General features: G+C 43.8%; 79 protein-coding genes, 1 tRNA gene, 3 pseudogenes and 1 riboswitch (2 of these 84 only partly in view). Of the genes and pseudogenes, 34 read left to right on the forward strand and 49 right to left on the reverse strand.

Translation table 11 applies throughout. The features are described from left to right. The 6 genes from yneA to QF06_RS08020 form a co-directional block, all read left to right on the forward strand. Positions 1 to 114 carry the final stretch of a cell division suppressor protein YneA gene (yneA, locus tag QF06_RS07995; RefSeq protein WP_003231598.1) on the forward strand. It extends 204 nt beyond the left edge of the window, so only the last 114 of its 318 coding nucleotides appear in the window; its start codon lies off the left edge, out of view; the stop codon is at positions 112 to 114. Between the two features lie 18 nt (positions 115 to 132). Continuing rightward, on the forward strand, positions 133 to 786 hold the full coding sequence (locus QF06_RS08000; protein ID WP_041850785.1) for a YneB family resolvase-like protein: 654 nt from the start codon (positions 133 to 135) through the stop codon (positions 784 to 786). Positions 787 to 849: 63 nt separating this feature from the next. Beyond that, a complete protein-coding gene (locus QF06_RS08005; protein WP_003231595.1) occupies positions 850 to 1,083 on the forward strand; it encodes a DUF896 domain-containing protein in 234 nt (77 codons plus the stop codon). Between the two features lie 168 nt (positions 1,084 to 1,251). Next, entirely contained in the window at positions 1,252 to 3,255 is a 2,004-nt protein-coding gene (gene tkt, locus QF06_RS08010; protein WP_003231593.1) for a transketolase, read from the forward strand. Positions 3,256 to 3,407: 152 nt separating this feature from the next. Continuing rightward, complete coding sequence (sirA, locus tag QF06_RS08015; protein ID WP_003231591.1) at positions 3,408 to 3,854, forward strand: sporulation inhibitor of replication protein SirA; 447 nt, start codon at positions 3,408 to 3,410, stop codon at positions 3,852 to 3,854. An 85-nt stretch (positions 3,855 to 3,939) separates the two neighbouring features. Then, entirely contained in the window at positions 3,940 to 4,158 is a 219-nt protein-coding gene (locus tag QF06_RS08020; protein WP_003221221.1) for a YneF family protein, read from the forward strand. A 73-nt stretch (positions 4,159 to 4,231) separates the two neighbouring features. On the opposite strand, the gene ynzD is transcribed toward QF06_RS08020, so the two are convergent. Next, positions 4,232 to 4,405, reverse strand: a complete 174-nt coding sequence (gene ynzD / locus QF06_RS08025; protein ID WP_010886518.1) for an aspartyl-phosphate phosphatase YnzD — start codon at positions 4,403 to 4,405, stop codon at positions 4,232 to 4,234. Positions 4,406 to 4,624: 219 nt separating this feature from the next. On the opposite strand from ynzD, the gene ccdA reads away from it, so the two are divergent. From ccdA to QF06_RS08040, 3 genes are all read left to right on the forward strand, one after another. Beyond that, positions 4,625 to 5,332: a cytochrome c-type biogenesis protein CcdA gene (ccdA, locus tag QF06_RS08030; RefSeq protein WP_041850784.1), complete on the forward strand. Its 708-nt coding sequence runs from the start codon at positions 4,625 to 4,627 to the stop codon at positions 5,330 to 5,332. 88 nt (positions 5,333 to 5,420) lie between these two features. After that, a complete protein-coding gene (locus QF06_RS08035) occupies positions 5,421 to 5,783 on the forward strand; it encodes a response regulator (protein WP_014476939.1) in 363 nt (120 codons plus the stop codon). A 78-nt stretch (positions 5,784 to 5,861) separates the two neighbouring features. After that, on the forward strand, positions 5,862 to 6,353 hold the full coding sequence (locus QF06_RS08040) for a CcdC family protein (protein ID WP_010886519.1): 492 nt from the start codon (positions 5,862 to 5,864) through the stop codon (positions 6,351 to 6,353). A 30-nt stretch (positions 6,354 to 6,383) separates the two neighbouring features. Here QF06_RS08040 and yneK read toward each other — a convergent pair whose 3' ends face one another. The 4 genes from yneK to sspO all read right to left on the reverse strand — a co-directional run bounded on the left by yneK (position 6,384) and on the right by sspO (position 7,845). Next, complete coding sequence (yneK, locus tag QF06_RS08045; RefSeq protein ID WP_003231580.1) at positions 6,384 to 6,812, reverse strand: DynA interaction protein YneK; 429 nt, start codon at positions 6,810 to 6,812, stop codon at positions 6,384 to 6,386. 235 nt (positions 6,813 to 7,047) lie between these two features. Then, positions 7,048 to 7,440, reverse strand: a complete 393-nt coding sequence (cotM, locus tag QF06_RS08050) for an outer spore coat protein CotM (protein ID WP_072174018.1) — start codon at positions 7,438 to 7,440, stop codon at positions 7,048 to 7,050. 80 nt (positions 7,441 to 7,520) lie between these two features. Beyond that, positions 7,521 to 7,667, reverse strand: coding sequence for a small acid-soluble spore protein P (locus QF06_RS08055; RefSeq protein ID WP_003221237.1), 147 nt, complete (start codon positions 7,665 to 7,667; stop codon positions 7,521 to 7,523). A 31-nt stretch (positions 7,668 to 7,698) separates the two neighbouring features. After that, a complete protein-coding gene (sspO, locus tag QF06_RS08060) occupies positions 7,699 to 7,845 on the reverse strand; it encodes an acid-soluble spore protein SspO (RefSeq protein ID WP_003244839.1) in 147 nt (48 codons plus the stop codon). 227 nt (positions 7,846 to 8,072) lie between these two features. On the opposite strand from sspO, the gene acnA reads away from it, so the two are divergent. The 7 genes from acnA to QF06_RS08095 all read left to right on the forward strand — a co-directional run bounded on the left by acnA (position 8,073) and on the right by QF06_RS08095 (position 12,907). Further along, a complete protein-coding gene (gene acnA, locus QF06_RS08065; protein ID WP_021479772.1) occupies positions 8,073 to 10,802 on the forward strand; it encodes an aconitate hydratase AcnA in 2,730 nt (909 codons plus the stop codon). 71 nt (positions 10,803 to 10,873) lie between these two features. Continuing rightward, positions 10,874 to 11,386 carry a redoxin domain-containing protein gene (locus tag QF06_RS08070; protein WP_041850783.1) on the forward strand — a complete coding sequence of 171 codons (513 nt, stop codon included), beginning with the start codon at positions 10,874 to 10,876 and terminating at the stop codon, positions 11,384 to 11,386. 80 nt (positions 11,387 to 11,466) lie between these two features. Further along, a complete protein-coding gene (locus QF06_RS08075; RefSeq protein ID WP_041851057.1) occupies positions 11,467 to 11,592 on the forward strand; it encodes an FbpB family small basic protein in 126 nt (41 codons plus the stop codon). Positions 11,593 to 11,656: 64 nt separating this feature from the next. Next, positions 11,657 to 11,803 (forward strand): acid-soluble spore protein SspN, encoded by a 147-nt coding sequence (gene sspN, locus QF06_RS08080; protein WP_003231569.1) that lies wholly within the window; start codon positions 11,657 to 11,659, stop codon positions 11,801 to 11,803. Between the two features lie 36 nt (positions 11,804 to 11,839). Then, positions 11,840 to 12,091 carry a small acid-soluble spore protein Tlp gene (gene tlp, locus QF06_RS08085; protein ID WP_003231568.1) on the forward strand — a complete coding sequence of 84 codons (252 nt, stop codon included), beginning with the start codon at positions 11,840 to 11,842 and terminating at the stop codon, positions 12,089 to 12,091. An 84-nt stretch (positions 12,092 to 12,175) separates the two neighbouring features. Next, positions 12,176 to 12,592, forward strand: a complete 417-nt coding sequence (locus QF06_RS08090; protein WP_017696516.1) for a YbgC/FadM family acyl-CoA thioesterase — start codon at positions 12,176 to 12,178, stop codon at positions 12,590 to 12,592. 15 nt (positions 12,593 to 12,607) lie between these two features. Continuing rightward, a complete protein-coding gene (locus tag QF06_RS08095; RefSeq protein ID WP_024571429.1) occupies positions 12,608 to 12,907 on the forward strand; it encodes a hypothetical protein in 300 nt (99 codons plus the stop codon). Between the two features lie 30 nt (positions 12,908 to 12,937). Here QF06_RS08095 and QF06_RS08100 read toward each other — a convergent pair whose 3' ends face one another. Continuing rightward, positions 12,938 to 13,225 carry a HesB/YadR/YfhF family protein gene (locus QF06_RS08100; protein WP_003231562.1) on the reverse strand — a complete coding sequence of 96 codons (288 nt, stop codon included), beginning with the start codon at positions 13,223 to 13,225 and terminating at the stop codon, positions 12,938 to 12,940. Positions 13,226 to 13,312: 87 nt separating this feature from the next. After that, positions 13,313 to 13,894: a glycerol-3-phosphate 1-O-acyltransferase PlsY gene (gene plsY, locus QF06_RS08105; protein WP_003231560.1), complete on the reverse strand. Its 582-nt coding sequence runs from the start codon at positions 13,892 to 13,894 to the stop codon at positions 13,313 to 13,315. Positions 13,895 to 14,063: 169 nt separating this feature from the next. On the opposite strand from plsY, the gene QF06_RS08110 reads away from it, so the two are divergent. The 3 genes from QF06_RS08110 (at position 14,064) to parC (ending at position 19,261) form a co-directional block, all read left to right on the forward strand. Then, positions 14,064 to 14,471, forward strand: a complete 408-nt coding sequence (locus tag QF06_RS08110) for a CoA-binding protein (protein ID WP_003245606.1) — start codon at positions 14,064 to 14,066, stop codon at positions 14,469 to 14,471. Between the two features lie 398 nt (positions 14,472 to 14,869). Then, entirely contained in the window at positions 14,870 to 16,837 is a 1,968-nt protein-coding gene (gene parE / locus QF06_RS08115; RefSeq protein ID WP_014479944.1) for a DNA topoisomerase IV subunit B, read from the forward strand. Positions 16,838 to 16,840: 3 nt separating this feature from the next. Then, positions 16,841 to 19,261 carry a DNA topoisomerase IV subunit A gene (gene parC, locus QF06_RS08120; protein WP_014479945.1) on the forward strand — a complete coding sequence of 807 codons (2,421 nt, stop codon included), beginning with the start codon at positions 16,841 to 16,843 and terminating at the stop codon, positions 19,259 to 19,261. Positions 19,262 to 19,307: 46 nt separating this feature from the next. On the opposite strand, the gene QF06_RS22245 is transcribed toward parC, so the two are convergent. Both QF06_RS22245 and QF06_RS08125 read right to left on the reverse strand, forming a co-directional pair. Continuing rightward, positions 19,308 to 19,433, reverse strand: a complete 126-nt coding sequence (locus QF06_RS22245) for a hypothetical protein (protein ID WP_003231548.1) — start codon at positions 19,431 to 19,433, stop codon at positions 19,308 to 19,310. Positions 19,434 to 19,458: 25 nt separating this feature from the next. Beyond that, positions 19,459 to 19,812, reverse strand: coding sequence for a hypothetical protein (locus tag QF06_RS08125; protein WP_014476950.1), 354 nt, complete (start codon positions 19,810 to 19,812; stop codon positions 19,459 to 19,461). A 509-nt stretch (positions 19,813 to 20,321) separates the two neighbouring features. Here QF06_RS08125 and QF06_RS08130 point away from each other — a divergent pair. The 3 genes from QF06_RS08130 to QF06_RS08140 all read left to right on the forward strand — a co-directional run bounded on the left by QF06_RS08130 (position 20,322) and on the right by QF06_RS08140 (position 23,859). Further along, a complete protein-coding gene (locus tag QF06_RS08130) occupies positions 20,322 to 21,719 on the forward strand; it encodes an alanine/glycine:cation symporter family protein (protein ID WP_021479777.1) in 1,398 nt (465 codons plus the stop codon). 302 nt (positions 21,720 to 22,021) lie between these two features. Beyond that, complete coding sequence (gene eglS, locus QF06_RS08135; protein WP_041850782.1) at positions 22,022 to 23,521, forward strand: endo-1,4-beta-glucanase EglS; 1,500 nt, start codon at positions 22,022 to 22,024, stop codon at positions 23,519 to 23,521. A gap of 74 nt (positions 23,522 to 23,595) precedes the next feature. After that, on the forward strand, positions 23,596 to 23,859 hold the full coding sequence (locus tag QF06_RS08140; protein WP_003231535.1) for a YnfE family protein: 264 nt from the start codon (positions 23,596 to 23,598) through the stop codon (positions 23,857 to 23,859). Between the two features lie 266 nt (positions 23,860 to 24,125). Here the strand turns inward: QF06_RS08140 and xynC are convergent, their stop codons facing one another. Both xynC and xynD read right to left on the reverse strand, forming a co-directional pair. After that, positions 24,126 to 25,394 (reverse strand): glucuronoarabinoxylan endo-1,4-beta-xylanase XynC, encoded by a 1,269-nt coding sequence (gene xynC / locus QF06_RS08145; RefSeq protein WP_038827855.1) that lies wholly within the window; start codon positions 25,392 to 25,394, stop codon positions 24,126 to 24,128. A gap of 130 nt (positions 25,395 to 25,524) precedes the next feature. Continuing rightward, on the reverse strand, positions 25,525 to 27,072 hold the full coding sequence (gene xynD / locus QF06_RS08150; protein ID WP_043940129.1) for an alpha-L-arabinofuranosidase: 1,548 nt from the start codon (positions 27,070 to 27,072) through the stop codon (positions 25,525 to 25,527). A 676-nt stretch (positions 27,073 to 27,748) separates the two neighbouring features. Between xynD and QF06_RS08155 the strand changes: the two genes are divergently transcribed. The 3 genes from QF06_RS08155 (at position 27,749) to QF06_RS08165 (ending at position 29,764) form a co-directional block, all read left to right on the forward strand. Next, complete coding sequence (locus tag QF06_RS08155) at positions 27,749 to 28,195, forward strand: GtrA family protein (protein ID WP_014479951.1); 447 nt, start codon at positions 27,749 to 27,751, stop codon at positions 28,193 to 28,195. Between the two features lie 6 nt (positions 28,196 to 28,201). Further along, on the forward strand, positions 28,202 to 29,095 hold the full coding sequence (gene galU / locus QF06_RS08160) for a UTP--glucose-1-phosphate uridylyltransferase GalU (protein WP_041850780.1): 894 nt from the start codon (positions 28,202 to 28,204) through the stop codon (positions 29,093 to 29,095). 72 nt (positions 29,096 to 29,167) lie between these two features. Next, on the forward strand, positions 29,168 to 29,764 hold the full coding sequence (locus QF06_RS08165) for an undecaprenyl phosphate transporter UptA (RefSeq protein WP_003231529.1): 597 nt from the start codon (positions 29,168 to 29,170) through the stop codon (positions 29,762 to 29,764). Between the two features lie 48 nt (positions 29,765 to 29,812). Here QF06_RS08165 and nrnB read toward each other — a convergent pair whose 3' ends face one another. The 19 genes and pseudogenes from nrnB to QF06_RS08260 form a co-directional block, all read right to left on the reverse strand. Next, positions 29,813 to 31,012, reverse strand: coding sequence for an oligoribonuclease NrnB (gene nrnB, locus QF06_RS08170; protein ID WP_041850779.1), 1,200 nt, complete (start codon positions 31,010 to 31,012; stop codon positions 29,813 to 29,815). A 168-nt stretch (positions 31,013 to 31,180) separates the two neighbouring features. Next, positions 31,181 to 32,716: an acyl-CoA carboxylase subunit beta gene (locus tag QF06_RS08175; protein WP_072174027.1), complete on the reverse strand. Its 1,536-nt coding sequence runs from the start codon at positions 32,714 to 32,716 to the stop codon at positions 31,181 to 31,183. Between the two features lie 10 nt (positions 32,717 to 32,726). Next, positions 32,727 to 33,509, reverse strand: a complete 783-nt coding sequence (locus tag QF06_RS08180; RefSeq protein ID WP_032725839.1) for an enoyl-CoA hydratase — start codon at positions 33,507 to 33,509, stop codon at positions 32,727 to 32,729. Between the two features lie 20 nt (positions 33,510 to 33,529). Further along, positions 33,530 to 34,429: a hydroxymethylglutaryl-CoA lyase gene (gene ldeG, locus QF06_RS08185; protein ID WP_038827842.1), complete on the reverse strand. Its 900-nt coding sequence runs from the start codon at positions 34,427 to 34,429 to the stop codon at positions 33,530 to 33,532. A 14-nt stretch (positions 34,430 to 34,443) separates the two neighbouring features. Beyond that, on the reverse strand, positions 34,444 to 34,665 hold the full coding sequence (locus tag QF06_RS08190) for an acetyl-CoA carboxylase biotin carboxyl carrier protein subunit (protein WP_021479784.1): 222 nt from the start codon (positions 34,663 to 34,665) through the stop codon (positions 34,444 to 34,446). 14 nt (positions 34,666 to 34,679) lie between these two features. After that, a complete protein-coding gene (locus QF06_RS08195) occupies positions 34,680 to 36,014 on the reverse strand; it encodes an acetyl-CoA carboxylase biotin carboxylase subunit (protein ID WP_041850777.1) in 1,335 nt (444 codons plus the stop codon). Between the two features lie 9 nt (positions 36,015 to 36,023). Continuing rightward, complete coding sequence (locus QF06_RS08200; RefSeq protein ID WP_041850776.1) at positions 36,024 to 37,673, reverse strand: AMP-binding protein; 1,650 nt, start codon at positions 37,671 to 37,673, stop codon at positions 36,024 to 36,026. Between the two features lie 43 nt (positions 37,674 to 37,716). Continuing rightward, positions 37,717 to 38,859 (reverse strand): acyl-CoA dehydrogenase, encoded by a 1,143-nt coding sequence (locus QF06_RS08205; protein ID WP_041850775.1) that lies wholly within the window; start codon positions 38,857 to 38,859, stop codon positions 37,717 to 37,719. A gap of 90 nt (positions 38,860 to 38,949) precedes the next feature. Beyond that, positions 38,950 to 39,147 (reverse strand): annotated as a pseudogene (locus tag QF06_RS08210) (DUF5367 family protein); the annotation flags it as partial. Positions 39,148 to 39,231: 84 nt separating this feature from the next. Next, positions 39,232 to 40,764, reverse strand: coding sequence for a glycoside hydrolase family 10-like protein (locus tag QF06_RS08215; protein ID WP_041850774.1), 1,533 nt, complete (start codon positions 40,762 to 40,764; stop codon positions 39,232 to 39,234). A gap of 135 nt (positions 40,765 to 40,899) precedes the next feature. Beyond that, positions 40,900 to 41,292, reverse strand: a complete 393-nt coding sequence (locus tag QF06_RS08220; protein ID WP_014479963.1) for a DUF1360 domain-containing protein — start codon at positions 41,290 to 41,292, stop codon at positions 40,900 to 40,902. Positions 41,293 to 41,399: 107 nt separating this feature from the next. Beyond that, positions 41,400 to 45,239, reverse strand: coding sequence for a plipastatin non-ribosomal peptide synthetase PpsE (ppsE, locus tag QF06_RS08225; RefSeq protein WP_080332582.1), 3,840 nt, complete (start codon positions 45,237 to 45,239; stop codon positions 41,400 to 41,402). A 7-nt stretch (positions 45,240 to 45,246) separates the two neighbouring features. Next, positions 45,247 to 56,060, reverse strand: a pseudogene (gene ppsD / locus QF06_RS08230) (plipastatin non-ribosomal peptide synthetase PpsD). A 24-nt stretch (positions 56,061 to 56,084) separates the two neighbouring features. After that, the gene (gene ppsC / locus QF06_RS08235) at positions 56,085 to 63,752 is read right to left on the reverse strand and encodes a plipastatin non-ribosomal peptide synthetase PpsC (protein WP_043940130.1); all 7,668 of its coding nucleotides are present in this window, start codon (positions 63,750 to 63,752) and stop codon (positions 56,085 to 56,087) included. 16 nt (positions 63,753 to 63,768) lie between these two features. After that, on the reverse strand, positions 63,769 to 71,451 hold the full coding sequence (ppsB, locus tag QF06_RS08240; protein WP_041851063.1) for a plipastatin non-ribosomal peptide synthetase PpsB: 7,683 nt from the start codon (positions 71,449 to 71,451) through the stop codon (positions 63,769 to 63,771). Positions 71,452 to 71,475: 24 nt separating this feature from the next. Continuing rightward, positions 71,476 to 79,161 carry a plipastatin non-ribosomal peptide synthetase PpsA gene (gene ppsA / locus QF06_RS08245; RefSeq protein ID WP_043940131.1) on the reverse strand — a complete coding sequence of 2,562 codons (7,686 nt, stop codon included), beginning with the start codon at positions 79,159 to 79,161 and terminating at the stop codon, positions 71,476 to 71,478. Positions 79,162 to 79,542: 381 nt separating this feature from the next. Then, positions 79,543 to 81,018 carry a D-alanyl-D-alanine carboxypeptidase/D-alanyl-D-alanine endopeptidase gene (gene dacB / locus QF06_RS08250; RefSeq protein WP_041849899.1) on the reverse strand — a complete coding sequence of 492 codons (1,476 nt, stop codon included), beginning with the start codon at positions 81,016 to 81,018 and terminating at the stop codon, positions 79,543 to 79,545. Positions 81,019 to 81,051: 33 nt separating this feature from the next. Next, entirely contained in the window at positions 81,052 to 82,029 is a 978-nt protein-coding gene (galM, locus tag QF06_RS08255) for an aldose 1-epimerase (protein WP_041849900.1), read from the reverse strand. A 133-nt stretch (positions 82,030 to 82,162) separates the two neighbouring features. Next, on the reverse strand, positions 82,163 to 83,554 hold the full coding sequence (locus tag QF06_RS08260) for an MATE family efflux transporter (protein WP_004399508.1): 1,392 nt from the start codon (positions 83,552 to 83,554) through the stop codon (positions 82,163 to 82,165). A 285-nt stretch (positions 83,555 to 83,839) separates the two neighbouring features. On the opposite strand from QF06_RS08260, the gene iseA reads away from it, so the two are divergent. Continuing rightward, positions 83,840 to 84,385, forward strand: a complete 546-nt coding sequence (gene iseA, locus QF06_RS08265; protein WP_041849901.1) for a DL-endopeptidase inhibitor IseA — start codon at positions 83,840 to 83,842, stop codon at positions 84,383 to 84,385. A gap of 93 nt (positions 84,386 to 84,478) precedes the next feature. Here the strand turns inward: iseA and QF06_RS08270 are convergent. From QF06_RS08270 to QF06_RS08280, 3 genes are all read right to left on the reverse strand, one after another. Beyond that, positions 84,479 to 84,551 (reverse strand) — tRNA-Arg (locus QF06_RS08270). Positions 84,552 to 84,603: 52 nt separating this feature from the next. Further along, positions 84,604 to 85,149 carry a site-specific integrase gene (locus tag QF06_RS08275; RefSeq protein WP_003231473.1) on the reverse strand — a complete coding sequence of 182 codons (546 nt, stop codon included), beginning with the start codon at positions 85,147 to 85,149 and terminating at the stop codon, positions 84,604 to 84,606. Between the two features lie 315 nt (positions 85,150 to 85,464). Further along, positions 85,465 to 85,695, reverse strand: coding sequence for an excisionase family DNA-binding protein (locus QF06_RS08280; RefSeq protein ID WP_032721965.1), 231 nt, complete (start codon positions 85,693 to 85,695; stop codon positions 85,465 to 85,467). 184 nt (positions 85,696 to 85,879) lie between these two features. Here QF06_RS08280 and ggt point away from each other — a divergent pair, with 184 nt between their 5' ends. Beyond that, positions 85,880 to 87,643, forward strand: coding sequence for a gamma-glutamyltransferase (gene ggt, locus QF06_RS08285; protein ID WP_014476980.1), 1,764 nt, complete (start codon positions 85,880 to 85,882; stop codon positions 87,641 to 87,643). Positions 87,644 to 87,805: 162 nt separating this feature from the next. On the opposite strand, the gene yofA is transcribed toward ggt, so the two are convergent. Further along, entirely contained in the window at positions 87,806 to 88,663 is an 858-nt protein-coding gene (gene yofA / locus QF06_RS08290; RefSeq protein ID WP_032721968.1) for a LysR family transcriptional regulator YofA, read from the reverse strand. Positions 88,664 to 88,791: 128 nt separating this feature from the next. On the opposite strand from yofA, the gene QF06_RS08295 reads away from it, so the two are divergent. Beyond that, complete coding sequence (locus tag QF06_RS08295) at positions 88,792 to 89,781, forward strand: zinc-binding dehydrogenase (RefSeq protein ID WP_032721969.1); 990 nt, start codon at positions 88,792 to 88,794, stop codon at positions 89,779 to 89,781. A 56-nt stretch (positions 89,782 to 89,837) separates the two neighbouring features. Here QF06_RS08295 and gltD read toward each other — a convergent pair whose 3' ends face one another. Together gltD and gltB are read right to left on the reverse strand one after the other, a co-directional pair. Beyond that, positions 89,838 to 91,319, reverse strand: a complete 1,482-nt coding sequence (gene gltD / locus QF06_RS08300) for a glutamate synthase small subunit (RefSeq protein WP_032721970.1) — start codon at positions 91,317 to 91,319, stop codon at positions 89,838 to 89,840. A gap of 16 nt (positions 91,320 to 91,335) precedes the next feature. Next, positions 91,336 to 95,898, reverse strand: coding sequence for a glutamate synthase large subunit (gene gltB / locus QF06_RS08305; protein WP_043940132.1), 4,563 nt, complete (start codon positions 95,896 to 95,898; stop codon positions 91,336 to 91,338). Between the two features lie 146 nt (positions 95,899 to 96,044). Here gltB and gltC point away from each other — a divergent pair, with 146 nt between their 5' ends. Further along, entirely contained in the window at positions 96,045 to 96,947 is a 903-nt protein-coding gene (gene gltC / locus QF06_RS08310; RefSeq protein WP_004399246.1) for a glutamate biosynthesis transcriptional regulator GltC, read from the forward strand. A gap of 50 nt (positions 96,948 to 96,997) precedes the next feature. On the opposite strand, the gene proB is transcribed toward gltC, so the two are convergent. The 4 genes from proB to QF06_RS08330 form a co-directional block, all read right to left on the reverse strand. Next, positions 96,998 to 98,113 carry a glutamate 5-kinase gene (proB, locus tag QF06_RS08315; RefSeq protein WP_041849903.1) on the reverse strand — a complete coding sequence of 372 codons (1,116 nt, stop codon included), beginning with the start codon at positions 98,111 to 98,113 and terminating at the stop codon, positions 96,998 to 97,000. Then, complete coding sequence (gene proC / locus QF06_RS08320; RefSeq protein WP_010886524.1) at positions 98,110 to 99,003, reverse strand: pyrroline-5-carboxylate reductase; 894 nt, start codon at positions 99,001 to 99,003, stop codon at positions 98,110 to 98,112. Before proC ends, proB begins: the two co-directional genes overlap by 4 nt. Positions 99,004 to 99,150: 147 nt before the next feature. Beyond that, positions 99,151 to 99,519 carry a replication termination protein gene (gene rtp, locus QF06_RS08325; protein ID WP_041849904.1) on the reverse strand — a complete coding sequence of 123 codons (369 nt, stop codon included), beginning with the start codon at positions 99,517 to 99,519 and terminating at the stop codon, positions 99,151 to 99,153. 299 nt (positions 99,520 to 99,818) lie between these two features. Continuing rightward, positions 99,819 to 100,535, reverse strand: coding sequence for a 3-ketoacyl-ACP reductase (locus QF06_RS08330; RefSeq protein ID WP_015483302.1), 717 nt, complete (start codon positions 100,533 to 100,535; stop codon positions 99,819 to 99,821). A gap of 150 nt (positions 100,536 to 100,685) precedes the next feature. Between QF06_RS08330 and QF06_RS08335 the strand changes: the two genes are divergently transcribed. From QF06_RS08335 to QF06_RS08345, 3 genes are all read left to right on the forward strand, one after another. Continuing rightward, on the forward strand, positions 100,686 to 100,994 hold the full coding sequence (locus tag QF06_RS08335; RefSeq protein ID WP_038829988.1) for a DUF948 domain-containing protein: 309 nt from the start codon (positions 100,686 to 100,688) through the stop codon (positions 100,992 to 100,994). 66 nt (positions 100,995 to 101,060) lie between these two features. Next, positions 101,061 to 101,831 carry a hypothetical protein gene (locus QF06_RS08340; protein WP_043940133.1) on the forward strand — a complete coding sequence of 257 codons (771 nt, stop codon included), beginning with the start codon at positions 101,061 to 101,063 and terminating at the stop codon, positions 101,829 to 101,831. A gap of 43 nt (positions 101,832 to 101,874) precedes the next feature. Then, positions 101,875 to 102,408: a GNAT family N-acetyltransferase gene (locus tag QF06_RS08345; RefSeq protein ID WP_041849906.1), complete on the forward strand. Its 534-nt coding sequence runs from the start codon at positions 101,875 to 101,877 to the stop codon at positions 102,406 to 102,408. Between the two features lie 140 nt (positions 102,409 to 102,548). Here the strand turns inward: QF06_RS08345 and QF06_RS08350 are convergent, their stop codons facing one another. The 7 genes and pseudogenes from QF06_RS08350 to QF06_RS08380 form a co-directional block, all read right to left on the reverse strand. After that, complete coding sequence (locus QF06_RS08350; protein ID WP_049141141.1) at positions 102,549 to 103,541, reverse strand: ABC transporter permease; 993 nt, start codon at positions 103,539 to 103,541, stop codon at positions 102,549 to 102,551. Further along, positions 103,535 to 104,281 carry an ABC transporter permease gene (locus tag QF06_RS08355; RefSeq protein ID WP_041849908.1) on the reverse strand — a complete coding sequence of 249 codons (747 nt, stop codon included), beginning with the start codon at positions 104,279 to 104,281 and terminating at the stop codon, positions 103,535 to 103,537. Before QF06_RS08355 ends, QF06_RS08350 begins: the two co-directional genes overlap by 7 nt. Positions 104,282 to 104,290: 9 nt before the next feature. After that, complete coding sequence (locus QF06_RS08360) at positions 104,291 to 105,229, reverse strand: ABC transporter ATP-binding protein (protein ID WP_041849909.1); 939 nt, start codon at positions 105,227 to 105,229, stop codon at positions 104,291 to 104,293. Between the two features lie 15 nt (positions 105,230 to 105,244). After that, entirely contained in the window at positions 105,245 to 105,796 is a 552-nt protein-coding gene (locus QF06_RS08365) for a MarR family winged helix-turn-helix transcriptional regulator (protein ID WP_041849910.1), read from the reverse strand. 395 nt (positions 105,797 to 106,191) lie between these two features. Then, on the reverse strand, positions 106,192 to 107,436 hold the full coding sequence (locus QF06_RS08370) for an MFS transporter (RefSeq protein ID WP_041849911.1): 1,245 nt from the start codon (positions 107,434 to 107,436) through the stop codon (positions 106,192 to 106,194). Positions 107,437 to 107,529: 93 nt separating this feature from the next. Beyond that, complete coding sequence (locus QF06_RS08375; RefSeq protein ID WP_032725875.1) at positions 107,530 to 108,993, reverse strand: FGGY-family carbohydrate kinase; 1,464 nt, start codon at positions 108,991 to 108,993, stop codon at positions 107,530 to 107,532. Between the two features lie 17 nt (positions 108,994 to 109,010). Further along, positions 109,011 to 110,034 (reverse strand): annotated as a pseudogene (locus QF06_RS08380) (2-hydroxyacid dehydrogenase). A gap of 96 nt (positions 110,035 to 110,130) precedes the next feature. Next, positions 110,131 to 110,222, reverse strand: a riboswitch (SAM riboswitch). Between the two features lie 147 nt (positions 110,223 to 110,369). Here QF06_RS08380 and QF06_RS08385 point away from each other — a divergent pair. Further along, a complete protein-coding gene (locus tag QF06_RS08385) occupies positions 110,370 to 112,412 on the forward strand; it encodes a molybdopterin oxidoreductase family protein (RefSeq protein WP_041849913.1) in 2,043 nt (680 codons plus the stop codon). Between the two features lie 108 nt (positions 112,413 to 112,520). Then, complete coding sequence (locus QF06_RS08390) at positions 112,521 to 112,841, forward strand: hypothetical protein (RefSeq protein WP_043940134.1); 321 nt, start codon at positions 112,521 to 112,523, stop codon at positions 112,839 to 112,841. 77 nt (positions 112,842 to 112,918) lie between these two features. Here QF06_RS08390 and QF06_RS08395 read toward each other — a convergent pair whose 3' ends face one another. Both QF06_RS08395 and QF06_RS08400 read right to left on the reverse strand, forming a co-directional pair. Next, the gene (locus QF06_RS08395) at positions 112,919 to 114,373 is read right to left on the reverse strand and encodes a sugar porter family MFS transporter (protein ID WP_080121382.1); all 1,455 of its coding nucleotides are present in this window, start codon (positions 114,371 to 114,373) and stop codon (positions 112,919 to 112,921) included. 39 nt (positions 114,374 to 114,412) lie between these two features. Then, positions 114,413 to 115,343: the 3' portion of a Gfo/Idh/MocA family protein gene (locus QF06_RS08400; RefSeq protein WP_041849914.1), read on the reverse strand. The gene runs 236 nt beyond the window's last position; 931 of the gene's 1,167 nt are visible here — the last part of the coding sequence; its start codon lies off the right edge, out of view; it ends in the stop codon at positions 114,413 to 114,415.

Consider the following 115,343-nt stretch of genomic DNA (forward strand, 5'->3'; position numbering starts at 1 on the left):
TGGGTAGCTGATAAAAATCAACTTCAAACCTCTGATATCCAGCCGGGTGATGAGTTAGTGATCCCATTGAAAAAGAAGCATCAGGATGCATATGAATTAGCAACTGTAAGATAGAGAGGAAAGAGAGATAAAATGAAAGCACTCATTTATGCCCGTGTAAGCACAAATAAAGAACAGCAGGAAACGTCATTAAAGCGGCAGGAGGAGGAGCTTACGGCCATTGCAGCGGAGAACGGCATGGAAGTGGTCAAAGTGATTTCAGAAAAAGCCAGCGGATATGAAATGGATCGGGATGGTGTATTTGAGCTGCTTGATGTGATTAAGAACGCTGGAATTGATGTCATTTTGGTTCAGGATGAGACTAGGCTCGGACGGGGAAACGCAAAAATCGCACTGCTTCATTGTATTTATAGAGAAGGTGTGAAAGTCTATACAACGGCTCATAGAGGTGAACTGGAGTTATCGGAGGCTGACTCAATGGTCTTGGAAATCGTCAGCATTGTGGAAGAGTATCAGCGAAAGATTCACAACATGAAAATCAGACGGGGAATGAAACGTGCAGTAAAAAACGGTTTTAAACCGCAAAAAAACTTAAAAAACCAACATGGGAACAGTGGAAAAGAAAAAATAGAGGTGCCAATCTCAGAGATCGTCCGCCTGAGAGCGAATAAACTGACGTTTGCTGAAATCGCGGCTACCCTAAGAGGGTTTGGCTATGATGTCTCTAAAGCAACCGTTCACCGGCGTTTTCAGGAATACATAGAGAATGAAGAGACAGCAGAGTGAATCAGTTGTAAAACTTTTTTTGATCTAGTACTATATAGACAAAATGCAATAAAGGAGTTTAACATGATTTCAAACGCGAAAATTGCCAGAATTAATGAACTTGCTGCCAAAGCTAAAGCTGGCGTTATTACAGAAGAAGAAAAAGCCGAACAGCAAAAGCTCCGTCAAGAGTACTTGAAAGGTTTTCGTTCTTCTATGAAGAACACGTTAAAAAGTGTGAAAATCATTGACCCAGAAGGCAATGATGTTACACCAGAAAAGCTAAAAAGAGAACAAAGAAATAACAAACTTCACTAATATAAGAGGAATACGGCAATATCGTATTCCTCTTTTGCATATACTATAATCAAAACTCTTATGTGACAAAATTCAACAAGTTTCTCTCAAATTTAAGCTGAAACAGTTGAGAAAAAGTCGTCAGACATTTATGATGTAAGGGTACAACACATAAGGAAGGGGATTTTTATGGATACAATTGAAAAGAAATCAGTTGCTACCATTCGCACACTGTCAATAGACGCTATTGAAAAAGCAAATTCTGGTCACCCAGGGATGCCGATGGGAGCCGCTCCAATGGCATACACGCTGTGGACAAAATTTATGAACGTAAGTCCGGCAAACCCTGGCTGGTTTAACCGTGACCGTTTTGTTTTATCTGCTGGACACGGGTCAGCACTATTATACAGCATGCTTCATTTAAGCGGGTTTGATCTTAGTATTGAAGATCTTAAGGGATTCCGCCAGTGGGGCAGCAAAACACCAGGACATCCGGAATTCGGACATACTGCCGGTGTTGATGCTACAACAGGTCCGCTTGGCCAAGGAATTGCCATGGCAGTCGGTATGGCAATTGCTGAACGCCATTTAGCGGAAACATACAACCGCGATTCATTTAACGTAGTCGATCATTATACATACAGTATTTGCGGTGATGGTGATTTAATGGAAGGTATTTCTTCTGAAGCCGCTTCACTCGCAGGCCATCTTCAGCTTGGCCGTCTGATCGTACTATACGATTCTAATGACATCTCTCTTGATGGAGACCTCGACCGTTCATTCTCTGAAAACGTGAAACAGCGTTTTGAAGCAATGAATTGGGAAGTTCTTTATGTTGAGGATGGAAACAATATTGAAGAATTAACAGCGGCTATCGAAAAAGCACGCCAAAATGAAAAGAAACCTACATTAATTGAAGTGAAAACGACAATCGGATTCGGTTCACCTAACCGTGCCGGTACATCCGGTGTTCACGGTGCGCCGCTTGGTAAAGAGGAAAGCAAATTAACAAAAGAAGCTTATGCGTGGACATATGAAGAAGACTTCTACGTTCCGTCAGAAGTTTATGAGCATTTCGCTGCAGCTGTTAAAGAATCAGGTGAGAAAAAAGAACAAGAATGGAATGCTCAATTCGCTAAATATAAAGAAGTTTATCCTGAACTTGCTGAACAGCTTGAACTGGCAATCAAAGGAGAGCTTCCGAAGGACTGGGATCAAGAGGTTCCTGTGTATGAAAAAGGAAGCAGCCTGGCATCCCGTGCATCTTCCGGTGAAGTTCTCAACGGACTTGCGAAAAAAATTCCTTTCTTTGTCGGAGGTTCTGCTGACCTAGCGGGATCGAACAAAACGACTATTAAAAATGCCGGTGATTTTACAGCGGTTGATTACTCAGGCAAAAACTTCTGGTTTGGTGTACGTGAATTTGCGATGGGTGCAGCCTTAAACGGTATGGCGCTTCATGGCGGTCTTCGTGTATTCGGCGGAACTTTCTTTGTCTTCTCTGATTACCTGCGTCCTGCGATTCGTCTTGCAGCGTTAATGGGCCTTCCTGTGACATATGTCTTCACACATGACAGTATTGCGGTTGGTGAAGACGGTCCGACGCACGAGCCTGTTGAACAGCTTGCTTCACTCCGTGCAATGCCTAACCTTTCTTTGATCCGTCCAGCAGACGGCAATGAGACAGCAGCAGCATGGAAGCTTGCAGTGCAAAGCACTGACCACCCAACAGCGCTAGTGCTTACACGTCAAAACCTTCCTACCATCGATCAAACATCTGAAGAAGCATTGGCAGGAGTAGAAAAAGGTGCATATGTCGTTTCTAAATCTAAAAACGAAACACCTGACGCTCTTCTCATCGCTTCCGGATCAGAGGTAGGTCTTGCAATTGAAGCGCAGGCTGAATTGGCAAAAGAAAATATCGATGTTTCTGTTGTCAGCATGCCTTCAATGGACCGTTTTGAGAAACAATCTGATGAATACAAAAACGAAGTCCTTCCTGCAGATGTGAAAAAACGTCTTGCAATTGAAATGGGCTCATCATTTGGATGGGGCAAATACACGGGGCTTGAAGGTGACGTTCTCGGCATAGACCGATTCGGTGCATCTGCTCCTGGTGAAACCATCATTAACGAATACGGCTTCTCAGTTCCGAACGTAGTGAATCGAGTTAAGGCATTAATCAATAAGTAAGCTTTTGAAAGAGGATGAGTCAAATCATCCTCTTTTTCTTGTTTATCCGACAAAAATAGTATTGGCTGTTTAACAGTAATAGACAATTCTTTCTTTTCTTCTTTTGTATAATAGAGAGCAAATGAAATGCTGCTGGAAAAGGGGATGAAAAGATGGAACGTCACTACTATACGTACCTGATCAAAGAGGAATTTGCCAATCACTATTTCGGCCGGGAATCGGTTATGTTTGAGCTGTTTCAAGACTATCATTGGACAAGCCTTGAAAAGCAGCAGTATGAAATGACAGAGAAACAGATTCAATATATTACACAACCAATCCCGATTTTACATATGCATCAGCGGTTAAAAATGAATTTAAACAAGACGGATTACAGGCAGCTGGATTATATTTATAGAATAGCTTTGCCGAAAGCAAAAGGCCACGCGACGTTTATGATGAAGGAGCACATGATAGAAATTGTGGCTTCGGGAGATTACGAGGCAGAAACAATATTCTTTGAAGTGTTAAGAAAAGTAAGCCCTTGCTTTTTAGCAATGGATTTCAATTCGAAGCGTTACGGATGGCTAAATCCGGTGAAAGAAAGAAATTTTGTCTAAAACCGAAGAAAAAGAGATGTAAATGTTGTATAATAGCTTTTGGTTTAGTACACTTTAAACTAGACAACATGAAGGAGGAAATAAAATGACTTTATGGGTTGGCATCCTAGTGGGCGTTGTTGCATTGCTCATAGGTGTTGCACTCGGGTTTTTTATTGCTCGTAAATATATGATGAGCTACCTGAAAAAGAATCCGCCTATTAATGAACAAATGTTACGCATGATGATGATGCAAATGGGAATGAAACCTTCTCAGAAGAAAATCAATCAAATGATGAAAGCCATGAATAATCAAACGAAATAATACGTAAAGATTATGATATAGAGAAACATGGTTATAAAATAAAAAACCCTTATACGGGTTTTTTATTTTGCAATCATTCATCACCCGCTACTGCTCGAAGGCGCTGCTTTTGATATTGTATGAGAAGATGGTCAAGCTCCTGACTGAGCTCTATCGTAATATGAGATGTCATTCCGTTCGCCATGACAATTTGCAGCAGCTCTGCTCTTTTTTTTTCAATTTCTTTTAATAGATGCTCTCTAATCACAGGGATGTATCCTTTCATACATTAGATCTTCAAAGTGAATGTTTATATTATATCCATATTTATACTAATTTTCAAATGAGAAGGAGTATAATGTCTCAATGTCAAATTAAATTATATAAGTTTTTTCTGAAAATAGAAATCCTTCAAGTGAAAGTGTTAAAAAAATGAAATGATTTTGTCATAACTTGAAGGAATGTCAAATCATGAAGGGATGATGACATGGGAGACGTGAATTATGTTTTGACATTCGGTGCGGGGTTTTTATCCTTTATTTCGCCTTGCTGCCTGCCGCTTTACCCAGCTTTTTTGTCATATATTACAGGGGTCAGCATGGACGATGTAAAAACAGAAAAGCTGCTGCTGCAGAAAAGAAGCCTGTTTCATACTTTGTGTTTTTTGCTTGGCTTTTCAGTCATTTTTATTGCTTTAGGCTATGGAACATCTTTTATTGGCAGCCTGTTTAGGGATTATCACGATGCGATTCGGCAAATTGGCGCGTTGCTTATTATTTTGTTCGGTTTCATTACACTCGGTGTGTTTCGGCCTGAGGCTATGATGAAAGAGCGGAGAATCCATTTTAAGCATAAACCAAGCGGGTTTTTAGGGTCGGTCTTAATCGGAATGGCATTTGCAGCTGGATGGACACCATGTACCGGTCCGATATTAGGTGCTGTTATCACACTTGCAGGCACCAATCCGGGTTCAGCGGTGCCATACATGATATTATATGTACTCGGTTTTGCGGTACCGTTTCTTTTATTGTCTTTTTTTATCACAAAGCTGAAGTGGATAAGGAAGAACCAGCTTTTCATTATGAAAGCTGGCGGCGTTTTGATGATTGTGATTGGTGTGCTGTTATTCTTTAATTGGATGAGTTTGATCATTATTTTGCTGTCAGATCTTTTTGGAGGCTTTACTGGTTTTTGACGGTAAATTACTTTCGTACTACTACTAATCCTTTTGTTTTTGGTACAATAAGACTATTATCTGTGGAAATCGATTGTTGGAGGGGAATATGACAAGAGTTTTAGTTGTAGACGACGCCAAGTTCATGAGAGTGAAAATCAGAGAGATCTTGGAAGATGCAAATTACATAATCGCAGGCGAAGCGGCGGACGGTGAACAAGCAGCGGACCTGTATAAAAAACTGCGACCGGACCTTGTGACAATGGATATTACAATGCCGGTGAAAAACGGCATAAAAGCGCTTCGTGATATCTTAACCTTTGATCCTAAAGCGAAGGTCATCATGTGCACCGCCATGCGCCAGCAAAGAATTGTAACGGAAGCAATTGAGCTGGGGGCAAAGGATTTTATTGTTAAGCCGTTTGAGGAAACAAAAGTGCTGGAAGCTGTAAGCCGCGTTATGGGACATTAAAGTCATTTCTTTTCAAAATGGTTTTTTTTATTGTTTTGGAGTATAGTATATAGTATCAACACTCCGAGAAACAAAGGAATGATAAGTATGATGATTATAGTTTCATCGATTATTGCTGTGTTAATGGCTGTAGCTGTGATGGTGGTCAGAATAAAGTCCTCTGACAAGCCTGTTTCACCAAAAAAAATCATTCTTCCGCCGATTTTTATGAGTACGGGAGCGTTAATGTTTTTATTTCCGGTATTTTGGGTAACTGGTGCAGAGTTTTTGGAAGCATTCACTTTAGGTGTGATTTTCTCTATTTTTCTAATCAAAACTTCTAAGTTCGAAATTAAAAATAATGAAATTTACATGAAACGCTCTAAAGCATTTGTTTTTATATTAGTCGGTCTTTTGGTGATCAGAATCGTGATGAAATCCATCTTGAGCACATCAATCGATTATGGTGCACTGAGCGGAATGTTTTGGATTCTGGCTTTCGGTATGATTGTGCCTTGGAGAATCGCCATGTATTTATCATATCGAAAACTTCATAACGAGCTGCAGTCATCTAATATTCAAATGAATTAAAAAACCTTTCCTCTTGTCAGGAAAGGTTTTTTATTTGAGAAGGGTCTGATAAGGTTCCAAATCGATTTTTTTGTCCCGCAGATGCCTTTTTAAGAAGGTATGGTCTCTTTTAGGAGTTGCGAGAATATAGCCTTTGATCATAAGTTGCTGATCAATCTTTGCTACCTTTTCTTTTAATGCAAGCTCACCGATTTTGCCTGCGATTTTGGCTTTTGCTGCATCTCTGAACAGTTCTGGCACCGGCGCAGTCAATTCATCTAGAAACTGTTTGTTTTCATCGTTCCATAAATGTCTGCTGTTTTCAATATAGTAATCCTGCCAATCAAGCTCTGATCTGCCGTCCTCTTTTGGTAAGCGCTTTAAAAACTTTCGAAACATGAAAAAACCGCCGATTGATAATAAGACTACCATCATGATCACCCAAAACAGAATAAACCATAAAAACCATCCTTCCAGCATCAAGCATTCCCCCTTATTCTAACCATATTGTATACGAAGAGAGATTAGAAGAACACAGTAAAAAAAGAATAGAAAAAAGTGATAGACGTCTAGTCAAAAGAGATAGTAGATCATATTCTATTGTATAGTGAATCTGCTATTTGGCCATGGGAGAGTCACTAGAGGGTATTTGACGATAAATGGACGGAAAAAAAAAGTCACTTTCATAATAGGGGATGAAAGTGACTTTTTATGTTTAGCTGAGAGGAAATTGAAGAGAAAAAGAAGAGCCATCTTCTGTTTCTTTATTGACGGCGACTGTGAGTATTTGATTTTCGCATTCGGCTTGAATTGTTTTGTCATTAAAATAAAAAGGAAGCATCATTTGTTTTTCAAAAGTCTGTCCTGACGATTTGACAGTTAAGATGAACTCGCATCCAGAAAGGGTAACTGTTACTTGTGTAGGCTGTAAAAAAGTCAGATCCGCTTCTATAATATACTGCTGACTAGTTTCATATAAATCAATAGGCAATGTTTCGTCGTACCAGGCGAAGGGGTCTTCAAAAAATTGCCGAAGCCATTCATCCATACTATCGAAATCATTTGCATCGTTGCGTTTTGAATGGTCCATGGAAGCATTCCTCCACATATCAACCTTGCTTAACATCATATGCGGTGGATTATAAATGGGTGAACGCATAAAAAAACAGACACTAAGGTCTGCTTTTCTTACATATCATGGCTTGAGTTGTGCTTTTGTCTTGTATGGTTTCGGTTCTTTACTTTTTTGCTTCCGCTTAGAGGCTCAGGTTGGCCGGGATTGTGTCCTTTGGGGGCGTTTTTATGCATATCTTTACTTGTATTCTTATTGGTCATAAAATGAGAACCTCCTTAAAAGAGTTCGGTGTTATTGATTGGTTTTTCTTTTTTTGTTATTTTGGCGTTCTGCTTCAGTCAGTACAAGCTGGTCGTTTTCAATATAGCCGGCGCCTTTGCCTTGGCTTTTTGCGTCATTCATTCCGTTAATGACGTGATTCGCTTTTCTTTTGACCATCATTATCACCTCAATCATAATATGGCTCCTTTTATTGTGTTATATGAGAGAGCGTAAACAGTAAAAATTACCGGTACATTTTTCTCATAAGTCGAACTTATTGTATTTAATAAAAACATTGATATTTACTTATGTATGATTTTGTTTTAATATGAAATTGTGAGAAAATTGTGATGGAATGTAATGTTCATCTGAGAATGATCTGATCTGAAGGGGGATTTTGGAGAATGGCAAACGAGCAAAAAACTGCAGCAAAAGACGTTTTCCAAGCGAGAAAAACGTTTACTACAAATGGGAAAACATATCATTACTACTCTTTAAAAGCGTTAGAAGATTCAGGTATAGGAAAGGTTTCGAAGCTTCCTTATTCCATCAAAGTTCTTTTAGAATCAGTATTGCGTCAAGTTGATGGCTTCGTTATCAAAAAAGAACACGTGGAAAATTTGGCAAAATGGGGAACTGCCGAATTAAAGGATATCGACGTTCCGTTCAAACCGTCTCGTGTTATTTTACAAGACTTCACAGGGGTTCCGGCAGTAGTAGATCTGGCTTCACTGCGTAAAGCAATGGCAGCTGTCGGCGGAGATCCTGATAAAATCAACCCTGAAATTCCTGTTGATCTCGTTATCGACCACTCTGTACAGGTAGATAAAGCTGGTACAGAAGATGCATTAGCAGTAAATATGGACTTGGAATTCGAAAGAAATGCAGAGCGCTACAAATTTTTAAGCTGGGCAAAGAAAGCGTTTAACAATTATCAGGCAGTGCCGCCTGCAACAGGTATTGTGCACCAGGTCAACCTTGAGTTCTTGGCAAGTGTTGTCCATGCCATTGAAGAAGACGGCGAGCTTGTAACGTATCCTGATACGCTTGTCGGAACAGACTCACACACAACAATGATTAACGGTATCGGTGTTCTCGGCTGGGGTGTCGGTGGAATTGAAGCTGAAGCGGGAATGCTTGGACAGCCTTCTTACTTCCCAGTTCCAGAGGTAATCGGCGCGAAACTTGTCGGCAAGCTTCCAAACGGAACAACAGCTACTGACTTGGCGTTAAAAGTAACACAAGTGCTGCGTGAAAAAGGCGTTGTCGGTAAATTTGTTGAATTCTTCGGACCGGGAATTGCTGAACTGCCGCTTGCAGATCGCGCAACAATTGCGAATATGGCTCCGGAATACGGTGCTACATGCGGATTCTTCCCAGTAGATGAAGAAGCGCTTAACTACCTGCGCCTGACTGGCCGTGATCCTGAACATATTGATGTTGTTGAAGCATACTGCAGAAGCAATGGCTTGTTCTACACTCCAGATGCGGAAGACCCTCAATTTACTGATGTGGTTGAAATTGACCTGTCTCAAATTGAAGCAAACTTATCGGGTCCAAAGCGTCCTCAGGATTTGATCCCGCTATCTGCTATGCAGGAAACGTTTAAAAAGCACTTAGTCAGCCCTGCAGGTAACCAAGGATTCGGTTTAAATGCTGAGGAAGAAAATAAAGAAATTAAGTTTAAACTCCTTAACGGTGAAGAAACAGTTATGAAAACGGGTGCGATCGCCATTGCTGCGATTACAAGCTGTACAAATACATCAAACCCATACGTTCTGATCGGCGCCGGACTGGTAGCGAAAAAAGCGGTTGAGTTAGGGCTTAAGGTGCCTAATTACGTGAAAACGTCACTTGCACCGGGTTCTAAAGTTGTTACAGGATATCTTGTGAATTCAGGCCTTCTTCCATACATGAAAGAGCTTGGCTTTAACCTCGTTGGGTACGGCTGTACAACATGTATCGGGAACTCAGGCCCGCTTTCACCGGAAATTGAAGAAGCGGTTGCGAAAAATGATCTTCTGATTACGTCTGTCCTTTCCGGAAACCGTAACTTTGAAGGACGTATTCACCCGCTTGTTAAAGGCAACTATCTTGCTTCACCGCCGCTTGTTGTGGCATATGCGCTGGCTGGAACGGTAAACATTAACTTGAAAACTGATCCAATTGGTGTGGGCAAGGATGGTCAAAACGTATACTTTAATGATATTTGGCCGTCAATGGACGAAATCAATGCACTTGTTAAGCAAACTGTTACGCCAGAGCTATTCCGCAAAGAGTATGAAACAGTATTTGATGACAACAAGCGCTGGAACGAAATTGAAACAACAGATGAAGCTTTATATAAATGGGATAGCGAGTCAACTTACATTCAAAATCCGCCATTCTTCGAAGAAATGTCTGTTGAGCCAGGCAAGGTTGAACCATTAAAAGGTTTGCGTGTTGTCGGTAAATTCGGCGATTCAGTCACAACTGACCATATTTCTCCTGCGGGGGCAATCGGAAAAGATACGCCTGCCGGAAAGTACTTGCAAGAAAAAGGTGTTTCTCCTCGTGACTTTAACTCCTACGGGTCCCGCCGCGGAAACCATGAAGTCATGATGAGAGGAACATTTGCAAACATTCGCATCAAAAACCAAATTGCACCGGGTACAGAAGGCGGATTTACAACGTACTGGCCGACTGGTGAAGTAACATCCATCTATGATGCGTGCATGAAATACAAAGAAGATAAAACTGGTCTTGTTGTATTAGCAGGAAAAGACTATGGTATGGGATCTTCACGTGACTGGGCTGCAAAAGGAACAAACCTTCTCGGCATCAGAACGGTCATTGCAGAGAGCTTCGAAAGAATTCACAGAAGCAACCTTGTATTCATGGGTGTGCTGCCGCTTCAGTTTAAACAAGGTGAAAATGCGGATACACTCGGCTTAACGGGTAAAGAAGTCATTGAGGTAGATGTTGATGAAACGGTTCGTCCTCGTGACCTTGTGACTGTAAGAGCAATCAATGAAGACGGCAATGTAACAACTTTTGAAGCAGTCGTCCGCTTTGATAGTGAAGTTGAAATTGATTACTACCGCCATGGCGGCATCCTTCAAATGGTGCTTCGTGAAAAAATGAAGCAGTCCTGATGAATCAATAGGAAGAGAAGGCATTTCGCTTTCTCTTCTTTTTATGACACAATGTGCTGCGGAGGTGGCATATGCTGAAAAAATGGCTCGCAGGGATCCTGCTTATCATGCTTGCCGGTTATACGGGATGGAATTTATATCAAACATACAGCAAAAAAGAAGTCGGAATTCAAGTGGGGAAACAAGCACCTGATTTTTCTTTGAAAACGCTGTCAGGAGAGAAAAGCTCTTTACAGGATGCAAAAGGCAAAAAAGTGCTGCTCAATTTTTGGGCAACTTGGTGTAAGCCGTGCCGTCAGGAAATGCCTGCGATGGAAAAGTTGCAAAAAGAATACGCCGACAAACTTGCGGTTGTTGCGGTAAATTTCACTTCAGCTGAGAAAAGTGAGAAACAGGTCCGAGCGTTTGCTGATACGTATGATTTAACGTTCCCAATTCTGATTGATAAAAAAGGGATCAATGCTGACTATAACGTGATGTCATATCCAACGACATATATCTTAGATGAAAAAGGTGTTATCCAAGACATACACGTTGGCACCATGACAAAAAAAGAAATGGAACAAAAACTGGATCTTGATTAGATTCAGTTTTTTTTATGCTCAGATATGCTTACAAGTTTTCAGAATTGGAAAAAATAAAAGAATATGCGGAGGTGAAAAGCGTGAAGAAGATGAGAAAACGTTCTTTTCATGAGCTCGTCATGGAAAACAAAAAAGAGCTGATGACCAATACAGAGTTTTTAAATCAGCTTGAGGAAAAGCTTGAACAGCGATTTAAGCAAAAATAACCTTTAATTTGTATTCATGTTTACCCCTCCTTTTGAGAAACCTATCTGTTGAGGAGGGATAAACATGGGAAACAACAAGAAAAACGGTCAGCCTCAATATGCTCCAAGCCACTTGGGTACAAAGCCTGTAAAATATAAAGCCAATAAAGGGGAAAAAATGCATGATACTTCAGGTCAGCGGCCGATCATCATGCAGACAAAAGGCGAGTAGCGAAAAATCGAGTTTATTTCTAGGAGGTACATCCGAATGACAAAGAACCAAAATCAATATCAGCAGCCTAATCCTGATGATCGCTCTGACAATGTGGAAAAATTGCAGGATATGGTTCAAAATACAATTGAAAATATAGAAGAAGCAGAAGCATCAATGGAGTTTGCTTCAGGAGAAGATAAACAGCGTATCAAAGAAAAAAATGCAAGACGCGAACAGAGCATTGAAGCGTTTCGTAATGAAATACAGGACGAATCTGCAGCGAGACAGAACGGATACCGTTCTTAAAAAACCAGGGAAACCTGGTTTTTTTCTTTCTGATTTGATTATGGTAAAATGGGGCTAAATTGACGTTAAGGGAGCAGAGTAATCTTGCATGTATCAAAAAAAGAAATAGAAGTGCGTTATGCAGAAACAGATCAAATGGGAATTGTCTATCACGCAAATTATCTTGTGTGGATGGAGGTCGGCAGAACGGCCTTAATTAAGGACTTAGGCTTTTTATATAGTGATATGGAAAAAAGAGGCGTTCTGTCCCCAGTCGTTGATATCAACATTTCCTATAAAAAGCCGCTTCATTACGGAGAAACCGCGGTTGTACATACATGGATAGAGGAATATAACGGCTTTAAAACCGTCTATGGTTATCACATTTATAATCCGGCCGGTGAGCTTTCCATCAAAGCCACCTCATCTCATATTTGTGTGGATAAAGAAAGCTTTAAGCCAATTCAATTCCGCAAAGCTTTTCCTGATTGGCACACAGCATATGAAAAGGCCAAAAAATAGGGAAGTGAACGGGATATGGCGTTTGGTGTGAAACGGGAGGAACTTAACCGGTGGAAACAAGCAGTGAAAAGAGGAGAAATCGCATTTTTAACACATTACTGGCTGGATGACCGATTTCCAGAAGCAAGGACTGTGACAAAAGCCGGCTGTGCAGACATTGATAAGCTGGTTCAGTGGGGAGCGGCGTACGGGTTAAAAAAAGAATGGATCCATAAGAAAAGTGAATTTCCTCACTTTGATCTGCTGGGTGAAACACAAAAATATATTTTGGAACAAGAAAACCTAACCGATCATCTTATACGATTTCATTTGTAAAAAAAGAACGCACATGATGTGCGTTCTTTTTTATTGGTATTCAAAAACCGGTTCATCAGCGTCTTCTGAATAGCTGACGAGAAGGTCGTGGTTATCAAAGTACCATAAATCACTTTCTTCAATAAAGAAGGTAATGCCGTCAGCTTCTGCAGTGACTCCAGCCTCTTGTGGGGCATCTTTCGCTACACCGAGAGAAAAACCCTTTTGAACGTTGCTGCAGCCTCCATAGCGCACGAAAAAGCGAACCTGGTCTCCGCTTTCCAAATCGAGTTCTTCTTTATACCAGTTCAATGCGTCTTCGTTAATTGTCATATTCATAACAGAACACCCCTTTGTTCTTCATTTGAATTTTCTCTATTATAAACGTATTAGGCTATTCTGTGTCAAAAGAGAAGTTTTTTAAGCTTATAACCATTTTACTTTAGGTTCTGTTTTATTGATAATTCGTTTAATGTTCGCTCGGTGTCTGTATATGACAAAAATAGTGAGCAGGGTAACGACAATCAATAAATACGTATCATGGACAAAGAAACTATATATAACAGTATAGATCCCTGTTAACATCGATGAGAGAGAAACAAATTTAGTCAAGTATAAAAAGATGAAGAATACCGCAACCATCGTGATAAATAACAGGGGTGCGTAAAACAGCAAAACGCCTCCTGATGTCGCCACGGCTTTACCGCCTTTAAATTTGGCGAAGATGGGAAACACGTGGCCTAAAACAGCAAAGACTCCTGCAAGAAGCGGGTGAATATCAACATGCATGAGAAAAGGCAATGCAGTTGCCAGTGTCCCTTTCAAAATATCTCCGGCTATGACAACCGAACCAGCTTTTACACCCAATGTACGGAATGCATTGGTAGCGCCTAAGTTGCCGCTTCCGTGCTCCCGAATATCAATTCCCTTGGCAAGCTTGCCCACAATTAAGCCAGATGGAATGCTGCCTATCAAGTAGGCCAAAATAATCAATAAAGCAATTAACATCTACATTTCTCCTTTTTCAAATTCCCTTCTTTTTATTTTAACATGAGATGTCATGATCTGATGATAAGTTTTTTTGTAAAGTTTGCTTACAAATCCAATCAAACATGCATCATATTTTGATTTCTCCTGTTTTGATCGTGTAAAATAAGTGGAAAAGGAGTGACATACGATGCAAAACCCTTCTAAAGCGGAAATTAAAGAGATTCTTCAAAGAAGCAAACGTATAGCCGTAGTAGGGCTTTCAGACCGTCCGGATAGAACGTCACATATGGTTTCAAAAGCAATGCAGGACGCGGGTTATGAAATTATCCCTGTGAACCCGACAATTGATGAGGCGCTAGGTGTCAAAGCCGTTTCATCTTTAAAAGAGATTGACGGTCCGATTGACATCGTAAATGTATTCCGGCGCTCAGAACAGCTTCCTGGAGTGGCGGAAGAGTTTTTAGAGACAGATGCGCCAGTATTTTGGGCACAGCAAGGGCTAGTTAATGAGGAAGCATACCAGATGCTAAAAGAAAAAGGCAGAACGGTTATCATGGATCTGTGCATAAAAGTGGCACACGCTGTAACAAAATAGGTGCAGAACTGCAAAAATCCTTGTAAATTCAAGGATTTTTGCTTTTTAATTTTAAGATATTGTTTGCGTATTACGGTGAAACAGATACAATAAAGCTTGAACAGCTTTTTTTGAATACCTTGTCCAGCTGGGTTTGGCCGTTCGATTTGCGAAGGTCTGCTGCTTTATATATAATAAACAAACATACGTTCTCATAGTGTAAATACAGCACTAGCCGATGTTTTGAGAAGAACTGATTCGTTAGCTCTATGTTGCGATTGCAAACATATTGGTTATAATGAGGAGTCCAAGGCAGTACTGGCTCGAGGCGAGGTTTATAAAAAATATCTTATATACAAATGATGTGTAACACTGAAAAAGAGAAAGACAATGTTAGTTTTTGAAAGGGGTTTGTACGTTTGGCTAGAAAACAGCAATTTGATTACAACGAAGATGCCATACAGGTGCTCGAAGGCCTTGAGGCTGTCAGGAAAAGGCCGGGTATGTATATTGGCTCTACTGACGCGCGAGGTTTGCACCACTTGGTTTATGAAATTGTAGATAACTCTGTCGACGAGGTGCTTGCCGGCCATGGAGATCACATAATCGTCAAAATACATAAAGACAATAGTATTTCTGTACAGGATAGAGGCCGCGGCATGCCGACCGGAATGCATAAGCTCGGCAAACCAACCCCTGAAGTGATTTTAACGGTGCTTCATGCCGGAGGAAAATTCGGCCAAGGCGGCTATAAGACAAGCGGCGGGCTCCACGGAGTTGGTGCATCAGTCGTGAATGCTTTATCTGAATGGCTGACGGTTACCATTGAGCGGGACGGTTTTGTCTATCAGCAGCGATTTGAAAATGGAGGAAAACCGGTTACATCTCTCGAAAAGATCGGCAAAACAAAAAAGACGGGAACTCTTACACACTTTAAGCCAGATCCAACGATGTTCAGCACAACCACTTATAATTTTGAAACGCTCTCTGAGCGCTTAAGAGAGTCTGCGTTTTTGTTAAAAGGATTGAAAATTGAGCTGATTGATGAACGCAATGACCAGCATGAGGTCTTTTATTATGAAAACGGCATAGAAGCGTTTGTTGCTTATTTAAATGAAGAAAAAGACGTCTTGTCTGAAGTGGTCTCGTTTGAGGGTGAGCATCATTCTATAGAAGTGGACTTTGCGTTCCAGTTTAACGATGGTTATTCTGAAAATATTTTGTCGTTTGTCAACAATGTCAGAACAAAAGACGGCGGGACGCATGAGTCAGGTGCAAAAACTGCGATGACGCGTGCTTTTAATGAATATGCACGAAAAGTGGCTTTGCTGAAAGAAAAGGATAAGAACCTTGAAGGCACCGATATAAGGGAAGGGCTTTCAGCCATTATTTCTGTCCGCATTCCTGAGGAGCTTCTTCAATTTGAGGGACAAACAAAAGGAAAGCTCGGTACCAGTGAAGCAAGATCAGCGGTTGATGCGATTGTTTCAGAGCAGCTTGCTTACTTTTTAGAGGAAAATCGGGACACCGCAACGCTTCTTGTCAAAAAAGCAATCAAGGCGAGTCAGGCGCGCGAAGCGGCACGCAAAGCCCGTGAAGAAGCAAGAAGCGGCAAAAAACGAAAAAAATCAGAAGCGACTTTAAGCGGAAAGCTGACGCCTGCGGGTTCAAGAAACCCGGCAAAAAATGAATTGTATCTCGTTGAGGGAGATTCAGCAGGCGGGTCAGCCAAACAGGGAAGAGACCGCAGATTCCAAGCGGTTCTGCCTTTACGCGGTAAAGTTATTAATACAGAAAAAGCTAAGCTTGCTGATATCTTTAAAAATGAAGAGATCAATACGATCATTCATGCGATCGGCGGGGGAGTCGGAGCAGATTTCTCAATCGATGACATCAACTACGACAAAATCATCATTATGACCGATGCCGATACTGACGGCGCCCATATTCAAGTGCTGCTTCTTACCTTTTTCTATCGCTATATGAAGCCGCTCATTGAGCATGGCAAGGTGTTCATTGCGCTGCCACCTTTATATAAGGTCAGTAAAGGAAGCGGGAAAAAGGAAATCATTGAATATGCATGGTCTGATGAAGAGATGGGTGATGTCCTGAAAAAAGTCGGCAAAGGCTATACCATTCAACGATATAAGGGTCTTGGAGAGATGAACGCAGACCAGCTGTGGGAAACGACGATGAATCCGGAGTCCCGCACACTTGTTAGGGTCAAAATTGACGATGCGGCACGTGTAGAGAGACGTGTAACGACGTTAATGGGAGACAAAGTAGAGCCGCGCAGAAAGTGGATTGAGAAAAACGTCGCTTTCGGCTTAGATGAAGAAAGCAATATTTTAGAAAATGAAAACTTATCGGTCGCTGAGGAGGTTTAATGATTGTCACAGCCAGAATTATTTCATGATTTACCATTAGAAGAGGTGATCGGCGACCGTTTTGGACGCTACAGTAAATATATTATTCAAGACAGGGCGCTGCCCGATGCGAGAGACGGATTAAAGCCGGTACAGCGCAGAATTCTGTATGCAATGCATACAGATGGAAACACGTTTGATAAAAACTTCAGAAAAGCGGCCAAAACGGTCGGTAACGTCATCGGTAACTATCATCCGCACGGTGACAGCTCGGTTTATGAAGCAATGGTGCGGATGAGCCAGGATTGGAAAGTTCGTAATGTGTTAATCGAAATGCATGGAAACAATGGAAGCATCGACGGAGATCCCCCGGCAGCCATGCGTTATACAGAGGCACGATTATCTCCGATTGCATCTGAGCTTCTTCGGGATATTGACAAAAACACGGTTGAATTTGTGCCGAACTTCGATGATACAAGCAAGGAGCCTGTCGTACTCCCGGCGATGTTTCCTAACCTATTGGTCAACGGATCTACCGGGATTTCAGCAGGATACGCGACCGACATTCCCCCTCATCATCTGGGAGAAGTCATTGATGCTGTCATTAAGCGTATTCAAATGCCATCTTGTTCTGTTGATGAACTCATGGAAGTCATTAAAGGGCCTGATTTTCCGACAGGCGGTATTATTCAGGGCGTTGACGGGATAAGAAAAGCTTACGAAACCGGAAAAGGAAAAATCATTATCCGCGGAAAGGCTGAAATTGAAACAATCAGAGGCGGACGAGAACAAATTGTCATTACTGAAATTCCATTTGAAGTAAATAAAGCAAACCTTGTAAAAAAAATGGACGAGTTCCGTATTGATAAAAAGGTTGAAGGCATCTCAGAGGTTCGTGATGAAACGGATCGAACAGGGCTGAGAGTGGTCATTGAACTGAAAAAAGAAGCTGATGCCAAAGGTATTTTGAATTTCTTATACAAAAATACTGATTTGCAGATCACATATAACTTCAATATGGTGGCTATCCATAACCGCCGTCCGATGCTGATGAGCCTGCCGTCTATTTTGGATGCATATATCGGACACCAAAAGGAAGTTGTCACAAACCGGTCTGTTTACGAGCTTCAAAAAGCAAAAGACAGACATCATATCGTAGAAGGGCTCATGAAAGCTTTGTCTATTTTGGATGAAGTGATTGCAACAATCCGTTCTTCTAGCGATAAACGTGACGCTAAAAACAATTTGATCGCGAAATATGAATTTACGGAGCCTCAGGCTGAAGCCATCGTGTCATTGCAGCTATATCGTTTAACCAATACAGATATTACAGCGCTTAAGGAAGAGGCAGAAGAGCTCGGTAAAAAAATTGAAGAGCTCGAATCTATTCTGAGCAATGATAAAAAACTGCTAAAAGTGATTACAAACAGCTTAAAAGCATTGAAAAAGAAATATGCAGATACGAGACGCTCCGTGATTGAAGAAAAAATTGAAGAAATTAAAATCAATCTCGAAGTCATGGTTGCATCTGAGGATGTATATGTAACCGTTACGAAGGATGGTTACCTAAAACGGACGAGCCAGCGCTCATTTGCCGCTTCCAACGGACAGGACTTCGGAATGAAAGATACGGACAGGATGCTGCATCAGTTTGAAATGAATACGACAGACGTGCTGCTGCTCTTTACGAACAAAGGAAGCTACATCTATTGTCCTGTTCACCAGCTGCCTGATATCAGATGGAAGGACATGGGCCAGCATTTTTCAAATCTGATCACTATTGACCGTGATGAAACGATTGTAAAGGCCATACCGATAAAAGAATTTGATCCGTCGGCATATCTTCTATTCTTTACGAAAAACGGGATGGTGAAAAAGACAGAGCTCACCCATTATAAAGCACAGCGTTATTCTAAGGCGCTTGTGGCCTTAAATCTGAAGGGTGAAGATGAACTGATTGATGTACATGTAACAAATGGGGAAAGCCAGATCTTTATGGCCACTCACTTAGGGTACGGCCTATGGTTTGGAGAAGACGAAGTGAATGTTGTTGGCGCGCGTGCGGCAGGTGTCAAAGGGATTAACTTAAAAGAGGATGACTTTGTTGTCTCCGGTGAGATCCTTCAACAATCTGATTCAATTGTCTTGTTCACACAGCGGGGAGCGGTAAAACGCATGAGTCTTTCTGAGTTCGAGAAGACATCCCGCGCAAAACGCGGTGTCGTAATGCTAAGGGAACTGAAAAAGAATCCACACCGAGTTGTAGCACTGTTCGCTTGCGGTCTTGAACAGCGACTAATGGCAGAAACAGAAAAAGGCGACAGAAAAGAACTGCAGGCAAAAGAGTTGCGGACAAACGACAGATACAGCAATGGCTCTTTCTTTTTTGATGAAGAGGAATCAGGTAAGGTTACAGCTGTTTGGCGCCTTCATACAGAACAATAATAAAAAACCCGCTCATACTATATGAGCGGGTTTCGTTTGTTTTTTATCAGCTTTCATGGTTGGTGAATAGATCTGTTACAGCATGAATGACTTCAATCCCCTGCCATACAAATAAATTCAGCGCTGTGAAAGAAAATAAGCCTAAAATCACCATTCTTAAGATAAACAACATGTTTAACAGCCTCCTCATATTTTCGTTACATAATCGGGTGATGTTGAACATGAAGTTTGCCGAAATAAGACGATTGATAAAATTTGGCCAGTATAAAGCTTTTTTTCCGCTGACGTCTGCGGGAGTATCCCGTACTTTTGCTTTCAGCGGTCAGCAGCAGAACAGCCATTGCCCATAAAGCGGTCAGTGTAAATGCCCCTGTGATGGATTTCTTCTCATCATCAGCATTTTGGCCGGCTTTCATTTCATGCATTTCCTGCTGGTCGGCTACGGCTTTATAATGATGGCCGATATCAAAGGCGTGGGGAATTGAGAGCAAATGAAAACTGGCAATCGCCAAGAATAAGATGGATGCTTTCAATATCGTTACTTTTTTCAAATGATCTCCCCCTCCTTTAATATTACTGAATATTTTTATAATAATACCCCAATCCATCCTAAAAGTAAACCTGATTTATTAAATTTAAAAATAAATTTAACTTTGTTAAGTATATATCTTTTTGCTTATTTTTGAAAGAGAAAACTTCTTTTATTAGCGTATGTATACCCGGTTTATGGTGTGAATAAAAACATATTTTAAATGATATGTTTGTTGTTTAGGATTTATTACTTTATTTATGTGTAAATCAAAGAGAAAGGCAAGAGAATGGGAAGAAATGATTACATTGTTAATAGGGTACTCTTTTTTTAAAGCCAGCTTGCAAGGAATGTTTTTATTCGTAGGAAAATAATAGAGAAGGGGTCGACAGAGTAACATCTGGCTATGACAATATTCTTCTCGAAAAAACTTCCTAATTCGTCATATTGTGATATAATAAAACTCGTTATGTTAAAAAATCTAACATCAAAATCGAATTCGTATTGAATTGATGAAAACGGGAGGTAAATATGGAGTCTTTTTTCAATAGTTTGATTAATATTCCAAGTGATTTCATCTGGAAATACCTATTTTATATTTTAATAGGGCTTGGATTATTTTTTACCATACGTTTTGGTTTTATCCAATTCCGTTATTTTATTGAAATGTTCAGAATAGTAGGGGAGAAGCCGGAAGGAAATAAAGGTGTTTCATCTATGCAGGCATTCTTTATTTCGGCCGCATCCCGAGTCGGCACAGGGAATTTGACTGGTGTAGCCTTAGCAATTGCGACAGGCGGACCAGGAGCTGTATTTTGGATGTGGGTAGTGGCTGCAGTAGGTATGGCTTCAAGCTTTGTTGAGAGTACGTTAGCGCAGCTTTATAAGGTGAGAGACGGGGAGGATTTCCGCGGAGGGCCGGCCTACTATATTCAAAAGGGTCTTGGTGCCAGATGGCTTGGCATCGTTTTTGCAATCTTAATTACCGTCTCATTCGGCTTGATTTTTAACGCTGTTCAAACAAATACAATTGCTGGAGCATTGGATGGCGCATTCCATGTGAATAAAATAGTTGTAGCCATAGTTCTGGCGGTTTTAACTGCGTTTATCATTTTCGGCGGTTTAAAACGTGTTGTCGCTGTTTCACAGCTAATTGTGCCGGTTATGGCAGGCATTTATATTCTTATCGCTTTATTTGTTGTCATCACGAATATTACGGCTTTCCCTGGCGTTATCGCTACAATTGTTAAAAATGCTTTAGGTTTTGAACAAGTCGTCGGCGGCGGAATAGGCGGCATCATCGTTATCGGTGCGCAGCGCGGACTGTTTTCAAACGAAGCAGGAATGGGGAGCGCACCAAACGCGGCTGCGACGGCTCATGTATCCCATCCGGCAAAGCAAGGCTTTATTCAAACATTAGGTGTATTTTTCGATACATTTATCATATGTACGTCCACAGCATTTATTATTTTGCTGTACAGTGTAACACCAAAAGGCGACGGTATCCAAGTAACACAGGCTGCTCTTAACCATCATATTGGAGGCTGGGCGCCGACTTTCATCGCAGTTGCAATGTTCTTGTTTGCATTCAGTTCAGTTGTCGGCAACTATTATTATGGCGAGACAAACATTGAATTTATTAAAACAAGCAAAACATGGCTGAACATTTACCGTATCGCTGTAATTGCTATGGTTGTGTATGGATCTTTATCAGGCTTCCAAATCGTTTGGGATATGGCGGACCTCTTTATGGGTATCATGGCGCTGATCAACTTAATTGTGATTACGCTGCTGTCAAACGTTGCTTACAAAGTGTATAAAGATTACGCGAAACAGCGTAAGCAAGGACTTGATCCTGTGTTTAAAGCGAAAAACATCCCAGGGCTGAAAAACGCTGAAACATGGGAAGATGAGAAACAAGAAGCATAATATAAATATAAAACAAAGCTGCATTCAATAGTTGAATGCAGCTTTTTCATTATTGGAAATAAATTTAATTTTTCGACTCGAATGAAAAATGACGTGTAAAGTCCCAATTCAGTCCAGTTTTCTTTGTTCTATATGTGTCATGTGTGTCTTATTCAATGGAGATAGAGTAAATTGACAGGCTTTTAAACCTCACAAAAACAAGAAATTAGGTTGATAGACAATCATGAGAAAGATTTTTACAATGAGTTCGTGCTCATAAGAAGTTGAGAGCCAAAATGATGCGAAGGAGGAAAAGATCAGATATGAAACGGTCAATCTCGATTTTTATTACGTGTTTATTGATTACGTTATTGACAATGGGCGGCATGCTGGCTTCGCCGGCATCAGCAGCAGGGACAAAAACGCCAGTAGCCAAGAATGGCCAGCTTAGCATAAAAGGTACACAGCTCGTTAACCGAGACGGTAAAGCGGTACAGCTGAAGGGGATCAGTTCACACGGATTGCAATGGTATGGAGAATATGTCAATAAAGACAGCTTAAAATGGCTGAGGGACGATTGGGGTATCACCGTTTTCCGTGCAGCGATGTATACGGCAGATGGCGGTTATATTGACAACCCGTCCGTGAAAAATAAAGTAAAAGAAGCGGTTGAAGCGGCAAAAGAGCTTGGGATATATGTCATCATTGACTGGCATATCTTAAATGACGGTAATCCAAACCAAAATAAAGAGAAGGCAAAAGAATTCTTCAAGGAAATGTCAAGTCTTTACGGAAACACGCCAAACGTCATTTATGAAATTGCAAACGAACCAAACGGTGATGTGAACTGGAAGCGTGATATTAAACCCTATGCGGAAGAAGTGATTTCCGTTATCCGCAAAAATGATCCAGACAACATCATCATTGTCGGAACCGGTACATGGAGCCAGGATGTAAATGATGCTGCCGATGACCAGCTAAAAGATGCAAACGTTATGTACGCACTTCATTTTTATGCCGGCACACACGGCCAGTTTTTACGGGATAAAGCAAACTATGCACTCAGCAAAGGAGCGCCTATTTTTGTGACAGAATGGGGGACAAGTGATGCTTCCGGAAATGGCGGTGTATTCCTTGATCAATCGCGGGAATGGCTGAAATATCTCGATAGCAAGACCATTAGCTGGGTGAACTGGAATCTTTCTGATAAGCAGGAATCATCCTCAGCTTTAAAGCCGGGGGCATCTAAAACAGGCGGCTGGCAGTTGTCAGATTTATCTGCTTCAGGAACATTCGTTAGAGAAAGCATTCTCGGCACCAAAGATTCGACGAAGGACATTCCTGAAACGCCAGCAAAAGATAAACCCACACAGGAAAACGGTATTTCTGTACAATACAGAGCAGGGGATGGGAGTATGAACAGCAACCAAATCCGTCCGCAGCTTCAAATAAAAAATAACGGCAATACCACGGTTGATTTAAAAGATGTCACTGCCCGTTACTGGTATAAAGCGAAAAACAAAGGCCAAAACTTTGACTGTGACTACGCGCAGATTGGATGCGGCAATGTGACACACAAGTTTGTGACGTTGCATAAACCAAAGCAAGGTGCAGATACCTATCTGGAACTTGGGTTTAAAAACGGAACGCTGGCACCGGGAGCAAGCACAGGGAATATTCAGCTCCGTCTTCACAATGATGACTGGAGCAATTATGCACAAAGCGGCGATTATTCCTTTTTCAAATCAAATACGTTTAAAACAACGAAAAAAATCACATTATATAATCATGGAAAACTGATTTGGGGAACAGAACCCAAATAGTTTAACTTTTGGCGGGCATCAGCAATGATGTCCGTTTTCATTATCTTATCCAGTAAAACAAGGAGGTTTGCGTTGTGGATGAAATACTGAAACAGTATATGGTGCTGTACAAAAAAATGAGTAATATGATAAATGGTCCGGACTATCCAGGTAAGGAAAAAGACATCCAGCATCAAAAAGATCAGATCGAAGTTTACGAAAAACAGCTGCAGCAAGGATTTTCTACAGATTATGACTATGATGTGTTTGCTGATTCTGTTATCAAATGCGCATATGGCGATATGACGCTGGAGGATTTAGAAGCCGTTTATTATGGATTGACAACACCATTTTTTTGATTTGTCAGTCAGCAGTAAAATTTCAAAATTTCAATTTCTGTCTCACTAACTTAAGTATACTTTGATATTGAGACAGAAATTTATTTATTTTCTTTACTTCCTAGAATATATATTATGTAAACTATAAAAGATGAAGATTAAAGCTTTGCTGTTTTTATGTACATCCTTTCTTCTTCCTGTAATTCAGCAACAAAATAAAAAAGCGATTTCCCAATCGGAAAATCGCCAATTCAGACACTCTATTATTTATGTGTGTCTTTGTGCTCTTAACGATTTACAACAAATGTTGTTACGCTTTGAGCTGGAAGATGGGCCCAAAAATGATTGCCTGATACAGTGAGATTCGTTCCAGGTTGTAGATTGCTGCTGCTGCTCGTGATCCATCTAGATACGTTTGAAGCAGATCCATTCTGCAAAACAAAGTTTTGGTTGACTCCTGTGTTGCTTTTATTGATGGCAACAATAACGACCTTGTTGTCACCTTTATAGGCTGACACGTAAACGTTCGCATTAGGGTTTTTCGTTGCATCAATCCTTACATAGCCGGGACGCACAAACTTTGAGAAATGAGCCATATTGTAGCCGCGTTTGCTGATCGTACCATCTTCTTTCATAGGTCCATATGATCTTCGGATGTACCACCATACATAAGCTTGAAAGTCCCCCTCTACCATCGCATTGTGAATATGCTGTGAAACATCCAATGCCTCAGGCCATCGATCCGCCGAGTTGTTATCACTGTTTGGATAGTATACTTCCGTCATCCAAAGGTCCTTCCCCGCTCCTTTTTGTTTGAAAAGAGGATAAGGGAATTGGCTGACCTGGGTGCCGTACAGGTGAGTTCCGAGAATATCCATATTGGCAAGAGCCTGCGGATCGTTCAAGATCGGGTCCGACAAATTCTTTAAGTATTGAAAAGACTCAGGTGCAATGACGCGGGCATTGATCGAGCCGGCGTTTTCTCTCATAAAGCGAAGTATTTCTTGCGGCGTCCACCACGTCCACTCGTGAGCGTAATCAGGCTCGTTTTGGACCGAAATCGCATAAAGATTCACACCATTATTTTTCATGAAGGTAACAAAATCGTTAAGATGCTGCGCGTATGCGGCGTACTTATCGTATTTCAGCCGCTTAGCTGATGTGTCACCATTCCGATTGAAGGTCTCAACCATATCACTTGGAGGATTCCAGGGAGATGCAAAAACGATTGCCCCATGTTTGACCGCACTCTTGGCAGTCTCCACCTCTTTATACCAATTATTTCGATTTTCATCTACATGAATTCTTAAGATTGAAAATCCTAACTGGTTCTGTCCATTGCCAAAAGCAGTTTCTCTTTGAGCTGCTGTAAGATCCCCAGCCCAAGCCGGATGGTTCATCCCTCCAAAACCGCGAATCACTTGTTTCTCTGCAGATACATTAACTGTTACATCACTGGCTGCCAAAACTTCAGTAGCGCCTGGCCCTAACATGACTGACAGCATAGTGAAACATACTAATAGTACACAAATTGTTTTTTTTATGCGTGGAATCATTTATTCCTCTCCTTCGTCATGTGTCTTTTACGGTATTAAAAAATCTGTATGGCATATCCATAATGGCGGGCTGTTCCGGTGATGGCTCGTACTTCACCCGCCTCGTTTTTAAGTGGTCCCATTACGAGTCCTATCTTTGCGTAAACTGCCAGTAATCAAAATGAAACAAGTTTCCTGTACCTGTTCCGGTAAATACAAAGAATACTTTGTGCACACCGGTTGCCCCGCTTACTGCAGTTTCTATTTCTCTCCAGGTTTGCGCTCCGCCTGTTGAAGGCACATTCAGAGTTCCAACAAGCTTACCATCAGCATTGTCGAGGCGCACTTCTATTTTCCCGCCTGAACCTGAAGTGGATGCTACATTTGCTTTAAATGACCTGGCACCGCCCGCTCCGAAGTCTGCATTTCCTACAGCAATCCAGTCTCCATTTTGAATGCTTGTTACATGCTGATTATTTACTGGCCCGCCGGGTGCTGTGGACTTCTCTGTCAAAATGCGTCCATTCCAAGCAAACGTTTCAGCTTCTACCCGGTTATAAGGATTCAAATTGGAAAGCTGTGTTACACCTGCATAATTTGCTGCTACCTCTTGGATGGATCCATCTGGGTTATGCACCAGCTTATTAATATGGGGAGAACGGTATCCTTTGCCGGCCCCGAACAGAGCGGAACTGACAGTTTGCGCGTGGTACACCACATACCACTCGTTTTTAAAATTGAAAACAGCATGATGATTGTTTCCGCCACCTCCGAAAAATGCACCCGGATTTTTCAGGAAATGCCCTCTATATGTAAAGGGACCCATGGGATTTGAACTGGTCATGTAGCCGATCTCACCCGGGGGTTTATCGGCCGGGTGCGTGCCGCCGAAATTAATGCAATAGGAGTAATAATATGTTCCGTTATACTTGTGCAATCCCGAATCTTCAAACATGAAAGGCGCATCAATTGTAGATGCACTTCCAACAACACTCGTCATATCAGGCCCCAATTTTATGACTCTAGCCGTTTTAGGATTGGCCCATTGTCCCTGCGTTGGATTTGAACCGCCAGGAACGCCTCCCCCGGCATACAGGTAACCGGTGCCGTCATCATCTACAAATACTGCCGGATCAAAAAGCCATACAACACCAGACATTCCTGGCGTACTTGGCGTTACGAGCGGTTTTCCGATTGGATCGGTCCATGGACCAATCGGGCTGTCTGCGGTGAGAACCCCGATACCTCCGCCGCTGTTTGCGAAATAAAGGAAGAATTTATCCTTGCCATTGATTTTTTTTACTGCGATTGACGGTGCCCATGACGCCCCTGCCCATTTTGCTATCCCACGGTCACCATTAGCTCCATTGGCACCTGCTACTGGAATGGCTCCGTGGTCTGTCCAGTTCACCATATCCGCTGAAGAAATGACGAATACTTTATTCAAATTGGCAAATGAATTATCTTTAATCGTTCCGTTGCTATTATATTCATAGTCATCACTTGACATATAAATATAGACTCTCCCGTTATAGGTCAGCGCAATCGGATCTGCGCCCAAATGATGGTCGATAAGCGGGTTTGAATTCCCTACATGTTTTGCAATTGTACTACTGGTGGCAGCATACGCAGACTTTCCAGATAAACAGCTCAATAGTAAAGCAAAAACAAATAAACATACGCTACACTTTTTTCTCATCACTTAACAGCCTCCTTTTTCCTTAAAATGAAGGGTTCTTTTGAAATTTGTTAACAACAGGTCATGAAGACTGCACCACTTGTTTCTTCAAGATCAATCTAGAAAAGTTCCCCCATTCCTAGCGGTCATTGTCCAGAAAATAAAATGGCGAATTGTTCAAGTCCCCTATAACGCTTGAGCAGGTATGTATATTTATTCAAAAAAATCCCTTTATCTAACATCCTACCTTATTAAAAAAATAGTGTATAGAATACTTTTGGAGGAATTCGTGTTCGATTCTACAAAGGAACTGGATACATTTATTCATTGTTTAGATGGGGCTACATATACGGCTGTTACCGACTCTTCTTCGCTTAGACTGTTCCCTCGATTATTGACATAATAGACATCATCTCTGCTGATAGGGAATCAAGGCTTAAAACCACTCAATCTATTGAAGTATTGTTCTCTTCTTTGCAAGACCTTTCGTTATCATTTCGCCCTCTTCCCCTGCGAAATATGTCATATTTTTTCATCTTTTTGTAATGAGCGTTTTCGAAAAATCAGCCGTTCATGCCGCTGCTTTTTAAAGAGTATAAAAACTATTGAGCGGTATACCCGCTTTTTTCATGTTTTGTTCATATTTTATTAATTGTTTATTCAACACTGTCCGCTATAGTAATCCATATCAACAAATATGACTGCCACTCGCATCTTTTATGAAGGGAGGTCCGTTACGCTGAAAGAAAAAATAAAGACCTTAGGCCGTTTTTGCACCGTAGGCGTCGGCAATACGCTGATAGATTTTGGTGTCTTCTTTCTTCTTACCGCTTGTCATGTCTCTTATCTGCCGGCGCAGATCTGCTCCTATACTGCAGGTATCGTCAACAGCTATGTGTGGAACCGGAATTGGACGTTTTGTGTGAAACGTAAGGCTGACGGGAAAGAGATCGTGCGTTTTCTCATGATTAATATTGCCGCGTCGGGGATCACCTTTTTGCTGCTTTATTTGTTTCAAAATTGCGGCTGCTCGCTTTTGGTGAGTAAGCTCGCCGCCACTATCGGCGGAATGATGATGAATTTTATCGGAAACCGAATCTGGGTATTTGGAGATTCGCTGAAAAACATACAGGATCAGGAGTGAGGATGAATGAGAAAAAAAGTGAGAAAAGCGGTTATTCCCGCAGCGGGTTTAGGAACGAGATTTCTGCCGGCGACAAAGGCGCAGCCTAAAGAAATGCTCCCAATCGTCGACAAACCAGCAATCCAATATATTGTAGAAGAGGCCGCAGAGTCAGGAATTGAAGATATACTGATTATTACAGGGAGAAACAAACGCTCGATTGAAGATCATTTTGATCGGTCGGTCGAATTGGAATTCAATCTCCGGGAAAAAGGCAAGACGGAGACACTTAAGGAAATGCAGCAGATTGCCGATTTGGCCAACATTCATTACATCCGCCAGAAAGAACCGCTCGGATTAGGCCATGCGGTGCTGTGTGCGGAGCATTTTATCGGAGATGAGCCTTTTGCTGTTCTCTTAGGTGATGATATTATGGTGTCTGAAACACCGGCTCTTCGGCAATTAATGGATGTATATGACGTTTATGGCACAGAGGTTGTCGGTGTACAGTCAGTTCTCCCTGAGGATGTCAGCAAATATGGTATTATAAATACATCAGGGTCTCAAGGGCATGTATATGAAGTGAACGATTTAGTGGAAAAGCCTTCTCCTGAAGAAGCACCTTCGGAAATCGCAGTAATGGGACGTTATGTGCTGAATTCTTCGATCTTCTCCGTTTTGAAGACAATTGGCAGAGGCGCGGGCAACGAAATTCAGCTGACAGATGCGCTTCGTGAGGTTTGCCGTAAGGAGCCGATCCATGCCCGGCTGCTGGAAGGAAATCGATATGACATTGGCGATAAGCTAGGCTGTTTTAAAGCGAGCACCGAAATCGGCTTAATGCGTCCCGAAATGAGATCTCAGCTTTTGGCCTATTTAGAAGATGTGATCAAACAGGAAACGAAAGAAATGCTGCGGTAAAAAAATTGTAACCATCTTGCTCGTCAATCAGTCATATAATAGTGAAAAAGATTAGGACAGGTTGTGAAGAATGTGGGCAGTTTGATAAGCGAAATTTTAACATGGCTGACGAACATGGGATATGCGGGTATTGCGATTGGGTTAATGATTGAAATCATTCCGAGTGAGATTGTATTAGCTTATGGCGGCTATATGGTATCGGAGGGCACGATTGGATTTATTGGCGCAATTATTGCGGGTGTTATCGGGGGCACCATTGCCCAGATCTTTATTTACTGGATCGGCCGCTATGGCGGCAGGCCATTTCTGGACAAATACGGGAAGTATTTATTGATTAAAAAGCATCATATCGACATGTCGGAAAACTGGTTTCAGAAATACGGCGCCGGAGTTGTCTTCTCGGCTCGTTTTATACCGGTTGTCAGACATGCCATATCCATTCCGGCAGGTATTGCCAGAATGCCTTTTCTCAAATTTGTGGTACTGACTGTGCTTGCTATCATTCCATGGTCTATTCTGTTTGTTTATTTAGGCATACAGCTAGGAAGCCAGTGGGATGATGTTGAGAATATAGCAGGCACTTATACAACACCGATTATGATATTGGCTGTTGTCGTGATAGCCCTTTATTTTGTGATTAAGAAACGTACAGCCATATTTAAACGATAGCTAGCAGATATGCATAGGGGTGACTGACGCTCCCCTATGCATATTTTTTTACTTCCGATGTTGATTTGCCAGCTTCAGATTCTCCGCTAAAAATGCGACAAACACTTCATCCCGCACGAGCGATGCGGCATAATTTCTCTTAATAAACCATTCTGCCTCTTCAAACGCTGCGAATGTTTCGTCTTGGGTTTCTCCGTTAATTTGAATATTCCATTCGTTGTCTAAAGGGAAAAGAAAAAATCTCATTTGTGCGCGATTTTCATATAATGATCCATTCGCAGATCCCTTTAGATTATAGATGTTACGGAAGGCATCCGGCCGTACAGGATCAATACGGAAAGCTTCAGCTACAAACAACTCGTATACTTCATCGGTTATTGAACAGCCGGACGCTTTTGCATGCCCTCCGCCGCCATATCGGCCGGTGATTTCTGACACATCGATGTAATCATGAATGGTGCGGAGACTGACTCGTTTTGACCCCATGCTCAAAATCGCAATGTAATCGAGGTGCGGATTATCTTTCCCTAGCCTGTTCCCCAGCTCTGAATGGTACGATTCAGCGTGAACGATGCCTACACAGTGTTCGTGAACAAAGGTTTGTACCATTTCCCTTTTCTTTCTGCGGAGGTAGCGCTCGATTTTTTCGTCTTCTAAATCAAGCAGTTTTTCTTCAAAATCATCGAAGAAAAATTCGTCATGCGCGGAAAGGCGCTGGATCATTTTTGCTTCAAATTCATCGATTGACAGCAAAAAGAAAAGATCATTAAGCCGCTTCGCCTGTTTTTGATCGTACCGCTCCCACTCCCATGTATCGTATTGGCGGACGAGCTCTGTGAATTGATCTAAGGCGTTTGTCGGTTTCATGAAGCCATTTTCAACGAGATAGCCATATAAAAGCGATGTCGCGGATGTGAGCCTTCCATCATCGTATTCCACCTGGACAAATCCCCATTCATGCTCATTCAAATGAAGGGCTGTTTTATGATGGTCAATGAGCTTCACTTTCCCCCCTGCATGAACATACTCATTCAATCTCTCTTCGTTTTCTTCATTGACGGCGAGATCGGTGATGAATAACGCGTCCTGTCTGTTGCTCTCCTTCGCTTTTTCTAAAAAGTACTGCACCTGTGCGTTTAAGCCGTTGACAGAGTTATACCGGACCTCTACGTCTTTTCCGAACGCTAATTTTGCTACGATTCCACACCCTACTCCGTCCAAGTCGTTATGTGAATATAAATGATACATAATGTGGGCCCCTTTTTATGATAAACTGACAATTGCCGCTAGAGGTGCGGCAGCCTTTATTTACTATTCTAAAAAACAAAGCGTTTTATACAAATGTAATTAGTTGACATAATGTTGTTATTGTAAATATATAAAGGAGCGCTTTTTTGCGCTCCTAAGTTCTTGCTTTTACACCGGATAAACCGGATGCTTTCGATTGGTAAATGTCATTTCCTTTGTCATGTATGCCTTGAGCCGTTTGGCCAGCTCATCACGCAGCGAATTGGCTGGGATAACAGCATCAATGATCATTTCTGAAGCCAGACGGTAGATATTGATGTCCTCTTTATATTCTTCCCGTTTGCTGCTGATAAATGCGGCTCTCTCTTCTTCTGGCAGCTCGGCGATTTTTTTAGCGTAGACAGCGTTTACAGCTGCCTCAGGGCCCATGACGGCGATTTGGGCGGTTGGGAGCGCTAGACAGCAATCCGGTTCAAATGCCGGCCCTGCCATTGCATACAACCCAGCCCCGTAAGCTTTTCGGACAATGACAGAGAGTTTTGGAACAGTTGCCTCCGACATCGCAGAAATCATTTTCGCTCCGTGTCTGATAATCCCAGCCTGTTCTACTTTTGTGCCAATCATAAAACCGGGGATATCGGCTAAGAACAGCAATGGGATATGAAAAGCGTCACATAAGGTAATAAACTTAGCCGCTTTGTCTGCTGAATCGTGGAATAAGACGCCTCCTTTTACCTTCGGCTGGTTTGCAACAATGCCGACAGGCTGTCCGTGGATTCGTGCGAGGCCCGTCAATAATTCCGGTGCAAATAAGGCTTTAATCTCAAAAAATGAGTCTTCATCTATGACCCGCTCAATCAGCTCATGCATATCAAAAGGTGCGTTTTGATTTTGCGGAATGACGTCGGCAAGCGGAGTGTCGAAGTGTTTTGGCGGGCGTTTCTTATGAATGGGCGCTTTTTCTTGAAAATTTGCCGGAAAGTAAGACAAATAAGCCCGCGCCAGCTGTATGGCTTCTTCTTCAGTTTCTGCAAGAATATCTCCGCAGCCGGAGATTGAGCAATGCATACGGGCGCCACCCATTTCTTCAAGAGACACTTTTTCGCCAATAACCATTTCCGCCATCCTTGGCGAGCCTAAATACATGGAGGCGTTACCGTCTACCATAACGACGATATCACAGAAGGCCGGAATATAAGCGCCACCTGCCGCAGATGGTCCGAAAAGCAGACAGATTTGCGGAATGCGTCCCGATAATTTGACTTGATTGTAAAAAATTCTTCCTGCACCGCGTCTCCCTGGAAAGACATTGATTTGGTCGGTAATTCGGGCGCCTGCCGAATCGACTAAATAAATGAGCGGACAGTTTAATTTTTCGGCGGTTTCTTGAATTCTGATGATTTTTTCAACTGTTTTTGCTCCCCATGACCCCGCTTTCACTGTTGAATCATTCGCCATGACGCAAACGGTTTGGCCGCCGATTTTGCCGATAGCGGTGACAACTCCGTCAGCGGGAAGCCCGTCTGACATACATTCCGCAAAAAAAGCGTCTTCTAGCTCAATGTCATCGTCAAAGAGAAGGGAAAGCCGCTCTCTGACAAAGAGCTTGCCTTTTTCCCGATTGCTTTGATGATACTTTTCCGCTCCGCCTTTTCGAATCCGTTCAGCCCGTTCTGTTCGTTCCTTTTCATAATCCATGAGCATTGCCTCCCTTTTATATTCCCTTGTATACGGCCCGTCTTTTTTCTTGAAAGGCCTGAAGCCCTTCTCTCCTGTCTTTTGTCGGGATGGTTTGTTCATACGCTTTTTGTTCAATCGCAAGGCCTGTAGCGAGATCTGTCTCCAATCCTCTATTGATTGCAAATTTAGCCTGACGGACAGCGATCGGCCCGTTGGCAGAAATGGCTGCGGCCAGTTCCTTTGCTTTTGGCATAAGGTCACAAGGAGCCGTGACATGCTCTACAAGGCCGATTTCTTTTGCTTCGTGTGCGGTCACGCGTCTGCCTGTATAAATGAATTCTTTTGCTTTTCCTCTGCCAATCAGCCGGGGCAGCCTTTGGGTCCCTCCAGCGCCCGGGATAATAGCTAACCCTGTTTCCGGAAGTCCCAGCACAGCTGATTCAGTTGCGATTCGAAGGTCGCATGCCAATGCCAATTCTAGTCCGCCGCCTAATGCGCTTCCATTTATCGCAGCTATGACCGGCTGAGGCAAGGCATCAAGTAAAGCCGCCGTTCTTTGAATGAGAGATACACTTTCCAGAACCTGATCTTCTTTCAGTTTTATCCGTTCCTTCAGGTCTGCCCCTGCACAAAACGCTTTTTCACCGGTGCCTGTGAGGATGACGCAACGGATGTTTGAGTTGAATTCAATTTCCTGGATAATCATTTGCAGGTTTCTAAGCATTTCAGCTGAAAGAGCATTTGCTGCCTGAGGCCTGTTTAAGGTGACCAACGCAATATGTTCATTTTTAACAGTAAAAAGAATAGAATCTCCCATTGTATGCGTCCTCCCTTTTATCAAGATGATTTAAACACCTGTAAATTTCTGCTCGGCAGCGGTTTGCCCATTTTTTCTTCAATCCATTTGGCCGCAGATAGCAGTTTTTCTAGCTTTACATTTGTTTTGATATCCATCTGTTCAAGCATGTACACGATATCCTCAGTTGCGGCGTTTCCTGATGAACCTGGCGCATATGGGCATCCCCCAAGCCCGCCTGCCGAGCCGTCGAACACCGTGATGCCCATTTGGAGTGCTGTGACCATGTTGGCCAGAGCGGTTCCTCTCGTATCATGAAAATGCAAGGCAATTTGATTAGCCGGGAATCGTGCCAAAAGAGCTTCAAGTACAGTTTCCACTTGGGCGGGATTAGCCGCTCCAATCGTATCTCCAAGCGAAAGTTCAGAAATCCCAAATTCAAATAGAGCTTCTGAAAGGCGAATGACTTGTTCAATGGGGACATCTTTTTCGTACGGACAGCCGAAAACAGTCGAGAGGTAGGCTCTTGTTGTGAGGTTTGCTTTTTGTGCGTCGTTGTTTACTTGTTTGAGTATATGAAGGGATTCAGAAGTGGATTTATTGATGTTTTTTCTGTTGTGCGTCTCGCTGGCGGACATAAAAACGCAAGCCTCGTTAATGCCTCCTTCAAGTGCATTCTCCAGTCCTCTTTGATTCGGGACAAGTGCCGCGTACGTTACCCCTTTTAAACGGTCGATGCCTTTTGCTACGTCGATAGCATCTCGAAGCGCCGGAATCCATTTCGGGTGAACGAAGGATGTGATTTCAATATACGAAAGCCCTGTCCGGGAAAGCTGGTTGATCCAGGTTATTTTATCCTCTGTTGCGATCCATACGGGCTCGTTTTGTAAGCCGTCACGCGGGCCGACTTCTTTGATTGTCACTTTTTTAGGATATGACATGTTCTTCCTCCAAATTATTGAGTGGAATCGCTCAGTTCGAGCAGTACGTCTCCTTCATTTACAAAGTCGCCTTCATTTTTTTTGACTTCTTTTACGATTCCGCTTCTATCTGCAACGATCGGGATTTCCATTTTCATCGATTCCAAAATGGCTACCTCCTGGCCCTTTTCGATTTGGTCGCCGGCTTTGACGTGGACTTTCCACAGGTTTCCTGCCATTTGTATGTTAACCGTCATGACAACTGCCTCCTTTACAGGTGTTGTTTCAAAAAGTCAGTCGTGACATCCCCTTCTTTAAATGCCTTTGTTGCCGCAGCCTGTATGAGAAGCGGAAGATTTGTTTTGATTCCCTCTACACGATAGTCGCGAAGCGCTGTCTCTAGTTTTTCAATTGCTTCTGTTCTGGTTTGGCCTTTGACAATCATCTTAGCGATCATCGGGTCATAAAAAGGGGTAACGGTGCTGTCTTTTGCTACCGCACATTCGTGTCTGACTCCTTTTTGGTCAGGAAGTGAAAACGCAGTGATCGTACCTGGTGACGGGAAGAAGGTCTTGGGATCTTCCGCGTATATTCGAACCTCTATCGCATGCCCGTTCCGTTGGATGTCTTTTTGGGAGAATGTGAGTGTATGGCCCGCAGCAATCCGCAGCTGCTGCTCAACTAAGTCCAGGCCTGTTATTTCTTCAGTCACGGGGTGTTCAACTTGCAGTCTCGTATTCATTTCGAGGAAATAAAAATTTTGCTTCTGGTCAACTATGAATTCGATGGTGCCTGCGTTCGTATAGCCGATTGCCTTTGCTGCTTTTACCGCTGTTTGCCCAATCTTCATTCTTAGTTCATCGTCTACAAATGGAGACGGTGCTTCTTCAATGACTTTTTGGTGGCGCCTCTGAACAGAGCAATCACGTTCAAACAGATGTACTGTATGGCCGTGTTGATCGGCCAAAAGCTGAACCTCGATGTGACGCGCATGTTCAATAACTTTTTCTATATACATCGACCCGTCACCGAAAAAATCTGCTGCGCGCTTTTTGTTTCCCTCGTACGCTTTTTTTAATGCTTCTTCATTTTCAACACGCTGCATTCCGATGCCCCCTCCGCCCGCTGAAGCTTTCAGCATGACAGGATAGCCGATTTGACATGCGGTGCGGCAGGCTGCCTCTATATCTCCGAGGGATTCAGAAACGCCCGGCACCACAGGGACACCTGCAGCCTCCATTGCTTTTCGCGCTTCAATTTTGCTGCCCATCTTTGCGATGATATCAGGGGAAGGTCCGATAAACACGATGTTTTCTTGCTTGCAGCGTTCAGCGAACCGGCTGTTTTCTGATAACAATCCATATCCCGGGTGGATCGCGTCGGCATTTGCTTTTTTCGCCGTCTTTATGATTCTCTCTATATTTAAATAACTTTCACTGACTCTCGATTCTCCGATCAAATAAGCCTCTGTAGCGGCTTTTGTATGGAGCGCGTCCTTGTCTGCTTCTGAATAAACCGCAACCGTTTTAATGCCGAGACGGCTGCATGTTCGGATAATTCTCATTGCAATTTCTCCGCGGTTGGCGATCAGTACTTTTGTAAACATGATTTCACCTCATTGACTTGATGATAGGTTGAACATTTCAATCGTTTTTTCTCGCAGTTTATATTTTTGAATTTTGCCTGAGGCCGTCATCGGATAGTCATCCGTAAAAATAACATAACGCGGAATTTTGTGGCGGGCGATTTTCCCTTTGCAATAGGCTTTAAGCTCATCAGGTGAAACGCTTTTACCGTCTTTCAGTTTAATCCAGGCTGCAGCTTCCTCCCCGAATTTGGCGTCAGGCACACCAACGACCTGTACATCTAAAACAGCGGGATGCCGGTATAAAAATTCTTCAATTTCCCGCGGATAAATGTTCTCGCCGCCTCTGATGAGCATATCTTTTAATCTTCCGGTGATGCGGCAGTATCCGTCTTCATCCATGACAGCAAGATCTCCGGTAAACAGCCATCCGTCATGATTGATTGCTTTTCTGGTCGCATCTTTGTCTTTATAATAGCCTTTCATGACGTGATAGCCACGGGTGCACAGTTCTCCCTGCATGCCTCTTTGAACTTCTTGACATGTCCCAGGTTCTACAATTTTCACCTCAGTATGTGGCAGGGCGCGGCCGGTTGTTTCGACTCTTCTTATGAAGGAATCATTTGCTCTCGTTTGCGTAATGACTGGCGAGGCTTCGGTTTGTCCATAGGCGATCGTAATGTCTTTCATGCCCATCCTTTCAATCACAGCTTTCATCACTTCACTTGGGCAGGGAGAGCCGGCCATGATTCCTGTTCGGAGCGTCGATAGATCATATGCATCAAAATCCGGATGATGCAGCTCGGCGATAAACATGGTAGGCACACCATGGAGCGCTGTGCATTTCTCTTTTTCTACCGTTTTAAGGACGGTAACGGGATCAAATTCTTGCACGGGTATCATGGCTGCCCCGACGGATACACATGCCAAAACCCCAAGGACGCATCCAAAGCAGTGAAAAAACGGAACCGGGATGCACATGCGGTCTTGAGAGGTTAAAGCCATACATTCAGCGATATTGGCAGCGTTATTGATGACATTGAAATGGGTCAGCATCACGCCTTTTGGAAACCCTGTCGTTCCTGATGTGTATTGCATATTAATCACATTGTCTTTATCCAGGCTGTTCATTCTCTCTTCAAGCTCAGCATCTGTCACTGTTTTCGCCAATATCTCTGTATCGTCCCAATTATACATGCCAGGCAACCGTTTATTGCCAATATAGATCAGCGTTTTTAAAAAGGGATAGCGTTCAGATTTCAGTTGGCCGGGCTTTGCTTCGTGCAGTTCTGGAATTAAATTGCTCACGATGTCTGGATAGGAAGTGCCCCTGTATGAATCCATGATGATAAGTGCCGCGGCATCCGATTGCTTTAACAAGTAATCAAGCTCGTGTGCTTGATAATTGGTATTGACAGTTACGAGCACGGCTCCGATCTTTGCAGTTGCGAACTGGACGACAAGCCATTCAGGGATATTAGAAGCCCATATGGCGACGTGGTCTCCTTTTCCAATCCCCATCCGCATGAGACCTTTAGCGGTTTGACGGCAAAGATTGTCAAATTGGGCGTACGTATAGCGGATATTTCGGTCTGGATAAACAACCGCTTCTCGATCGGGATACGCATCAGCTGTTTGTTCCAGCAGCCTGCCGATTGTGGAATGGATGAGTTCAGCCATTGATTGTTCCTCCTTTCTTAATAATTAGAAAGCGTTTACATTTTCATTTTAAAAGCTGTCTGGCGATCACGAGGCGCTGAATTTCAGATGTGCCTTCACCAATTTCCATTAATTTTGCATCCCGCAGCATCCGTTCCACCCCGTACTCTTTCATATATCCTGAACCTCCATGGATTTGAATGGCTTGATTGCAAGCTCTAGTCGCCATTTCAGATGCGAACAGCTTGGCGTACGCCGCTTCTTTTGTGAACGGGCGGTTATGGTCTTTCAGCCAGGCGGCTTTTAACACCATTTGCCGTGCTAGATCAATTTCCATCGCCATGTCAGCAAGCTTAAATTGAATCGCTTGGAAGGAAGAAATCGGCTGTCCAAATTGCTTCCGTTCTTTCGCATATGCCAATGATGCGTCAAGGGCCGCTTGAGCAATGCCGACTGCAAGAGCAGCAATGGAGATTCGACCACCGTCCAGCGTATATAGAAACTGTTTAAATCCTTTTGTTGGATCGCCGAGTAAGTTGCCCGCAGGCACTCTTACATCCTCAAGCAAAATTTCTGCTGTATTCGAACCACGGACGCCCATTTTATCGTACGGGCTCGTAATCGTGAGTCCTGGTGTGTCAGTTGGCACAATCAATGCGGAGATGATGTTTTTTCCGTCTTTGTTTTTGCCTGTTACCGCGGTCACAATAACTGTCCGTGCGTAGCTTGCATTTGTAATCCAGCACTTTTCGCCGTTGATTACATACTCGTCACCATTTGAAATCGCTTTTGTTTGAGTGCCCCCCGCATCTGAGCCGGCATTTGGTTCCGTCAGGCCGAATGATCCGAGTGCTGTGCCCGAAGCCAGCGGCGTCAAATGCGTCCGTTTTTGTTCTTCTGTTCCAAAGTAATAGAGAGGGCTGGCGCCTAATGAGACCGCTGCAGCATAGCTTAATCCAGTACTGCCGCAGGCTTTGCCGACTTCTTCAACCGCTAAGGCATATGAAATCGTATCACCGCCAGATCCGCCGTATTCTTCTGGAAATGGAATACCCATCAGACCGAGTTCACCCATTTTTTTAAATGTTTGCATCGGGAACTCGCCTGTTTGATCTACATGTTCAGCGTGAGGAGCAATTTCTTTTTTCGCAAAATCTTTTACCATTTCACGCACCATTTGTTGTTCTTTTGTCAGCTCAAAATTCACATCGTTTCCTCCTTCACATCTTTGTAACATCCTATTAGGCGAGTTCTATAATCATTCCCTGACAAGAAAAGTCTGAAAATTAAAACTGAATCATTTTTTATGTGATAATTTCAGCGGAATGAGCAAATACATGCAGTAGGCGCATACCATCCATATCGCAAACGCAATAACTTGGCCCTTTGATAAAGCCGGGAAGATGAGGGGATGATTCCAAAGGGAAATCGTATCCATCAATAAACCGACCGCTGATCCCCATATACCTAGCTTGATCACCGCGAACTGTGATTGAAAATTCAGCGGTTTACCATCGTTTCCTGTCCCCAAAATCACTTTTTAAAAAAAGACGACTTAGAAAGCCGTCCTTCTCATTTCTTATTTTGTTGTTCGTTTGGAAGCCTTGCTTTCGTTATGAAGCCGGTCTGCTGAAGTGACATAATACGTATATTTCTTGTTAGGATCTGCCGTGTTATCTAAGAAGGTTTGCTGCTCATGTGTTTTTCTTTGAGTTGCCAGCAATGTGTTCTGCTTTTTCCCTTCGGCTCTGTATATCGCATAATAGGCTGTTTCTTTCGTTTTTTGATTTGATGGGTGATCTTTAATCTGCAGAAGATTGCCGTTTTTGTCTTCGGTGACTTTCGTAAGCTTCGGTTTTTTTGGGGCGGTATTGTCAAGCCAAGGCATTTGCGGAACCAGTGCCGGCTTGCTGTAAAGATCGGCGATAAGCCTGTCTTTGATGCCAAGCGGATTTTTGTTGAGGTCCTTGAGGCTGAAATGCATGCTTCCTTTCACCAGTTCAAGCTGGCGGTTCAAAGTGATTTGCCGCACATATTCCTCAGGGTCGGACCAAGGCGGATCAAAATTGTTATTGATTTTATATGCTGCCTGGCCAATATATAAGTGAACAGGCCTATTTTTGACTTCATTGCTCCACCAATCAGCCAGCACGTCGTAAGCCGCTGCGTTAAAGCCGATACTCCAATAAATTTGCGGAGCAATATAATCGATGTCGCCTTCTTGGATCCAATGTCTTGTGTCTGCATATAGATCATCATAATTTCTGACGCCTGCTTTTGTATTCGATCCGGTCGGGTCATCTGCGGCGTTTCTCCATACTCCAAAGGGACTGATGCCGAATTTGACATACGGTTTTTCAGCTTTAATTGTTTGGTTGATTTGTTTGACAAGCTGGTTCACATTGTCCCGCCGCCAGTCATCGATATTAGAAAAAGCGTCTTTTCCGTATTGTTCGTACTGTGCTTGATCAGGAAATTCCTGTCCCGCTATTTTATAAGGGTAAAAATAATCATCCATATGAATAGCATCGATATCATAATGTTTTACGACTTCTTCAATGCCTTTGACGATAAAATCTCTCGTTTCTGGAATGCCTGGATGATAATACAGCTGGTTTCCATAGGCGGCAACCCAATCTGGATGTTTTCTTGCCGGGTGACTCTCAGACAATTTATTAAGATCTGTATGATTCATTGTAATACGGTAAGGGTTAAACCACGCATGAAATTCCAAATTTCGTTTATGGGTTTCTTCAATCATAAATGCAAGAGGATCATAGCCCGGGTCCTTCCCTTGGACACCGGTTAAGTATTCCGACCAAGGCCCGTAAGCTGACGGATAAAAGGCATCAGCCGTCGGTTTAATCTGAACGATAACGGCATTCATTCCCATTTTTTGCACATCGTCCAGCAGTTTGATATACTCCTGTTTTTGCTCTTTCACAGATAACCCTTTTTTGGACGGCCAATCAATATTTAATACGGAAGCAATCCATACGGCTCTCAGCTCCCTGTCAGACTGCGCATTGGCCATAAACGGAACGGAAATGACAAACGTTCCGATGATCAAGCTGACAAGGAAACGGACAATCGACTTTTGGCAAACCTTCATTCTGTTTCTTCTCCCCCATTACATCACTTTCACTATTCGCTATTACGGTATTCCCGGGCTATAAAAGGGTGATTAACAGAATGTCTATCTCACTAAATAAACGAAAAAAGTCCTAAAGCATGTTGTGAGCCGCTTTTAGGACTTTTTATCATTTATCATGGTTTGCAGACTTTTTAACACGTCAATAAGTTTTACGCCGACACCGACAGCCGTTTCAAGGATCGCTTGTGCTCCGGCAATGGCTAAAATAAAGATCAGCGGTATTGCAATACGAGGCAAAAAAAGATAGCCAAGTCCGATCAAGATGGCACACCAAACACCGGCACACCAGTAGCAATTGAGCATGTATCCAAAGTTAGAAGCCGGCACGCTTTTTTCATCTACATGCCCGTTTTGATCAACAATCCTTTTCTTTTTCATAAAAGGTTTTCGGATAAATTCTGTGATTTTGTCGAATACAATCAAATGTGTCAGCCTGTAACTGGCTAGAATCAGCATGATAAACGTAAGAAAAGATAGATGATCCATGACAAGCCTCCAAGAAAAAGGATGATGTTATCATTCCCTAGTGTCATCGATCCATTCTTTGATACAAAAAGAAGCGGACAGAGAATGCCTCTGTCCGCGAATCTGTTCTATTGTTTGTGCGGGATTGCTTTATTTGAAGTGATCTTTTCTAAAATGTCAAGGATGATGTCAGCATTCTTTTCAGCATATGTTCCTTCCAGCATGTCTTTATGAGCGCCAAAACCCGTGTACTCGCTGTAGTTTCCACAGGCGCCTTCCCATTTCGTTAAGCCTGTATTCTCGCTGGTTTCGATTTGAATTCCAGCTTCGATGAAATGAATGCTTGCTCTGATGTGCCCTTCATTCAGCAATTGTGCCCAATATTCTTGATAGTTTCTTTTTTTCTTCATCACCTTTTCTCTGACTGCTTCAGGCAGATATGCTGCAGATTCGTTATTCCCGGTATCAATAGGCAAAGGCTGTTCTTTTAGATAAGCGTCCACGATAATGAAGTCGCTGACTTCTAATCCTTTGCGCTCCATAGCCTGTGCCACTTCAAAAGCCAGGTTTCCGCCTGCAGAGTAGCCTAATAAAACGTATGGGCCCTCAGGCTGTATGTCCGTCATGCAATTAACATATTGTTCAATGCGGGTGTCTTGTTCAATAAAGTGAAACCCGTATACGGCTGCCTTCTCATTCAGTAATAAAGCAAGGTCTTTGAAATAAATGCCAAATCCCGATATCGGCGGGAAGCAGAAAAGATTTTGCGCGCCGTGCTGGTTCAGTTTGATCACATGCTGTTCATCTGCCGCTGTCAGCTGTTTAGAATAAAGTTTTTCGGCAAGCTGAGCGATTGTCGGATGTTCGAACAAGAAATCAATCGGTATGTCAATGTTCTGCTGATGTTTGAGTGTATGTATGACTTGCAGTGCTTTTAGTGAATGTCCGCCAATAGCAAAGAAGTCATCATCAATACTGATTGTGTTAACACCGAGGACTTGCTTCCAAATGTTCGCCAATTCTTCTTCAACCAAGTTTCTTGGCAATATGATGTTCTGTCGTTTGGCAGGCTTATTTTCTGGAATAGGCAGCGCGCTGCGGTCTATTTTTCCGTTTCCGGTAAGCGGCATCCGCTCCACACGCACCCAGTGCTGCGGGATCATATAGTCTGGAAGCACACGCGCCAAATCGGCGCGAAAATCCGTATCTGTTTTTTTATGATCACCGACGTAATGAGTGTACAGCTGCGCCTCTCCATCTTTTTCTCTCAATGTCACTGCTGCTTCTTGAACGCCTTCCATTTCTAACAGGCGCGCTTCTATTTCGGCGGGCTCAATTCGTTTTCCGCGAATTTTCATCTGCCTGTCAATTCTGCTGATGTATTCTAAGTTTCCATCAGGCAGCCAGCGTGCCAAATCACCGGTACGGTAAATTCTTTCTCCAGGCAAGAAAGGATGAGGAGAAAAAACAGTATTTGTCATGTCATCTCTGTTCAAATAGCCTTTAGCGACCCCATCACCGCCAACACAAAGCTCGCCGGGAACGCCTATTGGCAAAAGACGTCCTTTTGTATCTAAGATGTAAGCGGTGCTATTGCTGATTGGTTTTCCAATCGGAATCGGCCCCGCATAGTCTCTCTTTATTTCAAAAAAGGTTGAAAAAGTCGTGTTTTCCGTAGGCCCGTAAATATTATGAAGCGCGAGATCTGGGCAGGCGTGCCTGACAGCATTCATCAGAGCAGGCGAAAGTGCTTCTCCTCCGACATATAACGTATGGAGTCCGCGAAACATGTCAGCTCGTACCTGTGCCAGCTGATTAAAAAGAGCTGTCGTTAAAAATAGCACTGTGATGTCATTTTCAAGCAAATACGCTCCAAACCGATCAGGTGTCAGCATTGTCGATTTATCAATGATATGAAGGCTTGCGCCATGTAAAAGTGACCCGAACATTTCAAAGGTGACGGCGTCAAAGCTGATAGATCCAGTCATAATAAACCGGTCATCACCGGACGCAGACGTGTAATTGCTGTTTCTGACAAGGGACACGACATTGCGATTCGTGATCATGACCCCTTTCGGCCGGCCTGTTGATCCTGAGGTATACATGATATATGCAAGATCGTCTGGACTGGAGATGGTGTTGATAGGAAAATGGTTCTCTCCCATCAATGCCTGCGCATCTGCAATCATACATGTTCCTGAGAACGCAGCATTTTGCTCCAGCCCCTTTTGAACAATCAGCATTTTTGCTTGCGTTTCCTCAAGCATAAAGCTGACTCGTTCAGGCGGAAGCTCCTCATCAAGCGGGAGGTATGCTCCCCCTGCTTTTAATACGGCAAGCACACTGATCATGAATTCGGGAGAATGTGCAGCCAATATTCCGGCTGTCTCGTTTTTCCGAAATCCCTTTTGAATTAACTCTCTGGCGAGCGCATTAGAGCGTTTATCAAGCTCTTTATACGAAATAGACATATTGCCATACACAAGTGCGGTATGGTCTGGCGTCTTTTCTGCTTGTTCGCGAAATAAATCGATAATTGTATGATTCTTTGGATACTCCGTTTTAGTATTGTTGAACTGTGTGACAATCTGCTCTTTTTCTGTTGCATCAAGAAAAGAAAAATCAGCAATTGGCATATGAGGGTGCTGTGCAGCTGTGCTAAGCGCTTGCGTAAATTGCCTCTTGATACAGCTGATCCAGGCAGCATCGTAAACGAATGCATTATAGCTGAACTTGACGACAAGCTCTTCGCCGGGAGCAACGACAAGATTAAAGTTATATCCTGATTGCTCGGATACTTGAACTTGATCGATTTGCAGCGGTGAATCGGTTTGATCAGCGGAATCGGCGATTTTCTGCTGTAACGGATAGTTTTCAAAGACGATAATGTGATCAATCAGTTCCTGTTTTAATGCGGTGTTTGCCTGAATATCAAATAAAGGCTGGCAGGTAAACGGCTCAGCTTCCAGCATTTCTTTCTGGCATCGTATGAGCAGTTCTTGAAACGTTTCGTCTTGATGTGTTTTAATTCGAATCGGTATGGTATTGATAAACAACCCTATCATTTGCTCCACGCCCGGGATTTCTGACGGTCTTCCTGATACAACTGCGCCAAACACAACGTCGTCTGTGCGGTTATATTGCTGCAGCATCACACCCCAGACCGCCTGAATTAGGGTAGCGAGCGTGACGCCGTGTTGTTTGGCAGTCTCTTTCAGCTTGTCTGTCAGTGGTTTATTTAATGAAAATATCAAATCTTCACGGTGATAACCTTCTTTTGTTTCTTTATCAGACACACGAGGCAGAGGTGATGGAGTGCTGTAGTTTTTTAAATAGGTATCCCAGTAGGCAGCTGCTTTTTCTTTGTCTCGGTTTGTCAGCCAGGAAATATAGGTGCTGTACGGACGGACAGGGTCTAATGAAAGCGGCCTTCCTGCATGAATCGATTGATAAATTTGCATAAATTCCTGCATAACAATACCTAGGCACCATCCGTCCATTAAAATATGATGGTGACTCCAGATACAGACATGTTCATCTTTAGCTGTTTTGAATAGAGAAATCCGCATCAGCATGTCTTTTTGCAGATCAAAGCCTTTTTGCTTGTCCTTCTCTTTAAAGCGTTCAATATACTCATTCTGATCGTTTGTTGGCAGATGGGAAATGTCTTCGCTGTACAAATGGAATTCACGTTCTGTCATCACGACTTGCCGAGGTCCCGACAAATGCGGGACGTGCGGCAAAAACACGGTTCTGAAAATATCATGGCGGTCGATAATGGCTTGAATGCTGCGCTGAAACCATTCATAGCTGAGGCTTCCTTTAATGGTGAAGAGCGACTGCTCAACGTATGCCCCCTCCTCTTTACGGAGGAAGGAATGAAACAGCATTCCCTCCTGCATATGACTCAGAGGATAAATGTTCTTGATTTTTTTGATGTTATCCATAGTGTCTGCACCTTTCTTCACGGTTTCATTAGTGAAAACTGAGCATATCAGCAATCTCTTGCAGGGCGTCCTCGGTTAGTTCTTGATCATCATAATCGCTGATCGTCTTTTCTGTTTCTCTTTTGTTCTGGCAGTGTTCGATCAGCTGTAATAAAAATTGACGGCATGTTTCGCTAAGCTGTTCGATGGTTTTGCGCTGAAAGCGGGCATTGTCATAAGTCATATTGACAGTCAATTTTCCTTCTGCAGCGATTGCGCTGATATCCAGCGACTGTTCACGGTTCCATGTTGTGCTGATATCACCTCCGGCACCAAGCGGAGAGAATGAGAAGGCGTCCTCCTCAGGTACTTCAGCTGAGCGGCCGCTTTCAAATTGACCAAGATAATTAAAGCTGATTTCTGGTGCACCTGTGAAATTGATGTCTTTTTTGCCAGGCGGCGTCAAATATTTGATGACACCGTAGCCGAATCCTTTGTCAGGTACACGTCTCAGTGTATCTTTTGTTGTTTTTAGCACATGAACCATGTATTCTTCCGAATCTGGCAAGTCTGCGTTCAATTTAACCAATAACGGATAAATGGCGGTAAACCATCCAACCGTCCGGCTCACATCTATTCCTTCTAATACATCCTCTCGCCCGTGGCCCTCTAATGATAGTTTGAAGGCGGATTGATTGGTCCAATGGCGCAGCGCAAGAATGACAGAAGCGAGCAGCATGTCCTGCGTATCAGTGTTATATGCGCTGTTGGCGTCTTTTAAGAGTGCTGCTGTCTCTTTCTCGTTTAAGGTAAACGAAATCGTGGACCGTTGTCCCTCGTCTGCTCTAGTGCCATCGATGTGATCAAAAGGCAATGCCTCTGTTTGATACTCTTCGGCTTCGCGCCAATACTTGAGCTGTTTCATTAGCTGCTGGCTTTCAGCGTAGTCAGAGAGCTTTTTCGTATACGCTTTAAATGAGCTTGTTTTAGGAGGCAGCTGAATCTCTTCCCCGCCTGCAGCTTGGCGATACCCTAAAGCCAAATCTTCAAGCAGAACCCGCCATGAGATGCCGTCAACGACGAGGTGATGAGCCGATAAAAATAAGAAATCACCGTCAATTGTGTGGAAAAGACCGGCTTGCAGCAGCGGACCATTCTTCAAATCCATTTTCTGCTGAATATCAAGTACATGACGTTTGATAATAGGCTCATACGTGCTATTTCCATCAGTGCCGTCCGGAGCTGATAAATCAATCATCTGAAGGCCGTACAACGCGTCGTCCGAATGACTGAGCGGCCGATTATATTGATCCCACTTTCCTTGTTCATTCTGTGTAAACACCATTCGCAGCGCATCATGATGACACGTTATTGCTTTTAACGTTTTGCGCAGTGCGTCTTCTTGTACAGAGGTGCTTCGATGCAGCATTACGGACTGATTAAAATGGTGTTTTTCTTTTATATCTTGAGAAAGAAACCATTTTTGAACAGGCGACCATTGTACGTCTCCCTCAACCGCAGCTTGGCTGGAACTTGTATCTGAATCACGGATATAAGCTGCCAATTCTTGAATGGTCGGATGGCTAAACAAATCTTTCACTGCCATTTGCTTGCCTAACCGGTGAAGCCGCGCAGATACCTGTAACGCTTTGATTGAATCTCCACCAAGTTCAAAGAACGAATCAGCTGTTCCGATCTTTTCTGCCCCCAGTACTTCTTTCCATATATCTGCCAGTATTTGTTCCATTTTGCTGGCTGGCGGGAGGAATGGACGTTCAGCTCCGCTCTTCGATACGGGTTTCGGTAGTGCTCTGCGATCCAGCTTGCCGTTTGATGACAATGGAAGTGAATCCAGTCTTTCAATAAACGCAGGGTGCATAAACACCGGCAGCTTGTTTTGTAATTCTGAGCGTACAGCATTTGTGCTCAACTCTGGTTTTGCCACCACATAAGCACTTAATTCGGTTTGTCCTGACGCTGTTTCATGAGCAACTACTGCGGCGTCTTTTACACCATTTATACACCGGATGACCGATTCAATTTCTTTCGTTTCTACACGGTATCCTCTGATTTTAACTTGATCATCGATTCTTCCCAGATATTCGAGTGTTCCGTCGGCCATCCATCTGGCGGCGTCTCCTGTTCGGTACATTCGTGTTTCGGGTTTGAATGGATTCTGCGTGAATGCTCTATCTGTCAGTTCTGGAAGATTGACGTACCCTCTTGCAAGCCCTGTTCCTGCTATACAAAGCTCTCCAGCAACACCGATTGGCTGAAGCTGATGATTGCTATTTAAAATCAGCACTTGAGTCCCGTCAATCGGCTGGCCGATGCTTACGTATGCCTGCTTTTCCATATGCCTCATGACGGTAGTCGCCACGCTGTTTTCTGTCGGTCCATATTCGTTGGCGAGTTCGGTATGCGGACATATAGCTAAGCTGAGGTCGATCAATTCGCGGTCAGCCGCTTCTCCCGCCAGTGTGACGACTCTAAGCGTCTTTACATCTTCCGGCTGCACTACGTCCAAAAGCGCTCGATATAAAACAGGCACAATAATCATATGTGTAATCCGCTGACGAGACAGCTGATGCTTAATGGCCAGAATATCCTTCGCTTCCTCTTCATGAAGCAAAACGGCTTTTGCACCTGACAAAAGCGGTGTAAACATACTAGTTATAAAGCCGTCAAATGAGAAAGAAAAGAGCTGCAGAATGGTATCTGTCTCGTTGAATGCATAAGCGTTTCTCCGCCACTGAAGAGTGTTGGCAATACCTTTATGCTCGACCATTACCCCTTTTGGACGGCCCGTCGTTCCAGAAGTATAAATGATATAAGCCAAATGATGGGCAGACGACATTTGCGGCAGCGGTGATTTGTCGTCTGCCTCTACGCTTTCTATCGTCAAGATCTCTCCTTCAAAGTCAGCAATTACTCCCCAATCCGCTTCATTTATTGTCATCAGCAGTTTCGTTCCGCTGTCGCTAAGGATATAGCGTTTCCGTTCTGTCGGGTATTCAGGATCAATGGGAACGTAACAGCCTCCGGCTTTCCACACGCCAAGTATGGCTGCTATCATACTGAACGAACGATGCATCATGATGCCTACTGGTGTGTCCGGCTTAACACCTCGGCTGCGCAATGCACGTGCGATTCCATTGGACCACTCGTCCAACTCTTGATACGTCAGTGTTTTGTCTCCGCTGACAAGTGCAGAAGCTTTTGGTGTTCGTGCAGCTTGCTGCTCAAACAATTGACTGATTGTTTGAACTCCGTATTGATTCGCTTGCCGGTGTTAAACTCATTAAGCAGTTGGTGCCGCTCTTCTTGGGTCAGGATGTCGATATGGTTGAGTGTCACCTCCGGGTTTTTGCCGATGATGCTAAGTACATTTGTTAAATGCGATGCCCAGCGTTCAATGGTGGTTTTCTCGAACAATGCGGTTGAATATTCAAAAAGGAAATGAATGTTTCCGTCGCCTTCAGATGCCTGTAGTGTCAAATCAAATTTAGAAACGAGATGAGAAACTTGTGCCGGCTTCATTTGCAAATCATGAAGATGCAATGGCTCGTAATCATTATTTTGAACAACTAACATCGCATCAAACACTGGATTCCGGCTCATATCCCGTGTCAATTCAAGCTTATCGACAAGCTCTTCGAACGGGTAATCCTGGTGCTCAAAGGCTTCCAATGCTGTCTCACGCACTTCCTGCAAATACTGTACGAATGGCTTCCCGCCCTCCGGGCGCGTCCGAAGCGCCAGCGTGTTCACAAACATGCCGAGTATTGGCTCAAGATCCTTGTGCGGCCGGCCGGCAATTGGCGAGCCGACGATGATATCTTCCTGTCCGCTTAAGCGTGACAAGAACGCGGTGTAAGCCGCAAGGAGCACCATGTACAGTGTGCTTCCGTTTTCTCGTGCCAGCTTGTGAAGGCCTGATGCAACCTCTTGATCCAGCGTAAATGAGACCTTGTCACCCGCGAAGCTTCGTACAGGCGGGCGGGCATGATCAGCCGGAAGATCCAGCACAGGCAGCTCGCCCTCGAGCTGCTTCAGCCAGTACGCCTCCTGCGTTTTGTACGCATCTCCTGTTTTGAATCCTTCTTGCCATACGGCATAATCTTTATATTGAATGCGCAGCGCCGGAAGCTTCCGATTATTGTACAGCTCGCCGAATTCCCGAATCAGAATGTTGACGGAAACACCGTCTGAAATGATGTGATGCATATCCACCAGCAACAGGTGCCGCTCATCTGATACCTTTACGATTTGGGCACGGAACAGCGGCGCTTGGCTGAGATCAAACGGTTTGATAAAGGCGGCTGCGGCCTCCTGTTCGGTTCGTTCGCCGAGAACTGTAGTCTGTAACGTAAACGGCACCTCGTCATGGATGCGCTGCACCGGATCGCCTCCTGCGTCCTGTTCGAAGGAGGTACGAAGCGACTCGTGGCGCTTGATCAGCTCTTTGAAAGCTCTGTCCATCCTTTCAGGGTTGAGCTTCCCTTCGAGCTCTAACACAGCCGGCATATTGTAGCCTGTCCCTCCGTCCTCCAGCTGCTGAAGGACATAAATCCGCTTTTGGGCAGAGGAAACCGGATAGGTTTCCTGTTTTTCAGCGGGCTTAATCGCTTCATATGGACTGTCCGTTCCTTCACGGATAACGGTAGCCAGCCCTTCGACTGTCGGATGGGCAAATACATCTTTTAGCGGCACCTGTACATCGAATTCTTTGGCAATCCGTGAGACAAGCGCCGTTGCTTTTAAGGAATGTCCCCCGCGGTCAAAAAAGTTGTCGTGAATCCCGACAGGGCCATTTTTCAGCACGTCCTCCCACAGCTGAGAAAGCTTCATCTCAGTCACGTTTCTCGGCGCTGTGTAGGTCTCCGCATCTGCCGCTCCGCCAGGAGCTGGCAGGGCGTTTCGGTCGAGCTTTCCGCTTGGTGTAACCGGCCACTGTTCCATTTCTATCATATAGGCTGGGACCATGTAGCCCGGCAACAGGCTCTCAAGTTGCGCTCGGACTTCGTTTCTTTGGAGCCCTTCTACATAAGCGCATAATTCCGGCTCGCCGCTGTCTGTCCGTAAGGTAACGGCCGCCTCTCTTACACCTTCTATACTTCTTAGTGCCGCTTCAATTTCTCCCGGCTCAATCCGGTAGCCGCGGATTTTCACCTGATCATCCAACCGTCCCAGGAATTCAACATTCCCGTCAGGGAGCCAGCGCGCCACATCCCCTGTTTTGTACATGCGTTCACCCGAGTAAAACGGATCCTCAAGAAAACGCTCCTCCGTTAATGACGGCCGATTCAAATAGCCTCTGGCAACACCGGCTCCGGCAATGTATAGTTCGCCGATACATCCGGCAGGCAGCATCCGCTGCTTTTGATTGAGGATATACAATCTGACATGATGAACAGGTTTTCCAATTGGAATCCGTTCAAGTTTTTCTTGCGGCGGACAATCAAAGAATGCAGCTTCTACGGTTGCTTCCGTTGGCCCATAGGAATTGGTTATTGAAACATTTGGAAGCAACTCGTAAAATCGGGAGACAAGATGGGTCCCCAGCTGTTCTCCTCCAGAAAACACTCGCTTGAGTCTGTTTGTCTTAATCGGTACAGAGCGATATTTTATATGTTCTAAAAATACATGAAGCATTGAAGGCACAAAATGCATAGCTGTGATCTTTTGTTCCTCTATAGCTTGCGCGATCACTTCAGGTTCTTTTTCGCCTCCCTGAGGAAGCAGATAAACAGAAGCACCGGCATAAGACCACCAAAACAGTTCCCATATTGAAGCGTCAAATGAATAAGATGTTTTATGCATAATCACATCTGATTGGTTCAGTTGATAGCGGGACTGAAGGGAATTCAAAAAATTCACCGCTGATCGATGTTCAATTTCAACACCCTTAGGCATCCCGGTAGAGCCGGATGTATAGATGACATAGGCTAAAGATTGCGGGAGAACATCCACATTCGGATTGGACAAACGATGTGCCAGTCCGCTATTTGTCTGATTGAGATAGACAATCTCTCCTGTAAATTCCGGAACATGAAGGCCGGCAGACTGAAGCAGGAGAATGTTTGTACCGCTGTCCTCCAGCAGAAAGCTGATTCGTTCTTCCGGATAATCCGGGTCGATGGGCAGATAAGCGCCGCCAGCTTTAAGAATGCCATAAATGCCAAGCAGCATTTCAGGTGAACGCTTTCCTATAATGGCAACAGTCGTTTCGGGTTTTACCCCCCGTCCGATCAGCTCCCAGGCGATACGGTTAGCCTGTTCGTTCAATTCTTTATAGGTCATCACTCCATCTTCGAAGATAACGGCCGCCTGATCAGGCGTTTTTGCTGCCTGCTGTTCGAGTGCATAGTGGAGCGTTTGATTCATTGAATAGCCCGTCTCCTCAAACAGATGGCATGATTCAATGAAATCTCGCTCTTCTTCTTTTGTTAAGATTGGAATATTGTCCAATTCTGTTTCAGGACTGGCAGCTGTATGTTCCACAAGCGTGGTGAAAAGGCTGGCCCACCTTTGGATGGTTTCTTTCTCAAACAAAGCTGTACTGTATTCAAACTGACAGAAAAGCTCGGAATCATGTTCTGTAACGTATAGGGAAATATCAAATTTTGATATTGGGTGCACCAAGTCGTTCCACTGAAGCTGTACATCATTCATTTTTAGCTTTTGCTGTTCCATATTCTGAAGGACTAGCGTTGTGTCAAACAAAGGATTCCGGCTCATTTCCCGCTGCACACCGAGTTTGTCCACAAGCTCTTCAAACGGGTAATCCTGATGCTCATACGCTTCTAGTGCCGTCTGTCTGACTTCTTTCAGAAATTCCTCAAACGTCTTATTACCCGCCGGGCGTGTGCGGAGAGCCAGTGTATTGACGAACATCCCAAGAACAGCTTCAAGGTCGGCATGGGGCCGTCCGGCGATAGGTGAACCAATCACGATATCATCCTGACCGCTTAACCGAGACAAAAAGGCTGAATACAAAGCGAGAAGCGTCATATAAAGCGTGCTTCTGTTTTTATGGGCGAGCCGCTTTATGCGGGCCGTGATCTCTTTGTCCAATTGAAAGGTTACTTTTCCGCCTATGAATTGCCGTTCTGCCGGACGTCGTTTATCTGTTGGAAGCTCCAGTATAGGAAGATCCCCGCTAAACTGCTGCTGCCAGTAAGTCTCCTGCTTTTGGTACGAGTCTCCCTTTTTAAATTTCTGCTGCCATACGGCGTAATCTTTATATTGGATCCGCAATGGCTTAAGCTGCCGGTTTGCATAAAGATCGGTAAATTCTCGGATTAGGAGCTGAACGGATACGCCATCTGAAATGATATGGTGCATATCCACCAGCAATACATGCTTCTCGTTTGACACTTCTATAAGGCCTGCTCTAAATAATGGCGCCTGGCTGAGATCAAAGGGACGGACAAATCCCTCGATAGTGGTCTCTTTACTTAACGTAAACGGCACTTCGGTGTGGATACGCTGAACCGGCTCGTCATCAGCTCCGGATACAAAGGAAGTTCGAAGCGGCTCATGCCGGCTGATCAGTTCTTTACATACAGCAGACAGTTTGGCGACATCCAGTGCACCTTCCAGTTCTAAGACCGCAGGCATGTTATAGGCGACACCCTCATCAAGCTGTTGAAGCACATAGATTCGTTTTTGGGCCGAAGATACAGGATATGTATCCCTTTTTTCTGCTGGTTCAATTGCTGCATACGGATTTTGTTCTGCCTCTCGAATGATTAAAGCTAATCCTTCAACAGTCGGATGAGCAAAGATGTCCTTAAGTGAAACTTGCACATGGAATTCCTTTGCGATCCGTGACATAAGCACTGTTGCTTTTAACGAGTGGCCGCCATTGTCAAAAAAGTTGTCTTGGATGCCTACATGCCCATTCTTTAGCACATCTTCAAATAGTTGCGAAAGCTTTGCCTCTATCAGATTTCGAGGGGCAGTATATGGGTTTCCGCTGATTGAAGCATCTGGCTCCGGAAGTGCTGCGCGATCTACTTTTCCGTTTGGGGTAAGAGGTATGCTGTCAACCCATACCCATTTCGCCGGAATCATGTATTCTGGGAGCTCACTAGCCATATAACTGCGTAAATCTATTGCATTCAGCTTTTGTACACTGCAATAGTAAGCGCATAATTCATGTTCACCGTTTTGATCTTGCCAGATGAGAATGGCAGCCTCACTAATGTCCGGATGATTCATTAGCGTGACTTCGATTTCTTGCGGCTCAATTCGATAACCTCTGATTTTCACTTGATTGTCTGCCCGTCCGATATATTCGATGTTGCCGTCTTCAAGCCGTCTGGCCAAATCACCTGTCCGGTACATAATCACACCAGGCCTGAATGGGTCGGATGAAAATTTGTCGCTTGTCAGTTTATCGTGATTGACATATCCTCTGGCAACACTTGCGCCGGAAATATAGAGTTCGCCTGGTACGCCGCATGGCTGAAGCTGTTTTTGATGATTCAAAATATATAGATCAGTACAGCCTATCGGTTTACCGATTGGCGGAAGCTCAGGAATAGGGTCTCCAGGATGAATGGTATACGTAGATACCACATGAGTTTCTGAAGGTCCGTAATGATTGTGCAGGTGTATGCCGCGTTCACGCAACACATTTTGGAAAAGGTCTGAAATCATTAATTGTTCCCCGGCTGCGATCAGGTGTTTGACGCCATCAGGAAACGAGTTCGCAAGTTCTCGCTCGCTGAAAATCATTTTGATAAAAGCAGTTGGGAGAAACACAATATTCGTCTGATGCTTGTTTATAAATGTAAACAGCTGAGGCACATCTCTTTTTATGTCTTCTGGAACGATGTGGAGTGTGCCGCCTTTCAGAAGCGCAGAAAATATTTCTTGATAGCAGACGTCGAAGGAAGGTGTCGCAAATTGCAGAACATCTGCTTCAAAGTCAATGCCGGAGTGAGTATATTCGAATTTCAGCAAGTTAGCCATGTTTCGATGCTCAAATTGAACACCCTTTGGTTTACCTGTTGTGCCTGATGTATAAATCATATACAGCAGATCGTCAGCATCGTTGACTGACTTTATGTTACTGCCGTCTACTTTGCTTTCGATTTCTTCTGGATGAGTGATAATGTAATTGTCTTCTAACGATGAGGAAAGATGCGCTTGTGAAACAACATGCGAACAGCCGCAATCATGCAGAATATAACGGATTCTGTCAGCCGGGTAATGCGGATCAACGGGAACAATGGCGCCGCCTGCCTTTAAGATTCCAAGAACGCCGCTGATAAACGCCGCAGAGCGATCCATCATAATCGCAACGGGTTCCTGTCTCACAACGCCTTTCATTCGTAAATGCCGTGCCAATCTGTTAGCCGCTTTATTCAGTTCTCTGTATGTTAATGAGTAGGCTTGATCAATTACAGCATGAGCATCTGGTGTCTTTTCCGCTTGCTTTTCAAACATGGCATGGATGGTTTCGTAAACTGGTGTTCGATCTGTGATTTCTCCAATCAGCTGCCGCTTTTCAGTATCTGTCGTGATATCGATTTCTTCAGGTGGAAGATTCGGATTATTTAAGATTTGTGATACAGCATTCAGAAGATGCTCTTTGACAGAGAGCACAAAAGACCGATCGTGCTGCTCCGCATCATAGTTCATTTTGATATGAATTTCTTCCCCTGGCGCCACCATAAGATAAAAGCTGTAGTTGGTTTCATCTGCGACAGTGAAATTATGAATCTGAAAAAGATCAGTAGCATGTTCCTGTTTGTTCAGCATTTGAATCTCTTGCTGCACCGGATAGTTTTCAAATACGAGAATATGATCAATCCGCCCTTGCTTAACAGCTGAGCGGGATTGAATCTCATATAAAGGGTGGTAGCTGTACGCTTCAGCGGCAAGACGGTCTTTTTGCATATCTTTTATAAGTTGAAGAAATGGCGTTTTTGCCCCCTGCACCCGAACCGGCATCGTATTAATGAAAAGACCTACCATATGTTCAATGCCTTCGATTTCTGCGGGTCTTCCTGAAATAACAGAACCGAATACGGCGTCATCGTTATTATTATATTTTTGCAGCAGAATGCCCCAAATAGTATGGAAAATCGTACTGAGTGTCACTTCTTCTCTTGCAGCAAGCTCTGAAAGTCTGCTGCTTTCTTCCTTAGAGAATGAAAATGTAACGTGTTCCTGCCTGCTTCTTCCCTTTGTTTTTTTCTTCTGCTTCGGGAGCACGGTTTGCTGTTCGTGGCCGGAAAGATAATGGTCCCAATAAGAAACCGCCTGCTCTTTGTCTTGCTCCATCAGCCATTTGATATACTTTCCGTATGGCTGGACCGGCTCCAATGTTATAGGGGATGCATTTACATAAGATGCGTAAATATGCAGAAACTCCTTTAGCACAATGCTGAGGCACCAACCGTCCATCATGATATGATGAAAGGTCCAAATGCAGGAGTACTGGCTCTCTCCTGTTTGAATAAGAGCGATGCGCATGAGCACATCCTTTTGCAAATGAAACCCCCGGTCCCGGTCCTTTTCTTTCCATTGCTCGATAAACTGTGATTGCTCCGCCTCGTTTAAATGAGTAATGTTTTCTTCCAGTACGATGACATTTCGTTCTCTCAGAACAACCTGCTGGGGGGAGGAAACATTTTGGCTGATAAAAATCGTTCTGAAAATATCATGTCTTTCTACAAGAGCGTTGATGCTGTTTTGAAAAAACTGCGGGTTGACTTTTCCTTCTATTGTAAAAGAAGCTTGCTCAACATATGCCTGTGAATCTTTTTGCAGGAGGGAATGGAAAAGCATCCCTTCCTGCATGTAAGACAGCGGATAAATATCCTGAATTGAATTCGCTTTTGTCATGTTCATGTCTCCTGTCACGATTTTCTACAATTCTTCCACCAAGCTGGATATGCTGTCCAAGTCCTCTGCCGTTAATGATTGACTGCTGAAATCGCTCAGTGTCTTTTCAGCTTTCTGTTGACCGGCGCAGTGTTTCATAATGTCCAGCAAAAAGTGTTCAATCCTGTTAATAAGCTGCTCCATTGTGTTTCTATGAAAGCGGGCTGGCGGATAACTAAGATTGAAATGGAGCTTTTTGTCTGCTGCCATTGCACTCATCTCAATGATTTGCTCACGCTTCCATGTATGAGTGATATCCTTTCCGCTTCCAAGGCTTGATGGACGGAAGGTGTCCTGTCTTTCGATGTCGTTGAACTGGCCCAAATAGTTAAAGCTGATTTCAGGTGTTTTTGAAAACGTAATGCTTTTATTTTCAGGATGTGTAAGGTATTTCAGCATACCGTAACCTACCCCTTTGTTTGGTATCCGGCCCAGTGTATCTTTAACGGTTTTTACTGCGGTTCCGAGCTCATCCCTATGATTTTCAAAGCTTATGAGGGCCGGGTACATGGATGTAAACCAGCCGACCGTCCTGCTGATATCTAACTCTGGCAGAATGTGTTCTCTCCCGTGTCCTTCCATAGCGATACGGAGCTTGCTTCCGCCTGTCCATTCACAAATCGCCAAGGATGCTGCGGTTAACAGAATATCTTGTGTATCTGTGCCATAGGCGTAATTGACGTTTTGCAGCAAGACGGCGGTGTCTGCTTCAGTCAGTGAAAAGCTTAATGAGTCCCTTTTGCTGGAGTCGATGTTCACATGATGCGGTATTTCATATGGCAGTTCTGCGGCTTGCTGTTCTTCTACACTTCGCCAATACGCCTCTTCGCGAATCAGCTTACTGCTTTGGGCATATTCCTGTATGCGTCTTGCGTATTCCTGGTAGGAATCCGTTTTAGGTGGAAGCTGGATCGTCTGGCCTGCAGCAGCTTGTTGATATCCGGCTGACAAATCCTCCAGCAAAATCCGCCATGAGACACCATCAACGACAAGGTGATGGATCGCAAGGAACAAGTAATCTCCGGTCAGTGTTTTAAACAAAGCGGCGTGCAACAATGGTCCTTCCTGCAAATTGATGCTTTGCTGAAGATCTGCAACTTCTTGTTTGATTTTCGTCTCCCAGCCGCTTTCTGACTGTGAAAGATCAGAGATTCTTAAGCTGTATAGCTGTGACTCATGAATGCCTTGGTTGATTTGAATCCATCGCCTATCATCGTTGCGATAAACCATCCGAAGCGCATCATGATGCTCCGCCAGTTTTTTCAAGGCTGGTCTAATGGCGTTTTCAGACAAACGTCCAGAATGGAATAGCATGACAGACTGATTGAAATGGTGTCTTTCTTCAATATCTTGTGAAAAAAACCATTGCTGAACAGGCGTCCAAGGAACGTCTCCCTGAACGGGTCCTTGCTCTATGATTCTCTCTGACTTACGGATAAATGGTGATAAGTCCTTTATCTTTGGATGACGGAATAAATCACTTACCTGCAAGCTTAGTCCATAGCGCCCAAGGCGTGCAGAAACTTGAAGGGCTTTGATTGAATCTCCGCCCAATTCAAAAAACGAATCCTCTATTCCGATCCTCTGGATGCCGAGAACTTCCTGCCAGATCAACACAAGTTGGTCTTCAAGGTCATTTCGAGGTGGAGCGTACGTTTGTTTAGATGTGAAATTTGGTTCAGGAAGTGCTTTTCGGTTCAATTTGCCGTTTGATGTGAGCGGGAGAGTCTCCATTTCAATAATGTACGCCGGGATCATATAGTTTGGCAGCGAACGCGCGAGAAGTGAACGTACTTGTTCAGCATTCGTGCCTGCTTTTACGCTGATATAGCCAAACAGCTCTTTGCTCCCGGTCTGGGCTGTACGTGCTAACACTGCGGCTTCTTTGACCCCGTCTATTTGACGAAGTGCTGATTCGATTTCACCCAGCTCCACCCGATAGCCTCTGACTTTTACTTGATCATCAATACGCCCAACGTATTCAATTGTGCCATCAGGAAGCCAGCGCGCCAGATCACCTGTGCGATACAGTCGATCGCCAGGTGCAAATGGATGTGGGACAAATTTCTCTTTCGTTAGATCAGGACGGCCCAAATATCCTCTGGCGACGCCATCTCCGCCGACACAAAGTTCACCGACAGCTCCGACCGGCTGCAGCACTCCCCATTGATTTAAGATATAAGCGGTGGAATTACCAACCGGCCGCCCGATCGGAATGGAAAGTTCATATGTTTTTTGAATGTGAAGGCATGTCGAAAAAGTTGTATTTTCGGTAGGGCCATATCCATTCCATATAGATACTTCAGGGCAGACATTTCTGATTCGATTGACGTGGCTCGGCGACAAAGCTTCTCCGCCAATAATCAAATGTTTCAGCTGTGAAAATGTTTGTTCATTTTGCTCTGTCAAATGATTGAATAGAGAAGATGTCAGCCAAATCGTTGTGATTCCTTGATGTTCTATGTACCTCTTAAGCTGATGGGAATCGAGAAATGTTTGTTGATCAGACAGATGCAAAGCGGCACCATTTAGCAGCGGTCCGAAAATTTCAAATGACCCAACGTCGAAACCGATTGATGATGTCATAAGAAGGCGGTCTTCAGGTGTAAATGTAATATAATTGCTGTTTTTTACAAGACGAATTACACTTCGCTGCTCAATCATGACACCCTTTGGTTTACCGGTTGAACCAGAGGTATAAATGATATATGCAAGTGAATGTGGCCCTGCTGAAGAATCAATGTTCTTCGTTTCTCCTTGCTTTTGAATATCTTCGATTATGATTTGTTCACATTCAATGTCTAATAGCTGTTTTTCTGTTTTTTCAGATTGAAGGAGTAATGCCGCCCCGCTGTCTGACAGCATATAAGCTATTCGTTCAACAGGCAGATCAGAAGCAATAGGCAGATAGGCTCCCCCGGCTTTCAGAATGCCCAGCATTCCTGCAATGAGTTCTGGTGTTCTGCCTGTCAACAAGGCTACAACACTATCAGGCCCTACACCCTTAATCTGTAGAACTGATGCAATTTGATTTGCCCAGCTGTTCAGGTCCTCGTAAGTGAATACTTGGGTGTCGCTGACAATTGCTACAGCATTAGGCGTTTGTTCAGCCTGCATTTCAAAGAGTCTGCTGATGGTTTCATTTCTTGGATAATCTATTTTTGTACGATTGAGCTCGTGGATAAGGTAATGGGTCTCATCCTCATTCAGGATATTTATTGTTCCGAGAGCGGCTTTGTTGTCTTTGATGATGGAGAGTAACATATTGATGAAGTATTGAAGCCACTTTTCTATCGTTTTTTTCTTATATAAGTCAGTACTAAACTCCATTTGGAACGTCAGCAAACCGTGGGGCTGTTCCTGGGCATATAGGGTTAAATCAAATTTGGACGTTTGATGCCCATTGTTTGCTGCAGGTTTGAGACAAAGTTCATCCAGTTCCAACGATTCCTGATCCATGTTTTGAAGAACAAACATTACGTCAAACAGCGGATTCCGGCTCATATCCCGTGTCAATTCAAGCTTATCAACAAGCTCTTCGAACGGGTAATCCTGGTGCTCAAAGGCTTCCAATGCTGTCTCACGCACTTCCTGCAAATACTGTACGAATGGCTTCCCGCCCTCCGGGCGTGTCCGAAGCGCCAGCGTGTTCACAAACATGCCGAGTATCGGCTCAAGATCCTTGTGCGGACGGCCGGCAATTGGCGAGCCGACGATGATATCCTCCTGTCCGCTTAAGCGTGACAAGAACGCGGTGTAAGCCGCAAGGAGCACCATGTACAGTGTGCTTCCGTTTTCTCGTGCCAGCTTGTGAAGGCCTGATGCAACCTCTGGTTCCAGCGTAAATGAGACCTTGTCACCCGCGAAGCTTCGCACCGGCGGGCGGGCATGATCAGCCGGAAGATCCAGCACAGGCAGCTCGCCCTCGAGCTGCTTCAGCCAGTACGCCTCCTGCGTTTTGTACGCATCTCCTGTTTTAAATCCTTCTTGCCATACGGCATAATCTTTATATTGAATGCGCAGTGCCGGAAGCTTCCGATTATTGTACAGCTCGCCGAATTCCCGAATCAGAATGTTGACGGAAACACCGTCTGAAATGATGTGATGCATATCCACCAGCAACAGGTGCCGCTCATCTGATACCTTTACGATTTGGGCACGGAACAGCGGCGCTTGGCTGAGATCAAACGGTTTGATAAAGGCGGCTGCGGCCTCCTGTTCGGTTCGTTCGCCGAGAACTGTAGTCTGTAACGTAAACGGCACCTCGTCATGGATGCGCTGCACCGGATCGCCTCCTGCGTCCTGTTCGAAGGAGGTTCGAAGCGACTCGTGGCGCTTGATCAGCTCTTTGAAAGCTCTGTCCATCCTTTCAGGGTTGAGCTTCCCTTCGAGCTCTAACACAGCCGGCATATTGTAGCCTGTCCCTCCGTCCTCCAGCTGCTGAAGGACATAAATCCGCTTTTGGGCAGAGGAAACCGGATAGGTTTCCTGTTTTTCAGCGGGCTTAATCGCTTCATATGGACTGTCCGTTCCTTCACGGATAACGGTAGCCAGTCCTTCTACCGTCGGATGGGCAAACACATCTTTTAGCGGCACCTGTACATCGAATTCTTTGGCGATCCGTGAGACAAGCGCCGTTGCTTTTAAGGAATGGCCCCCGCGGTCAAAAAAGTTGTCGTGAATCCCGACAGGGCCATTTTTCAGCACGTCCTCCCACAGCTGAGAAAGCTTCATCTCAGTCACGTTTCTCGGCGCTGTGTAGGTCTCCGCATCTGCCGCTCCGCCAGGAGCTGGCAGGGCGTTTCGGTCGAGCTTTCCGCTTGGTGTAACCGGCCACTGTTCCATTTCTATCATATAGGCTGGGACCATGTAGCCCGGCAACAGGCTCTCAAGCTGTGCCCGCACTTCGTTTCTTTGGAGCCCTTCTACATAAGCGCATAATTCCGGCTCGCCGCTGTCTGTCCGTACGGTAACGGCCGCCTCTCTTACACCTTCTATACTTCTTAGTGCCGCTTCAATTTCTCCCGGCTCAATCCGGTAGCCGCGGATTTTTACCTGATCATCCGTGCGCCCGAGGAATTCAACATTCCCGTCAGGGAGCCAGCGCGCCACATCCCCTGTTTTGTACATGCGTTCACCCGGGTAAAATGGGTCCTCAAGAAAACGCTCCTCCGTTAATGCCGGCCGATTCAAATAACCTCTGGCAACACCCGCTCCGGCAATGTACAGTTCGCCGGCGACACCGGAAGGCTGTACGGCTAAATGCGGATCTAAAACATACAAACGCGCACCGGGTACGGGCTTCCCAATCGGAATCCGCAAACGGTCTCTGTCCCGTTCTGGATCTAACACGTAAAATGCCGCGTCTATCGTTGCTTCTGTCGGCCCGTAGCCATGGATTAATGATACCTGCGGCAATACAGAAGCAAAACGGGCTGCCGTACGCGGCGCAAGCGGTTCACCTCCGGCGAATACACGCTTTAGGTTTGTCCCGTCACCAAGCGCTAACATTTCTGCTTGATCCAGAAAGCTATTCAGCATAGCCGGAATAAAATGAGCCGTTGTCACTTTTTCCTGATGAATGGCTTTTACGATCAATGCGGAGTCTTTTTCCCAGCCGGGCGGAAGCAGATACGCCGAAGCACCGGAAAGAGCCCACCAAAACAGCTGCCACACAGACGCATCAAAGGAAAAAGAGGTTTTCACCATGACAATGTCATCTTCTGAAAGCGGAAACTGGTGCTGCATGCCGGTCAGAAAGGAAACAGCCTGACGGTGCTCAACGGCCACTCCTTTCGGCTGCCCGGTAGAGCCCGATGTATAGATGACATAGGCGAGAGAACCGCCGTCAGCAGGAGTAAACAGATGGTTTTCTGCTTTTTCGCTCGCAAGAGATGTCATGTCCACTTCAAGCGTTTCGCCAGAAAAGTTCGGTGCGGAGCATCCCGGCTGTGTCAGCAAGAGCGATGCCCCGCTGTCTTTCAGCATGTAGCTCAGCCGCTCCTTTGGATACGCAGGATCAAGCGGCAAATACGCCCCTCCGGCCTTCAATACAGCAAGGACAGCGATCAGCATGTCAGGTGAGCGTTCAGACAGGATCCCGACGATACTTTCGTTTGTGACGCCGCGTGCCGCAAGGTGCGCAGCCAGCCGGTTGGCGTACATGTCAAGCTCAGTGTATGTCAGCGAACCGCCGGAAAATCGGATAGCTGGCCGCTCCGGTGTGACTGCCGCCTGTCGTTCAAACAGCCCATGCAAGGTTGGGGCTTCAGGTGAAACAGATACTGTCCTGTTATTTTGAGAAACGATTTTCCGTGTTTTGTCCTCATCTAGCAATGTCATCTTTGACACAGGAAGAGATGGATCAGAGATGACGTCAGAGATCATGTGCTGTAAATAATCTTTTATTTCGGACATCATATTTGGTTGATAAGTGCCTGTATGAAAATGAATCCGAACGTACAAAGTACGCCCTGGGATCACTTTGACACTGCATCTATAATTAGTTACCTCTTCCATCTCAAAATCTTTCACGGAGAAATCAAATGATCCAGCTTGATTCAGCTCCTCAATCTCTTGTTGAGTAGGTGTATTTTCAAAGACGATAATATGATCAATCAGCTCTTGTTTAAGAGCGCTCTGCGCCTGAATGTCATATAAAGGGAAGTAACTATACGCTTCTGCTTCAGTCATGTCCTTTTGCATTCCGCTGACTAGGTCAGAAAAAGACAGAAAATCACTTTGGACTCGAATAGGAATGGTATTGATAAAAAGTCCGACCATGTTTTCCACATCTTTTAGCTCAGAAGGTCTGCCTGATATAACTGATCCGAATACAGCATCGTCGCGACGATTGAACTTTTGGAGCATGATTCCCCATAAAGCTTGGAAAACAGTGTTAAGTGTCGCACCACATGCTGCAGCGATTTTCTGTAATTCGGAGGTTTCTTTTTCAGGAATGGTAAACGTGATCTGCTGTAATGTCCCATCCGACATTTGATCTGTTCTTTTAGGCAGAGGCGAAGCTTTTTCGAAATGCTGAAGCCTTTTTTTCCAATACTCAGCTGCTTCTTCACGCTCTTGCTGCATCAGCCATTTAATATACGTCCCGTACGGCTGTACGGGAGGCAAATCAGGAAATTGCCCTTTTCCAAGCGCTTGATAAATATGGAGAAAGTCTTTAATGACGATGCCTAAACACCAGCCATCCATTAAAATATGATGGTGGCTCCAGATACAGACATAATGATCAGGCGCCCATTTTAAAATAGATATTCTCATCAGTACATCCGTTTGGAGATCAAAGCCTTTTGATTTGTCCTGTTCTTTGAATGCCTCTGTACAATGTTCTTTATCTTTTTCATTGAGATGAGAAATATCTTCAACATGAACATGGCAATGACGTTGCTTGAGCACGACTTGACGAGGTTTGGCTACATTTTTATAGATGAATGCTGTTCGAAAGATATCGTACCTGTCAAAAACAGCATCCATACTTTTCTGGAAACGCTCCAAGTCAAGCTGTCCATTGATCGTAAAAGAAGCCTGTTCAAAATAAGCTCTCGACTGCTCATCATACAATGAGTGAAAAAGCATCCCTTCCTGCATAAATGACAAAGGGTATATATCCTGTATTTCAGGTTGCTGCGGCATCAGTGAATCTCCTCTCCTATAGTTTGTTGACGGCTCCCATGATCTCACTCAATTCATCAAGCGTTAAGTCTTCATCAGTGAAATCAGATGCGCTCCACTCTCGGTTTTCTTTGCCGGTACAATGCTCAATGATGTTTTCCAGAGTCTGTTTAAAATGCCTGGAAAATGTTTGGATTGTTTTTTCCTCAAATTGAACCCTGTTATAGATGATGTGCATGTTCAGGCACCCCGAAGAAACGGCGCCGCTGATATCCAGTGCATAAGGACGCTCCCAGTTCGGGCTGATCTCATTTCCTGGCTTGATGTCAGACACCTCAAAGGCATTTGATTGAATATCCTGATCAAACTGGCCTAAATAATTAAAGCTGATTTCTGGGCTGTTTTTCTGAGAGCCCCATCTTTTGCTGATATATTTCAGCACGCCGTAGCCCGCGCCTTTATGCGGTATACGGTGCAGCATATCTTTTGTCTGTTTAATAAGGTGGCCCAGCCGCTCTTCTTTGTCCTTATGATCGGAATCTCTCATATCAAGCCACACAGGATAAATAGAGGTGAACCAGCCAACAGTTCTGCTAATATCGATGTCCTCAAGATATGATTCCCTTCCGTGGCCCTCCATGCTGATTTTAAATTGGTTATTTCCCGTCCATTTCTGCAAAGCAAGACCTAAAGCTGTCAGAAGGATATCATTCATCTCCGTGCTGTAAGCTTTATGTGCAGCCGTTAGTAGTAATTCTGTGTGATGGCGAGATAGCTCAAAATCAATCACTTCTGTATCTTTGAATGTGTTAGATGCTGCGTCATTGTCTTTTGGAATAGGCTGGATGTGACGGCTCTCGCACTCATCCCAGTACGCTGCTTCGCGCTGCACCTGGCGGCTTTTAGAGTAGTCAACTATTCTTTGTGAATACGTTAAATATGAATCTGTTTTTTGCGGCAGTTTAATAGATTCTCCTGAGACTGCCTGTTTGTAAGCAGCTGAAAAATCCTCGAACAAAATGCGCCAGGAAACCGCATCAACAACTAAGTGATGAATCGTCAGAAATAAATGGTCACCATTCTCGGTTCTAAACAATCCAGCGTGAAGTAAGGGGCCGGTTTCCAAACGAATATGTTCTTGCATCCGGCTGGCTGCTTCCTCAATCGTGTACCGTGCTTCTGTTAGGCTATCCTTTACATCAAACAGTTCAAGTGCATATAGCTCCTCATCTGAAAGATCTATTCCTCTGTTTATCTGCACCTGCCTGCCATCTTCATGCCGGCATACGATTCTCAGTGCATCATGATGAGTCACAAGGCTTTTTAGTACTTTTCTAAGCGCAGCCTCATCAAATCGTTCAGCCCGGTAGATCATAACGGACTGGTTAAAATGATGGCTTTCCAGAGATTGCGAGAAAAACCACTGCTGGATAGGTGTCCAAGTAATCTCGCCTTCGACCGGGCCTTGGTCAATGGCGCGTACGTCTTTTCGAACCCGGGCGGACAGTTCACCAAGAGTCTGATGTTCAAACATCTCGCGTACTGTCGTTTCAAATCCGCGCTGCTTCAGTCTGGCACAAACCTGCAGCGCTTTAATAGAGTCTCCGCCAAGCTCAAAGAAATTGGCGCTTACACCCAGCTCATCTATATTAAGAAGCTCCTCCCAAATTTCAGCCATCACCGTTTCAATCTCATTTCTAGGACTGATATCATCAGCTGTATAAGCGTGTTTTTCAGGCTCTGGCAGGGCTTTCTGATCGAGCTTTCCATTAACAGTCACCGGGATGCTGTCAATTTGTATCATACGGGCAGGCAGCATAAAGTCAGGCAAGGCGTTTTTTAGGTAAGTTCGGATGTCTGATATATTCGCAGCCTGTTGATCTTTTATCACCATATATGCATATATAGCTGTTTGCCCTTGCTCGTCTGCTCTGGTAATGACAGCCGCCTCTTTAATCATTGGATACTGAAGAAGTGCCGCTTGGATTTCGCCTAACTCAATACGGTGCCCTCTGACTTTCACCTGCTCATCAATGCGGCCTAAGTATTCCAGCTCGCCATTTGACAGGCGCTTAGCAAGATCTCCTGTTCGGTATAATCTGTCTCCCGGAAGATAAGGATTGGATACAAAACGGTCAGCGGTCAGCTCATCTCTGTTGAGATATCCCCGTGCCACACCTTCGCCGCCTATATACAGCTCCCCTGGAACTCCGATCGGCTGCAGATTCATATGAGCATCCATCACATAAGCCTGCAGAGTTGAAAGCGGCCGTCCGATATTGCTTTTATTTTTTACAATGTCTGCTGCGGACAATTTTTTGAATGTTACATGGACCGTTGTTTCTGTAATACCGTACATATTAATCAAATCAGTATGAGGATATTTTTTATTCCAGCTTTGAAGCATGCCGGGCTGTAAGGCTTCGCCGCCAAAAATCACGTAGCGGATGTTTAAATGATCTGTATGATTTTGATCTTCAAGCATCAAGCCGTAAAAAGCAGTCGGGGTCTGATTGAGTACAGTGACGCGCTCTTTTTTTAATAATAAACGGAATGCATGGGGGTCACGGGCTGTTTCTTTAGAGACCACGACTAATGTACCTCCGTTCAATAACGCACCGAACATCTCCCATACAGAGAAATCAAAGCAATAAGAATGAAATAACGTCCAGATGTCTTCATGGTTAAATTCAAAAGGCAGGTTTTGATGCTTCAAGAGACTGATCACATTGCGGTGCTCGACAATGACTCCCTTTGGCTGGCCAGTCGTTCCAGATGTGTATATCACGTATGCGGGCTGATCTGTTACTATTTCTTGAATGTTTACATCAGCCGGAAATGAGTCGTTTTCACATTCATCGATATACAAAATATGCCCGGTGTAGTCTGCAGGTTTGTTTTGACCGCGCTCTGTCAGCAGCAGTTTTGCTCCGCTGTCATTAAGCATAAAGCTAATACGCTCCTTGGGATATTCAGGATCAATCGGCAAATAGGCCCCGCCAGCTTTTAAAATCGATAAAACGCCAATGATCATATCAGGTGACCGATCGAGCATCAGACCGACGATATCGCCAGTTCTCACCCCTTGTTTGATCAGCATAGCAGCTGCCCGCTCGGCTTTTTCATTCAGGTCTCGATACGTAAGCTGAGAATGGCCGCACACCACTGCGATATGCTCCGGATATTTAGCGGCTTGCTTTTCAAATAAGCTTACTATGTTTTCATTTCTCGGATAAGCCGCATACTGTCCCATTTTTTCAAGGAGCAACCTACGCTCTGCAGCAGGAAGCAATTGCATGTCCGAAATTCTCATCTCGGTATCCGCCGTTACCCCTTTCACCAATTCAATAAAATAGGATGCCCACTGCGTAATGCTTTCTTCTTCAAAAAGAGCAGTGCTGTATTCAAAACGGCAGCGTATTCCACTCGGATGCTCCTCAGCGTGTAATGTTAAATCGAATTTAGATATATCATGTTTAGGAGTGACAGACGAAATCGACAGACCAGGCACTTCGAACCGGAAATCTTCACTGCTTTGAAGCACAAGCATCGCATCGAACAGCGGGTTGCGATTTACCTCTCGATTTGTAAAGAGCTTATCTGCCAGCTCCTCAAAAGGATAATCCTGATGCTCGTAAGCTGTCAGAGCCAGGTGGCGAATGTCCTGCAAATAGGAGCTGAACGTTTTGTGGCCCTCGGGCTTGCTGCGCATCGCCAATGTATTGACGAACATCCCGATGACGCGCTCCAGATCAGCGTGCGGTCTTCCGGCAGCAGGCGAACCGACAACAATATCCTCTTGCCCGCTTAGCTTAGATAACAAAATAGAATAGACAGCCAGAAGAATCATATACAATGTTGTTCCCGTTTCAGCCATTAAACGGTGCAGCTCATCAGCCGTGTCTTTATCAATGTTGAGTTCAATTGTTCCACCGCTGAAATCAGGGAGACGCGGCCTTGTTTTATCAAGCGGTAATTCTAGTGTAGGAAGACTCCCGCCAAGCTGACCGAGCCAGTAGGCCTCCTGTTTTTTGTATAGCTCTTTCGGGTGCTTCTCTTGCTGCCAAACAGCAAAATCCTTATAATGCAGGTTTAAAGCTGGCAACTCTTTTCCGCAATATAAGTCAGTAAATTCTTGGACAAGAGTGCTCATCGAGACACCGTCGGCAATAATATGGTGCATATCGAGCAGCAAAAAGCCGCGATTATTGCCCATTGTAATGACACATGCTCTAAAAAGCGGACCGGATGATAGATCAAACGGTTTGATAAAGGTCTCGATTGCAGACTCAAGCATTTGTTCTGATTCCATTTCAAGCTCTTTTAGATCAAAAGCTATCTCTGGATAAATGATCTGCACAGGCTCGTCTCTGTCAAGCACAAAAACAGTCCGTAATGCTTCATGCCGATTCACAAGTTCTGTGAGAACGCTTCTCAACCGCTGGCGATTCAGATTTCCGCGTAATTCAAGTACAGCTGGCATGTTGTAGCCTGTGCTGTCATCTGCCAGCTGATGAAGAGCATATAATCGTTTTTGCGAGAAAGACAGCGGATAGACATCTCTTTGATCCGCAGGTTCAATCTGTGTAAAAGCGTGTTCTTTTAAGCTCATCAATTTGACCGCCATGCTTTCAACCGTCGGATATGAAAACACCTCACTGAGCGGCAGCTCGACATTAAGCTTTTTATGTATTCTTGATACCAGTGCGGCCGCTTTTAAGGACTGTCCGCCTAACTGAAAGAAATCATCACGAATGCCGATTTGCTGTTTATTCAGCACATCTTCCCAAATATGTGCGAGATCAGCTTCGATTAAGGTTCGGGGCGCCATATATGTGACACTCGTATTGTTTTCTGGTTCAGGAAGCGCAAACCTGTCAAGCTTGCCGCTGGATGTTAATGGCATCCGGCCGATGTTGATAATACTTGCTGGGATCATATAGGACGGCAATGTCCCGGCAAGATGCTGATACAAATCTGGGAGGCTGTTTCCCTTTTCTGGAACGATATAAGCAACAAGCTCCTTTTCCTCAGCAGAAACATCACGGGCCAGTACCGCGGCTTCTTTTACCCCGGGTGCTTGTCGAAGAACTGTTTCAATCTCTCTCAGTTCAATACGGTAACCCCTAATTTTTACTTGATCATCAAAACGTCCAATATATTCAATCGTTCCATCAGGCAAAAAGCGGCCTGCATCACCTGTTCGGTATAAACGCTCCCCTTCAAGGAATGGATGATCGGAGAATGCTTTCTGTGTCAGCTCTGGCTGTTTGTAGTATCCTCTCGCAAGACCCGCGCCGGAAATACACAGTTCACCCGCCGCGCCGATCGGCTGCATTTGATTTCCGTGCAAAACAAATACTTTTGTGTTTCTGATCGGGTGTCCGATCGTGATCCTCTCTTTTTCATTCAGATGCCGCAATATTGTTGTTGCCACACTGTTTTCTGTGGGCCCGTATTCATTTGCCAGTTCAGCAGAAGGACAAATTATTTGACTCAACTCAAGCAGATCAGGCGTGACCGCTTCACCCGCAAATGTCACAATACGAAGACTTTTTGCATCGTCAGCAGTCATCACTTCCAATAACACCCTGTACAGGGAAGGAACAATGATCATGTGGCTGACCTTATAACGGGCTATTTTTCGCTTAAGGGCCAGCACATCCTTCGCTTCGTCATCTGTTGTCAGCAGTACGCACGCACCGGATAAAAGTGGGGTAAATAAGCTCGTCACACAGCCGTCAAACACGTACGAAAACAAATGGAGGGATATATCCTGTTCGGCCATGCCATACTCTTCCCGTCTCCATTGCAATGTATTGGCAATACCGTGATGATCAACTAAAACCCCTTTAGGGCGCCCCGTCGTTCCCGACGTATAGATCAAGTAGGCTAGATCACCTGGCGGCATATTTGGAGCTTCTGTTTGGTAACTTTCTGTATGTTCTATCGTTATCGTATTTCCTTCATAGGACGGAGGGATCAAGGAAATAAGGTCTTCTTCTATCAGCAATTGAGCCGCTTGACTGTCCTTCAGCAGGAAAGAAAGACGTTCTGCTGGAAAATGTGGATCAAGCGGCATATAAGCGCCGCCTGCTTTCCAAATCCCAAGCAGAGCTGCAGGCATTTCCATTGACCGGCCCATCATTACAGCAACGATATCTCCAGATCCAACGCCTTTTTCTATCAGAGCGTGCGCAATCTGATTGGCTCTTACTTGTAACTGGCGATAGGTCCAGCATTCGTTTCCCATTTTCAATGCAGCAGCTTCAGGTGTTTTGTGAGCTTGTTCCTCGAACAATTGAGGTATTGTTTTGTTCACATAAGGACGCTCAGTTTCGTTAAACGATTGGATAACCTGTTGCTCCTCCGGCGGCACGATATTGATGTCACTGACGGCAACATCGGGATTTGTCAAAATGCAATCCAGTGCTTGCTTTAGATGCCCCTGAATTCTCAGCATCTCCTCCCGCTCGTAAACGTCTGCGTTGTAGCTGAATTTGATATAAAATGATTCTCCCGGAACGATAACGATATTAAAGTCGTAATTGGTTTGTTCCGACATTGAAATGTCACTCAGCTTCAGAGCGCCTTCGTCATTTTCACTCTCCACGCTTAATGCCTGATGAAGCTGTACAGGGTAATTTTCAAAAACAAAAATATGATCGATCAACCCTTGCTTCAATGGACTATGGTTTTGAATCTCATAAAGCGGATAATAGCCATGCTGTTCAGATGATAAAATATCCTCCTGTACGGCTTTGACCAGCGAAGAAAACGTTATGCCTTCCGCAGATCGGATTCGCACTGGAACAGTATTGATAAACAAGCCGACCATTGATTCAATCCCGTCAATCGCTGACGGGCGTCCCGAAATGACGGAGCCAAAAACGGCATCATCTGCAGCATTATATCGATGGAGCAGCACGCCCCAAATACTCATAAACAGCGTGTTTAATGTCACTCCCCAGTTTTGGGCAGCCTCTGTCAGTTTCTCAACCATATCCGACGCTAATGAAAAGCTGACCTGGTCGGCTTTATAATTCCCGTCTGCCGTGCGGCGCTTTATTCGGGGAATAGAAGCAGTATTGCCGTACTCCTTCAAATATTCGCTCCAGTAGGCAGCAGTCTCTTCTTGATCTTGTTCTCCGAGCCATTCAATATAACGGCTGTACGGCACCGTGCTGCCAAGCTGTACAGGTGAGTTATTTTTGAGCGAATCATACATGCTGAAAAACTCTTTAAGAATAATGCCGAGACACCACCCATCCATGATGATATGGTGATGTGTCCAGACACATGTATATTGGCTGTCTCCTCTATCAAAAAGGGCAAGACGCATTAAAGGATCTTTTTGCAAATCAAATCCTTTTTCCCGATCCTTAGTCATAAAAGCATCAATCAGCGTCTGCTGTTCTTGATCAGCCAGGCGAGAAATATCTTCTCTATATACTGTCAATTCCCGGTTTGATAAGACTACCTGCTGCGGACCTGTAAGATCTGGTACTTCTTTAATGAAAATCGTTCTGAAAATATCATATCTAGAAACAAGAAGGTTTAAGCTCTTTTGAAACGAGTCGACGCATAGATTCCCTGTGATCGTAAACGAGGTCTGTTCGATATATGCTTTCGAGCTGAAATCCATTAGTGAATGAAACAGCATTCCTTCCTGCATGTGCGATAACGGATAAATATCTTGAATTTGTGCCGATTGTGCCATCAATTCCACACACCTTTTCAAAAGTTAAAGATCTTTCACGAGATCTTCGATGCTAGATAATGCAGACAACGTTAATTCCTTATTGCTGAAATCGCTCAATGTTTTTTCGCGTGCTTTTTTCTGCGAACAATGCTCAATCGTCTCGATAAGATGCCTGTGAAAACGATCCATAAAGTACTCAATTGAGTGTTTGCTGAACACCTGGGTGTATACCGCTTTTACTTGAAGCCGTCCGTCCGTAATGAGAGCATTGATGTCCAGCTCATACTCTCGTTCTCTCTTACCCGCTATTTCGTGACGGGGCTTGTAATATGATAATTGAAACGTTTCAGCTTCTTTCTCTTCGCTAAATTGACCGAGATAATTAAAGCTGACCTCAGGCTCTTTATGCCGCAGTTCTCCTATGTGTGTTAACAATCCGTATCCAGTTCCTTTGTTCGGTACTCTTCTCAGCATATCTTTTGTCGTCTTAATTCGGTATGCGAGCTGATCCTCGAAAGGCTCGGGAATACCCATGTCTAGCAAAATAGGATAAATGGAGGTAAACCATCCAACGGTCCTTGAAATATCAATGTTTGGCACATGCCCTTCTCTGCCGTGTCCCTCAGTGCTGATCACGATTTGGTCATGCCCTGTCCATTCAGAAAGCGCCATTCCTAAAGCCGTAAGCAAAAGTTCGTTGGCATCAGTACCATAGGCTTGCTGGGTTTCAAACAGCAATTTTTCAGTCCAGTCCCCGGATAGTACAAACGCAGCTGCGTCGCTGTTCATTTGGAGTCTGTCCGGCACATTTTCTATGTCCTTAGGAAGAAAAGCAGTGTGAGCGTCTAAAATCGTTTGCCAATACGGTTTCTCTGAAAGCAATTGTTTACTTTCAGCTATTTGGGTAAGACCATCGGCGTAGGATAAATAAGAATCCGTTTTTGGCGGTAATTGGATTTCTTTCTTTTCTAAAGCCTGTTGATATGCTGCAGCTAAATCTTCAAGCAGAATTCTCCAAGAAACGCCATCTATCACAAGATGATGAAGTGCAATCAGCAAATGATCCCCTTCTGCCGTTTTAAACAAGCCTGCTTGCAGCAAAGGCCCTTTTTCTACATTCATTTTGCTTTGAATGACGGTTTCCTCAGCGGCAAGTTTTTCATCAAGATGAGCCCTTTCCAGCGATGCTTTTGTCCAATCTGAAATATAAAGGCCAAACAGTTCATGATCCTTGTGATTGATTCCGCGATTAAACTGAATGACATGGCCGTTTTGGTCATGTTGGAAAATCATGCGAATGGCATCATGATGCTCGGTTATTTTACGCAGCGCTAGATGAAGCGCGTTAGCATTGAATCCTTTTTCACTGAAAAGCATGACGGACTGGTTGTAATGATAGTGAAAAGCATGTACCTGTCCGAAAAATCTTCGCTGAATCGGGGTGAGTTCAGCTTCACCTTCCGCAGGTCCCTGGTCCGCTTGAGATGCCAATGGTGTGATATGTCCGCATAGTTCCTGAATCGTTGAATAACGGAATAAGTCGCGTATTGTCATGCTCCAGCCTTCAGCGGCCAGACGTGCTGCCACTTGTAATGCTTTAATTGAGTCTCCGCCAAGCTCAAAAAAGGAATCGTGAATGCCGACTCGTGGCATGCTCAGTACATCTTCCCATATATACGCCATCGTTTTTTGTATGTCGTTAACTGGTGCGGTATATGGACGCGATAACACATTATTTGGAGCCGGCAAGGCATTTCTGTCCAGCTTTCCGTTTAGGGTCAGCGGCATGTTTTCTAAAGGAATCAGATGTGCAGGAATCATATACGCTGGCAGCTCCTTTGTTAAAGCAGCACGGAGAGCATTCGTATTGACGTCTGAAGGCACAATATATGCTGCCAAACCAGCCTGTCCATTTTTATCATGCTGAACGGCAACAGCAGCTTCTCTGACAAGCCCTGTTTGAAGCAGAACACTTTCAATTTCTTCTGTTTCAATTCTGTATCCATTTATCTTTACTTGATAATCCATTCGGCCAAGAAGCCGGATCGACCCGTTTGGAAGCCAGCATGCTCGATCACCGGTTCTGTACAGCCTTTCTCCAGAGACAAATGGATTTTCTGTAAATTTCATTTGCGTTAAGTCAGGTTTATGATGATAGCCTTTCGCAACACCTGCCCCGCCGATGCACAGCTCGCCGGCAACACCGATCGGCTGAATTTGATCAGTCTGGCTGAGTACATACATGTGTACATTCGGCAGCGGGCTGCCGATTGGTACGTTATCTCCCGTACACTCTCCACCCATACTAGTTTCATAGAAACTCGAATCAATGGTTGCCTCTGTGACACCATAGCTATTAATGATGCGCATGCTTTGGCCAAAGCGATCTGTCAATGTTTTGAAATCTTGAGCTTTCACCATGTCGGAACCAAGAATCAGTATGTCTAAGTCAGGAAGCTTGAACTGGTTACGGTATACATATTCCATCACCGGGATAATGAGAGCCGGTGTCGACTCCATCACCGTGATTCTCTGAGAGTTCATGATTTTATATATTTCAGCAGGTTCCAGCCGTGTTTCATCTGGGCAAACGATTAGAGTCCCGCCGTTGGTCAATGTTCTCGCCAAATCTCCTGAGAAGACATCGAATGAAAAGCTCGCGATTTGAAGCAGTCTGACAGGCTTCCGATCCAGCTCATAAATTTGACGCCAAGCAAGAGCAGCATGAGTAAAGTTCCGATAGGTGACAATAACGCCTTTAGGCGCACCCGTCGTTCCTGACGTATAAATGATATATACCGGCTCTTCAAGAGCAGGAGATAAGTTAAGGTTGCAGTTACTTTCTTCATAAGAGCCCTCATCGTCAAGGAAGATGTGAGACATCTCAGATTCAGGCGAGTTCGAAATCAAATGCTTCAACTCTCTCTGTAAAAGAAGAATATCTGCCCCGCTATCACGAAGAATGTATTCAATACGAGCTTTTGGATAATGTGAATCGATTGGGATATACACTCCGCCAGCTTTCATCACTGCCAGAACTCCAACAATTGCATCGATGGACCGCTTGGCTAAAACAGCCACAGTTGGCTTCGGTCCTTTTCTGTTTTGCAATGTTCGTGCCAGACGATTGGCTCTTTCATTTAGAAGGCGATAGCTAATCTCTGTTTCGTTATCAATAACAGCTATATGTTCTGGAATTTCTTCAGCTTTCGCTTCAAATATGTGATGAAAAGGAACATCTTTTTGAGCAAATTCAACCTGAGTTTTGTTAAATCCAAAGACTATTTTTTGTTTTTCTTTATCACTAAGTATGTTTATTTGTGCAAGGCTTGTTTCAGGAGTTGAAAGTGCCGCATGCAGAAATTCGATAAAATGATCGGCCCAGCGTTCAATTGTAGCTTTCAGGAATACTTCTGTACTGAATTCCATTTCACAGCAAATAGATCCATTTATTTCCGTAGCTATTAATGTGATATCAAATAAGGAAATGTGATGTGCGAAATTGGCAGGCCGGACTTTTATTTCTCTCAGATCTATGTCTTGTTTTTCCACATTTTGAAGGATAAACATCGCATCAAACACTGGATTCCGGCTCATATCCCGTGTCAATTCAAGCTTATCGACAAGTTCTTCGAACGGGTAATCCTGGTGCTCAAAGGCTTCCAATGCTGTCTCACGCACTTCCTGCAAATACTGTACGAATGGCTTCCCGCCCTCCGGGCGCGTCCGAAGCGCCAGCGTGTTCACAAACATGCCGAGTATCGGCTCAAGATCCTTGTGCGGCCGGCCGGCAATTGGCGAGCCGACGATGATATCTTCCTGTCCGCTTAAGCGTGACAAGAACGCGGTGTAAGCCGCAAGGAGCACCATGTACAGTGTGCTTCCGTTTTCTCGTGCCAGCTTGTGAAGGCCTGATGCAACCTCTGGTTCCAGCGTAAATGAGACCTTGTCACCCGCGAAGCTTCGCACCGGCGGGCGGGCATGATCAGCCGGAAGATCCAGCACAGGCAGCTCGCCCTCGAGCTGCTTCAGCCAGTACGCCTCCTGCGTTTTGTACGCATCTCCTGTTTTAAATCCTTCTTGCCATACGGCATAATCTTTATATTGAATGCGCAGTGCCGGAAGCTTCCGATTATTGTACAGCTCGCCGAATTCCCGAATCAGAATGTTGACGGAAACACCGTCTGAAATGATGTGATGCATATCCACCAGCAACAGGTGCCGCTCATCTGATACCTTTACGATTTGGGCACGGAACAGCGGCGCTTGGCTGAGATCAAACGGTTTGATAAAGGCGGCTGCGGCCTCCTGTTCGGTTCGTTCGCCGAGAACTGTAGTCTGTAACGTAAACGGCACCTCGTCATGGATGCGCTGCACCGGATCGCCTCCTGCGTCCTGTTCGAAGGAGGTTCGAAGCGACTCGTGGCGCTTGATCAGCTCTTTGAAAGCTCTGTCCATCCTTTCAGGGTTGAGCTTCCCTTCGAGCTCTAACACAGCCGGCATATTGTAGCCTGTCCCTCCGTCCTCCAGCTGCTGAAGGACATAAATCCGCTTTTGGGCAGAGGAAACCGGATAGGTTTCCTGTTTTTCAGCGGGCTTAATCGCTTCATATGGACTGTCCGTTCCTTCACGGATAACGGTAGCCAGTCCTTCTACCGTCGGATGGGCAAACACATCTTTTAGCGGCACCTGTACATCGAATTCTTTGGCGATCCGTGAGACAAGCGCCGTTGCTTTTAAGGAATGGCCCCCGCGGTCAAAAAAGTTGTCGTGAATCCCGACAGGGCCATTTTTCAGCACGTCCTCCCACAGCTGAGAAAGCTTCATCTCAGTCACGTTTCTCGGCGCTGTGTAGGTCTCCGCATCTGCCGCTCCGCCAGGAGCTGGCAGGGCGTTTCGGTCGAGCTTTCCGCTTGGTGTAACCGGCCACTGTTCCATTTCTATCATATAGGCTGGGACCATGTAGCCCGGCAACAGGCTCTCAAGCTGCGCTCGGACTTCGTTTCTTTGGAGCCCTTCTACATAAGCGCATAATTCCGGCTCGCCGCTGTCTGTCCGTACGGTAACGGCCGCCTCTCTTACACCTTCTATACTTCTTAGTGCCGCTTCAATTTCTCCCGGCTCAATCCGGTAGCCGCGGATTTTCACCTGATCATCCAACCGTCCCAGGAATTCAATATTCCCGTCAGGGAGCCAGCGCGCCACATCTCCTGTTTTGTACATACGTTCACCCGGGTAAAACGGGTCTTCTAGAAAACGCTCCTCCGTTAATGCCGGCCGATTCAAATAACCTCTGGCAACACCCGCTCCGGCAATGTATAGTTCGCCGGCGACACCGGAAGGCTGTACGGCTAAATGCGGATCTAAAACATACAAACGCGCACCAGGTACGGGCTTCCCAATCGGAATCCGCAAACGGTCTCTGTCCCGTTCTGGATCCAATACGTAAAATGCCGCGTCTACCGTTGCTTCTGTCGGCCCGTAGCCATGGATTAATGATACCTGCGGCAATACAGAAGCAAAACGGGCTGCCGTACGCGGCGCAAGCGGTTCACCTCCGGCGAATACACGCTTTAGGTTTGTCCCGTCACCAAGCGCTAACATTTCTGCTTGATCCAGAAAGCTATTCAGCATAGCCGGAATAAAATGAGCCGTTGTCACTTTTTCCTGAGTAATGGCTTTTACGATCAATGCGGAGTCTTTTTCCCAGCCGGGCGGAAGCAGATACGCCGAAGCACCGGAAAGAGCCCACCAAAACAGCTGCCACACAGACGCATCAAAGGAAAAAGAGGTTTTCACCATGACAATGTCATCTTCTGAAAGCGGAAACTGGTGCTGCATGCCGGTCAGAAAGGAAACAGCCTGACGGTGCTCAACGGCCACTCCTTTCGGCTGCCCGGTAGAGCCCGATGTATAGATGACATAGGCGAGAGAACCGCCGTCAGCAGGAGTAAACAGATGGTTTTCTGCTTTTTCGCTCGCAAGAGATGTCATGTCCACTTCAAGCGTCTCTCCGGAAAAGTTCGGTGCGGAGCATCCCGGCTGTGTCAGCAAGAGCGATGCCCCGCTGTCTTTCAGCATGTAGCTCAGCCGCTCCTTTGGATACGCAGGATCAAGCGGCAAATACGCCCCTCCGGCCTTCAATACAGCAAGGACAGCGATCAGCATGTCAGGTGAGCGTTCAGACAGGATCCCGACGATACTTTCGTTTGTGACGCCGCGTGCCGCAAGGTGCGCAGCCAGCCGGCTGGCGTACATATCAAGCTCAGCGTATGTCAGCGAACCGCCTGAAAAGCGAATGGCCAGCCGCTCCGGTGTGAAAGCTGCCTGTCGCTCAAACAGCCCATGCAGGGTGAAAGCTTTAGGCGAAACAGCTTCCGTCTTGTTAAACTCATACAACAATTTTTGCTTTTCTCTTGTATTCGTCATATCTAATTCTCTTATAAAGCTGTGCGGATGTTGAAGGGCGTTTTCCAGTATGGTAAGCAGATGAAATTGTATTCGTTTAATATCCTCAAGAGAAAACAAGGTATTTTGATAGTCGAAATTTAATTGAATGGTTCCATTGTCTATCCGTTCTTGTATTTGAACTGAAAGCTCGTTCGCGGTGTATCCGCTGAAATAAAGCGCTGTTTCATAGTCAAAATCATCTGCATTATGCCACTGAAGTGGCTGATACTGCATAGATATACCGATAAGGTTGTGTAAATCCTTCTGTTCATTTCTTAATTCATTTACAAGCAAATTATAAGGAAACCGTTGATGACGCATAACAGAAAGCTGTTCCCTGCCTATTGTGCGGACAAAGGAAAGAAAATCTGTGTCAGGATCAACCGTTATTCTGATTGGAAGAGAACTAACGAACATGCCGAGCATTTCTTTTTCAGCCTTTGACCCTCTGTTGCCATAGTAGGTGCCAATGGCAAGATCTTTTTTAGAAGTGATTCGGCTGATGCATATGTAAAATGAAGCCATAAATAAGGAAATGATATTGATCTTGTGTTCTTCGCAGAAGATTCGAATCGTTTGCTCTAGATCAGGTGAAAGAATGATGGTGTCTCTGGATGCAGAAGTGCTCTGTTTTTGTAAGGACGTCTGGTCGGCTAACGAGTGGTATTCCAACGGGTGCTCAAAGGTTTGCGTCCAAAATAAACGGTCCTTTGCAAACCGCGGAGATTGTAGATATTGACTCTCTTTTTCGATGTAACTCAAGTAAGAAGGTTCCGGCTGATCAGGTAAAGGATCTTTCTTTTTCATTTTTTGATAAAGATCTATAATTTGATTTCCCATCACATTTAAAGAGATTCCATCCATTATGATATGATGGAATTTCGCAAATAGCCAAACTTCATGAGAGTCAATTCTAAGGAGGTAAAATTGATAAAGAGGCGAGTTGAACAGTTTAAATGGAATGCTCGCTTGATCCTGAATCCATTGCTCTATTTCTATCATTTCAACATTTGAAAAATCAATTATTCTAAGTGGATAATATTTATATTCAGTAAGGTGCAATCGCGGCTCAAGCTCTTCTCCTTCTAACAGCTGAAATCTAATGGCGTCGTTGCGGGAGATGGAATGATTCAGCGCTCCCTCTAGAGTATCAAGCTCAATATTGCCTTTGAATTTCACACAGGCTGTGAGATTGCAAATGCTGGTATCTGGCTCCAGCAGTTCGGTAAACCACACTCTCCTTTGGGCATGGGTTAAAGAATAAGTATTTTCGCTCAACGGATTCCCTCCAGTTCTCATAATAAGAGGATAAGAAAAAGTAGAAAAAAGCAGAAAAATGTCAATAAAAGAAATTATATGACTATATAATCCATATATGCACTATATTAACGGATATTTTTTAAAGTACAATAAAAAACATTAAATTTTTATAACATTTTTTTGAATATAGTATTATTTCTTTATTTTTCGTTTCTATTTTTATCAAATTTCCGGATATAAAGTGATAAAAGTATTGTTTTACATAAGGTCTTATACACTACTTTTTAATCGAACTAATTTTCTTTTGTGCATCATTCTTCTAATTGTTGGAAGGTTCGACAAAGCGTTATTACAGACATAAAAAAACCTGTTTTCTCTTGGAAAACAGGTCTGCCGCTATTATTGATTTGCCAAAATGACAGCGATTTGATCCCCAATATCTTTTCCATCCTCTTCATCAATCAATCCATTTAGAAGAATAGAGAAAACAAGTTTTTTTCCGCTCTTTGTTTCTGCGTACCCCGATAGAGAGCTTACCGTACTGAGCGATCCGGTTTTTGCTCTTACTTTTCCTTGTGCAGGAGTGTCTTTCATGCGGTTTCTCAGCGTTCCGCCCACCATTCTGTCAGGATTGCCCGCAACAGGTAAAGAATTTAGATAAGCCGAGAACCAACTCTGATCCTGAATGTCATATAACAGCTGTGAAAGTTGATCTGAGGATACAGCATCAATATGTGAGATTCCTGATCCGTCTCTTAAGACGAGTGATTTAGAATCAACACCAAATTCCGGAAGCGTACTGTTTAACACTTCGAGCCCCTTTTCCCAGCTCCCTTCTCCTTTTTTCACTTTCCCCATCTCTTTTACGAGCACTTCGGCATGTCCGTTATTACTTAATTTCATGAACGGCACAAAAAGTTTCGATAAAGGCATTGAGCGATGAGAGAGCAGCACATCTGAAGAACTAGGTGCTTCACCCATCTTGATGTCCCCTTTCACAGTAATACCTTGTTTTTTTAGTGACTGCTTAAATAAATCTAAGGCATATCCGGCAGGCTCCCAGACAGAAATCCATTCCTTTGTCTTGTTTGCGTCAACCGGTACGCTCCCTTCAATTGTAATCGTGTTTGTTCCATGCTCTCTTTCGATTGTGAGGTCTTTCTCTGAACCGGCAGCAGTCGTTTTAGCATCGTTCTTTATCGTTATATAATCGGTTTTCGGAGAGACAGACACGGCAGGCTCTTCCCCTTCTTTTTGATTTGGGGTGACCTCAACAATCACAGTGCCTGCATCATAGTCTTCATTCGGAGACGCTGTTAGAGCGGAGATTGGCGCGCCATAATATGTGTATTCATCGCTCCAAGGCATATCAGGTGATAATCGCATGTCATCATGCCACGTATCATCACCGATCAGATTGCCTTTAATTACTTTTACGCCGGAATGTTTCAATTTCTCAGCCATTTTGTCAAAATCAGATGGTAAAAGTGTCGGATCGCCTTTCCCTTTCAAATAAAGGTTACCATTCAGCTTTTTCCCTTTCAGTGTTCCATCCGTCCGGACCTCGGTTGTAAAAGAATAGTTCTCGCCAAGGACAGAAAGTGCCGCGGCCGCTGTCAAAAGCTTTAGAGAAGAGGCAGGCCTCATTCGGGTTTCTCCTGAATGTTCATATAGAACAGCACCTGTTTCCGCAGAGCGAACGGTGATGCCGGCCATTGCGCCTTCGAGGGCAGGATGATCAGCTAAAATCTTATCGATCTGCCCGGAAAGTGCATCTTGTTTTTCAGCGGCAAGCGCAGCCTGATGCATATAAGGCACCGAAGCAACGACGAAAAGCAGTAAAACAGCAACATAAAGCTTTATGCTTTTTTTCATTAATTTCCCCGCCTCTCTGCGCTTCATCATTGGCTATTGATGATTCAGTTCAATGGTGATACTGCTTTTAGCTGTCGTTTCTTCTCCCGGCTCCAGCACTTGTAAACCAGTGAGTGACGAAGGTAAATCAAGATTCACAGCGTTTGTCACCCATGTGTAAGGTTCAGGGCATAAATACCCTTGTTTTCCGTCCGCATTGTATACAACCCAATGGTTAAAATGTTCATCTGCCTTATAAATAATGCTGATATGTGCATGCTGATGATAAATGACTGCCTGGTTTTCTCCGCCCCTCTTCTGATAGGAAGATAAAAAGACATCATCCAGCTGCTTGTGGCGCAAATCCATTCCTTCATGCAAAGCTTCTTTATTCGGTACATCCATCAGTTTCCCGGTCGGCAGCAGGCGTTCATCCAACTCCCATTGCTGATCTGCTGTCAGGGAGAATAACGAGCTTTCTGCCGGAAACACAAATGTAGTATGATACCCAATTCCCCAAGGAAACGCTTCCTTTCCTTTGTTCATGACCGTCGCATGTTTAAATAGGGTATTCCCCTTGATCGTGTATGTCATCCGAACGACGGCATGATGAGGAAATTGCTTCTGCACATGGGGAAGCTCAGAAAGATCAATTTCTGTTTCAACAGTCACTTCTTCATCAGTTTGCTTCGTGGTCACGACATTCCACTTTTCATGGTAAAGAAACCCATGAAGATGGTTGTGTTTATCCTTCTCGTTGATATCAAAATGATACGTTCTGCCCCGGAAACTGAATGTACCGTCACCTATGCGGTTAGGCGGGAACAGGATTGGAATGCCATACAATGTTGGTGTGTCGTGAAAACTTTCTGCTGTTTCCGGTTCACGCAAAAGCTGGACTTTTGTTTTTTTGTCCACGAGAGAAATGACGTTGCTCCCCCACTCAGGGACAACAATCATTTCTAGATGTTCGTTGCCCGCTTTGATGGCCGGCGTTCCCAAATACGTGATTTTCTCAATAAAGTTTGCCATGTTTACTCAACCTCTCCTTGATTCATTGCTAGTATAAGAATTCAATGTACTGTACCATATTTCCTCCATTTTATATTTTCCCCTATCAAATAAAAAAACACCGTTCAAACTTATGAACGGTGTGATTCGGAGGCTATTGGATGAGACGTGTGATTTGTTTCTTTTTCCAGACGAATTGATAATACCCATAAATCAACAGCAAGCTGACGGCAAACGCAGCTGGATAACCAACCCAGACGCCGAGTATTTCAAGCTTTGTATAGTGAGAAAGGACGAAAGCGACAGGCACCTCTACTCCCCAGATTGCAAAAATACTGATGACGGTCGGCCATAAAACTGTTCCGCTTGCCCGCATCGTTGCAGAAATAATTTGGGCATTTCCAAACAGCAAATAGCTCCACAATGTAATCATCAAAAGACGGTGTGCAATGTAAAGCGTCTCTTGCTCGGTTAAAAATAACGATAAAATCTGATGTGAAAAAACATAGATCAGAATGATCAGTACGCCGCCAATGATATAATTCAGCCAAATCCCCACGCGAATGACCTGCTTTAAGCGGTCAAACTCGTTTGCCCCAATCGATTGCGCAGCGAAAATAGAAACCGCAATACCAAGGCTGACGGCCGGCATCTGTACATAGCTGGCCACCTGGTTGACCACTCCGTATGCAGCTGTTGCATTAGAGCCGTAATGATTGACGAATGAAATAACCGCTATCTCTGATAATGAGACAAGAATCATATTGATGCTTGCTGGGACCCCAAGACGCAGCAGGAGAACTAGCAGTTCCTTATCCATTTTCAAATAACGACGCACTGTTTTATCAAATTGCAGCGGGTGTTTTCGCTTTCGTAAATACACCATTAACACGAGAAAAGTCGCAATCGTGGAAATGACAGTTGCATATGCCGAGCCGTATATGCCCAGTTTCGGAAAACCAAACATGCCAAGGATTAAAACAGGCAAAAGCGCGATGTTGATGACCGTGCTCACAATCAGCGTATAAAACGGTGTCTTAGAATCCCCTGTTCCGCGCAAAAAGGTAGTATATGCAAAATATAAAAACATAAACGGCATAGCATAAAATAAAATACGTGCATAGTTAGCGCTGACATGAATGACATTTTCAGGCGTGCCCATTAAACGAAGGATATCCAGGGTGAAAATACTGCCGATGACGGCTAACACAACGCCTAATAAAAATGTAAACGTGAGCGTCGTCCCGACAACAGCCTTTAGCCGTTCCTCATTTTTCGCTCCGTAAGCTTGTCCGATCAGAATCGAACTACCTGAACCGATCCCAATCGTAAATGAGATTAAAAGAAAAAATAACGGGAAAAAGGATGATACAGCTGCCACTGCATCAACACCAAGCCATCTGCCTACAGCCATCATCCCGACTAGCTGGCCGACTGATTGCAGCACATTGCTCAGCAGAAGCGGCACTAAAAAGAGTGACATCGACCGCCAAACTGATGGTTTGCTTTTCTTTTGAGTTACAAGAGGTTCTTGTGATGTTTCCATATTAAAGGACTCCTTTATTTGAAATCGTTTTTAAACATGCCCTCATTTTTTGACAAAAACAGGATATGTAACATGTTATTATTCATCACTGCACATATGAAACCCTTCCCGATTCTTCTAATTTTACACATCTTTTTAGCTTATAAAGAATAAACTAGCAAGTAATGGCATATTTTTTGTGAGTAAAAGAATAAAAAATAATTTATGCAAAAGTATTGTAATCTATCCGTAATTATTGTAACATTTGTAACATAAGAGAAAGAGATTTTGAAGGAGAGAGCGATAATGAAAAAATGTCTTCTATTTCTAACAACCATTGCACTTATTCTGTCATTAAGCACAAATGCATTTGCGAAAAATACATCAGGCGATTTATCACAAAAACAAGCATTACAGTTGGCATTATCCGCTAGAGAACATTTTTGGAACACCATGAGCGGACACAATCCGAAGGTGAAAAAAGCAGTTTGCCCATCAGGCACATTCGAGTATCAAAATCTTCAATATGTATACATGTGCAGTGATCTAGGCACTAAAGCAAAAGCGGTGAATTATTTAACTCCTATTTTTACAAAAACAGCAATCGAAAAAGGCTTTAAAGATTATCATTTCACTGTTTCAAAAGGAAAACTTGCTGTTCCAATCGGTGACGGAGACAATCTTTTGAATTGGAAAAAATCAACTGCTAAACTGATCTCTAAAAAAGGCAGCACAATCACATACGAATTTACCGTCCCTACATTAGACGGATCCCCTTCTGCAAAACGGAAAGTGACATTTGTGAAAAAAAATAAAAAATGGAAAGTCAATCAATTTGACGCAGTTATATAAGAAAAACGCCCGGGATAAGCGGGCGTTTTTTATTTGGTCTGCATAAAGAAAGACAACAGGCGAAAAGTGCCTGTTGTCTTTTTGTGAATATAACGCTCTAGGAGAGATTCGAACTCCCGACCTGCAGTTTAGGAAACTGCTGCACTATCCGCTGTGCTACTAGAGCTTTTGGTATTTATATAGTAGCTCTGATGATCAATATTTTCAAGCGATTTGTATTAAAGCCCTCCAAAAACCTTATACGCGGCTCTTGTTGTATCTTCATCAATACCAATATACCGCATTGTAATTGATGGTGATGAATGATTCAGTATTCTCTGCAGCTCGGCGATGTCTTTCGTTCGCTGATAAAAATGATAGCCAAACGTTTTCCGGAGTGTATGCGTCCCTATCTCCTCAAGTCCGCACGCCGCAGCGGCCTCTCTTAAAATTCTGTAGGCCTGAATGCGGGAAATCGGCTTCCTGGTCCGCACTGATTTAAAAAGATATTCGTTTTCCTTCATGTCTTTCGTATACTCGTATATTTCCTGTTTCAGCGATTCTAAAATAAGAATCTTTCTTTTCTTTTTCGTTTTGCTTTCAGTCGCCCATAAATGATCTTTATTTTGAACGTCCTTCACTTGCAGCGGCAGAATATCAGAAATGCGGAGCGCGCTGTTGATGCCGAAAATAAACAGAAAATAATCCCGCTTGTTTTTGTTAAGCAAATACTGTTTGACTTCTTGGATTTTCTCTAGACTGCGAATCGGCTGTACAATATGCATCAAAAAACTCCTTAAAAACCGTTATGTAACGTTTTGAGGTCTATGTTACTATTATAGCTGAAAAACGTTGAATGTCAAAGTGCGGCGGCATTTATGTAACATAATATACATAGTGTTACATAAGCTTTTAAAAAAGCTTCTTCCAACCTTCACCCTATAAAATAAGCTTTAAAGCCTCTTATAAAGCTTTTAACCTCTTGGATACTTATCCCCCTACTAATCATCAAAAAACCTCTTAAAACGAAATCTGACACTCCCGATTTTCTGGAGCTTCCGCAAAAATATACAAAAAAAGACACAATTTCAAATTGTGTCCTAATCCTCATCCTTTACATCAATATCTTCCGGGATCGGTTCATTTAATATTTCATGCACCAGTGCTTTGTAATTCTCCAGCTGTTCGAGATGCGTTTTGAACTGTTCCTTATAAATCAAAAATTGCTCCCCGTCATGAACGGCTCTGATTTTCCCTTCGAGCACCAAGCTTTTAATATAATCCTCTGAAAGATTTGTATATTCTGCTGTTTCTTCAATCGTTAAATACATATAGCAGTCCCTTCTTAATCCGTATGCTGATTCTAATATAGCACATGGCTCATATCAATATAATCAATTTTGCACAGAAAAACGGCTTTATGTACTATATAATATACCATTTGTCACTTGTGAAAACGCTGTAATTTTTTTACGCTAAGATTGTAACAATACAGCTTCATATAGGAGGGAGAACATGAAAAGAACGTGGAACGTCTGTTTAACAGCTCTGCTTAGTGTTCTGTTAGTCGCTGGAAGTGTCCCTTTTCACGCGGAAGCTAAAAAACCGCCCAAAAGCTACGATGAGTACAAACAAGTAGATGTTGGAAAAGACGGCATGGTTGCGACCGCACATCCTCTTGCTTCTGAAATCGGTGCTGATGTGCTGAAAAAAGGAGGAAATGCTATTGACGCAGCGGTTGCCATTCAATTTGCACTCAATGTAACAGAGCCGATGATGTCAGGTATTGGCGGCGGCGGTTTTATGATGGTGTATGACGGAAAAACGAAGGATACAACGATAATCGACAGCCGTGAGCGTGCTCCAGCAGGCGCAACTCCTGATATGTTTCTGGACGAAAACGGCAAAGCAATTCCTTTCTCTGAACGTGTAACAAAAGGTACTGCCGTTGGTGTTCCAGGCACTCTGAAAGGGCTGGAAGAAGCCTTGGATAAATGGGGAACCCGTTCGATGAAGCAATTAATTACCCCTTCTATTAAACTCGCTGAAAAAGGCTTTCCGATTGATTCGGTGTTGGCAGAGGCCATTTCTGATTATCAGGAAAAGCTTTCACGGACTGCCGCAAAAGATGTATTTTTACCAAATGGCGAACCGCTTAAAGAAGGAGATACCCTTATTCAAAAGGATTTGGCTAAAACATTTAAGCTTATTCGCTCCAAAGGCACTGACGCTTTTTATAAAGGAAAATTCGCCAAGACGCTTTCTGACACTGTCCAGGATTTCGGCGGATCAATGACAGAAAAAGATTTAGAAAATTACGACATTACGATTGATGAACCGATTTGGGGAGACTATCAAGGCTATCAAATCGCTACTACTCCTCCTCCAAGCTCCGGCGGTATTTTCTTATTGCAAATGCTGAAAATCCTTGATGATTTTAACCTTTCACAATACGATGTCCGCTCATGGGAAAAATATCAGCTGCTTGCTGAAACGATGCATTTGTCTTATGCCGACCGTGCGTCTTACGCAGGTGATCCCGAATTTGTAAATGTTCCTCTCAAAGGCTTGCTTCACCCCGATTATATTAAAGAACGCCAGCAATTAATCAACCTAGATCAAGTGAATAAAAAACCGAAAGCCGGTGACCCTTGGAAATACCAAGAAGGATCAGCAAACTATAAACAAGTTGAACAGCCGAAAGACAAAGTAGAAGGCCAAACAACCCACTTTACAGTTGCTGACCGTTGGGGAAATGTCGTTTCCTATACAACAACAATCGAACAGCTATTCGGAACCGGTATTATGGTCCCTGATTACGGTGTTATTTTAAACAATGAATTAACGGATTTTGATGCGATACCAGGCGGAGCTAACGAAGTACAGCCAAACAAACGGCCTTTAAGCAGCATGACCCCGACGATTTTATTTAAGGATGACAAGCCTGTCCTCACTGTTGGATCTCCTGGCGGGGCCACAATTATTTCATCCGTTTTGCAAACCATTCTCTACCACATTGAATATGGTATGGAATTAAAAGCAGCTGTTGAAGAGCCGAGAATTTACACAAACAGCATGAGCTCTTACCGTTACGAAGACGGAGTTCCTAAAGATGTCCTCAGCAAGCTAAACGGCATGGGCCACAAATTCGGCACAAGTCCAGTGGATATCGGAAACGTGCAAAGCATATCGATCGACCATGAAAACGGCACCTTTAAAGGTGTAGCTGATTCAAGCAGAAACGGAGCGGCGATCGGCATTAATTTAAAACGTAAATAAATAAAAAAACTGTACTCGCTTCAAATGAGTACAGTTTTTTCATGCAGATCTTTAATAACAACGGGCATTGCTGATGCTCTGTATCCCTGATTGCAATCCAAAATGACAGAATGATGACTGCTTCTTTGACAAAATCTTTATTCTGCTAATGCACGTCTATCTTCATCTTTTCATTTCGTTTATCTCATCAAGAAATGTCTGAAACGCACTCGTAATAAAAAAGTCTTTCCTGTATATAAAGACGATCTCTAAGTCTTGATATGCTGGTGGCAATTGATGAATCCATACATTTGTACGATGCTCGGAGCAGTCAACAGAGGACTTTGGGAGCAGCGCCGTACCCATCCCGGCGGAAACACCTTTTATAATAGCCTCCAATGTGCCAAACTTTATGATTTTTTGATTGTCTATGCCTGCTTCCTCTAGTAATCTTTTGACCCTGTCACGATGAGAACAGCCAGCCCCAAAAAAGAGCATCGGCTGCTGAAGCATGTCTTCTGCCGTCCCTTCTCGTGATGAAATCAAAACTAATTCATCATGGGAAACATGGAGTTGTCTAACTGCAGCGTGTTCAACCGGCCCATATACAAAAGCGCCATCAACTTTATGATCAAGAACCTGTTGAATCAAATGATGCGTATCCGCTGTGTTCACTGATAAATCCACTTCAGGAAAACGCCTGAGGAAGGATGCTGCATGCTCAGGCAGATGCGTTACCGCCGTCGTTTCCAGTGATCCGATCCGCAAAGGCCCTTTTGGTTGCCTGCTCATACGGGTCGATTTTTCAGCTTTGTCTAACAGCGATAATACTTGATCTGCATATTGTAAAAGATTTTCTCCTGCAGCAGTCAGCTTCATCCCCCGATTCGTTCGATGAAAAAGCCTGATATTCAAATCTTCCTCAAGGTTATGCACTCTGGCTGTCACATTCGACTGAACATAATTCAGCATTTGGGCTGCTTTCGTTATGCTTCCTTCGCGAGCAACAGCCTGAAAAATCTTTAAATCTCCGCTTTCCACGCGCTCTCACCTGCTTGCTATGATGAAAAGTGATATTGGCTATCATATTTGTTCATTTTACTCGAAGAAAACCGCTATGTAAAATATGTAAAGATATGAAAATACAATTCAATGAGGAGGCAGACAGCATGAAAGCTGTAATTCACAACGGAAAAGCCGGCCTTCAGGGGTTATCAGTCGAGGACGTTCCATCAACAAAGCCTGGATACGGAGAGGTAAAGGTTAAATTAAAATCCGCGGGCCTGAATCATCGTGACTTGTTTCTTATGAAAAACAAATCGGAACAAGATCCTCACATGATACTGGGTTCTGACGGCGCGGGTATCATCGAAGAGATTGGTGAAGGCGTGAAAAATGTTACTGTTCAGACAGAAGTAGTCATTTTCCCGACATTGAACTGGGATTTAACAGAGAATGTACCACCTGTACCTGAGATTCTGGGAGGTCCTTCGGACGGAACACTTGCTGAATATGTGATCATTCCTTCACAAAATGCAATCAAAAAACCTGCTTATTTATCTTGGGAAGAAGCGGGCGTTTTACCTTTATCCGCTTTAACTGCATATCGGGCTCTGTTTACAAAGGGGCAATTAAAAAAAGGCGAGCATCTATTGATACCCGGCATCGGCAGCGGTGTGGCAACCTATGCTTTATTTATGGCTAAGGCGATTGGGGCAACAGTAAGCGTGACCTCCCGCAGTGAGGAGAAAAGAAAAAAGGCGCTGCAATTAGGTGCTGATTACGCATTTGACAGCTACAGCAATTGGGATGAGCAGTTGCAGGGAAAAAAGGCGGATGTTGTTCTTGACAGCATAGGACCTGCCCTCTTTTCGGAATACTTCCGCCATGTAAAACCAAATGGCCGTATTGTCAGCTTTGGGGCAAGCTCAGGGGATAATCTCAGTTTTCCGGTGCGTTCTCTATTCTTTCCTCAGGTCAATGTTTTGGGAACCTCGATGGGAAGCGGTGAGGAATTTCAAGCTATGCTCGCTTTCATTAACAAACATAAGCTGCGGCCTGTAATTGACCGGATATATCCTTTAGAAAAAGCATGTGAAGCATATAAAAGAATGCAGGAAGGCAGACAGTTTGGAAACATCGGGATCGTAATGGAATAAAAAAAGAAACCGGCTGGCAGCCAGACCGGTTTCTCTTATATGATAATCCCCTTTATTTACGGAAGAACTGAACTCCCCATCAAATATCGATCCACTTCACGCGCCACTTCACGGCCTTCATTAATCGCCCATACGATTAAGCTTTGGCCTCTTCTTGCATCCCCTGCGGCGAATACACCATCGATATTTGTTTGATAATCCCCATATGCTGCACTGATTTTGTTATTTACAGAATCAACACCAAACTGTTTCAACAGCGGCTGTTCTGTGCCTTCAAAGCCGATAGCGATAAAGACAAGCTGAGCAGGCCATACTTTTTCCGTTCCAGGCAGCTCGCGGAACTCGTATTTTCCATGCTCATTTTTCACTTTTTCCATTTGGATGGTATGAAGCTCTTTCAGCTTTCCGTTTTTATCCGCAACCATTTTTGTCGTTTGAATGGAGTATTCTCTCGGATCTCTTCCGAATTTTGCTTCTGCTTCCTCGTATGCATATTCAAGCGTAAAGACGTGTGGCTGTTCAGGCCACATATTGTCATTCGTGCGGGCTGGCGGAAGTTTCGGGTGTTTGCCGAATTGGTGCACGCTTTTGGCTTTTTGACGCAGAGCAGTAGCCACACAGTCAGCTCCTGTATCTCCGCCTCCGATTACGATGACATCTTTCCCTTTGGCATCAATGAATTGCTTGTCTTTAAAATTAGAATCTAAATAGCTTTTTGTTGCAAGTGTCAGGTAGTCCATCGCGTAATGGACTCCTTTTGAATCGCGTCCTTCAATTAAGAGGTCCCGCTGTTTTTGAGCGCCTGTGCATAGGATCACAGCATCAAATTGCTCCTTTAGCTCATCAGCTGTAATGTCAACACCGATTTCTGTGTTCGTGACAAAATCAATTCCCTCTTGCGTCAGCAATTTAATTCGGCGTTCTACAATGCCCTTCTCAAGCTTCATGTTTGGAATGCCGTATGTTAAAAGGCCGCCCGCTCTGTCTGAGCGCTCAAAAACAGTGACAGAATGCCCCGCTTGATTCAGCTGGTCAGCACTCGCCAGTCCGGCTGGGCCCGACCCGACGATAGCAACTTTTTTGCCTGTTCGTTTTTTTGGAATTCTAGGTTGAATCCAGCCGTTCTCAAATCCTTTATCGATAATGGTCCGCTCGATGTTTTTAATTGATACGGCCGGGTCTGAAATCGCTAAAGTGCATGATCCTTCACAAGGAGCGGGACATACCCGCCCTGTGAATTCAGGAAAGTTGTTTGTTTTCAACAGACGTTCCAATGCTTCCTTCCATCTGCCCCGGTAGACAAGATCATTCCATTCAGGAATTAAGTTGTAAATCGGACAGCCGGATGTAAATCCGTTAATGTCCGCACCGATCTGGCAAAACGGTGTACCGCAATCCATACACCGCGCCCCCTGCCGTTTCGATGCTTCTTCTGAAAAAGGAGCAGAATATTCTTTCCAATCCTTTAAGCGAGTGAGAGGGTCCCGCTCCGAAGGTTTTTCTCGTTTGATCTCCATAAATCCAGTTGGTTTCCCCATGTTCCTCTCCCCTTCCTTACTGTACTACCGCTTGTTTTTGTCCCGATGCTGCTGTATTCTGCTTTGGCTTCGTGTTGGCCTCAAAAGCGAACATGATGGCTTCTTCATCTGATAAACCTGCAGCTTTTTGCTCTTGGATGCTTGCAAGCATTTGTTTATAGTTTTTCGGAATGACTTTGACGAATTTTTTCACACTGTCTTCCCATTGATCAAGCAAATCTTCTGCTTTTTGGCTGTTTGTATATGCAGTATGTCTTTCAAGCATTGCTTTGATTTGCTGGATTTCTTTCTCGTCCTCTAATGATTCAAATAAAATCATCTCAAGGTTGCATTTGCGTTTAAACGCTTTGACATCTTCGGCCAGTACATAAGCGATTCCGCCGGACATACCTGCCGCAAAGTTTTTGCCTACATCACCGAGAACGACAACGCTGCCGCCAGTCATGTATTCACAGCCGTGGTCGCCAATACCTTCTACAACTACGTTCACACCGCTGTTTCGAACGGCAAAGCGTTCACCAGCACGTCCGTTAATATATGCTTCTCCGCTTGTCGCACCGTAAAAAGCCACGTTGCCGATAATGACATTGTCATCCGAAGCAGAGTTGAATCCTTCTGGTGACTTGACGATGATTTTTCCGCCAGAAAGCCCTTTTCCGACGTAATCATTTGAGTCTCCGTCCAAATAAAGCGTCATCCCTTTAGGAACGAAAGCTCCAAAGCTTTGGCCGGCTGATCCGGTAAAGTGCAGCTTGATTGTATCTTCAGGAAGACCTTCTTCTCCGTAACGCTTTGAGATTTCACTGCCGGTTATCGTTCCGGCTACACGATTTGTATTATTGATTTCAATCGAAATATCAGCTTCTTTTCCAGATTCGATGGCTTCTTGTACAGCCGGGAGAATTGTTGTGATATCAAGCGATTGATCAATTTTATGATTTTGCGGCGATCGGAACGTCCGCACCCCTTCAGGCTGATAAAGAAGTGTAGACAAATCAAGCTGGCTTGCTTTCCAGTGCCCCTTCGCCCGTTCACTTACATGAAGTACATCAGTGCGGCCGATCATTTCATCAAATGTCTTGAAGCCTAACGCAGCCATGTACTCACGAACCTCTTCAGCAATGAACAGCATATAGTTCACAATATGGTCAGGATCCCCCATGAACTTTTTGCGAAGCTCTGGGTTTTGTGTCGCTACACCGACAGGGCATGTATCCAAATGGCAGGCACGCATCATGACACAGCCGAGTACAACTAACGGAGCCGTTGCGAAACCAAATTCTTCGGCGCCGAGCAAGGCAGCCATCACAACGTCGCGGCCCGTCATGAGCTTTCCGTCTGTTTCTAATACAACACGGTCACGAAGTCCGTTCAGCATTAGTGTTTGATGTGCTTCTGCAAGGCCAAGCTCCCACGGAAGCCCTGTATGTTTAATACTGGTTTTCGGAGAAGCGCCTGTACCTCCGTCATAGCCGCTGATCACAATGACATCTGCAGTCGCTTTGGCAACACCTGCAGCGATTGTTCCTACACCTGCTTTTGACACCAGCTTTACGCTGATTCTTGCGTCACGGTTGGCATTTTTCAAATCGTGGATCAGCTGGGCTAAATCCTCAATCGAATAAATGTCATGGTGTGGCGGAGGTGAGATTAATCCGACACCTGGCGTTGACCCGCGGACATCGGCAACCCATGGATATACCTTGTTGCCAGGAAGCTGACCGCCTTCACCCGGCTTAGCACCTTGAGCCATTTTAATCTGCAGCTCATAAGCATTGACGAGGTAATGGCTTTTGACACCAAACCGTCCGGATGCAATTTGTTTGATCGCACTTCTTCTATCATCGCCGTTCTCATCTGGAACAAAGCGTTTGGGATCTTCTCCGCCTTCACCGCTGTTGCTTTTTCCTCCAAGACGGTTCATTGCGATTGCTAAAGCTTCGTGCGCTTCCTTACTCAAGGACCCGAATGACATCGCACCCGTTTTAAAACGTTTGACAATCGATTCAGCGGATTCAACCTCCTCCAACTTCAAAGGCTTGCGGTTTCCGTCAAATGCGAACAAGTTCCGCAAAAATCCGATGCGTTCTTCATCAGCCGCTTTTGTATACTGTTTAAACAGACTGTAATCATTTCTGCGGCACGCCCATTGCAAAGTATGAATCGTTTTCGGATTAAAGGCATGATGCTCTCCGCCATTTCTCCATTGGAAGTCACTTCCCGGTTCAAGCGTTTTGCTGTAATCATCCTGATACGCTTCCCGGTGGCGGCGCTGTGCCTCTTCTGCAATTGTTTGTAAATCGATGCCGCCTAGCTGTGATGCAGTACCTGTGAAATAGCGGTCGATCACATCGCGGCTGATTCCTACCGCTTCAAAGATTTGGGCGCCTCTGTAGCTTTGCACAGTTGAAATTCCCATCTTGGACATCACTTTTACGACGCCCTCAGTAATGCTTTTTCCATATTTGCTGACCGCTTCTTCATAGCTGATATCCAAACGGCCTTCATCAATTTCCTGCTTGTAGGTCGCATAAGCGAGATAAGGGTTAATCGCATCTGCGCCATAACCGATTAACGCTGCAAAGTGATGCACTTCACGTGCTTCTCCCGATTCCACAATAATGCTGACCTTCGTACGCAGCCCTTTGCGGATTAAGTGCTGGTGCAGCGCGCTTACTGCCAGAAGCGGCGGAATTGGTGTCAGTCGTTCGTTCATCTTTTTGTCTGATAAAATTAACAAACTTACGCCTTGGCTGATGGCTTTCTCTGCTTGTGTGAACATGTCCTTTAATCCGCGTTCAAGATCCTCTGAAAACAGCACATCAATTTTTTGGCTTTTTAAATCAGGATGAACAATCGTTTTCAATGCGTAAAACTGTTCATTGGATAAAACAGGTGTATACAGTTTAATCCGGCGAACATTTCGTTCACTTGGATGAAGAAGATCGCCTTCCGCACCGAGCCAAGTCATCGTTGAAGTGACAAGCTGCTCACGAATCGCGTCGATTGGCGGGTTCGTTACTTGTGCAAACAGCTGTTTAAAGTAGTTAAACAGTGATTGCGCTCGGTCAGAAAGTACAGCAAGCGGCGCGTCATTCCCCATTGAACCAAGGGGATCTTTGCCTTCTTTAATAACGGGAATTAGATATTTTTGGATATCCTCATATGTGTATCCGAATGCCTTCTGGCGAGTAAGAAGATCACTAAATTGTTCTTCTTCTCTTGACTCCGGATCAGGATTTACTTGTACAAGCTCTTCTTCAAGCCATTTTTGGTACGGATACTCAGTTGCAATTTGTGTTTTGACTTCCTCATCGGAGATAATACGGCCTTCTTCCAGGTCGATTAAAAGCATTTTCCCAGGCTCAAGGCGGTTTTTATATAAAACGTTCTCCTGTTCAACTTCAATAACGCCTACTTCAGATGAGAAAATAATATAATCATCTTTTGTGACATAATAACGGGCTGGACGGAGACCATTCCGGTCAAGGATTGCCCCGATTTGTTTACCGTCAGTAAATGAAATGGCTGTCGGTCCGTCCCAAGGCTCCATCAGGGAGCTATGGTACTCGTAAAACGCCCTTTTTTCCTTGGACATATGCGTATTTTCCGTCCAAGGCTCTGGAATGAGCATCATTGCCGTATGTGCCGGTTTGCGTCCAGCCATCACAAAAAACTCAAATGCGTTATCCAAAATGGAAGAGTCACTGCCATCAGCATTGAGAATCGGCAAAATCTTGTTTAAGTCCTCACCGAAGCTTTCAGAAACAAATTGCTGCTCACGTGCTCTCATCCAGTTGATATTTCCGCGAAGGGTGTTAATTTCACCGTTGTGAACCAAATAGCGGTTAGGATGCGCTCTTTCCCATGTAGGGAATGTATTGGTACTGAAGCGTGAATGAACAAGCGCAAAAGCAGAAACGAATGCTTCGTCTTGCAGATCAGAATAAAATGCATCAACCTGTTCAGGTGTTAAAAGGCCTTTGTAAACAATGGTCTGGCTTGAAAGACTGGCAAAATAAAAATCAAGACCTTCCGTTACTCCCCAATTTTCAGCCTGTTTACGAATGACATACAATTTTCGTTCAAAAGATAAATTGTCCTTTAGATCAGAATTTGCGCCGATAAATACCTGACGGACAAACGGACAGCTTTTTTGCGCCACTGTTCCGATTTTTCCGACATTTACAGGTACAGTTCTCCATCCAAGAACGACTTGGCCTTCTTGTTCAATCAGTGCATTGATTTGCTTTTCAATTTTTTTTCTTTCATCTTCTTTCTGTGAGAAAAAGACCATTCCTACCCCGTAACGTTCTTTTTCTGGCAGATTGATGTCTTTGCACTCTTTTCTAAAGAAAGCATCAGGGATTTGAACCAGTAAGCCGGCTCCGTCTCCTGTATCCGGATCACTGCCTTGCCCTCCTCTATGGTCTAGCTGGCAAAGCATCTTAAGTCCTTGTTTGACAATGTCGTGAGTCTGCTTGCCCTTTAAGTGTGCATATAGGCCGATTCCGCATGCATCATGTTCAAATTCAGGACGGTAGAGACCTTGAGCTTTTGGCATTTGATTGTACGTCATAATTCCTCTCCCCCGATCAATTTCCGATAATACCGGTCATAAAATCTAACAACTCTATAATCATTGTAGGTTTTCAAAACGATATAAACAATATATAATTTAGATCAAAAGAATCTCAAAATGAGATAGATGGATGTGAGACAAACATGGAGCTGCGCCAACTGCGTTATTTCATGGAGGTGGCTGAAAGAGAACACGTTTCAGAAGCCGCTGATCATTTGCATGTGGCCCAATCAGCAATCAGCAGACAAATTGCCAATCTTGAAGAAGAATTAAATGTGACCTTATTTGAGCGTGAAGGGAGAAATATCAAACTCACGCCAATCGGAAAAGAATTTTTGATTCATGTGAAAACGGCGATGAAAGCCATTGATTATGCGAAAGAGCAAATTGATGAGTATCTTGACCCGCATCGCGGAACGGTAAAGATCGGCTTTCCTACAAGCCTCGCCAGCCAGCTTTTGCCGACTGTCATTTCAGCGTTTAAAGAAGAATATCCGCACGTCGAATTTTTGCTGCGCCAAGGCTCCTATAAGTTTCTGATTGAAGCTGTCAGAAACCGCGATATTGATCTGGCCTTATTAGGACCGGTGCCGACGAATTTCTCTGACATAACGGGAAAAATATTATTTACTGAAAAAATTTACGCGCTTGTTCCATTAAATCATCCGCTTGCTAAACAAAAAACGGTTCATTTAATCGATTTGCGCAACGACCAATTTGTATTGTTCCCGGAAGGATTTGTACTTAGAGAGATGGCAATCGATACTTGCAAACAAGCAGGCTTTGCTCCTCTCGTTTCCACGGAGGGTGAGGATTTGGATGCTATCAAAGGGTTAGTGTCCGCAGGAATGGGCGTTACCCTTCTGCCTGAAAGTACTTTTGCTGAAACAACACCTCGTTTTACTGTGAAAATTCCAATTGAGTTCCCTCAAGTAAAACGGACTGTCGGAATCATTAAACCGAAAAATAGAGAGCTTGCGCCTTCCGCGAATGATTTTTATGAGTTTGTCATTCAATTTTTCTCTAAGCTGGAGCAGTATCAATAAAAAAATGAACCCGAGCTTCTATATAGAAGCTTCGGGTTTTTTTCTGCAAATTAATTTACAGGTAAAGAAAAATCCACATGGCAAACAAAGGCTTCTTGATCAATTAGAGCTCTGTTTGTCAGTTCCTTTTTCTTTTCCGGTTCTTGAAGCTGTACAGAAGAGTAATTGACGATTCCAAGGCCGATTTCCGTCCCTTTTGAATCCATCAGCCGAACAACTGAACCGCTTTTGAATTTCCCTTTAATCTTCTGTACACCGTCCAGGTATAAACTCGATTGGCCGTTTGTTATTTTTCGTGAACAGTCATCTGATAAAAACATTTCACCTTCCGGACCGGAATTAAAAGCGATCCATTTCTCCTTTTGATTCAACGGAAGCGTTCCTTCTGCTTCAAAATAGGTGCCTTCCGCCTGTTCATGAACGGCGTGATATAAAATATCGCCAGCATCTGCCTGACCAAGGAAACCTTTAATGCCAGACGCCATTACGATTTTAAACGCATCAAGCTTAGAGCGCATGCCGCCGGTGCCAACGATGCTTCCAGTGTCACCTGCGAATGCTTCGATGTCAGGTGTTATTTCACTCACCCGCTGTATCCTTTTCGCTTCTGGATTTGTGCGCGGATTGCCGTCATATAATCCGTCTATATCTGATAAAATCACAAGCATATCTGCATCAATCAATCCTGCGACTTTTGCCGCGAGTGTATCATTGTCGCCAAACTTGAGCCGATTGACGGTAACTGTATCATTTTCGTTTATGATCGGGATGATGCCGCGCTCGAGCAGTACATTCATTGTATTCCTGACATTGTTGTATCGATATTCATCAGAAAAATCGCTTCTCGTAATTAAAATTTGGGATGCGACATAGCCGTGTGCCAAGAACAGCTTTGAATAAGCCTCCATCAGCAATCCCTGGCCGATTGAAGCTGATGCTTGTTTTTCTGGAAGCTTCTCGGGCCTTTGGATAAATCCGAGCTTCCGATATCCCGCCGCCACTGCGCCTGAGGAAACCAAAATTACTTCATAACCGGCGTCTTTGAGTTTGACGATCTGGTCGACCAGCGCTTCTAATTTTCGAATGCTGATTTCTCCATGAAGGCTTGTTAATGAACTGCTGCCAATCTTCACAACGACTCTTTTCATGCTTGTATCAGGCGTCACTTTATCACTCCTGATAGCGGCGCTGCAGTTTTTTCGATATCTTCGCTGATTTCCTTTGAACGCTTAGCCGCATGCTTTATTGCTTGAGAAATCGCTTCTCCGCCGCCGCTCTTTTTCAAGGCTTGCAGCCCCGCTGCTGTCGTTCCGTTCGGTGACGTGATATTATCTCTTAAGATCTCAGGATGTTCTCCTGTTTCCATGAGCATTTTTGCGGCACCTAAAAGTGTCTGTGCGCCGATGCTTCGAGATAACTGTTTATCGAGGCCCGCTTCCTCGCCTGTCTTTTCAATGAATTCCATTAAATAATAAAAATACGCGGGTCCGCTGCCTGCAATTCCGGTGAATATATCCATTTGATTTTCTTGGATTGTATAGACTTCGCCCATGCATCCGAGCAATGCTTCGGCCAGCTTCTTCAGGTCTTCCGACACATATTTGCCAAGGGCAATAGCTGTTGCAGAAGCGCCAATCATACTGGAAGTGTTGGGCATCACTCTGACAACCGGCTGTTCATTAAGCAATGATTGTTCAATAAAAGAGGTGGTTATGCCGGCAAGGACCGACAATATTAATTGATGGGGTTGAATACGTGATTTTAGTGATGACAGAGCGTTTTCGGCGTCTTTTGGCTTCATTGCCAAAATGAGCACATCCATGTCTTCAATACATAGTTGGTTCGGCAAGGCGCCTTTAATGCCATATTGAAGTTCAAGTTCAGTTAATCGCTCTGTATTGCTGCGGTTTGTAACGCAGATGTTTTGTTTCGGGATTTTGTTGGCACGAACGATACCTGATATCATTCCTTCCGCCATAGATCCTGCTCCTATAAAGGCAACTTTCTTTTGATCAAAGATCGGTAACATCTCCTTTGTTCGCTTTTTTGTTCGCATTTTCACACGTTTAAAATGTTACCACGTGAGGAAATGATGTCAAGTTTGAAGGTCATCATTGATTTGTATTGTTTCTTTTCGACAAATATGTATAATGAAAAGCAGAAAACACCCGGTTCACACTGCTGCGCCGGGTGTTTGTTTCTATTAAAAATTATCTGAGAGAGCTTTTTCAATCAGTTTTTTACAGCGATCCAGCTCTATCTTCAGCTGTTTTTTATATAGCTTGGCAGCTTCGTAATCTTTAAATTGATAGAGGACGACTTCCTGGAGCTTAGCCCCTTCTTTTTTTACTTTAATTTGTTTTAATATCCCGTCATCAAGAAGCTCATGCAAAGACCGGTATACTTCTGTATGATTTGGTTTAAAACCAATCTCTTTAAATTCAGACCGAAGTACTTCAAGCAGCTTTAACCCATAGAGTCTCTCTTGCTCTGTCATCGTTATCATATAAAGCTTCAAAAATGCGCGCTGTTTCACTAAAAAGCCTGTTGAACTCCTTTTTTCTTCTTTCATCATATGCACTCCTTCTTCTGTCACTGACAACACTATGTACTAAATATTCAATTTTCTTTTATTGTTTTCCTTCTTTATATTAAAGACTGATAGTCCAGTCATTTCATGTTTACTGATTATAGGTGTAGCGGAAAAAATAAATTTCAACTGAACATTTGGTACATAGTTTTCTTAGTTCTATTATAGCCTGCATTTACTGCTATCTTCAATTTAAACGATTGCCAGGGTTTACATATTTCATTTTACCGGTACGGATTTCATTCAAATAAAAAAACCTGTCGAAAGACAGGTTTTCATTTTTAAGGATTTGTTGACCATAATCCCGCTGTTTTGATGAAAATACGAGGATCTAATTTCAATTGTGCCACCATGTACTCAGCAAGATCCTCAGGCTGCATAACTTTTTCAGGATTACCGTCTGTTAAGTTCAATTCGATAGACATATCACTAGCGACAGTGCTCGGCGTTAACGCGCTGACTCTGATATTATGTTTTCTCACTTCTTGCATAAGAGACTCTGTTAACCCGAGAACGGCAAATTTAGAAGCGCTGTAAGCACTTGTTACAGCAGCTCCTCTTTGACCCGCTGTAGACGAAATATTAATGATGTCTCCGGCTTTGCGTTCGATCATTTCCGGAAGCACCGCGCGCGTGACATGGTACACACCCATTAGGTTGACTTGAATAATATTTTCCCACTCATCGGCTGACAGATCTAAGAAACCGCCAAATTTGCTGATGCCGGCATTATTAATGAGAATATCGATATCACCGAGCTGTTCCTTCACTTGAGCTACAGCTTGGTTAACCTGATCGGCATCTTTTACATCTGCAGCAGCAAATGCAGCTTTTACACCAAGCGCTTTGACTTCTTCAGCCACTTTTTCTACATTAGCGGAAGTCCGGCCAATTAACCCGATATTCACGCCTTCTTTGGCAAGCGCCAAAGCAGTAGCGCGGCCAATTCCTCTGCCTCCGCCTGTGATTAGTGCAGTTTTATGTTGTAAATTTTGCAATTGAAGCACCCTTTCTTTGTTTACATATGTACGATATCACATTATAAGTACAATACATCCAATACGCAAATCAAACGAACTGTGTAAATATCATTTCTTCTGATTAAAAAAACGGATACAGGGTAATGACATAAGAAAAGGAGTGAACATATGATTATAGTTTATATCAGTCTTGCAGTATTAGCAGTTTCTATTATCTTCTTAGGAGTTAACGTGATTCAAAACAAGAAAAAAATGGACCCTGCACTAAAGGAGCTTTCCTCTGTTACGCAGGCTATGCAAAAACAAATCGAAGGATTAAAAACAGAAACAGAGCTGCTGACGCAAAAACAAAAGAAGATTCAGCAGGATGTCCAAATAAAAAAATACATGTTTCAGCAGACCGCAGCTGAAGTGAAAAAAGTTCCTAAAGCTGTTAAAGAGGTGTGGCAGGCTGGTCATTTAAATAGCAGGTCATGATGAATGATATCCCGTTGTTTCGATCAGAATGGACAATGGGATATCATTTTTTGAGGAGGCTTTCGCATGATTGTAAACCACAGTTGCTTAAAGGAGTTCGCAGAAAAACTACATTCTCTTCCCTCTTCACTTACAAAGTCGGATTTATTTATTTCTCCATTTCATCTCCATCAAGAAAATGAACTTGACATCTACTATTCACCTCATAATGAATATATCAATCGGACTGCTACGATTGTGATTGCCGGGATCACGCCGGGTTTTTCCCAGATGAAAACAGCGTACGAAACAGCAGTCGAAAGTCTGCGGCGAGGCCGCACTCTTGAGCAAATGGCGGTAGATACAAAAATAGCAGCGGGTTTCTCCGGGTCGATGAGACATAACCTTATCACCATGCTGGATTTATGCGGGCTGTCGCAAGCTTTTGGCATTCAAAGCGCCGCAAAGCTTTTTGGAGAATTACGGCATATGCTCCATACAACCTCCGTTATTAAATATCCTGTCTTTATCCAGCAAAAAAACTATACCGGATACAAACCGGCTATCACTCATTCTCCTACCCTAAGCACCTATGCTTTTGGGCACTTCCCTGCGGAGCTTAATCATGTGACGGGACCAGCACTTCTCATTCCGTTAGGAAAAGCGGCCGAAACAGTGTGTGAAACATTGATCAGACAGCACAGCCTCCAGAATTTGATTTGCCTTAACGGCTTTCCCCATCCATCAGGCGCGAACGGCCATCGTTTGAAACAATTCAGCAAAAACAAAGAGCAACTAGAAACACAAATTCGTTCCTTTGCTGCATTGGTTGATTTCGCTATAGAAAAGAGGAAATAAAAGGGATATGATAAACAAAAACACAAACGTGGGGAGTGGTTGAATGTTTCCTATATTAGAAACGGATCGGCTTATACTTAGGCAAATCACAGATCAGGACGCGGAAGGCATTTTTGCTTGTTTCTCAAACGATGAGGTGACACGCTATTATGGGCTTGAAAACATGGAATCTATAGAACAGGCCATTTCAATGATTCAAACGTTTGCTGCCCTCTATCAAGAAAAACGCGGTATACGGTGGGGAATTGAAAGACGGGACACTAAAGAACTGATCGGAACAATAGGCTTTCACGCTCTGGCCCAAAAGCATAGGCGCGCGGAAATCGGTTATGAAATCATCCCGGAGCATTGGCGAAACGGTTTTGCATCAGAAGTCATTTCAAAGGTCGTATCTTACGGATTTTCTGCCCTTGGACTGTCGCGTATTGGCGCAGTTGTATTTACTGATAATGATGCATCAAATCGTCTGCTTCTAAAAATGGGGTTTCAAAAAGAAGGTGTTTTAAGACAGTACATGTATCAAAATGGTACTCCATATGATACAAATGTGTATTCTATTGTAAAACCAAGAGAATGACGGCATTCTCTTGGTCTGTGCAACATCCCTTTTCCTTTAAAATGTCCGATTCATGACCTGCATCAGCTATGACGTTTTGATTCTTGATCAATCCCTACAAGATTTTCATCTCTTAAAACAATGCTAATAACTTTTTTCCCCTATTCATAAATCCCTTTATTGGTTCTTCTTCTTGTGATAAAATCCCCAAGGAAACAAAACGCAGCCGACCACATCAAAATATAAATAACCTGAGTTTTGTATTCCCACATTGAATCCCCCATTTCTACCCCGTGAATGAAAGTCATATACGCTTTTTGTGGCAGTATCGCACAAAGGGCATTTAATATTGGATGATGTGGAGCAAAAGAAATAAAACAGCCTGACAATACACACGTGATCACACTGATACCACTCGTCATCAAACTGATGTTTCGATCCATCACAGAAGCCATAAAGATAGCGAATGCTGTTGCAAGCACTGTAAGAACACCCAGTAACCCAGCAAGAATATTTAAACGGAAACCAATTTCAGCATGAAAGAGTACATTTGTAATTAGGATGGCCAAGTAAGTGGGTATGTATAAACATAAAAAAGTAAAGATAAACTGAACCAACAAATATTTCCCCACATGCACGGGAGACACTAAAATCCTTTTGAAGGTTTTGAGCATCCGGTCTTCTGGATATAACGCAGCTAATGCCACACCTTGCATCAATACAAGCATCATGATAAAGCCTAATATATTCGTTCCCGTTCCCCGTTCAGTCCTTAATTCATCCTCTCCTCGGTAGCTGCCTGGCATTTCTCCAGTCTCAAAAAATTGCTGAATCATTTTTTGATCCGCTTTACTTTTCAACGTGGTTACTTTGTAATCAAGTTGATTTTTTTCTACAATGGCTGCATATTTCCCTAACATCAGATCAGAAAACTTCGGCTTCTGATCTACCGTTACCACTCTAAATGCAGAATCACTCGGCAAATGATGAACTTCGTCCAGTTCTGTAACAAAAGCGATTGTTTCTTTGAAAACCGGCTTCCCGGAAAACATAATCGCAACGCCAATCATCAGAGGGATAATGATTAATGCAATGATAATAATGTCTTTTTTGGTCAGGATTCGCTCCCACCTGTTTTGGAATAAACTCAGCATATATATCCCTCCGGCTTAAATACAACATGAGAAACGGCAATACAAATGATTGAAGCCAATATTAGTCCTGACATAACAGGCTGCAGCATACTGAAATCATGATCATAAATGAGACGAAATGAACATTCTGTTACCCATTTAATCGGAGAAAGAATCGATATCTGATTGACGGTATCTCCAAATCTATGAATTCCGAAAAATACGCCACCAAAGAAAACAAAAAAAGCTATCGGAATTTGCATAATCCCATTCGCCTGTTCTTCATTCTTGAACAAACTGCAGAACATTGTGCCTAAACAGCAACCGAAAAATAAAAATACATACAATAAAAGCATGAAATACGTAAGATATTGTCCTCCAAAGTTCAAATGAAAAATCGTTTGGGCTATCAACACATTCATGCTGTACATAATGACACTGAATATAAAGGTTGATAGTAATTTAGAAAGATAAATACTAGTTGTCGAAACCGGCGCATACACAATACGAAGGTTCGCTTTCTTCACCTTTTCCTCCATAAACGTATTAGAGGTCGTCATAGCAATCAGAGCTGCAGTGAAAATCATCATATTCACTCCGTAATAATCATAAGAACTTACCCCGCCTGCTCCAAAGCTGCTTTTCGTAACAAAGCCCATGACCAGAATGAGAACGAAAGGAAAGGCCGTATTGGCTATTACAAGAACCGGATTCCTTAAAATATTCATAAAATCAAATGTTATCAATTTTAACAAACTCATTTTGCTCTCCTAATCTCTTAAATTTCTTCCCGTCAGCTCTAAAAATACCGTTTCTAACGATGCCTCTTTTTTGTTCATGTTTAGGATGCTGCAGCCTTGGGCACTCAATTCTAATATGATTTCACTCAGGTGATCTTGGTTCTTTTGAACGGTAACATTTAGTTGATGGTCAGAGAAATCAACTCCTGTCACTCCTATGATTTCTCTAATCGAGTTTTTATTTAATCGCTGAACATGCGCCAGTTGAAAAGCGTATGTTATTTCTTTATTGACTTCTCTGTACAGCTCTTCTTTTGTTCCATTGGCAATAATTCTTCCTTCATTCATGATCATAATACGATCTGAAATCGCCTCGACTTCTTCCATATAATGTGTAGAGTAAATGATGCTTGCGCCTTTTGTTTTCAGCTCTTTTATCGATTCCAAAATGTGATGCCGGGATTGCGGATCGATTCCTACCGTGGGCTCATCCATGATAATCAGTTTCGGCTGATGGGCAATGGCGCACGCAATGTTTAATCTTCTTTTCATCCCGCCTGAAAACGTCTTTGGCTTGTCATCTTTCCGTTCATATAGCTGTACGAGCTCCAAAGCCTCTTTGACTCGGGCTTTCAGTTCTTCTCCTTTAAGAGAATAAAGACTGGCAAAAAAACGAACATTTTTCTCAGCTGAAATCTCCTCATAAATCGCGATATCTTGAGGCACAATCCCGATGCCTTTCTTCATTTCCTTTGACCCTTTTTTCACACTATGGCCCAATATCGAAACGTTTCCGGAACTGGCCGACAATACTCCTGATAAAATATGAATGGTTGTGCTTTTTCCTGCACCATTTGGACCTAGTAAGCCAAGCACTTCCCCCTCTCTCAATTCGAACGAAATCCCATCTACTGCCGTTTTGTTTTCATACTGCATTTTCAAGTTTTCTACTATTGCTACGTTGTTCATAGTTGGTTCTCCTTTTTACTTTCTCCGTTTTGCGAATTCCTGCAATAAATTTGTTTTCAAATTGTCTCGATTTTGTTCAATGTCAAAATCAGCAGCGTCTTCTTCAAAACCATCCTGTTCTTCTCCATCAAAACTGTACAGTTTCTTCAATAAAATCCACAATGTTTCCAGCTCTTCCGTCGAAAAGCCTTTAAATAGATCGGCCATAAAATACACCGCTTTTTCACCGCATTCCTCCATGACACGCTTTCCTGAATCAGTAATCTTCACATTAACTGCACGCTTGTCGTGTTTACTTGGTACAGTGATGACATAACCTCTTTTTTCAATACCGCTGACAAGTCTGTTGATGTTTTGTTTTGAAGTGCCTAATTTTTTTGCAATGTTGTTGAATGTCGTTTCCTCTTCCGGTAAATGCAGTATGGCAACCATCGTCATAAATTGCCTCGACGTTAAGCTTTCATAATAATCGTCTCCGCGTGATTGGATTTTGTTTAATGTGGAAAAAAGTGTAGCGTAAGACTGTTGCATTAAAAATAAATCTTTCAGTTCCTTAGAATAATCCACAATGTTCCCTCCTTGAATAGACAACTTATTGTCTATTCATCATAACATTTCTCACTGTATTGTCAATATGTTGTCTATTTTTCTTTAGAATCCCTCGATAATTCATAGAATAGTAATATACTGATCGATTCAGAAAGAGATAATGTTGATGGCTCGTCAACGAGAATTCAATGAAGAATAAAGCGTTATGAATCTGTTTTGAGAGAACATTCGGGCGAGTTAAGACGTGAAATTAACGTGGAACAAACGGTTCAGACTTATATTCTGTTTCTTATCGGCTGACTGTGATGGTGAAATCCCGTCCAGATCAATCATTTTTGCGTCATTCCGTATCGGAAATCCTTACATTGCTGAACAAATGATAAAAAGCGCCCCGGAAATTGGGCGCTTTCTAATTAAGATGCATATTGAGGAGATGATTCCTCCTTAACTGCTTTTTCCTCAGGTATATGAATACATTTTGTCAAGACCGCACTTGCAAGGTAAAGGGCCGCAAAGATCCAGACGACACCTTGCGCGCCGACGAGACCGATGAACAGCCAAGCGAGTGCGGGGCCGACAAACGCTGATAAACCTGCAGCCAAATTCAATACAGACATGGCTGCCCCTTTATCATTTCCTGCCACCGTCGGCACAATTGCACCAATAGGCACATAGCCTGCCAGCAAACCGCCCCAAATAAAGCCGATCACGCTGACAACCGCTAAGCTTCCGCCGGAGAAAACAGGTGCGTAGTATAATAAGAGGGTGAAAATGCCGCAGCCGACTCCGCCGAACCAAATAACAGTATTTTTCCAGCCGAATTTATCGCCGACAATACCAAAGATAAGGTTAAACACAATGTTCCCCAGGAAAATCGTTCCCCAAATTTGCAGCCACACATTGGTTGAAATTCCATGCTGGGCCATGTGCATCGGCAAAAAGACTGGAAAACCATATGTACCAATGCTGTTGATGATTCTGATGATTCCGCCTGTAAGCACGCGCGGATTTGTAAATAGAATCGTAACCCCTTTTAAAAGCTCCTCGGCTGTTTCTGATCTTTTTCTTTTCTTCTTTTCAAAACGGTCTTTATTGATAAACAATGCAAAAAATGCACCGAGACATACCCAGAAAATAGAGCTCCAAAGCGTATTCAAATAACCGAACGCTTTGATCGCGTAGCTTGAGTACCAAGCGCCGAACACAAACATGCCGAGGCAATATGCAATCCAAAACCAGCCGACAGCAGTGCTCAGTTTGCTTTGCGGTGTTCTGTAAATGACCCATGTCAAGAAAGAGTAAGCAAAAAGCGGGTAACCTAACCCTTTTACGAAGTAAGTCACATACATCACTGGCAGGTTCAGCTGTTCAAATCCAAATACGATAAAAGCAGCTGTACCGATCACATAAAACAACAGCCCCATAAACATCGTTCGTTTTGCGCCAAATGCTTCGAGACATACACCCGAAAACCAGGAAGCTATGGCAAGCGCAATTCCGTATATACTAAAAATGGAAGCGGACTGCTGAACGGTGAGCCCGTTTTCGATCAAAAAAGGACTGAGCCAGCCTTGTTCAAGGCCATCTCCCATCATAAACAAAACAACCCCTAAAAATCCCCAGGCAAGCCGCTTCGGTATTCCTATTTTATCCAACATATCTGTCTCCTCCTTAGATGCTTATATTCATTACCGTATTACCTTATTAAAGTTGAAAATTAAATGATTCCTCAAAACAGCAAAAATGCCGCCTTAAATCAATACTTTGCTTTCTGAACCTGAAAAAAAGCGCTGTGTTTGCTTCCATTTCTCATATAAAGCCAATTCTGTCTGACAGTCCTTCGGTTCGATCACCCGGACATTTGCTGACATCTCCTCCGTTAATTGAAAGGTTTCATTGCAAATGACTGCAGCTCCAACAACAGATGCCTGATGATATCCCTCTTGGACATAGACCTTTTTTTGAAGAAGATCCGCGATATATTGAGTGAGCGCTTTGCTTTGGAATCCCCCTCCGCACACCCAAACATAGTCACGTTCAAACGGAGTAACCTCTGTTAAAATGTCAAAGTTCCATTTAATTGAAAATGCGATCTCTTCTAGCGCTGCACGTACAAAATGTGCCCTCTTTAAATGTGCTGACAGCGGGGCATCAAAAAGAAAACCGCCTCTCGTTAACGCATTCTTTTCAGCCGATAAATAAGAGCCGAGAGCCGCTACACATGCATGGTCTTCTTTTGCAAGTGCAGAAATCTCCTCCTCCATTACTTCGTACGTTTCATTCGGATAAAAAATCTGTTTTAATTTTTGATAATTCAAGCCGGTAATTCCCGGATTCGTTTCCACAAGCCAATGCCCTTGATCCGTATGACAGTTCAGCCAGGCTTTATGTTTTGTGTCGCCATGATCCGCAGTAATTTTGGTTATTGGCGTTGTTGTCCCTGATACAATGACAATGTCCTCAAGTCCAGCTCCGGTGCTTTTGACAGCTAGCTGTGTATCCCCGCCCCCTGCTATAACCTTAGCATTTATTGAAAGGCCTAATTCGGATGCATATTCATTTGCTATCGTTCCAATTGCTGTTCCCGCTCTTACAAGAGGCGGAAGGATAGATGGAGAAAAGCCGAATATGTCGCACATCTCTTCTGACCAAGTGTTTTGCTTCACATCAAACAGCAGGGTTTCTGTTGCCTGTGATGGTTCATATGTTAATATTCCGCTCAGTTGGTACGTCACCCAATCACTGATGCTAGTAAAGCTTGCAGTCTTTTCCCATAAAGAGGGCTGGCGCTGTTTTAATCCATAAAGCTTGAGCGCGGAAAAAAGTGCGGTTGGCAGGCGGCCTGTGCGGCTGTATATCTCTTCCCGATCGGGAATGCTCGCCTCCCACTCTCGACCGCGGTTATCGATGTTCGGCAGCCCAAGAAAAGAATCGCCGTTTTGATCGATCAGAACAATCCCCTGTCTTTGACTCGTCGATGTCAAACCAATGATGTCAATATCACACGAACGGGATAGCACACGTTTTGCCAAATTCATCACCTGCTTCCACAGCACCTGAGGAGAAAAATAACGGCTGTCCGGGTAAAGCGTCTCTGTGGAATACACGATGTCCTCCCGTTCAACTGTTAGAACACTGCCAGTTACACTCACGACCGCTACCCTCGCATTGCCTGTGCCAATATCAAAAACGAGATAGCCTTTTTGTTTTTTCATTCTGTTAGCCTCCTTTCTTATACCCCTGTTTTCAGTTCGTCCTTGTTATACATTGTCGGAATATTAAGAGTTTTTTCACCCTTCCACTTTTTGAGGGCTTTATTCAGTATCGTCACGTGATGATCCTCCACTTCAAATGTTGCTCCAGCGAGATGCGGTGTTGCCAGAACATTAGGCAATGAAATCAATTCATAATCTGATTCCTCTGGAGGTTCATGATAAAAAACGTCTAATATCGCACCTCTGATTTTGTGTTCTTTTAATACAGATAAAAGATCTTCACGGTTTACAACAACTGCTCTTGAAGTATTGACGAAAATCGCACTCTGTTTCATCAGATCAAAATACTTCCGATCAATAAATCCAAGTGTTTCCTCAGTACGAGGCAGATGGACAGAAACGATATCACTGTCTGAAAACACCGTTTTAAGAGATACTTTTTCATACAGCGGATGATCGTCTTGAATGAATGGATCGTAATAATTTATTTTACAGTCAAACGCAGTCAGCAGTTTTGCAATCCTTTGGCCAACCGCCCCGAACCCAATCATGCCAACCGTTTTTCCTGTTAATTCATTTCCTTTAAATTTGACATAAGCCTGCAGGTAATCACTGTTCCACTTTCCATCCTTCAGCCATTGATTCGAGGCGCTGGTATGGCGCAGAAAGGAAATCACATTTCCAATAAACATTTCAGCAACGGCTTTTGGAATTCCGCCCTGGTGTATAAAAAACAGGTATGCCTCTTTTTGAGGCAGCTGCCACATCCACATTGGAGGGCATTCCCCTGCAAACACCGACAAATGAAAGTTCGGGAACAGAAGCAAATACGCTGTCTGTTACCTGATCAAGTTCAGTAATCAAGCCTGTCGCATTTGTTGCTTTTAGCAGCTGAATGAGTTCATCCTCCCGATATGCCCGGCCTTGTTCCTTCCAAGATTGATAAGCAACTGAGTCAAACAAGTTTTCTAGCTCTTTTCGTCCTTCTTCGTTGTACGGTGCTGTAACCAAAACCGTCATGGTGCAAAACATCCTTTTCATCGTATTTTTTCATAAAAAAAATCTCTTTCCGCAGATGGAAAGAGATTCATATATAGGCGCGCTCTGTTACAGGCAGACGCCGGTATAAACCTTGCTTTCCTATCTTTCAAGCTGACGCTTGCTGGAATTGGCACAATAATGTTGCCGAGGTTTCATAGGGCCAGTCCCTCCACCTCTCTGGATAGAAAATGTTGAGTATGTAATTTTCAGAATGAAGAATACGTTTATCATAAAGAAGTCTCAGATTGATGTCAATCTCTTTTTTCAGAATTGACGTTATCATCCGAAATGTTATAATTCTTACAAAATATCTAACTAGAGAGAGGAACTGGGCCATGAAATCTTTTGCCACACAACAAAACGGCATTTTCAAATCCGTTTGCTCGCTGGACTGCCCGGATCAGTGCGGATTGTTAATACATAAAAAAGACGGGAAAATCGTAAAAATGCAAGGAGACCCTGATCATCCTGTCACAGCCGGAAACATATGCAACAAAGTCCGGAATATGACGGAGCGCATCTATGATGAAAAGCGGCTGACTACACCGCTCAAACGAACAGGTGCGAAAGGCCAAGCGATATTTGAACCGATTTCTTGGGAAGAGGCAATCGATACGATCACCTCCCGCTGGAAACAGCTGATTGATGCAGAGGGAGCTGAAAGCATACTTCCTTACAGCTTTTACGGAAATATGGGGAAATTGACAGCTGAAGGAATGGACCGCCGCTTTTTTTACCGCATGGGGTCAAGCCAGCTTGAACGGACGATTTGCAGCAAAGCGGGATCTGAAGGCTATAAATATACAATGGGCATAAGCGCGGGAATCGACCCTGAGGAAACCATTCATACAAAACTATTTATTTTTTGGGGAATAAATGCGGTCAGCACAAACATGCACCAAATTACGATCGCCCAAAAAGCGCGAAAACAAGGTGCCAAAATTGTCGTGATCGATGTGCATAAAAATCAAACAGGACGTCTTGCAGATTGGTTTATCCCAATAAAACCGGGAACCGACAGTGCACTTGCTCTTGGCATCATGCACATTTTATTTAAAGAAAACCTTCATGATGAAGCATTTCTGTCCGAGTACACGGTTGGCTATGAAGAGCTCTGTGAACACGTGAAACAATATGATCCTGAAAAGGTATCGACGATCACCGGTGTCAGTACCGAAGATATTTACCGACTGGCAAAAATGTACGGGGAAACCTCCCCTTCTTTTATCAGAATCGGAAACGGACCCCAGCATCACGATAACGGCGGGATGATTGTAAGGACGATTGCCTGTCTTCCGGCGATCACCGGCCAATGGCTGCACACAGGGGGCGGCGCAATTAAGCATAACAGCGGAATTTTAGAATATAACACAAATGCCTTGCAGCGGCCCGACTTATTGAAAGGGCGCACCCCGAGGTCGTTTAATATGAATCAGCTTGGCAGGGTGCTTTTGGAAACAGACCCGCCGATTCGCTCTCTATTTATTTACGGAACGAACCCTGCCGTCGTCGCGCCCGAAGCAAACAAAGTCAGACAGGGCTTGCTGCGGGAAGACTTGTTTACTGTGGTTCATGATTTGTTTTTAACGGAAACGGCTGCATATGCGGACATTGTACTGCCTGCAACATCCGCTTTTGAAAATACTGATTTTTACACCTCCTACTGGCACCATTACATTCAGCTTCAGCAGCCGGTGATTGAGAGATATGGGGAAAGCAAGTCTAACACTGAGGTTTTCCGATTACTGGCTGAAGCCATGGGATTCACAGACCAGGAGCTTAAAGATTCAGATGAAGAATTAATCCGCCAGGCGCTTGACCATCCAGATAATCCACATTTGGCAGAGATTGATTACGATGCACTTGCTAAGCATTCATTTATGAAAGCGAAACGCGAAAAGCGACTGTTTCCGGGCGAACTTCCAACGCCAAGCGGAAAAATAGAATTATATTCAGAACAAATGAAACAAGACGGCTTCCCTGCTTTACCGACATATACACCTCTTGTAACCGATAATGAACATCCGTTTATGTATGTTCCGGGGCCAAACCATAATTTCTTAAACTCAACATTTTCCAATAATGAAAAACACATCAAGCTTGAAAAGACGCCAAAGCTCTTTATCAACACAAAAGATGCTGAAGAACACGGAATCGTTGATGGGGCACCTGTACGAATTTGGAACAGCCGGGGAGAATGCCAGCTGACCGCTGCAGTCGGAGAACAAGTGCTGCCAGGTGTCGTTGTCAGCCAAGGATTATGGGCGGATGAACAAGGAAAAAAACAGCTTGTAAACGCGCTAACCCCAGACCGATTGTCCGATATGGGCGGCGGCGCCACCTTTTTTTCAGGACGCGTGCAGATTGAAAAAGCATAAACGAAAAAACCGCCCAGATCATGTTCTGGCGGTTTTTTTTGGTTGATAATGAAACCCGGAGTATACCAAGCCCGTATAACATAACATCGACATAATGGAGGCATGCATATGGACGTTTTTTTAGGAATCGGTGTTGCTTTGGCTGGTTATTTTATCGGTGAAGGCTTAAAGCAGATGAACCATCCAAAAGCATATGAAAAAAGTGATACCTTGCTTATAAAAGAACGAGATATTTACTTTTACATCGGACATTTTTTAGGAATAACGACAACTGAGGCAAAACAGTTAGCCGTAGACATGACAGACCTGCCTTACATTAAAATCAACGGGAAAAAGTATGTGCAAAAACAAAGTTTAATAGAATGGATATTTGCATTAGTCAAAAAGCAACAGGATGAAGTTAGTATTAAGAAAAACGGGATTTGCTAGTTGTTTAATGGAAAACATTTGAAAGTAAAGGCTTGCTTCAAAAGCAACGCCTTTTTAATCATAATAAAAGAGAGCGTTTACATATTTATTTCTCCTTTGCCCGATGATGCTTTTCGAACACCTTGATTGCTTCTAAAGTCGTTTTCAAGCTCTTCTAGAGTACGACCTTTTGTTTCCGGCAGATACTTTTTCACGTAAAGAATCGCAGAAGCCCCCAGAACAACGAAGACGAAGAACGTTGACGACATCCCCAATTGATCTAGTAACACAGGAAACGTTAAGCCGATAAGAAAATTCATCATCCAAAGGAAAAACACTGAAATCCCCATTCCGAGCCCTCGCAATCTGAGCGGGAATATTTCTGAAATCATGAGCCACGTAACCACGGATACCGCTGACTGCTGAAAAGCCAGGAACGTAATTGTCAGGCCAATCACGATAAACGGCAGCACGGGAGTTCCTTGAAGTGTGATGGAACAAATCGCTATAAGCAAAATAGAAGCTGTTGTGCCTGCAAGTCCTGTAAGGAGAAGAGGCCGCCTCCCGACTTTACCTACAATCCAGATGCCGAATGTACAGGCTATCACTGAAATAACGCCATTTCCAATGTTTGCGACAAGTGCTGCGTCTCTGGCAAAACCAGCTTTCTGTAAAATTTGCGTGCCATAGAACATAATGGAGTTAACACCGGTTATTTGCTGCACTACAGCGATTCCTATTCCAAGACCTACAAGTCGGCGAATCCATGGGACTGACAAGTCTTTCAGTGTCGCCCGATTTATTTCAGTCTCTCGATTGATTGAAGCTTTGATTTCAGTCAGCTCAGCTTTGGCACAATTTTCTTCCCTTACATGCTTAAGAACTCTGAACGCCTCCCCCACCTTCCCTTTCGATGCCAGCCAGCGCGGGCTCTCTGGTACAATAAGCATCCCGAACCACAGAAAAATGGCCGGCAGTGTTGCCAAGATAAGCATAAATCGCCAAACGTGCGCATATTCACCCATTGATGTACCAATGACTGCATTACATGTAAATGCAAGAAGCTGACCTAAAATAATCATCAGATCGTTCTGAGTAATTGTTTTGCCCCGCTGTTCCGCTGGCGACATTTCAGCTAAAAAGGCCGGTACCGTGACAGATGCTGCCCCTACTGCAAGACCAAGTAAACTTCGGCAGATTATCATAACAGATGTGTTTGGTGCGAACGAACAACCAATCGTAGCAATTAAAAACAAGAAAGCTAGATTTAAGATGGTTTTCCGCCTGCCAATACGATCTGCTAACCGTCCTCCAGCCAGGGAGCCAAATGCGGCTCCGAAAAGGAGGGAACTTGTGATGAGACCTTCGGTGAAGGGAGTTAGATCAAGCTGATCTCTTTGTGCCATAAAAGGCAACGCTCCATTGATTACTCCAGTGTCATAACCAAAGAGAAGGCCTCCGAATGTAGAAATGATGGTAATCTTGCGGAAAAATTTTTTATGTTTACACGAGGTATTTCCGCCTGCAGTATCCATTTTTTCACGCTGGTCCATTTTTCTCCTCCTTTTAAAAGGACTTACAATCGCTACATGTTATTGATAGTCCACCCATACTGCGCCTTTATCCGCGGATCGAACGCAGTTTTCCACCCAGCGTACACCTCCCACACCCGCTTCAATTCCTGGATACCACATGTGCTCCAATTCTTTCCCTCGATCAGCAGCTTCCATAGCAACAGCGAATCGGGAATAAAGATTCGACCACGCTTCAAATAGACCTTCTGGATGGCCGCCTCCAATACGGTCATCTTGTAATGCTTCCGGGTATAAATATCCCATTCCGCGCTCTAAAATCTGTACAGGTTTTCCCTGTATTTCAAAACGCAGCTGGTTAGGCTGTTCATCCCACCATTCAATACTTGCTTTGGAACCGATCACACGAATTTTCTGGCCATGCATTGATCCGGCATTTACACATGAAGACCACACCGTGCCGACCGCCCCATTATCGTATTCCATAATCGTATAAGCATTATCTTCAAGAGGCGCTCTGCTTTTTACAAAGCTCTGGCGAGTACATAACAGTTTGTTTATTTTCAGTTCCGGAATCATGATTTCCGATAAAAATAACGGATGAGTTCCTAAATCTCCTAACACGTAGCTCGGACCGGCAAATTTCGGGTCTACACGCCATTTCGTGCTTGTATTATTCATTTCTACAGGATCTGAGTGAAAACCATGTGCAAATTGCATATTAATAATTCTGATGTCACCCAACTCTCCATTTGCGATCATCTGGCGCGCCTGTTCAATCATTTGATGCCCAGAATAACCATATGTAATGCCGACAACTCTGTTCTTTTTCTTTGCCAAATTCTCAAGCTCTTTTGCTTCTTCAAACGTGAAACAAAGAGGCTTTTCACATACAACATGCAAACCGACATTCAGGGCCGCCTTACAAATTTCATAATGAGTGCCGTTTGGAGTTGCGATAGAAACAGCTTCAATACCGTCTTCTCGTTTT

This window comes from Bacillus sp. YP1 (assembly GCF_000877815.1).
Taxonomy (GTDB): Bacteria; Bacillota; Bacilli; order Bacillales; family Bacillaceae; genus Bacillus; species Bacillus subtilis.

What these genes read in the sequence shown, in the direction of transcription:
- QF06_RS08000 (WP_041850785.1), top strand. Translation starts at nt 133, where the DNA reads ATGAAAGCACTCATTTATGCCCGTGTAAGCACAAATAAAGAACAGCAG.
- QF06_RS08005 (WP_003231595.1), top strand. Translation starts at nt 850, where the DNA reads ATGATTTCAAACGCGAAAATTGCCAGAATTAATGAACTTGCTGCCAAA.
- tkt (WP_003231593.1), top strand. Translation starts at nt 1,252, where the DNA reads ATGGATACAATTGAAAAGAAATCAGTTGCTACCATTCGCACACTGTCA.
- sirA (WP_003231591.1), top strand. Translation starts at nt 3,408, where the DNA reads ATGGAACGTCACTACTATACGTACCTGATCAAAGAGGAATTTGCCAAT.
- QF06_RS08020 (WP_003221221.1), top strand. Translation starts at nt 3,940, where the DNA reads ATGACTTTATGGGTTGGCATCCTAGTGGGCGTTGTTGCATTGCTCATA.
- ccdA (WP_041850784.1), top strand. Translation starts at nt 4,625, where the DNA reads ATGGGAGACGTGAATTATGTTTTGACATTCGGTGCGGGGTTTTTATCC.
- QF06_RS08035 (WP_014476939.1), top strand. Translation starts at nt 5,421, where the DNA reads ATGACAAGAGTTTTAGTTGTAGACGACGCCAAGTTCATGAGAGTGAAA.
- QF06_RS08040 (WP_010886519.1), top strand. Translation starts at nt 5,862, where the DNA reads ATGATAAGTATGATGATTATAGTTTCATCGATTATTGCTGTGTTAATG.
- yneK (WP_003231580.1), bottom strand. Translation starts at nt 6,812, where the DNA reads ATGCTGGAAGGATGGTTTTTATGGTTTATTCTGTTTTGGGTGATCATG.
- cotM (WP_072174018.1), bottom strand. Translation starts at nt 7,440, where the DNA reads ATGTGGAGGAATGCTTCCATGGACCATTCAAAACGCAACGATGCAAAT.
- QF06_RS08055 (WP_003221237.1), bottom strand. Translation starts at nt 7,667, where the DNA reads ATGACCAATAAGAATACAAGTAAAGATATGCATAAAAACGCCCCCAAA.
- sspO (WP_003244839.1), bottom strand. Translation starts at nt 7,845, where the DNA reads ATGGTCAAAAGAAAAGCGAATCACGTCATTAACGGAATGAATGACGCA.
- acnA (WP_021479772.1), top strand. Translation starts at nt 8,073, where the DNA reads ATGGCAAACGAGCAAAAAACTGCAGCAAAAGACGTTTTCCAAGCGAGA.
- QF06_RS08070 (WP_041850783.1), top strand. Translation starts at nt 10,874, where the DNA reads ATGCTGAAAAAATGGCTCGCAGGGATCCTGCTTATCATGCTTGCCGGT.
- sspN (WP_003231569.1), top strand. Translation starts at nt 11,657, where the DNA reads ATGGGAAACAACAAGAAAAACGGTCAGCCTCAATATGCTCCAAGCCAC.
- tlp (WP_003231568.1), top strand. Translation starts at nt 11,840, where the DNA reads ATGACAAAGAACCAAAATCAATATCAGCAGCCTAATCCTGATGATCGC.
- QF06_RS08095 (WP_024571429.1), top strand. Translation starts at nt 12,608, where the DNA reads ATGGCGTTTGGTGTGAAACGGGAGGAACTTAACCGGTGGAAACAAGCA.
- QF06_RS08100 (WP_003231562.1), bottom strand. Translation starts at nt 13,225, where the DNA reads ATGAATATGACAATTAACGAAGACGCATTGAACTGGTATAAAGAAGAA.
- plsY (WP_003231560.1), bottom strand. Translation starts at nt 13,894, where the DNA reads ATGTTAATTGCTTTATTGATTATTTTGGCCTACTTGATAGGCAGCATT.
- QF06_RS08110 (WP_003245606.1), top strand. Translation starts at nt 14,064, where the DNA reads ATGCAAAACCCTTCTAAAGCGGAAATTAAAGAGATTCTTCAAAGAAGC.
- QF06_RS22245 (WP_003231548.1), bottom strand. Translation starts at nt 19,433, where the DNA reads ATGTTGTTTATCTTAAGAATGGTGATTTTAGGCTTATTTTCTTTCACA.
- QF06_RS08130 (WP_021479777.1), top strand. Translation starts at nt 20,322, where the DNA reads ATGGAGTCTTTTTTCAATAGTTTGATTAATATTCCAAGTGATTTCATC.
- eglS (WP_041850782.1), top strand. Translation starts at nt 22,022, where the DNA reads ATGAAACGGTCAATCTCGATTTTTATTACGTGTTTATTGATTACGTTA.
- xynC (WP_038827855.1), bottom strand. Translation starts at nt 25,394, where the DNA reads ATGATTCCACGCATAAAAAAAACAATTTGTGTACTATTAGTATGTTTC.
- xynD (WP_043940129.1), bottom strand. Translation starts at nt 27,072, where the DNA reads ATGAGAAAAAAGTGTAGCGTATGTTTATTTGTTTTTGCTTTACTATTG.
- QF06_RS08155 (WP_014479951.1), top strand. Translation starts at nt 27,749, where the DNA reads ATGACTGCCACTCGCATCTTTTATGAAGGGAGGTCCGTTACGCTGAAA.
- galU (WP_041850780.1), top strand. Translation starts at nt 28,202, where the DNA reads ATGAGAAAAAAAGTGAGAAAAGCGGTTATTCCCGCAGCGGGTTTAGGA.
- nrnB (WP_041850779.1), bottom strand. Translation starts at nt 31,012, where the DNA reads ATGTATCATTTATATTCACATAACGACTTGGACGGAGTAGGGTGTGGA.
- QF06_RS08175 (WP_072174027.1), bottom strand. Translation starts at nt 32,716, where the DNA reads ATGCTCATGGATTATGAAAAGGAACGAACAGAACGGGCTGAACGGATT.
- QF06_RS08180 (WP_032725839.1), bottom strand. Translation starts at nt 33,509, where the DNA reads ATGGGAGATTCTATTCTTTTTACTGTTAAAAATGAACATATTGCGTTG.
- ldeG (WP_038827842.1), bottom strand. Translation starts at nt 34,429, where the DNA reads ATGTCATATCCTAAAAAAGTGACAATCAAAGAAGTCGGCCCGCGTGAC.
- QF06_RS08190 (WP_021479784.1), bottom strand. Translation starts at nt 34,665, where the DNA reads ATGACGGTTAACATACAAATGGCAGGAAACCTGTGGAAAGTCCACGTC.
- QF06_RS08195 (WP_041850777.1), bottom strand. Translation starts at nt 36,014, where the DNA reads ATGTTTACAAAAGTACTGATCGCCAACCGCGGAGAAATTGCAATGAGA.
- QF06_RS08200 (WP_041850776.1), bottom strand. Translation starts at nt 37,673, where the DNA reads ATGGCTGAACTCATCCATTCCACAATCGGCAGGCTGCTGGAACAAACA.
- QF06_RS08215 (WP_041850774.1), bottom strand. Translation starts at nt 40,764, where the DNA reads ATGAAGGTTTGCCAAAAGTCGATTGTCCGTTTCCTTGTCAGCTTGATC.
- QF06_RS08220 (WP_014479963.1), bottom strand. Translation starts at nt 41,292, where the DNA reads ATGGATCATCTATCTTTTCTTACGTTTATCATGCTGATTCTAGCCAGT.
- ppsC (WP_043940130.1), bottom strand. Translation starts at nt 63,752, where the DNA reads ATGCCGCAGCAACCTGAAATACAGGATATATACCCTTTGTCATTTATG.
- ppsB (WP_041851063.1), bottom strand. Translation starts at nt 71,451, where the DNA reads ATGGCACAATCGGCACAAATTCAAGATATTTATCCGTTATCGCACATG.
- dacB (WP_041849899.1), bottom strand. Translation starts at nt 81,018, where the DNA reads ATGAAAAAAAGCATAAAGCTTTATGTTGCTGTTTTACTGCTTTTCGTC.
- galM (WP_041849900.1), bottom strand. Translation starts at nt 82,029, where the DNA reads ATGGCAAACTTTATTGAGAAAATCACGTATTTGGGAACGCCGGCCATC.
- QF06_RS08260 (WP_004399508.1), bottom strand. Translation starts at nt 83,554, where the DNA reads ATGGAAACATCACAAGAACCTCTTGTAACTCAAAAGAAAAGCAAACCA.
- iseA (WP_041849901.1), top strand. Translation starts at nt 83,840, where the DNA reads ATGAAAAAATGTCTTCTATTTCTAACAACCATTGCACTTATTCTGTCA.
- QF06_RS08275 (WP_003231473.1), bottom strand. Translation starts at nt 85,149, where the DNA reads ATGCATATTGTACAGCCGATTCGCAGTCTAGAGAAAATCCAAGAAGTC.
- QF06_RS08280 (WP_032721965.1), bottom strand. Translation starts at nt 85,695, where the DNA reads ATGTATTTAACGATTGAAGAAACAGCAGAATATACAAATCTTTCAGAG.
- ggt (WP_014476980.1), top strand. Translation starts at nt 85,880, where the DNA reads ATGAAAAGAACGTGGAACGTCTGTTTAACAGCTCTGCTTAGTGTTCTG.
- QF06_RS08295 (WP_032721969.1), top strand. Translation starts at nt 88,792, where the DNA reads ATGAAAGCTGTAATTCACAACGGAAAAGCCGGCCTTCAGGGGTTATCA.
- gltD (WP_032721970.1), bottom strand. Translation starts at nt 91,319, where the DNA reads ATGGGGAAACCAACTGGATTTATGGAGATCAAACGAGAAAAACCTTCG.
- gltB (WP_043940132.1), bottom strand. Translation starts at nt 95,898, where the DNA reads ATGACGTACAATCAAATGCCAAAAGCTCAAGGTCTCTACCGTCCTGAA.
- gltC (WP_004399246.1), top strand. Translation starts at nt 96,045, where the DNA reads ATGGAGCTGCGCCAACTGCGTTATTTCATGGAGGTGGCTGAAAGAGAA.
- proC (WP_010886524.1), bottom strand. Translation starts at nt 99,003, where the DNA reads ATGCGAACAAAAAAGCGAACAAAGGAGATGTTACCGATCTTTGATCAA.
- rtp (WP_041849904.1), bottom strand. Translation starts at nt 99,519, where the DNA reads ATGAAAGAAGAAAAAAGGAGTTCAACAGGCTTTTTAGTGAAACAGCGC.
- QF06_RS08335 (WP_038829988.1), top strand. Translation starts at nt 100,686, where the DNA reads ATGATTATAGTTTATATCAGTCTTGCAGTATTAGCAGTTTCTATTATC.
- QF06_RS08340 (WP_043940133.1), top strand. Translation starts at nt 101,061, where the DNA reads ATGATTGTAAACCACAGTTGCTTAAAGGAGTTCGCAGAAAAACTACAT.
- QF06_RS08345 (WP_041849906.1), top strand. Translation starts at nt 101,875, where the DNA reads ATGTTTCCTATATTAGAAACGGATCGGCTTATACTTAGGCAAATCACA.
- QF06_RS08350 (WP_049141141.1), bottom strand. Translation starts at nt 103,541, where the DNA reads ATGCTGAGTTTATTCCAAAACAGGTGGGAGCGAATCCTGACCAAAAAA.
- QF06_RS08355 (WP_041849908.1), bottom strand. Translation starts at nt 104,281, where the DNA reads ATGAGTTTGTTAAAATTGATAACATTTGATTTTATGAATATTTTAAGG.
- QF06_RS08360 (WP_041849909.1), bottom strand. Translation starts at nt 105,229, where the DNA reads ATGAACAACGTAGCAATAGTAGAAAACTTGAAAATGCAGTATGAAAAC.
- QF06_RS08370 (WP_041849911.1), bottom strand. Translation starts at nt 107,436, where the DNA reads ATGTTGGATAAAATAGGAATACCGAAGCGGCTTGCCTGGGGATTTTTA.
- QF06_RS08375 (WP_032725875.1), bottom strand. Translation starts at nt 108,993, where the DNA reads ATGAAAAAACAAAAAGGCTATCTCGTTTTTGATATTGGCACAGGCAAT.
- QF06_RS08385 (WP_041849913.1), top strand. Translation starts at nt 110,370, where the DNA reads ATGAAATCTTTTGCCACACAACAAAACGGCATTTTCAAATCCGTTTGC.
- QF06_RS08390 (WP_043940134.1), top strand. Translation starts at nt 112,521, where the DNA reads ATGGACGTTTTTTTAGGAATCGGTGTTGCTTTGGCTGGTTATTTTATC.
- QF06_RS08395 (WP_080121382.1), bottom strand. Translation starts at nt 114,373, where the DNA reads ATGGACCAGCGTGAAAAAATGGATACTGCAGGCGGAAATACCTCGTGT.